Annotated in this window: 90 protein-coding genes and 2 pseudogenes; 61 read left to right on the forward strand and 31 right to left on the reverse strand. The window is 65.6% G+C overall.

Going from position 1 to position 115,343, the window contains the following annotated elements:
• Positions 1-1,195, forward strand: a 1,195-nt coding sequence (locus AC3A56_RS12910) for a YadA-like family protein (RefSeq protein WP_487770598.1), incomplete at its 5' end; no start/stop codon positions are given.
• Positions 1,196-1,416: 221 nt separating this feature from the next.
• Here the strand turns inward: AC3A56_RS12910 and AC3A56_RS12915 are convergent.
• Complete coding sequence (locus tag AC3A56_RS12915; RefSeq protein WP_487770599.1) at positions 1,417-4,173, reverse strand: Calx-beta domain-containing protein; 2,757 nt, start codon at positions 4,171-4,173, stop codon at positions 1,417-1,419.
• A gap of 364 nt (positions 4,174-4,537) precedes the next feature.
• Between AC3A56_RS12915 and gspE the strand changes: the two genes are divergently transcribed.
• The 13 genes from gspE (at position 4,538) to AC3A56_RS12980 (ending at position 21,228) form a co-directional block, all read left to right on the forward strand.
• Positions 4,538-6,271 carry a type II secretion system ATPase GspE gene (gspE, locus tag AC3A56_RS12920; RefSeq protein WP_487770600.1) on the forward strand — a complete coding sequence of 578 codons (1,734 nt, stop codon included), beginning with the start codon at positions 4,538-4,540 and terminating at the stop codon, positions 6,269-6,271.
• A gap of 1 nt (position 6,272) precedes the next feature.
• A complete protein-coding gene (gene gspF / locus AC3A56_RS12925; protein WP_487770601.1) occupies positions 6,273-7,490 on the forward strand; it encodes a type II secretion system inner membrane protein GspF in 1,218 nt (405 codons plus the stop codon).
• A 210-nt stretch (positions 7,491-7,700) separates the two neighbouring features.
• Positions 7,701-8,105 carry a type II secretion system major pseudopilin GspG gene (gene gspG / locus AC3A56_RS12930; RefSeq protein ID WP_157581975.1) on the forward strand — a complete coding sequence of 135 codons (405 nt, stop codon included), beginning with the start codon at positions 7,701-7,703 and terminating at the stop codon, positions 8,103-8,105.
• 170 nt (positions 8,106-8,275) lie between these two features.
• Positions 8,276-8,731, forward strand: coding sequence for a GspH/FimT family pseudopilin (locus AC3A56_RS12935; RefSeq protein WP_487770602.1), 456 nt, complete (start codon positions 8,276-8,278; stop codon positions 8,729-8,731).
• Positions 8,732-8,814: 83 nt separating this feature from the next.
• Positions 8,815-9,237 (forward strand): type IV pilus modification PilV family protein, encoded by a 423-nt coding sequence (locus AC3A56_RS12940; protein WP_487770745.1) that lies wholly within the window; start codon positions 8,815-8,817, stop codon positions 9,235-9,237.
• Positions 9,234-9,890, forward strand: coding sequence for a type II secretion system protein GspJ (locus AC3A56_RS12945; protein ID WP_487770603.1), 657 nt, complete (start codon positions 9,234-9,236; stop codon positions 9,888-9,890). The genes AC3A56_RS12940 and AC3A56_RS12945 overlap by 4 nt, the downstream gene beginning before the upstream one ends.
• Positions 9,887-10,756 (forward strand): type II secretion system minor pseudopilin, encoded by an 870-nt coding sequence (locus tag AC3A56_RS12950; RefSeq protein ID WP_487770604.1) that lies wholly within the window; start codon positions 9,887-9,889, stop codon positions 10,754-10,756. The genes AC3A56_RS12945 and AC3A56_RS12950 overlap by 4 nt, the downstream gene beginning before the upstream one ends.
• A complete protein-coding gene (locus AC3A56_RS12955) occupies positions 10,753-11,919 on the forward strand; it encodes a PilN domain-containing protein (RefSeq protein WP_487770605.1) in 1,167 nt (388 codons plus the stop codon). The genes AC3A56_RS12950 and AC3A56_RS12955 overlap by 4 nt, the downstream gene beginning before the upstream one ends.
• Positions 11,916-12,563 (forward strand): type II secretion system protein GspM, encoded by a 648-nt coding sequence (gene gspM / locus AC3A56_RS12960; protein ID WP_487770606.1) that lies wholly within the window; start codon positions 11,916-11,918, stop codon positions 12,561-12,563. Before AC3A56_RS12955 ends, gspM begins: the two co-directional genes overlap by 4 nt.
• The gene (locus AC3A56_RS12965) at positions 12,560-13,234 is read left to right on the forward strand and encodes a general secretion pathway protein GspN (protein WP_056715037.1); all 675 of its coding nucleotides are present in this window, start codon (positions 12,560-12,562) and stop codon (positions 13,232-13,234) included. Before gspM ends, AC3A56_RS12965 begins: the two co-directional genes overlap by 4 nt.
• A 3-nt stretch (positions 13,235-13,237) precedes the next feature.
• The gene (gene gspD / locus AC3A56_RS12970) at positions 13,238-15,874 is read left to right on the forward strand and encodes a type II secretion system secretin GspD (RefSeq protein ID WP_487770607.1); all 2,637 of its coding nucleotides are present in this window, start codon (positions 13,238-13,240) and stop codon (positions 15,872-15,874) included.
• Positions 15,875-15,935: 61 nt separating this feature from the next.
• Positions 15,936-18,455 (forward strand): ATP-dependent helicase HrpB, encoded by a 2,520-nt coding sequence (hrpB, locus tag AC3A56_RS12975; protein ID WP_487770608.1) that lies wholly within the window; start codon positions 15,936-15,938, stop codon positions 18,453-18,455.
• An 88-nt stretch (positions 18,456-18,543) separates the two neighbouring features.
• Positions 18,544-21,228: a bifunctional diguanylate cyclase/phosphodiesterase gene (locus AC3A56_RS12980; protein ID WP_487770609.1), complete on the forward strand. Its 2,685-nt coding sequence runs from the start codon at positions 18,544-18,546 to the stop codon at positions 21,226-21,228.
• A 124-nt stretch (positions 21,229-21,352) separates the two neighbouring features.
• Here AC3A56_RS12980 and AC3A56_RS12985 read toward each other — a convergent pair whose 3' ends face one another.
• Complete coding sequence (locus tag AC3A56_RS12985; protein ID WP_487770610.1) at positions 21,353-23,869, reverse strand: pre-peptidase C-terminal domain-containing protein; 2,517 nt, start codon at positions 23,867-23,869, stop codon at positions 21,353-21,355.
• A gap of 783 nt (positions 23,870-24,652) precedes the next feature.
• Between AC3A56_RS12985 and AC3A56_RS12990 the strand changes: the two genes are divergently transcribed.
• Positions 24,653-25,888 (forward strand): TIGR03862 family flavoprotein, encoded by a 1,236-nt coding sequence (locus AC3A56_RS12990; RefSeq protein WP_487770611.1) that lies wholly within the window; start codon positions 24,653-24,655, stop codon positions 25,886-25,888.
• An 18-nt stretch (positions 25,889-25,906) separates the two neighbouring features.
• On the opposite strand, the gene AC3A56_RS12995 is transcribed toward AC3A56_RS12990, so the two are convergent.
• Both AC3A56_RS12995 and dbpA read right to left on the reverse strand, forming a co-directional pair.
• On the reverse strand, positions 25,907-26,683 hold the full coding sequence (locus AC3A56_RS12995; protein ID WP_487770612.1) for a glutaminyl-peptide cyclotransferase: 777 nt from the start codon (positions 26,681-26,683) through the stop codon (positions 25,907-25,909).
• A gap of 29 nt (positions 26,684-26,712) precedes the next feature.
• The gene (gene dbpA / locus AC3A56_RS13000; RefSeq protein ID WP_056715057.1) at positions 26,713-28,092 is read right to left on the reverse strand and encodes an ATP-dependent RNA helicase DbpA; all 1,380 of its coding nucleotides are present in this window, start codon (positions 28,090-28,092) and stop codon (positions 26,713-26,715) included.
• A 91-nt stretch (positions 28,093-28,183) separates the two neighbouring features.
• Here dbpA and folB point away from each other — a divergent pair, with 91 nt between their 5' ends.
• The 3 genes from folB (at position 28,184) to AC3A56_RS13015 (ending at position 29,995) form a co-directional block, all read left to right on the forward strand.
• Positions 28,184-28,543: a dihydroneopterin aldolase gene (gene folB, locus AC3A56_RS13005; RefSeq protein ID WP_056715066.1), complete on the forward strand. Its 360-nt coding sequence runs from the start codon at positions 28,184-28,186 to the stop codon at positions 28,541-28,543.
• Complete coding sequence (gene folK / locus AC3A56_RS13010; RefSeq protein WP_487770613.1) at positions 28,543-29,031, forward strand: 2-amino-4-hydroxy-6-hydroxymethyldihydropteridine diphosphokinase; 489 nt, start codon at positions 28,543-28,545, stop codon at positions 29,029-29,031. Before folB ends, folK begins: the two co-directional genes overlap by 1 nt.
• A gap of 103 nt (positions 29,032-29,134) precedes the next feature.
• A complete protein-coding gene (locus tag AC3A56_RS13015) occupies positions 29,135-29,995 on the forward strand; it encodes a DUF6159 family protein (RefSeq protein ID WP_056768067.1) in 861 nt (286 codons plus the stop codon).
• 153 nt (positions 29,996-30,148) lie between these two features.
• Here AC3A56_RS13015 and AC3A56_RS13020 read toward each other — a convergent pair whose 3' ends face one another.
• Both AC3A56_RS13020 and AC3A56_RS13025 read right to left on the reverse strand, forming a co-directional pair.
• On the reverse strand, positions 30,149-30,925 hold the full coding sequence (locus AC3A56_RS13020) for a pteridine reductase (RefSeq protein WP_487770614.1): 777 nt from the start codon (positions 30,923-30,925) through the stop codon (positions 30,149-30,151).
• A 54-nt stretch (positions 30,926-30,979) separates the two neighbouring features.
• Positions 30,980-31,789 carry a hypothetical protein gene (locus tag AC3A56_RS13025; protein ID WP_487770615.1) on the reverse strand — a complete coding sequence of 270 codons (810 nt, stop codon included), beginning with the start codon at positions 31,787-31,789 and terminating at the stop codon, positions 30,980-30,982.
• Positions 31,790-31,978: 189 nt separating this feature from the next.
• Here AC3A56_RS13025 and AC3A56_RS13030 point away from each other — a divergent pair, with 189 nt between their 5' ends.
• Positions 31,979-34,150, forward strand: coding sequence for a TonB-dependent receptor (locus AC3A56_RS13030; RefSeq protein WP_487770616.1), 2,172 nt, complete (start codon positions 31,979-31,981; stop codon positions 34,148-34,150).
• An 85-nt stretch (positions 34,151-34,235) separates the two neighbouring features.
• On the opposite strand, the gene aceA is transcribed toward AC3A56_RS13030, so the two are convergent.
• Both aceA and aceB read right to left on the reverse strand, forming a co-directional pair.
• Entirely contained in the window at positions 34,236-35,534 is a 1,299-nt protein-coding gene (gene aceA / locus AC3A56_RS13035; protein ID WP_487770617.1) for an isocitrate lyase, read from the reverse strand.
• 48 nt (positions 35,535-35,582) lie between these two features.
• Positions 35,583-37,196, reverse strand: coding sequence for a malate synthase A (gene aceB, locus AC3A56_RS13040; protein WP_487770618.1), 1,614 nt, complete (start codon positions 37,194-37,196; stop codon positions 35,583-35,585).
• Between the two features lie 122 nt (positions 37,197-37,318).
• On the opposite strand from aceB, the gene AC3A56_RS13045 reads away from it, so the two are divergent.
• Positions 37,319-38,356, forward strand: a complete 1,038-nt coding sequence (locus AC3A56_RS13045) for a LysR family transcriptional regulator (RefSeq protein ID WP_487770619.1) — start codon at positions 37,319-37,321, stop codon at positions 38,354-38,356.
• A 30-nt stretch (positions 38,357-38,386) separates the two neighbouring features.
• Here the strand turns inward: AC3A56_RS13045 and AC3A56_RS13050 are convergent, their stop codons facing one another.
• The 7 genes from AC3A56_RS13050 to AC3A56_RS13080 all read right to left on the reverse strand — a co-directional run bounded on the left by AC3A56_RS13050 (position 38,387) and on the right by AC3A56_RS13080 (position 43,433).
• Positions 38,387-38,983 carry a 1-acyl-sn-glycerol-3-phosphate acyltransferase gene (locus AC3A56_RS13050; protein ID WP_487770620.1) on the reverse strand — a complete coding sequence of 199 codons (597 nt, stop codon included), beginning with the start codon at positions 38,981-38,983 and terminating at the stop codon, positions 38,387-38,389.
• Positions 38,980-39,402 (reverse strand): alternative ribosome rescue aminoacyl-tRNA hydrolase ArfB, encoded by a 423-nt coding sequence (gene arfB / locus AC3A56_RS13055; protein ID WP_056717436.1) that lies wholly within the window; start codon positions 39,400-39,402, stop codon positions 38,980-38,982. Before arfB ends, AC3A56_RS13050 begins: the two co-directional genes overlap by 4 nt.
• A gap of 125 nt (positions 39,403-39,527) precedes the next feature.
• The gene (locus AC3A56_RS13060) at positions 39,528-40,274 is read right to left on the reverse strand and encodes a pseudouridine synthase (protein WP_487770621.1); all 747 of its coding nucleotides are present in this window, start codon (positions 40,272-40,274) and stop codon (positions 39,528-39,530) included.
• A gap of 110 nt (positions 40,275-40,384) precedes the next feature.
• Positions 40,385-42,034 (reverse strand): ubiquinone biosynthesis regulatory protein kinase UbiB, encoded by a 1,650-nt coding sequence (ubiB, locus tag AC3A56_RS13065; RefSeq protein ID WP_487770622.1) that lies wholly within the window; start codon positions 42,032-42,034, stop codon positions 40,385-40,387.
• The gene (locus AC3A56_RS13070; protein ID WP_487770623.1) at positions 42,031-42,681 is read right to left on the reverse strand and encodes a ubiquinone biosynthesis accessory factor UbiJ; all 651 of its coding nucleotides are present in this window, start codon (positions 42,679-42,681) and stop codon (positions 42,031-42,033) included. Before AC3A56_RS13070 ends, ubiB begins: the two co-directional genes overlap by 4 nt.
• Before the next feature lie 27 nt (positions 42,682-42,708).
• Positions 42,709-43,179, reverse strand: a complete 471-nt coding sequence (gene trmL / locus AC3A56_RS13075) for a tRNA (uridine(34)/cytosine(34)/5-carboxymethylaminomethyluridine(34)-2'-O)-methyltransferase TrmL (RefSeq protein WP_056717440.1) — start codon at positions 43,177-43,179, stop codon at positions 42,709-42,711.
• Positions 43,180-43,211: 32 nt separating this feature from the next.
• On the reverse strand, positions 43,212-43,433 hold the full coding sequence (locus AC3A56_RS13080) for a hypothetical protein (protein WP_056717441.1): 222 nt from the start codon (positions 43,431-43,433) through the stop codon (positions 43,212-43,214).
• Positions 43,434-43,705: 272 nt separating this feature from the next.
• On the opposite strand from AC3A56_RS13080, the gene AC3A56_RS13085 reads away from it, so the two are divergent.
• Both AC3A56_RS13085 and AC3A56_RS13090 read left to right on the forward strand, forming a co-directional pair.
• Positions 43,706-46,579, forward strand: coding sequence for a M16 family metallopeptidase (locus AC3A56_RS13085; RefSeq protein ID WP_487770624.1), 2,874 nt, complete (start codon positions 43,706-43,708; stop codon positions 46,577-46,579).
• A 142-nt stretch (positions 46,580-46,721) separates the two neighbouring features.
• The gene (locus AC3A56_RS13090) at positions 46,722-47,123 is read left to right on the forward strand and encodes a DUF4156 domain-containing protein (protein ID WP_204110337.1); all 402 of its coding nucleotides are present in this window, start codon (positions 46,722-46,724) and stop codon (positions 47,121-47,123) included.
• 46 nt (positions 47,124-47,169) lie between these two features.
• Here the strand turns inward: AC3A56_RS13090 and AC3A56_RS13095 are convergent, their stop codons facing one another.
• Complete coding sequence (locus tag AC3A56_RS13095; protein ID WP_487770625.1) at positions 47,170-50,658, reverse strand: patatin-like phospholipase family protein; 3,489 nt, start codon at positions 50,656-50,658, stop codon at positions 47,170-47,172.
• Positions 50,659-50,824: 166 nt separating this feature from the next.
• Between AC3A56_RS13095 and pssA the strand changes: the two genes are divergently transcribed.
• Complete coding sequence (pssA, locus tag AC3A56_RS13100) at positions 50,825-52,225, forward strand: CDP-diacylglycerol--serine O-phosphatidyltransferase (protein ID WP_487770626.1); 1,401 nt, start codon at positions 50,825-50,827, stop codon at positions 52,223-52,225.
• Positions 52,226-52,290: 65 nt separating this feature from the next.
• On the opposite strand, the gene AC3A56_RS13105 is transcribed toward pssA, so the two are convergent.
• Positions 52,291-52,890, reverse strand: a complete 600-nt coding sequence (locus tag AC3A56_RS13105; protein ID WP_487770627.1) for a GNAT family N-acetyltransferase — start codon at positions 52,888-52,890, stop codon at positions 52,291-52,293.
• A gap of 19 nt (positions 52,891-52,909) precedes the next feature.
• The gene (locus tag AC3A56_RS13110) at positions 52,910-53,116 is read right to left on the reverse strand and encodes a YdcH family protein (protein WP_007804203.1); all 207 of its coding nucleotides are present in this window, start codon (positions 53,114-53,116) and stop codon (positions 52,910-52,912) included.
• 148 nt (positions 53,117-53,264) lie between these two features.
• On the opposite strand from AC3A56_RS13110, the pseudogene AC3A56_RS13115 reads away from it, so the two are divergent.
• The 5 genes and pseudogenes from AC3A56_RS13115 to AC3A56_RS13135 form a co-directional block, all read left to right on the forward strand.
• Positions 53,265-53,417: pseudogene (locus AC3A56_RS13115) on the forward strand (tRNA 2-thiocytidine(32) synthetase TtcA); the annotation flags it as partial.
• Positions 53,418-53,654: 237 nt separating this feature from the next.
• The gene (locus AC3A56_RS13120; protein WP_082585262.1) at positions 53,655-54,935 is read left to right on the forward strand and encodes a tyrosine-type recombinase/integrase; all 1,281 of its coding nucleotides are present in this window, start codon (positions 53,655-53,657) and stop codon (positions 54,933-54,935) included.
• Positions 54,928-56,649: a site-specific integrase gene (locus AC3A56_RS13125; RefSeq protein WP_157599199.1), complete on the forward strand. Its 1,722-nt coding sequence runs from the start codon at positions 54,928-54,930 to the stop codon at positions 56,647-56,649. Before AC3A56_RS13120 ends, AC3A56_RS13125 begins: the two co-directional genes overlap by 8 nt.
• A gap of 110 nt (positions 56,650-56,759) precedes the next feature.
• Entirely contained in the window at positions 56,760-58,730 is a 1,971-nt protein-coding gene (locus AC3A56_RS13130; protein WP_157599200.1) for a hypothetical protein, read from the forward strand.
• Complete coding sequence (locus AC3A56_RS13135) at positions 58,714-59,145, forward strand: hypothetical protein (RefSeq protein WP_157599201.1); 432 nt, start codon at positions 58,714-58,716, stop codon at positions 59,143-59,145. The genes AC3A56_RS13130 and AC3A56_RS13135 overlap by 17 nt, the downstream gene beginning before the upstream one ends.
• A gap of 230 nt (positions 59,146-59,375) precedes the next feature.
• Here the strand turns inward: AC3A56_RS13135 and AC3A56_RS13140 are convergent, their stop codons facing one another.
• Entirely contained in the window at positions 59,376-60,173 is a 798-nt protein-coding gene (locus AC3A56_RS13140) for a hypothetical protein (protein WP_157599202.1), read from the reverse strand.
• Between the two features lie 103 nt (positions 60,174-60,276).
• Between AC3A56_RS13140 and AC3A56_RS13145 the strand changes: the two genes are divergently transcribed.
• From AC3A56_RS13145 to AC3A56_RS13200, 12 genes are all read left to right on the forward strand, one after another.
• Positions 60,277-61,824 carry an ADP-ribosylglycohydrolase family protein gene (locus AC3A56_RS13145; RefSeq protein WP_082585263.1) on the forward strand — a complete coding sequence of 516 codons (1,548 nt, stop codon included), beginning with the start codon at positions 60,277-60,279 and terminating at the stop codon, positions 61,822-61,824.
• Positions 61,825-61,934: 110 nt separating this feature from the next.
• Positions 61,935-62,252, forward strand: coding sequence for a hypothetical protein (locus AC3A56_RS13150; protein WP_056716912.1), 318 nt, complete (start codon positions 61,935-61,937; stop codon positions 62,250-62,252).
• Between the two features lie 579 nt (positions 62,253-62,831).
• Positions 62,832-64,607 (forward strand): copper resistance system multicopper oxidase, encoded by a 1,776-nt coding sequence (locus tag AC3A56_RS13155; protein WP_056716913.1) that lies wholly within the window; start codon positions 62,832-62,834, stop codon positions 64,605-64,607.
• On the forward strand, positions 64,604-65,887 hold the full coding sequence (locus tag AC3A56_RS13160; protein ID WP_235580646.1) for a copper resistance protein B: 1,284 nt from the start codon (positions 64,604-64,606) through the stop codon (positions 65,885-65,887). The genes AC3A56_RS13155 and AC3A56_RS13160 overlap by 4 nt, the downstream gene beginning before the upstream one ends.
• A gap of 11 nt (positions 65,888-65,898) precedes the next feature.
• Complete coding sequence (locus AC3A56_RS13165) at positions 65,899-67,008, forward strand: c-type cytochrome (RefSeq protein ID WP_056716915.1); 1,110 nt, start codon at positions 65,899-65,901, stop codon at positions 67,006-67,008.
• Positions 67,009-67,010: 2 nt separating this feature from the next.
• Positions 67,011-67,463, forward strand: a complete 453-nt coding sequence (locus tag AC3A56_RS13170) for a DUF411 domain-containing protein (RefSeq protein ID WP_056716968.1) — start codon at positions 67,011-67,013, stop codon at positions 67,461-67,463.
• Between the two features lie 91 nt (positions 67,464-67,554).
• Positions 67,555-69,597 (forward strand): DUF4396 domain-containing protein, encoded by a 2,043-nt coding sequence (locus AC3A56_RS13175; RefSeq protein WP_487770628.1) that lies wholly within the window; start codon positions 67,555-67,557, stop codon positions 69,595-69,597.
• A gap of 13 nt (positions 69,598-69,610) precedes the next feature.
• Positions 69,611-70,072 (forward strand): hypothetical protein, encoded by a 462-nt coding sequence (locus AC3A56_RS13180; protein WP_157599203.1) that lies wholly within the window; start codon positions 69,611-69,613, stop codon positions 70,070-70,072.
• Between the two features lie 75 nt (positions 70,073-70,147).
• A complete protein-coding gene (locus tag AC3A56_RS13185) occupies positions 70,148-71,419 on the forward strand; it encodes a TolC family protein (RefSeq protein WP_082585264.1) in 1,272 nt (423 codons plus the stop codon).
• A complete protein-coding gene (locus AC3A56_RS13190) occupies positions 71,416-72,708 on the forward strand; it encodes an efflux RND transporter periplasmic adaptor subunit (RefSeq protein ID WP_056716919.1) in 1,293 nt (430 codons plus the stop codon). Before AC3A56_RS13185 ends, AC3A56_RS13190 begins: the two co-directional genes overlap by 4 nt.
• Positions 72,705-75,881 (forward strand): efflux RND transporter permease subunit, encoded by a 3,177-nt coding sequence (locus AC3A56_RS13195; RefSeq protein ID WP_056716922.1) that lies wholly within the window; start codon positions 72,705-72,707, stop codon positions 75,879-75,881. Before AC3A56_RS13190 ends, AC3A56_RS13195 begins: the two co-directional genes overlap by 4 nt.
• A gap of 3 nt (positions 75,882-75,884) precedes the next feature.
• Positions 75,885-76,238: a copper-binding protein gene (locus AC3A56_RS13200; protein WP_056716923.1), complete on the forward strand. Its 354-nt coding sequence runs from the start codon at positions 75,885-75,887 to the stop codon at positions 76,236-76,238.
• A 39-nt stretch (positions 76,239-76,277) separates the two neighbouring features.
• On the opposite strand, the gene AC3A56_RS13205 is transcribed toward AC3A56_RS13200, so the two are convergent.
• Entirely contained in the window at positions 76,278-76,676 is a 399-nt protein-coding gene (locus tag AC3A56_RS13205; RefSeq protein ID WP_056716926.1) for a MerR family DNA-binding protein, read from the reverse strand.
• 40 nt (positions 76,677-76,716) lie between these two features.
• Between AC3A56_RS13205 and AC3A56_RS13210 the strand changes: the two genes are divergently transcribed.
• The 3 genes from AC3A56_RS13210 to AC3A56_RS13220 are packed head-to-tail and all read left to right on the forward strand — an operon-like array spanning position 76,717 to position 77,576.
• Positions 76,717-77,073: a mercuric transporter MerT family protein gene (locus tag AC3A56_RS13210; protein WP_056716929.1), complete on the forward strand. Its 357-nt coding sequence runs from the start codon at positions 76,717-76,719 to the stop codon at positions 77,071-77,073.
• A 7-nt stretch (positions 77,074-77,080) separates the two neighbouring features.
• Positions 77,081-77,371: a heavy-metal-associated domain-containing protein gene (locus AC3A56_RS13215; RefSeq protein ID WP_487770629.1), complete on the forward strand. Its 291-nt coding sequence runs from the start codon at positions 77,081-77,083 to the stop codon at positions 77,369-77,371.
• Positions 77,361-77,576, forward strand: a complete 216-nt coding sequence (locus AC3A56_RS13220; protein WP_082585265.1) for a GDCCVxC domain-containing (seleno)protein — start codon at positions 77,361-77,363, stop codon at positions 77,574-77,576. Before AC3A56_RS13215 ends, AC3A56_RS13220 begins: the two co-directional genes overlap by 11 nt.
• Positions 77,577-77,646: 70 nt before the next feature.
• Here the strand turns inward: AC3A56_RS13220 and AC3A56_RS13225 are convergent, their stop codons facing one another.
• Positions 77,647-78,714: a DMT family transporter gene (locus AC3A56_RS13225; RefSeq protein WP_056716931.1), complete on the reverse strand. Its 1,068-nt coding sequence runs from the start codon at positions 78,712-78,714 to the stop codon at positions 77,647-77,649.
• Positions 78,715-78,907: 193 nt separating this feature from the next.
• On the opposite strand from AC3A56_RS13225, the gene AC3A56_RS13230 reads away from it, so the two are divergent.
• The 6 genes from AC3A56_RS13230 (at position 78,908) to AC3A56_RS13255 (ending at position 86,212) form a co-directional block, all read left to right on the forward strand.
• Complete coding sequence (locus AC3A56_RS13230; protein WP_235580647.1) at positions 78,908-79,231, forward strand: hypothetical protein; 324 nt, start codon at positions 78,908-78,910, stop codon at positions 79,229-79,231.
• A 71-nt stretch (positions 79,232-79,302) separates the two neighbouring features.
• Positions 79,303-80,607, forward strand: a complete 1,305-nt coding sequence (locus AC3A56_RS13235; RefSeq protein WP_235580648.1) for a TolC family protein — start codon at positions 79,303-79,305, stop codon at positions 80,605-80,607.
• Positions 80,604-81,701 carry an efflux RND transporter periplasmic adaptor subunit gene (locus tag AC3A56_RS13240; protein ID WP_056716936.1) on the forward strand — a complete coding sequence of 366 codons (1,098 nt, stop codon included), beginning with the start codon at positions 80,604-80,606 and terminating at the stop codon, positions 81,699-81,701. The genes AC3A56_RS13235 and AC3A56_RS13240 overlap by 4 nt, the downstream gene beginning before the upstream one ends.
• Positions 81,701-84,835 carry an efflux RND transporter permease subunit gene (locus tag AC3A56_RS13245; RefSeq protein WP_056716976.1) on the forward strand — a complete coding sequence of 1,045 codons (3,135 nt, stop codon included), beginning with the start codon at positions 81,701-81,703 and terminating at the stop codon, positions 84,833-84,835. Before AC3A56_RS13240 ends, AC3A56_RS13245 begins: the two co-directional genes overlap by 1 nt.
• Positions 84,832-85,155, forward strand: coding sequence for a P-II family nitrogen regulator (locus AC3A56_RS13250; protein WP_056716938.1), 324 nt, complete (start codon positions 84,832-84,834; stop codon positions 85,153-85,155). The genes AC3A56_RS13245 and AC3A56_RS13250 overlap by 4 nt, the downstream gene beginning before the upstream one ends.
• A gap of 94 nt (positions 85,156-85,249) precedes the next feature.
• Positions 85,250-86,212, forward strand: coding sequence for a cation diffusion facilitator family transporter (locus AC3A56_RS13255; protein ID WP_056716940.1), 963 nt, complete (start codon positions 85,250-85,252; stop codon positions 86,210-86,212).
• Positions 86,213-86,313: 101 nt separating this feature from the next.
• Here AC3A56_RS13255 and AC3A56_RS13260 read toward each other — a convergent pair whose 3' ends face one another.
• From AC3A56_RS13260 to AC3A56_RS13280, 5 genes are all read right to left on the reverse strand, one after another.
• Positions 86,314-87,198 (reverse strand): hypothetical protein, encoded by an 885-nt coding sequence (locus AC3A56_RS13260; protein WP_056716942.1) that lies wholly within the window; start codon positions 87,196-87,198, stop codon positions 86,314-86,316.
• 194 nt (positions 87,199-87,392) lie between these two features.
• Positions 87,393-87,965 (reverse strand): phosphatase PAP2 family protein, encoded by a 573-nt coding sequence (locus tag AC3A56_RS13265; RefSeq protein WP_056716944.1) that lies wholly within the window; start codon positions 87,963-87,965, stop codon positions 87,393-87,395.
• The gene (locus AC3A56_RS13270) at positions 87,962-88,585 is read right to left on the reverse strand and encodes a cation efflux transmembrane domain-containing protein (protein ID WP_056716946.1); all 624 of its coding nucleotides are present in this window, start codon (positions 88,583-88,585) and stop codon (positions 87,962-87,964) included. The genes AC3A56_RS13265 and AC3A56_RS13270 overlap by 4 nt, the downstream gene beginning before the upstream one ends.
• Before the next feature lie 12 nt (positions 88,586-88,597).
• Positions 88,598-90,583, reverse strand: coding sequence for a cytochrome c/FTR1 family iron permease (locus tag AC3A56_RS13275; RefSeq protein WP_235580650.1), 1,986 nt, complete (start codon positions 90,581-90,583; stop codon positions 88,598-88,600).
• Positions 90,584-90,666: 83 nt separating this feature from the next.
• Positions 90,667-91,671: a TIGR02391 family protein gene (locus AC3A56_RS13280; protein ID WP_082585266.1), complete on the reverse strand. Its 1,005-nt coding sequence runs from the start codon at positions 91,669-91,671 to the stop codon at positions 90,667-90,669.
• 278 nt (positions 91,672-91,949) lie between these two features.
• Between AC3A56_RS13280 and AC3A56_RS13285 the strand changes: the two genes are divergently transcribed.
• The 3 genes and pseudogenes from AC3A56_RS13285 to AC3A56_RS13295 all read left to right on the forward strand — a co-directional run bounded on the left by AC3A56_RS13285 (position 91,950) and on the right by AC3A56_RS13295 (position 94,650).
• Positions 91,950-92,285: a helix-turn-helix domain-containing protein gene (locus AC3A56_RS13285; protein WP_082585267.1), complete on the forward strand. Its 336-nt coding sequence runs from the start codon at positions 91,950-91,952 to the stop codon at positions 92,283-92,285.
• Between the two features lie 409 nt (positions 92,286-92,694).
• A pseudogene (gene ttcA, locus AC3A56_RS13290) lies at positions 92,695-93,414 on the forward strand (tRNA 2-thiocytidine(32) synthetase TtcA); the annotation flags it as partial.
• A gap of 33 nt (positions 93,415-93,447) precedes the next feature.
• Entirely contained in the window at positions 93,448-94,650 is a 1,203-nt protein-coding gene (locus tag AC3A56_RS13295; protein ID WP_487770630.1) for an amino acid aminotransferase, read from the forward strand.
• On the opposite strand, the gene AC3A56_RS13300 is transcribed toward AC3A56_RS13295, so the two are convergent.
• On the reverse strand, positions 94,640-97,324 hold the full coding sequence (locus tag AC3A56_RS13300; protein WP_487770631.1) for a winged helix-turn-helix domain-containing protein: 2,685 nt from the start codon (positions 97,322-97,324) through the stop codon (positions 94,640-94,642). The genes AC3A56_RS13295 and AC3A56_RS13300 overlap by 11 nt on opposite strands.
• Before the next feature lie 242 nt (positions 97,325-97,566).
• Here AC3A56_RS13300 and AC3A56_RS13305 point away from each other — a divergent pair, with 242 nt between their 5' ends.
• The 8 genes from AC3A56_RS13305 to AC3A56_RS13340 all read left to right on the forward strand — a co-directional run bounded on the left by AC3A56_RS13305 (position 97,567) and on the right by AC3A56_RS13340 (position 109,610).
• The gene (locus AC3A56_RS13305; RefSeq protein ID WP_487770746.1) at positions 97,567-99,111 is read left to right on the forward strand and encodes a M4 family metallopeptidase; all 1,545 of its coding nucleotides are present in this window, start codon (positions 97,567-97,569) and stop codon (positions 99,109-99,111) included.
• A gap of 213 nt (positions 99,112-99,324) precedes the next feature.
• Positions 99,325-104,607, forward strand: a complete 5,283-nt coding sequence (locus AC3A56_RS13310; protein ID WP_487770632.1) for an autotransporter outer membrane beta-barrel domain-containing protein — start codon at positions 99,325-99,327, stop codon at positions 104,605-104,607.
• A 74-nt stretch (positions 104,608-104,681) separates the two neighbouring features.
• Entirely contained in the window at positions 104,682-105,890 is a 1,209-nt protein-coding gene (locus AC3A56_RS13315; protein ID WP_487770633.1) for a TIGR03032 family protein, read from the forward strand.
• Positions 105,887-106,363 (forward strand): EF-hand domain-containing protein, encoded by a 477-nt coding sequence (locus AC3A56_RS13320; RefSeq protein ID WP_487770634.1) that lies wholly within the window; start codon positions 105,887-105,889, stop codon positions 106,361-106,363. The genes AC3A56_RS13315 and AC3A56_RS13320 overlap by 4 nt, the downstream gene beginning before the upstream one ends.
• 9 nt (positions 106,364-106,372) lie before the next feature.
• Positions 106,373-106,948: a hypothetical protein gene (locus tag AC3A56_RS13325; protein ID WP_487770635.1), complete on the forward strand. Its 576-nt coding sequence runs from the start codon at positions 106,373-106,375 to the stop codon at positions 106,946-106,948.
• A 162-nt stretch (positions 106,949-107,110) separates the two neighbouring features.
• On the forward strand, positions 107,111-108,046 hold the full coding sequence (locus AC3A56_RS13330) for a recombination-associated protein RdgC (RefSeq protein WP_487770636.1): 936 nt from the start codon (positions 107,111-107,113) through the stop codon (positions 108,044-108,046).
• A gap of 116 nt (positions 108,047-108,162) precedes the next feature.
• Positions 108,163-108,933, forward strand: coding sequence for a M48 family metallopeptidase (locus AC3A56_RS13335; RefSeq protein ID WP_056713596.1), 771 nt, complete (start codon positions 108,163-108,165; stop codon positions 108,931-108,933).
• A gap of 98 nt (positions 108,934-109,031) precedes the next feature.
• Positions 109,032-109,610, forward strand: coding sequence for a methyltransferase family protein (locus AC3A56_RS13340; protein ID WP_487770637.1), 579 nt, complete (start codon positions 109,032-109,034; stop codon positions 109,608-109,610).
• Positions 109,611-109,696: 86 nt separating this feature from the next.
• On the opposite strand, the gene AC3A56_RS13345 is transcribed toward AC3A56_RS13340, so the two are convergent.
• The 4 genes from AC3A56_RS13345 to AC3A56_RS13360 all read right to left on the reverse strand — a co-directional run bounded on the left by AC3A56_RS13345 (position 109,697) and on the right by AC3A56_RS13360 (position 114,065).
• Positions 109,697-110,284, reverse strand: coding sequence for a sterol desaturase family protein (locus AC3A56_RS13345; protein WP_487770638.1), 588 nt, complete (start codon positions 110,282-110,284; stop codon positions 109,697-109,699).
• A 153-nt stretch (positions 110,285-110,437) separates the two neighbouring features.
• A complete protein-coding gene (locus AC3A56_RS13350; RefSeq protein ID WP_487770747.1) occupies positions 110,438-111,382 on the reverse strand; it encodes an alpha/beta fold hydrolase in 945 nt (314 codons plus the stop codon).
• 109 nt (positions 111,383-111,491) lie between these two features.
• On the reverse strand, positions 111,492-113,354 hold the full coding sequence (locus tag AC3A56_RS13355; protein WP_487770639.1) for a M1 family metallopeptidase: 1,863 nt from the start codon (positions 113,352-113,354) through the stop codon (positions 111,492-111,494).
• Between the two features lie 69 nt (positions 113,355-113,423).
• On the reverse strand, positions 113,424-114,065 hold the full coding sequence (locus AC3A56_RS13360; protein WP_487770640.1) for a glutathione S-transferase family protein: 642 nt from the start codon (positions 114,063-114,065) through the stop codon (positions 113,424-113,426).
• A 271-nt stretch (positions 114,066-114,336) separates the two neighbouring features.
• On the opposite strand from AC3A56_RS13360, the gene AC3A56_RS13365 reads away from it, so the two are divergent.
• Positions 114,337-114,792, forward strand: a complete 456-nt coding sequence (locus AC3A56_RS13365) for a hypothetical protein (RefSeq protein WP_487770641.1) — start codon at positions 114,337-114,339, stop codon at positions 114,790-114,792.
• Positions 114,793-115,343 lie beyond the last annotated feature (551 nt).

Below are 115,343 nucleotides of genomic sequence, written 5' to 3' on the forward strand. Positions count from 1 at the left end.
TGCGCAGTCATTGGCTGACCGGGCCAACACGGTCTCCGTGGGCAGTGCCGGTTCCGAGCGCCAGATCACCAACGTGGCTGCCGGCACCGAGGCCACGGATGCGGTGAACCTGGGTCAGCTGGAAGCGGTGCAGACGCAGGTGACGCAGACGGGCTCGGACGTGAGCGCCAACACGGCGGCGATTGCCACGAATACCGCCGCCATCGCGACCAACACCGCGGACATCGCCACCAATACGGCCGACATCGCCACGAACACCGCCGCCATCAGTTCACTGGATGGCCGGGTCGACACGATCGAGGGACAGCTCGGCGACCTGCAGCAGAGCACGGCGGAACTGGGCGCGATCGGCATCGACACCGTGGGCGATGGCAGCGACGACGCCTCGGTGCTGGCCGGCTCGCGTGGCGTGGCGATCGGCTCGAATGCCGAGGTGGGCGGTGACCATGGCACGGCGATCGGCGGCGACAGCTACGCGGCGGGCCCGAACGACACCGCCATCGGCGGCAATGCGAAGGTGAATGCCGATGGCAGCACCGCGGTGGGTGCCAACACCACCATCGCGGCGACGGCGACCAACGCGGTGGCGGTCGGCGAAGGCGCGTCGGTGAGCGCGGCGTCGGGCACGGCGATCGGCCAGGGCAGTTCGGCCACGGCGGCCGGTGCGGTGGCCCTGGGCCAGGGCTCGCTGGCTGATCGCGCCAACACGGTGTCGGTGGGCACGGCGGCAAACAACCGCCAGATCACCAACGTGGCGGCCGGTACCCAGGCCACCGACGCGGCGAACTACGGTCAGGTGCAGCAAGCCCTGGTCAGCGCGAAGGACTACAGCGACGCCAACGCCCAGCAGACCCTGCAGAGCGCCAATGCGTACACCGACCAGAAGTTCGCCAACATCGCCAGCACGGCGGACGTGAACTCGCTGCGCAACGACACCAACAACCGCTTCCGCGCCATGGACAAGCGCGTGAACCAGGTTGGCGCGATGGGCGCGGCGATGGCGCAGATGGCGTTCAGCACCCAGGGCATCAACACGCCGAACCGGGTGGGTGTGGGCATGGGTGGCTACGGTGACCATGCAGCACTGGCGGTGGGCTACTCGCGGCAGTTGTCGCCGAAGGCCAACCTGACCTTCGGTGCGGCGGTCAGCGGCAGCGAAACCTCCGGTGGCGTGGGCGTGGGCTTCGGCTGGTAAATCAGGCCGCCGGGCCGGCGATACGGGCCCGGACATGCACGACAGAAACCGGCGCCCACGTGGCGCCGGTTTCCCTTGTGGCCGAGGTCCACCGCCGTCGCGCGAGGCAGCGATCACGCTTCCGCGCCGCCATGCGTACGTCGCCATGAAGGAGGTCGCTTCGGGGGCGAAAAAGGAAAGGCCCGCCGAGGCGGGCCTTTCTGCCGTGACGCGATGAAACCTCAGTGGTGCCCGTGCGCCAGTCCGGGGCAGGCCAGGTCGAGCACGAAGCCGTCGTGGTCGGAAACCCCGATGGCCTTGCGCAGGCCGGTTTCGCCTGCCGCGTCATCCTGGGTCTGGTCGGGAGCATCGAGATTGCCGCGGCCGTATTCGAAACCGCGGAAGCAGCGCTGGGCGAGGCGATCAAGCAACGCCTGGTCGAGCACCTGGGCCACCGGAACATCGCGGCCGGAGTCGAACGAGCCGGTGCTCTGGTAGCCCTGGATCTCGCCAAGCTGCTGGGTGAACAGGAACGAGTAACGGTCGTTGGGGGCCACCGACTGCACCGCGTTCCACAAGGCCGGCTTCACGATGTTGCCGCCGAGATCGAGCAGGTTGGCGCTGTCGTCGTAGGTGCCGGCGATCGCGCCGACCACGTCGGTCCAGCCGTCGGTGAACGGGTAGGCGTTGAAGTCGCCCAGCACGACCAGCGGTTCGAAAGCGGACTTCGCGTCGGTCTGCAGCGCCTGCACGCGCTGGGCGATGTCCACCGCGCCGTTGAAGCGCTTGAGGCGGTTGCGCGTGGCATCCGCCCCGCCATCGACGCCGATCAGCGACTTCGGGTGCACCACCATCAGGCGGAACGAGAAGCTGCCCTTGCCCAGTTTGGTGCCTTCGAGCAGCAACGGCGGACGGTCGTGCAGATAGGCCGACTGGCCGGTGCCAGGGTCCACCCAGGTCGCGTCGTAGCCAAGCTGGCTCACGCTGGCGATCTGCACCCGGTCGTCCTGCACCAGGAAGCCCACGTCGATGCCGCTGGGATCGTGGCCGTCGACCAGGTGCGCGGAGTAGTGCACGCCGTAGTCGCTGTTCAGTTGCGCGGCCAGCTGTTCGAGCACGGGCAGGTTTTCCACCTCCTCGGCGCCCAGCACGTCGGGCAGTTTCAGCACGCCGCCGATGTAGGCGGACAGGCGCTGCAGCTTGAGCTGCAGTTCGTCCGCCGTCGGCGTGCCTTCATCACCGCACTCGTAGGTGCTGTTGCCGCCATCGGTGTCGCATAGCCGCAGCATGTTGAGGTTGCCCACGCGCAGGCCATCCGGGCCCCGCTGATCATGCACGGGGCGCGGCATCGTGTTGGCATCGAGGATGTGCAGCATGGTCGGCTGGAAGTCGTAGTCGCCGAAGCTGTAGCTCATCACGCCTTCGGCGATGAACCGCGCGCCGCCGTTGATCCCGGTGCCGGTCGGCACCGCGCCGAGGGCATCGGCGTCCATCTCGAAGACTTCCGGGTTGCCGTCCCACACGCCGGAGTGGATGTCCGAGGCCGGCAGGCCGAAAGTGACGCCCTGCGAACGCAGCGAACGACTGCCGCCGGCACTGACGAAGACCTCGGCGAAGGGATCGTTGCCGTAGCGCTGGTTGCCGCGATCGACGATGCCGTTGACGATCAGGATGCGCATGCCCTCGAAGCATTCGAAATTGGTCGTGCCGCAGGACAGGTTCGCCGGATCGGTCGACGGCAGGTTGCGACCGAACAGCACCGGCTGTGGCAGCCGGTTGCCCGAGCTGAGCACGCTGATGCTGGCGCCGGTCAGTTCGGTCAGCCCGTAGTACTCGGCCACGCGGGCACGCACGTCCACCGCGTCACCGACTTTCACTGTCGGTGCGCTGCCGGTGAACACGTACACGCCGTTCGAGGTCAGCCGGACGTGGTCGTCGCGGCGATCCGGCGTCTGCATGGTGAAGCCGGCCGGGCCGACGCTGGTGACGATGTTGTTGCGGGTGATCACCGGCTGGCCGGTGAACGGCGAGCTGTCACCGTTGCCCTGGATCTGGAAGATCTCGACCTGGGCCGCATCGTCGTTGAGGATGCCGCCGATCGCCTCGCCGCGGGCAATCGCGAGGCCGCTGGACGGCTCGCTCAGCTGCACCGCGAAATCCTCGTCGGGTTCGATCTTCGTGTCGCCGTGCACGGTGACGGTGACCTTCTGCACCGTGTCACCGGCGGCGAAGGTCACCACCTGGTCCACCGCGTCGTAGTCGCCATCGGCCACGGTGGCGGCGCCATCGGCCGTGCGGAAGCGCACCTGCACCGGCGACGGTGCCGGCTTGCTCAGGGTGAGGCTGAAGTCGAGCGCGGTGGTGCCGCTGTCGCCTTCATTGATCACCGCATCGGCCACCGACACGCCGAGGCCGAGGTCCGAACAGCTGCTGCCGGCGTTGTGCGGCACCGAGGGCGACTGCAGGCTGAAGTCCGCCGCGTTGTCGCCGGTGTCCTGCACCAGCCCGGCCGCGTTGCTGATGCGGGCATACGAGCGGTCGGCATTGGTCGAGCCCAGCGAGGCCAGCCGCGTGCCTTCGCCATAGGCCGAGCCGCCGCTGAGGCCGACCTGGTCCAGCACCGTGCCGCCGGCATCGGCGATCGCCAGGCCGCCGGTGTCGGTGATGCCAGTCTTGTAGATCACGTCGCCGCCCACGCTGCCGGAATAGCCGCTGCTGGCGCCATTGGTCAGCAACAGGTAGCAGCCCGGCGCGATCGACGTGCCCGACGGCAGCGTCGCACGCGTGCCGGTGGTGCCGCTGTCGTTCGAGCCGAGCAGGGTGTAGCCGCCCACATCGAGCGCACTGGGCGAACCGTTGTGCAGCTCGACGAATTCGTCGTTGCCGCCGGACGGTCCGCGTACGCGGAAATTGCTGATCGTGAGATCCGCGGCCAGCGCGGGTAGCGCCGCGGCAAACAGACACAGCGCCATTCCCGCGGCGCGACGCATAGGCATCATGACGTGATTCCCCTCGATGTGATGGCGGATTCCCCCTCCCGGAACCTGACCACTGTCCGTGACGGCGCAATGACAGGTCAGTCATACCCCGGTGCGGGGCGATGACTTTGCGACGGCTTCGGCAGTTTCGAAGGAACTTGTCGGCCTGGCAACCGAAACAGTGCCGAACAGGAATTTTTCCTAGGCGCGATGCCGCCATTGCGCCGGTGAACTCGGCACAATGGAGGGCCGCGCCCGAGATGAACGGCATGCGGGCCGAATCCCGGGCCATTCGCGTGCGCCCGGCCGGATGTGATACCTATGACGTTTGCCGTTTTCGCCCTGGGGCGTCGACGGTTTCGCGTGCACTCAAGCGGGGTGGAGGATGTCGGCAGTGATTGAGCCGGCGGTCGGCGGGGCTGGCATGGCCGTGGAGGATCGCGAGGCGGAAGTCTGCGCGTGGCTGGTGGCGCGTGGTCGCCTGAAGGAAGGCGATCTGGTGCGCGCGCGCCGGCTGCACGAGGAGTCGGCCGAGGGCACGCTGACCACGCTGATGGCGCGTCTTGGCCTGGTGTCCGAGCGCGACCTGGCCGAGGGCTGGGCCGAGCTGCTGCAGGTGCCGCTGCTGTCCGCGCGCGATGCGCCGGAACTGCCGCCGGCCGATCTCGACGTGTCGCTGCGTTTCCTCAAGCAGCAGCACGTGGTGCCGGTGCAGGACGAAGCCCACGGGCTGGCGTTGATCGTCGCCGATCCCGCCGATCCGTATCCATTGCAGGCGGTGCAGCTGGCCGCCGGGCGCCCGGTGGCATTGCGGGTGGGCCTGCGTTCGGAAATCGACGGCCTGATCGAGCGCTATTACGGTTCCGGCCGTTCGGCGATGGGCACCATCGTGGAGAACCTCGACGGCAGCGCCGCCGAGGAGGACGACGTCGAACACCTGCGCGACCTCGCCTCCGAGGCTCCCGTCATCCGGCTGGTCAATCTCATTCTTCAGCGCGCGGTGGAGCAGCGCGCTTCGGACGTCCATATCGAACCGTTCGAAAACCGGCTGAAGGTGCGTTACCGCATCGATGGCGTATTGCACGAAGTGGAAGCGCCGCCGTCGTCGTCGACCGCCGCGGTGATCTCGCGCGTGAAGATCATGGCGCGGCTCAACATCGCCGAGCGCCGCCTGCCGCAGGACGGCCGCATCCAGTTGCGCGTGCAGGGCAAGGAGCTCGACCTGCGCGTGTCCACCGTGCCGACCAGCTTCGGCGAATCGGTGGTGATGCGCATCCTGGACCGCGAATCGGTGGTGTTCGATTTCGAATCGCTGGGCTTCACCGACAGTTTCAAGCAGCGCTTCGTCGAGGTGCTGAACAAGCCGCATGGCATCCTGCTGGTCACCGGCCCCACCGGTTCGGGCAAGACCACCACGCTGTACACCGCGCTGAGCCAGATCAACACCAACGACGTGAAGATCATCACCGTCGAGGACCCGGTCGAATACCAGCTCGAAGGCATCAACCAGATCCAGGTGAAGCCGCAGATCGGGCTGGATTTCTCAGGCGCCCTGCGCTCGATCATGCGCCAGGACCCGGACGTGATCATGATCGGCGAAATGCGCGACCTGGAGACCTGCCGCATCGCGATCCAGTCCGCGCTCACCGGTCACCTGGTGCTGTCCACGCTGCACACCAACTCCGCCGCCGGCGGCGTCACCCGCCTGCTCGACATGGGCGTGGAGGATTACCTGCTCGGCTCCACCATCAACGGCATCCTGGCGCAGCGACTGGTGCGCCGGCTCGATCCGGAAACCGCGATTGCCTACGAGGCGTTGCCCGAGGTGATCGAACAGTTCGAGCTGGAGAAATACACCGACGAACGCCCGATCCGTTTGTGGAGGCCCGGCACCAGCGCGGCGAATCCCAGCGGCTATCGGGGCCGTCGCGCGATCATGGAATTCCTCACCATGAGCGATCCGCTGCGCAGGCTCGTCATGCAGCGCGCCAACGAGGGCGACATCGAAAAGCAGGCCCGTGCCGAAGGCATGCGCACGATGTACGAGGACGGCATCGCCAAGGCCGTGGCCGGCATCACCACGCTGGAAGAGGTCCTGCGCGTGACGCAGGAAGGCTGAGGTGGCGCAGTTCCGTTACAAGGCGGTCAACGACGCCGGCGAGACGCTGCAGGGGCAGATGGAAGCGGCCAGCGTCGACGAAGTGATCGGCCGGCTGCAGGATCAGGGCCACACGCCGCTGGAAGCGCTGCCGGCCGATGGTGCGGGCGGTGGCAGCGGGTTTGCCGCGCTGTTCAAGCGCGGGCCGTTCAACGGCGACCAGCTGGCCCAGTTCACCCATCAGCTGGCGACCCTGCTGGGCGCCGGCCAGCCGCTGGACCGCGCGCTGGGCATCCTGCTCGACCTGCCCGAGGGCGAGCACGCGAAGAAGCTGATCGAACGCGTGCGCGATCGCGTGCGGGGCGGCAACACGCTGTCCTCCGCGCTCGACGAGGAACACGGCGTGTTTCCCAAGCTCTACGTGAGCCTGGTGCGCGCCGGCGAAGCGGGCGGCTCGCTGGAGGAAACCCTGCGCCGGCTGGCCGACTACCTCGAGCGCGCCCAGGCGATGCGCGGCAGCATCGTCAATGCGCTGATCTACCCGGCCTTCCTGCTGGTCGGCGTGCTCGGTTCGCTGGTGCTGCTGCTGGCCTACGTAGTGCCGCAGTTCGTGCCTATCTTCGAGGACATGCAGGTACCGATTCCGTGGATCACCCAGGCCGTGCTGACCGTGGGCAACACGCTGCAGGCCTGGTGGTGGCTGATCCTGCTGCTGCTCGGCGGCGGCCTGTTCGGCTGGCGCGCGCACCTGCGCGATCCCGCTGCGCGGCAGGCCTGGCATGCCCGCCTGCTGCACATGCGCCTGGTCGGGCCGCTGCTGCTGAAGGTGGAGACGGCGCGGATCGCCCGCACCCTGGGCACCTTGCTGAAGAACGGCGTGCCGCTGCTGAATGCGCTGAGCATCGCGCGCCAGGTCACCGGCAACCGCGCGCTCGACGCGGCGCTGGCCGCGGCGCAGGAACAGGTCAAGGGCGGCGCGGGCCTGAGTCTGGCGCTGGGCCAGTCGAAACTGTTTCCCCGACTGGCGATGCAGATGGTGCAGGTCGGCGAGGAAGCCGGCCAGCTCGACACCATGCTGCTGAAAGTCGCCGACACGTTTGAACTTGAGTCCAAACGCGCGATCGATCGTTTGCTGGCTGCACTGGTTCCGGCGCTGACCATCGTGATGACCGTGCTTGTGGCGATCATCATGGCCGCGATCCTGCTGCCGCTGTTGAGTCTGACCAGCAATATTCAGTAACCGAGGAGCAAGGCAATGGTGAAGTTTTTGGAATTCGTGGGGCAGGGAATCGGGAATGGGGAATGGGGAATGGTAGGAGCCCGCAAGGCCGCGGCATTTACTTGCCCCATTCCCCATTCCCCATTCCCCATTCACGGGCGCGCGCGTGGCGTTGCCCCCTCCTCAATCCTCCCCCGCGGAGCGGGGGAGGAGGCGAAGGCAAGAAGCGCCTTGTTTCATAAGAGCGGGGGCTTCACCCTGCTCGAAATGCTCGCGGTGATCGTGCTGATCGGCATCATCGGCGCGGTGGTGGTGACCCAGGTCGGCAAGAACGTCGACAAGGGCAAGTACGGCGCCGGCAAGTCGCAGCTGATGACGCTGAGCCAGAAGATCGAGAACTACGCGCTGGACAACGGCACTCCGCCGCAGCAGCTCGACGGCCTGGTGACCCGGCCGCCGAACGCGGCGAACTGGCAGGGTCCCTATGCCAAGGCCTCCGAACTGAAGGACCCGTGGGGCCATGCCTTCGGCTACCAGTATCCGGGCCAGAACGGCAGCTTCGACCTGATCTTCTACGGCCAGGACGGCAAGCCCGGCGGCGACGGCTACAGCAAGGACGTGGGCAACTGGCAATGAAGCCGGGAATCGGGAATGGGGAATCGGGAATCGGAAAAGCGTGCGCTCACACGCTTGCCTGCTCTGCCCATTCCCTGTTCCCTGTTTCCCGTTCCCCGCGCGCGGGGTGCGCTGCCCCCTCCTCAATCCTCCCCCGCGGAGCGGGGGAGGAGGCGAAGGCAAGAAGCGCTTTGTTTCATAAGAGCGGGGGCTTCACCCTGCTCGAAATGCTGGCGGTGATCCTGCTGATCGGGATCGCGGTGGCGGCGGTGTCGGTGTCGGTGACGCAGGGCCTGGCCAGTGCGCGGGTGCGCGCGGCCAGCGGTGAACTGGCCGGCGCGCTGCGCGCGACCCGGGCGCAGGCGATCGTGCGCGGGCAGGAGCAGCACTTCGACGTCGATACCCGGGCGAACAGCTACGACGATGCGAAGCGGCACGACGTGCAACTGCCCGTCGGCATGCACATCAGCATCACCAGTGCGAAGGAAGACCAGCCGAACGACCACACCGGACGCATCCGCTTCTTCCCCGACGGCAGCTCCACCGGTGGCCGCATCACCTTGCACAGCGGCCAGCGCGAGTGGCACGTCAACGTGTCGTGGCTGACCGGCGAAGTGCGGGTGGTCGATGCGGTGGCTTCCCGATGAAACCCGGGAATCGGGATTCGGGATTCGGGAATCGGCCAGGCGCGCCAGCGCCGGCTGCCCGCCTTTGCCGTTCCCCATTCCCGATTCCCCATTCCCGGCGCCAACGCGGCTTCAGCCTGCTGGAAGTGATCGCCGCGATCATGCTGCTGGCGATCGCGTTCACCGCCTTGATGAAGGTGGCCGGCGCGTCGATCGGCCTGACCCACAACGCGGCGGAATACAGCCAGGCGGCGATGCGTGCGCGCAGCCTGCTGGACAGCGCCTTCGTGGGCGAGGCGGTGAAGCCGGGCAATCGTTCCGGCCGCTTCGATACGCAGTACCGCTGGCAGCTCGACGTACGGCCGTGGAACACGGGCGGCCCCGCGGTACCGGGCGCGCCGCTGCAGCTGTACCAGCTCGACCTCACCGTCTCGTGGGGGCCGCAGGCCCATCCGCGGGCGGCCCACTTCCGCACCCTGCGGCTGGGTGGTCCACTGGCCTCGGGCCAGGCGCAGGCCGGACCATGAAACGGCAGGCCGGTTTCACCCTGCTGGAAGTGCTCGCCTCGCTGGTGCTGCTGGCCTTGTTGCTGGTCGGCGTGTATTCGGGCATCCGCACTGCCACGCACAGCGTGCGCTCCGGCACGGCGGCGATCGAGCGGCTGGACCAGGTGCGCTCGGCCCAGCAGTTTCTGCGCCGCGAACTGGCGCAGAGCCTGGCCCAGCCGATCGATCGCACCGATCACGGCGAACCGGTCTACTTCGTCGGCAGTGCCCGGGAGATGCGCTACGTGGCGCCGCTGCCCGGTTACCTGGGCAAGCTCGGTCCGCAACTGCAGCAGCTGCGCCTGGTCGACGACAATCATGGCGGCCAGCGGCTGGAACTCAGCCTGGCCTTGCTGCCGCCCGATGGCCAGCCTCCGCAGGCGCTGGGCGATCCGCAGGTGCTGGTCGACCACGTCAGCAGCGGCAGCTTCAGCTATCGCGGCGTCGATTCGAAAGGTGCCGCGGTGGCGTGGTCGCCGACCTGGGCCGACGGCCGCGTGCTGCCGCAACTGGTGCGGGTCGAGCTGCAGGTGAACGGCACCGTCGAGTGGCCGCAGCTCGAGGTGCCGCTGCGGGTGAACGCCTCGCCGGCCGGACTGGTGCGCATGGGCCTGCGCGGCGGGAGCCTGCGATGAGGCGGGCGGCGCCACACCTGCACGGGCGTCAGCGCGGCGTCGCGCTGCTGCTGGTGTTGTGGGCGTGCACCCTGCTGGCGATCCTGCTCGGCGGTTATGCCGCGCTGGCGCGCACCGAGGGCCTGCAGGCGCGTTACCAGTTTGCCCAGACCCAGGCGCACTACGCGGCCGAGGCCGGCCTGATGCGGGCGGCCTATGCCCTGCAGGACCCGCAGGCGAAGCAGCGCTGGATGGCCGATGGCCGGGTCTACACCTTCCACTACGACAACGCGACGATCACCGTGCGCGCGATCGACGAAGGCGGCAAGGTCGATCTCAACGCGGCCTCGCCCGAGGTGCTGCTGGCGCTGTTCCAGGCGGCCGGTTTGAAGCCTGCGCCGGCGAAGGTGCTGGTCGATCAGGTGGTCGACTGGCGCAGCCTGCCGGCGGTGGAGGGCGATGACGCCAGCGCCCGGGCCGGCTACCTGGCGGCCGGGAGAAACTACGGTCCGCGCCACGGCCCGTTCGCCAGCGTCGAGGAGTTGCAGATGGTGCTGGGCGTCACGCCCTCGCTGTACCGGTTGCTGGCGCCGGCGCTGACGATCTGGTCCGGCAGTTCCAGCCCCGATCCGAATACCGCGCCGCCGCTGGCGCTGGCGGCGATCCCGGGGATGACGCCGGAACAGCGCCAGCAGCTCGAGGCTGCACGGCAGCAGAACGCGAAGGACCCGCAGCTGGTCCTGGGCAGCGGAACAACGCATAGTATCCGGTCCGAGGCTACGCTGGCCGACGGCACGCGCGCGGTCCTGCGCGCCACGATTCGCCTGCAGGCGGGGCAGGCGCAACCGTACGCCGTCTTGCGCTGGCAGGAAGGGGAGGCGGAATGAGTTCGGCAACGCAGTCACTGCGGCCGCTAGTCGATGTCGTACGCCGCAGCTGGCGTGCTTCGCCGTTGCCGGGTTTCCTGCACTGGTGGGGTGGCGAGCTGCGCGCGCTGCTGCCGCCGCGCTGGCGTGGCGCCTTCGGCAGCGGCGCCGACTGGTACCTGCTGCAGTGCGCCGGCGCCCGCTGGGATCTGCGCCGCAACGGCCACGCCGGGCTGCTGTCGAGCTGGGACGAAACGGAGCCGGGCATCGACGGCGCGGGCAAGCCGCCGGCGGCGTTGCGCGATGCACTGCAACGCGTCGATCGCGAGGATCTGCGCGTGGCCCTGTTGCTGCCATCCGCCCTGGTGCTGCGGCGCACGCTGAGCCTGCCGCTGGCGGCACGCGACAACCTGATGCAGGTGGCCGGTTTCGAGATGGACCGGCAGACCCCGTTCAACCTGGCCCAAGTGCACCACGCCGTGCGCGAGCTGGCGACGGCGGCGCCGCCCGGGCGCTTCAACGCGGAACTGGTGGTGGTCACCCGCGACGTCCTCGATCCCGTGCTGGCGCGCCTGCAGGCACAGTCGATCAGTGTGGACGCGGTGGACGTGGCCGATGGCCATGGCCGTCTCGGCGTGAACCTGTTGCCGGCGGCGCAGGTGCCGTGCCACGCGCATCCGCGGCGCCGGCTCAACCTGCTGCTGGCCGCGGCCGTGGTGGTGTTGCTGGCCTGCATGCTGGGCGAATGGCTGCACAACCGGCAGCTGGCGCTGGAGCAGATGCGCACGGATGTCGAAGGCATGCGCGGCGAAGCGCAGCAGGTGGCCGCGCTGCGCCAGCAACTGCAGGACAACGCCGGCGCCGCCGGCTTCCTGGCCCAGCGCAAGAAGCACAGCGTGGCGATGCTCAGCGTGCTCGAAGACGCCACCGCGCGCCTGCCCGACAGCGCGTGGCTGGAACGCCTCAGCGTGGACAACACCGGCCAGATCGGCTTCCAGGGGCAGAGCCAGCAGGCCGCGAAACTGCTCGACACCTTGAAGGATTCGCGCCTGATCACCGACGCCAGTTTCCAGGGCAGCATCCAGCCCGATCCCACCACCGGCAAGGAGCGCTTCTACCTCACCGCCCGGGTCAACCAGCCGAAGCCCGCGCCGAATGCTGCGAGCGCCGGGGGCACGCCATGAAGCTGGCGGCGATGAACCGGCGTGACAGCCGCATCGCGGCGGTGCTCCTGCTGCTGCTCGCGCTGCTGCTGGCCTATTTCGTGTTGCTGCACTGGTGGTTCGTGGCGCCACTGCAGCAGATCCGCGGCGAGATGGCCGACCTGCGCGACACGCAGAGCCGCTACGCCGCCGCGATCGCCGAGAAGCCCGCGCTGCTGCAGCGGATCGCCGCGCTCGGTGCCGGCCAGGCGGCCAGCAGCGCGTTCCTCTCGGCGGACGATCCCAACACCGCTTCGGCGGACCTGATGCAGCGCGTGGTCGACGTGGTCGCGGCGCATGCCGGCAGCGGATCGTGCACGGTGAGCCAGAAGATGCCGCTGCCCAGTCCCGCGCCGGCCGCCGGCGAACCGTATCGCAAGGCCGCGGTGAGCATCAGCCTGAGCTGCGACATCGAGCCGCTGGCCGCGGTGATGCAGGCGCTGGAGCAGGGCACGCCGTATCTGTTCATCGACGACCTCAGCATCTATCGCAATCCGGTGGCCGCGCAGCAGGGTGGTGCCGTGCCGCTGGAAGTGCAGTTCACCCTGTCCGGCTATGTGCGGCCGGCACGGGTCGCGCCGGCATCGCCCGGCACGCCGGCGACTTCGCCGGGAGAGGCGCCATGAACGCGGCCGCCCAGCGTCGCCTCACGCCCTGGCTGATGCTCGGCGCCATCGCGCTGGCGGCGCTGCTGCTGGCCCTGCTGCTGGGGGTCGGTCGTGGCGTGCACTGGGACGAGCCACGCGCACGCGCGCCGCTGCCGCCGGCCGGCAATCCCGCCAACCTGCCGCAGCCGTTGCCGCTGCAGCAGTTCGCCCTGGTCTGGCAGAAGCCGCTGTTCGCACCCGACCGCAAGCCGACGGCTTCCGCGGCCGATGGCGGCAGCCAGCTCGGCGACCTCGAACTCACCGGCGTGATCCTCACGCCAGCATTGCGCATGGCCTTGCTGCACGATCGCCAGGCCGATCGCGAAGTGCGCCTGCGCGAAGGCGAATCGCTGCCCGACGGCAGCGTGAAGCTGGTCGAGGTGCGCGCCCGTTCGGCCATCTTCGATGCCTCCGGCGGTCGCACCGAACTGAAGCTGCCGGCCGGCGCGCCGATCGACCCGCCGCGCGGCGCCGACCGGAATGCCAACGGTGAAGGCACCGCGCCGGCTCGCGCCGCGCCGCCGGTGCCGCCGGTGCCCAACCGCGCCACGCCCGAATCGTCGCGCGAATCGCCGGCCGAGCGCCTGCGCCAGAATATCCAGAAACGTCGGGCCGCCCGCGCCGCCGCGGCCAACGAAGGAGTACGTTGATCCATGTTCCGCACGCTCACCCAGCAAACCCTGCGCGCCGCCACGCTCGCCTTCGTGGTCGGCGTGGCCGGTTGCGCCAGCCTGCCGCAGCCGCATGACGACGGCGCCCTGCAGCGCGAGGCGATGGCCGGCACGCAGAACCCGGTGCCGGCACCGCTGCCGTTGAACACCAGCGTGGCCAGTGGCACCGAGGCCACGGCGAGCCCCGAGATCAGCCACGGCAGCGGCCAGTTCATCCATCCCGACGCGCTGGCCACGCCCAGGCCGGCGGCCAGCGGCAGCGGCGCGGTGACCTTCAACTTCGAGAACCAGCCGGTGCAGGCGGTGGTCAAGGCGATCCTCGGCGACCTGCTGAAGCAGAACTACACCATCGTGCCCGGCGTGCAGGGCAACATCTCGTTCTCCACCTCCGAGCCGGTCGACGCCGGCCAGGCACTGCCGATCCTCGAGACCCTGCTGGGCTGGACCGGCAATGCCCTGGTGCATCGCGACGGCGGCTACGTGGTGATGCCGCAGAAGGATGCGGTGGCCGGCAACCTGGTGCCCAGCCTGGGCGCCACCGCGCCGCAGGGCGGGCTGCAGGCGCGGCTGTTCCCGCTGCGCTACATCTCGGCCACCGAGATGCAGAAACTGATCAAGCCGTTCGCGCGGCCCGACGCCACCCTGCTGGCGGACCCGGCGCGCAACCTGCTGGTGATGTCGGGCACGCCGCAGGAGCTGGCCAACTACCAGAGCATGGTGCGCACCTTCGACGTCGACTGGCTGCGCGGCATGTCGGTGGGCGTGTTCAACCTGCAGTACGCCACGGTCGGCGACCTGATGCCCAAGCTGGACGGCATGTTCGGCGTGCACGGCGACACCCCGCTGGCCGGCATGCTGCGCTTCATCCCGATCGAGCGCACCAACGCGCTGGTGGTGATCAGCACCCAGCCCGACTACCTGCGCGAAGTGGGCGACTGGATCGCCCGCATCGATCGTGGCGGTGGCAACGAGCCCCAGCTGTTCGTCTACGACGTGCGCAACATCAAGGCCTCGGACCTGGCCCGCTACCTGGCCAACATCTACACCAACGGCGCCGGTGGCGGCGGCACCGGCGACAGCGGCGGCCAGGTGGGCCCGGGCCTCACCGGCGCCACCCTGGGCAGCGCCGAGAACGCCAGCGGCACCAGCATGGGCAGCACCGCCGGCGGCTTCGGCAACGCGGCGGATGGCTCGCGCAACGGCGGCATCGGTGGCGGCATCAATGGCACCGACAGCAATGGCGGCCTGAACATGGGCAGCGCTCGGGATGCCGGCGGCAGCGGCACCAGCGGCGGCTTCGGCAACACCTCGAGCAGCAGCTTCGGCAATGCCGCCGGTGGCAACGCCGCCGGTGACCAGCAGTACAGCTCCAGCGACGGCAGCGTGCGGATCAGTTCGGTCGACAGCAACAACCAGCTGCTGGTGCGCGCGCGGCCTTCGCAGTGGGAAGAGATCAAATCGGCCATCAGCAAGCTCGACAACGTGCCGATGCAGGTGCAGATCGAGACGCGCATCCTGGAAGTGAACCTCACTGGCGAATTCCAGTTCGGCGTGCAGTGGTACCTGGAAGGCCTCACCGGCAGCACCACCACCAGCGACGACAGCGGCAACTCGGTACTCGTGCCAGGCCAGCCCTACCGCCATCGCCAGATCGGCCTGGGCCAGGGCGGCAACGCGTTCGGTGGCGAGCCGTTCTTCTACTCCTTCCTCAACAGCAACCTGCAGGTCGCCGTGCGCGCGATGGAGACCAGCGGCAACACCAAGACGCTGTCGGCGCCGTCGATGGTGGTGATGAACAACCAGACCGCGAGCATCCAGGTCGGCAACAGCATCCCGATCAATTCGGTCAGCGTGAACTCGGGTCTCGGCAACACGACCAGCCAGAGCGAGGTGAAGTACCTCAACACCGGCGTGATCCTCAACGTGCAGCCGCGGATCAATCCCGGCGGCCTGGTCTACATGAACATCAGCCAGGAAGTGAGCCAGGCCGACCGCACGGTGGCGCTGGTCAATGGCAACCCGGCGATCTCGCAGCGCAAGCTGGCCACCCAGGTGGCCGTGCAGAGCGGCCAGACCGTGCTGCTGGGCGGCCTGATCGAGCAGGCCGAAGGCAACACCGACACCGGCATTCCCGGCCTCAACCGCATCCCCGTGCTGGGCCGGTTGTTCGGCAGCACCAATCGCAGCCGCAACCGCACCGAGCTGATCGTGCTGATCACGCCGCGGGTGATCCGCGGCGGCGCCGATGCCAAGCAGATCACCGACGACTACCAGAACAAGTTCGAATCGCTGACCCCGCTGCGCAAGTCGGGCGAACTCGTTCCCACGGCAGCGGCCACCACCGTGCCGTTGCCAGCTGTGCCGTCGCCGCCGGCGCCGGCGCCGAGCTGGCCCGAACAGATGCAGCAGCATGCGGAACTGGCGCTGGGCAAGGGCGACTATCTGAACGCGCAGAACCTGGCGATCCAGTCGTGGCAGCAGGGCACGCATCATGGCGAGCTGTGCGAACGCAACTGGCAGGTGGTCATCGAGGCACGCCAGCATGCGCAGGATGCGAAGGGCCTGGAGCTGGCGCGCAAGCGCCTGGCCGATTGCCGTGCACCGGTGAAGTCGCCATAACGCCACGCCCTCGCGGAGCAGGCCGGGCCTGCTCCGCCTGCAGCCACTATCATTCGCGTGGATGACTGCATCCACGCCGAATTTCCCGATCACCCCGCTGCTGCCGCAGATCGTCGCCGCGCTGGCGACGCATCCGCGGCTGGTGCTGGAAGCGCCGCCGGGCGCGGGCAAGACCACCCAGGTGCCGCTGGCCCTGCTCGACGCCGACTGGCTGGCCGGGCAGAAGATCGTGATGCTGGAGCCGCGCCGGATCGCGGCGCGCTCGGCCGCGCAGTTCATGGCGCGGCAGCTGGGCGAGGAGGTCGGGCAGACCGTCGGCTACCGCATCCGCTTCGAGTCGAAGGTGAGCGCGGCCACCCGCATCGAGGTGGTCACCGAGGGCATCCTGACCCGGCTGATCCAGCATGACCCGGAGCTGGCGGGCATCGGCGCGATCGTGTTCGACGAATTCCACGAACGCCATCTCGCCGGTGATCTCGGCGCCGCGCTGGCGCTGGACCTGCAGGCCACCTTGCGGCCCGGGCTGCGCCTGCTGCTGATGTCGGCCACGCTGGATGGCGAGCGCATCGCCCAGTGGCTGGACGCGCCGCGGCTGTCCAGCCCCGGCCGCAGCTTCGCGGTGCGCATCGAACATCCGCCGGCGCGCACGCAGGAGGCGATCGAACACCAGCTGGCACGGGTGGTGCGCCAGGCGCTGGAGGAAAACGACGGCGACGTGCTGGCCTTCCTGCCCGGCCGCCGCGAGATCGCCCGCGTGCAGGCGGTGCTGGCGCAGACCCTGACGCGCGACGACGTCGACGTGCTGGCCCTGCATGGCGAACTCTCGCTGATCGATCAGCAGGCAGCGCTGGCGCCGGCGGAGTCGGGCCTGCGCCGCGTGGTGCTGGCCACCAACGTGGCCGAGTCCAGCATCACCTTGCCGGGCATTCGCGCGGTGGTCGACAGCGGCCTGGCGCGCGAGCCGCGTTTCGATCCGAACTCCGGCTTCACCCGGCTGGAAACGGTGACCATCTCGCAGGCCTCGGCCGACCAGCGCGCCGGCCGCGCCGGTCGCGTGGCCGAAGGCACGGCGTATCGGCTGTGGCCGCAGAGCCGCCGGCTGGAACCGGCGCGCACCGCGGAGATCGCCCAGGCCGAGCTGTCCTCGCTGGCGCTGGAACTGGCGGCCTGGGGCATCACCGCCAGCAGCGACGCCGACCTGTCCTGGCTCGATCCGCCACCGGCCGGCGCGCTGGCGCAGGCGCGCGAACTGCTGCAGCAACTGGGTGCTCTCGGCGACGATGGCCGCATCACCGCGTTGGGCAAGCGCATGCTCGAACTCGGCGCCAGCCCGCGCATGGCGGCGGCCGCCCTGCGTGCGCCGCCGCCGTTGCACGCGCTGGTGGCCGACCTGCTGGCCTTGCTGGATGCCCGTTCGCCGATGCGCGGCGAACAGGCGCGCAACGATGACCTGCGTGTGCGCCTCGCTGCGCTGCATGCCTGGCGCGACCGTCGCGGTGCCCAGGCGCGCGACGCGGACGCCGGAGCGCTGGCGGCGATCGAGCAGGCCAGCAAGGGTTGGCGTCGTCGCCTCGACGTGCGCAGCGCCGCCAGTGGCGTGCCGCACAGCCACAGTGTCGGCGACCTGCTGCTGCACGCCTTTCCCGACCGGGTGGCGCGCCGCGATGACGGCAACCCCACGCGCTACACGCTGGCCAATGGCCGCGGCGCGCGCCTGCACGAGAACACCGCCTTGCTGGGCGAGCCGTGGCTGGTCGTCATCGAGTTGCGCCGCGACAGTCGCGACAGCCTGATCCTGGCGGCAGCGCCGCTGGACCCGCGCGTGCTGGAGCGCGATTTCCCGGCCCGCTTCAGCCGCGAACGCAGCCTGCGCTGGAACGAGCAGCGCGGTGCCGCCGAGGCCTTCGACGAATCGCGTTTCGGCACGATCGTGCTGGAACGTCACAGCGTGCCGGTGAAACCGTCCGACGCCTTGCCCGCGCTGCTCGCCGCCGTGCGCGCGCGGGGCGTCGACAGTTTGCCGTGGAGTGATCACGCGCGGCGCCTGCGCGCACGGATGCAGGCCCTGCGCCAGTGGATGCCCGAGCTTGGCTTGCCGGATGTCTCCGGCACCGCCTTGCTGGCTTCGCTGGAGGATTGGCTGGCGCCGTGCCTGGCAGGACGTCATCGACTCGATGCGCTGGGGCCGGAGGATCTGTCCCAGGCGCTGGCGTCGCGTCTGGATCACCAGCAGCGTCGCATGCTGGATGCGCAGGCGCCGGAAAGCCTGGTGGTGCCCAGCGGCCAGCAGCGCCGGCTGGAGTACACCGAAGACGGACCGCCGGTGCTGGCGGTGAAGCTGCAGGAGTTGTTCGGCCTGGCCGACACCCCGCGCGTGGGCGGCGGTCGCGTGCCGGTCACCCTGCACCTGCTGTCGCCGGCGGGACGACCGATCCAGGTGACCCAGGACCTGAAGGGCTTCTGGGAGCGCACCTATCCCGAGGTCAGGAAGGAAATGAAGGGCCGCTATCCGCGCCATCCCTGGCCCGATGATCCGTGGACCGCCACGCCGACGCACCGCGCGAAACCGCGCGAGCGCTGAGGGTGTGCGGCTCGTAACGGTCAGAGCACGTGGTGCTCTTGTACCATCGACGCTTGCGGACGTTGCGCGTGGGGAGCTGCCAGAAAACATGGATCGCGACGAGCTTGACCCGGCCCGGGCGGATCAGCGGGAAGACCATGACGCCCGACTGTCGCTGGCCAAGCCATCGCCATGGCGGCTCAGCGCGTGGCTGTGGAGCCTGCTGGTCCTGCTGGGCGGACTGGCCCTGGCGCTGTCCGTGCACCATCAGCAGCAGCAACGCCGCCTGGCGGAGCAGTCCTTCGTTCGTGGCGAACTGGCCAACAAGACGTTCGCGGCGCTGCAGGACAAGCTGCATTCGGCCGAAGCGATGCTGCGCGCCGTGCAGACGCTGTTCCTCGCGTCGGACCAGGTGACCCAGGTCGAGTTTGCGAATTTCTACACCAACCTGCGCCCCCGCGAGCAATTTCCCAGCCTGCTGGCGCTGGCCTATGCGCAACGCGAACAGGATGGCGCGGGCGAGCGCTACATGACGCGATGGGTCGAGCCCGGCACCGGCAATGCGGCGGTGATCGGCCTGGATGTGGGAGCGCAGCCGAACAACCTGGCCGGCCTGCTGGCCTCGCGCGACAGCGACCAGGCCACCCTGTCCGCGCCGTTTCGCCCGGTGCAGCAGCGGGGCGCCAGCGGCACCGAGGACGGCATCACCCTGCGCCTGCCCGTGTTCAGCCCGGGCGACCCGCCGCAATCGCTCGCCCAACGGCACCAGCGCATGCGCGGCTCGATCGCCGTGTCCTTTCGCGTCAGCACGCTGATCGACAGCGTGCTGCAGGATGACGTGCGACGCGACCTGCGGCTGCAACTGGCCGACGTGACGGAAGCCGGCCACGTGCTGCCGCTGTTCGATTCGATGCCCGGCAAACCGGAGGTTCGCGGCAGCTATCGCTTCGAGCGTCGGCTGGCCTACGGCGGCAGGGTCTGGGACGTGGTGATGCAGCCACGCGACACTACCCCTCCCGCGATCGACTGGCGCCAGTCGACCCTGCCTGGCGGCTTGCTGGTGAGCTTGCTGCTGGCCCTGCTGGTGTACTCCATCGTCGGGACGCGGCAGCGCGCGCTCGAGCTGGGCTGGCAGATGAGCCGGCGCTATCGCGAGAGCGAGGAGCGCTTCCGCGCACTGAACGAATTGCTGCCCGCGCTGGTGCTGCTGGCCGAAGTCGATGGCGGCCGGATCACCTACGCGAACCGCACCTCGCGCGATCGCCTCGGTGACCAGGTCACCGAGCAGCGCCTGCCCGACCTGTTCGACGACGAGATCCTGCGCCGGCAGCTGAGCGATGCCGAAACCCGCGGCTGCAGCCGGGTCGAGGCGCGCCTGCACAACACGGCTGGCGCGCATTTCTGGGCCAGCGTGGCGATCTCGCGCATCGAGCTGGGCGGAGTCGGCAAGTTGCTGATGGTGGCCAGCGACATCACCGAACAGCGCCAGCTGACCGAGCTGCTCAGTCACCAGGCCAGCCACGACGCCCTGACCGATCTGTACAACCGGCGCGAATTCGAGCGCCGCCTGCATGATTCGCTGGCGGCCGGCGTGGCGGGCCCGCCGATCATCGTGCTGCTGTACGTCGACCTCGATCAGTTCAAGCTGATCAACGACACCTCGGGTCATCTCGCCGGCGATCAGCTGCTGGCCCAGCTTTCGATCGTGATGCGCAAGCAACTGGGCGGCACCGACGTGCTGGCCCGGCTCGGCGGCGACGAGTTCGGGGTGCTGCTGACCCGGGTGGCCGACCCGCAGGAAGCGGAGCGGATCGCCGAACGCGTGCGTCGCTGCATCGATGGCTACGTGTTCATCTGGGAACAGCGCAGCTACACGATCAGTGCCAGCATCGGCGGCGTGGTCGCCGAGCCGGCCGGCATCTCGGCCAAGGATCTGCTGACCCAGGCCGACACCGCCTGCTACGTGGCCAAGGAGTCCGGCCGCAATCGCGTGCACTTCTACTCCGAGCGCGACGACCAGACAGTGCGCCGGCGCAGCGAGATGGAGTGGGCCAACCGCCTGCGCTGGGCCGTCGACGAACATCGTCTGCAGCTCACCTACCAGGAAGTGTGGCCACTGCCGCTGGGCGACGGCGCCGAACCCGGCATCGAGATGCTGTTGCGCTTCCGCGAGGAGTCCGGGCAGCTGGTGGTGCCCGGCGTGTTCCTGCCGGCGGCGGAGCGTTACGGCCTGATGCCGTCGGTCGACCGCTGGGTGATCGAGACCACGCTGGCCAACTTCGAGCGGCTGCATCCGGCCGGCAACCGGCTGGACATGGTGGCAATCAACCTGTCCGGCGCCAGCATCGAGGACCCGGCCCTGGTCGACCGGATCATCGAACTGCTGCAGCGCTACCGGGTGGAGCCTTCGCGGGTGTGTTTCGAGATCACCGAGACCGTGGCGGTGCGCAACCTGTCCCAGGTGGTGCGCTGCATGGCCTTGTTGCGCAGCGCTGGTTGCCGCATCGCACTGGACGATTTCGGCGCGGGCATGTCCTCGTTCACCTATCTGAAAAACCTGCCGCTGGACATCATCAAGATCGACGGCAGCTTCGTGCGCGACATGCTCACCGATCCGGTCAGTCACCTGATGGTCAAGGCGGTGACCGACATCGGGCATCGACTGGGACTGGAAGTGATCGCCGAATGGGTGGCCGACGCCGAGACCGTGCAGGCGCTGACCGCACTGGGCGTGAACCGGGTGCAGGGCTTCAGCCTGAATCATCCCGAGCTGGCGGTATTCCAGCGCGACTGAGTGTTCGGCAGCGAGATTCATGGACGTCTGGACGTCCATACGCAGGAAGGCCCGGTCGTCGCCGGCCGGGCCTTCCTGCCTGAAGGGCGGGGCGCGTCCCTGCGCTCCCCGGTTCTGCACTCGCTTACGGCGTGTAGCTGCCGGTCAGCGTGACGCCGCTGTAGCTGCTGTAGGCCCGCACCATGACGTAGTAGGTGCCTGCAGTGGCCGGCGAGATGTTGCAGGTCTCGCTGTTGCCGGCCACGTAGGGGCGGCAGTCGTAGCTGCTGGTGGTGGGTGCCGAGCCGCGCTTCACGTACAGGTCGGCGTCGCCGGTGCCGCCGGAGATCGCGAACTTGAGGTTGCTGGCGCCAGCGGGTACCACCATCGTGTAGTTCACCGCGTTGCTCTTCGTGGCCTGCAGGCCGGTCACCGGCGTGCCGTTCTGCAGCACGTTGCCACCACCGCCGCCGCCCGTGCTCCAGGTGGCCTTGATGCTGACGCCGGAGAACGCGGCATAGCCGTTCAACATCACGTAGTAGGTGCCTGCCTGGGGCGAGGCCACCGTGCAGCTTTCGCTGTTGCCGCTGACGTACGGACGGCAGTCATAGCTGGACAGCGTCGGCGCGGAACCGAACTTCGTGTACAGATCCGCGTCGCCGGTGCCGCCGGATTCGGCGATCACCAGGTTGGTCGCGCCGGCGGGAATCACCACGGTGTAGGCCAGCTGCGCGCCCGTGGCGGCAGCCTGACCGGTGAGCACCACCCCGTTCTGCAGCACGTTGCCACCACCGCCAGCAGCAACGACCGTTACCGATGCGGTCCTGGTGTTGGTGGCGCCGCTGTTGTCGGTTACCTGCAGCGACACCGTGTATGTGCCGGCGGCGGCGTAGGTGTGACTCGGATTGGTGGCGGTCGAGATGCTGCCGTCGCCGAAGTTCCACGCGCGTGACGCGATGCTGCCGTCACTGTCGGTGGAGCTGTCGGTGAAGTTCACGGTCAGGCCGTTGGTCACGTCGCCGAAATTGGCCACTGGCGGAACGTTGCTGCTGCCGCCACCGCCGATCCCATTGGCGGCGGCGCTGATGATCAGTTCGCCACGGCCGGTAGCCAGGTCATAACCGGAGCTGGCCGTTTCACCACCGTTGTTGCCCGAAGTGATGTCGTGGAAGGCAGACGCCGGCAGCTGGTACAGCAGCGGCGCGGCAAAACCCACGCTGGAGCCCTTGATCGCGATGACACGCGCCCAGGCACCGGCAAACAGTGGCGCGGACAGGCTGGTGCCACCGTACTGCTGGGTGGCACCGCTGACGATGATCTTCGAACCCGAATTGGGGTCGGCATCATAGGCGATGTCCGGCAGGCCGCGTTTGCTGCCCGGGGCCACGCCGTTCTGCCAGCTTGGCTGCGGCTCGAACGTGCTGGAGCTGCCGCCGCCGCTGGTCCACACGGTGGCACTGCTCCAGGTGGTGGTGGACGCATTCAGCGTTGTGCCGCCCACTGCCACCACGTACTGCGACGCGGCCGGCCAGCTGGGCGTGACACCGCCGTCGCCACACTCGTCGGCGCCGGAGTCGCCGGTGGAGATCGAGAAGGTTTGGCCCTGCGCCACCGCCTGCTGGAATATCTGGTCCTGCGCCGCCGCCGAACCATCGCTCTGCGCGCCGGTTTCGCATTCGCCCAGCGAGACGTTGATGATCTTGGTCGCGTTGGCGCTGACGATGGTGTTGAAGTCGGCCGTGAGGTTGGCGTTGGACAGGGTCGGGATGTTGTAGAAGATCAGGCTGCCGACCTGGCCACCGGCCATGCCGACAACGTCCTGGCTGTCCAGGCTCCACTCGCCCAGGCCGCTGGTGTCAGTGCTGGTGCCGTTGGTGTTGACCGTCTGCGTGGTCACCCGTGCGAGCCCGGCGTTGTCGGTGAAGGTGTTGAGATCGGTGATGGTCTGGGTGATCTTGCCCTGAGTGACGATGCCCACCGGCACGCCGGCGGCCGTGGCGACGCCGGTGCCGCCGTAGATCGAGGCGAACTCGGTCGGGTTGTGGCCGGTCACTGCCTGGGTGGTGTAGCTGGCCTGCATCGGCACGGCGAAGGTGTGTGCCTGGTGGACGCTCTGCAAACCGATCACCGACAGCACACTGTCCTGCAGTGCGGCGGGGATCTGCACGTCATCGTTGTGCATGAAGGCCATGCGGCCTTCCCGAGTGCGCACCCGGGCGAACGTGGTCTTGAACGCAGCCTGCGCCGTGTCCGCCCGGCCATCGGCCGAAACCAGCATGCGGTTGGGGGCGATCTGCACGTTGGTGAAGCCGGCCGCGGTGAGCCATGCGGCCACCTGACTCGCCTGGGTCGCCGTGGGTGCATAAGTGGAGACGAACTCCGGCGCTGACAGCGAGTGCCGCACCATCGACAGCTTCGAGGACTTGGCCGTGGCAATGAAGCTGTGCAACTGACTGGCGTTGCGCAGTTTCAGTGCGACTTCGATATGGATGGGTTGCGAGGTCGCCAGCGGCCCGCTGATCACGTCACCTCGGCGGAGCTGGGTGGCGTGCTGGTTCAGTGCGACAAAAGCGTTGTTGCCGGTTGGCGTGGCATGGACCGAAGTGACGGCGGCCATGCTGATGGCTGCGGTCAGCAGCGTCAGGCGAAAATGACTTGGCATGTATGGTTCCCGGAAGTTTTTCGAGGCGAACGAAGCCGCTGGGGCCGCGTGGACCTCATCAAGTGAGCACCGTGAAGCTCACGGCGCCATCGGTTTTCTGGACTGCCCAGCGACTTCGTGCCTGCTTCGGCCGGCTCTTCTGCATCCCCCGATGATTGGCCGGTTGCATGTCCGAGCAAGTAAACGTCCATGGCAGGACGCCTTCACGGAATCATTCGTCAGACTTCAAGTTGGCGAACCGCGTGACGGTAGGATTTTCCACAGAAAATCGTCAATAGGATTTTTTCACGGGTCGGGTGAATGACATCACATTATTGGTAAATGGAAAATTGGATTAACTTGCGTAATTGCTTGCGGTTTTGGATCTGTCGATCCGCCGCTGCTTCCGGCTTGAAGGCCGCATCAGGGCTTGTTCAACGCTTCCGAAAGGCCAGAGTGCCGGAGTGACGATGGCTGCCAATATGCGTTTGTCGTTGATTAACATGAGGTAGTCATGAATCGCTTTGATTTGCTGGTTATGCGGTCTTGTCAGCGCAATTAATTGCGTTTTGCGCAATATCATTATTGTCGGGTTCGCGAGGCTCGTTGGATTGGTGACGCCAACTCGCCGGCAGGGAGCGCGAAGGAAGCGGCATGCAGTTATTTCCGATTCATGCAACGGGGCTCTGGCAGGTCGGTTTGAGTCACGCACCACGGTCGGAAGTACACATACTGGCGGGGCAGGGAGGTGATGCCGGTCGTGCGTCGGTTCACGCCACCCTGGTGGCGTGCGACCATGCCGGAATGAACCAGACGAATCCTCCCCGACTGGCCATCGTCGGCGGTGGTCCGGCGGGCCTGATGGCGGCCGAGGCGGCGTGTGCCGCCGGCGCAACGGTCGACCTGTACGACGCGAAAGGCTCGGTCGGGCGAAAATTCCTGCTGGCCGGCAAGGGCGGCCTCAACCTGACCCACGCCGAACCCCGCGTCCGTTTCGTCGAACGCTACGGCGCGCGTCGCGACGAAGTGGCGCGCTGGCTGGACGTCTTCGACGCCGACGCGCTGCGTGCGTGGGCCAGCGAGTTGGGCGTGGAGACTTTCGTAGGCAGCTCGGGCCGCGTGTTCCCGCATGACCTGAAGGCCGCACCGCTGTTGCGCGGCTGGTTGCGACGGCTGCGCGAAGCCGGGGTGAACTTCCACATGCACCATCGCTGGCTGGGCTGGCAGGCGCACGATGCCCTGCATTTCGCCACGCCGCAGGGGCAGCGCGTGGTGCCGGCCCCTGCGGTGATCCTGGCACTCGGCGGCGCAAGTTGGCCGCAGCTGGGTTCCGACGGCGCCTGGCTGGCGCCGCTGCGGCAGGCGGGCATCGACATCGCGCCCCTGCAGCCGGCCAACTGCGGTTTCGAGATTCCATGGAGCGAACACCTGTCCAGCCGCTTCGCCGGCGCGCCGTTGAAGCCGGTGGTGGCGCACTGGGTCGATCGACAGGGCGTCGCGCATTCGCGGCAGGGTGAGTTCGTGCTCAGCGAGTACGGCATCGAGGGCAGCCTGGTGTATGCGATCGGCGCCGAGTTGCGCGAGCAGATCCGCGAACACGGCGAGGCCCTGCTGACGCTGGACCTGGTGCCCGGCTACACCGAGCCGGTGCTGGCCGAACGTCTCGCCGCGCCGCGCGGCAAGCACAGCATCGGCGACTGGTTGCGCCGACGCGCCGGACTGGACGCAGCCAGATGCGCGCTGGTGTTCGAGTTGCTGGACAAGCCCACGCTGGCCGATCCGCCGGCGCTGGCGGCGCGACTCAAGGCCTTGCCGCTGCGCCTGCGCGCACCGCGTCCGGTGGCCGAGGCGATCAGCACCGCCGGCGGCGTGCGGCTGGAAGCACTGGATGACACGCTGATGTTGCGCGATCGCTCCGGCGTGTTCTGCGCCGGCGAGATGCTGGACTGGGAAGCGCCCACCGGCGGCTATCTGCTCACCGCCTGCTTCGCCAGCGGCCTGCTGGCCGGGCGCGGCGCGGCGGCGTGGCTGCGGCGTTAGCCGTTCGCGTTCGGCGGCTCACTGGCCGGCGCGCCGCACCAGCTGGATCTCGAACAGCTGCGGCCAGCACTTGCCGGTGACGAACAGGCGCTTGCGCGCCGCATCCCAGGCGATGCCGTTGAGCACGTCGTCGACCGGGTTCGGCAGCTGGCTGATGTCGAGCAGGCCGCTCAGGTCGATCCAGCCGACCACGTGGCCGCTGGCCGGATCGATGCGGGCGATGCGGTCGGTCAGCCACACGTTGGCGTAGATCTCGCCGTCGACCCATTCCAGTTCGTTGAGGTGGGTGACCGGCAGGCCATCGGCGGTGACCTGGATGCGGCGAACCTCGGCCAGCGTTTCCGGATCCAGCACGCGCAGCTCGGCCGTGCCGTCGCTCATGTACAGCTGGTGGTCATCGCGGGTCATCGCCCAGCCTTCGCCGGGATAGCTGAAGGTCTTTTGCGGGGTGAAGCTGGCCAGGTCGTAGACGAAGCCGGTCTGGCTTTGCCAGGTGAGCTGCACCATCCGGCCCTTCCAGTCGACGATGCCTTCGCCGAAGTATTGCTTGGGCAGGCGATGACGCTGCAGCACCTCGCCGGTTTCCAACTCCACCTTGCGCACGGTCGACTCGCCGACCTGGCCGGTGCTCTCGTACAGATGGCCGTCCTTGTAGAACAGGCCTTCGGTGTACGCGGCGGTGTCGTGCGGATAGCTGTGCACCACCTTGTAGCCGTACACGGGAATCGCGGCCCAAACGGAGCCGGCCGAGGCGAACAGGGCGAGGGCAAGCGTGCGGTGGAACCAGCGCGACATGGCAATAGTTTCCAGCTTGGTGGGTGTGTTCAGCCCAAGGGCCGCACGCGGAAGTTCCGACCTTTGATCTTGCCGGCGCGCAAACGTTCCAGCGCCTTGTTTGCCAGTTCGCGGCTGATCGCCACGTAGGCGCGGGTGGCGAACACGTCGATCTTGCCGATGTCCTTCGCCGCCAGCCCGGCATCGCCGGTGAGCGCGCCGAGGATGTCGCCCGGGCGCAGCTTGTCCTGGCGGCCGGCGTCGATCACCAGGGTCTTCATCGGCGCCAGATGCAAAGTCTTGCCGCGGGACGGCGCAACTTTCAGCGGACGCCACGGCAGCGGCGTACCGTTCAATTCCTCGATGTTCGCGGCTTTCGGTCGCTCGCGCGGCGCGCACAAGGTGATCGCCAGGCCGGCCTGGCCGGCGCGGCCGGTGCGGCCGATGCGATGGGTGTGGGTTTCCGGGTCATGCGCGATGTCGTAGCTGACCACCAGCGGCAGCGCCACGATGTCGAGTCCGCGCGCGGCCACGTCGGTGGCCACCAGCACCGCGCAGCTGTGGTTCGCGAAACGCACCAGCACTTCGTCACGGTCGCGCTGTTCCATGTCGCCGTGCAGGGCCAGCGCGGAAAAGCCGCGACGATCCAGTTCCTGCGCCACCGCATCCACCTCGCGGCGCATATTGCAGAACACCAGCGCCTGCTCGACGTTGGCACCGCCAAGCAGCTGCGCCAGCGCATCGGGTTTCTGCGCCGGATCGACCTCGTGGAAACGCTGCTCGATCGCCGGCTGTTCGTCAGCCGGTGCGTCCACCGTCACCACCACCGGATCGTGCTGCACGCGTTCGCTGACCGCGCGGATCTCGTCCGGATAAGTGGCCGAGAACAGCAACGTCTGATGATGTTTCGCGATGCGCCCGATGATGTCGTCGATCGCCTCGGAAAAGCCCATGTCGAGCATGCGGTCGGCCTCGTCCAGTACCAGCACCTGGATCCCGCCGCCATGCAGGCTTTGCCGCTTCAGATGTTCCTGCACGCGGCCGGGCGTGCCCACCACGATGTGCGGGTCGTGCGTCAGCGAAGCCAGCTGCGGACCCAGTGGCATGCCGCCGCACAGGGTCAGCAGCTTCACGTTGGGAATGTTCGCGGCCAGCTTGCGGATCGCCTTGCTGACCTGGTCCGCCAGCTCGCGGGTGGGGCACAGCACCAGCGCCTGCAGCCGGATGACGTCCGCGTCGATCGACTGCAGCAGGCTCAAGCCGAACGCCGCGGTCTTGCCGCTGCCGGTCTGTGCCTGGGCGATCACGTCGCGGCCCTCCAGCATCGGCGGCAGGCTTTGCGCCTGCACCGGGGTCATTTCGGCATAGCCGAGGGTTTCCACGCTGGCGAGCAGGGCGGGTTTGAGCGGGAGCGTGCTGAAGGCGGTCATGCGTCCATGATCGCACGGGCGCCTGCTCGCGACTTGCATCCGGGCGCCGCCTCGTCGACCCTGTACGGCTATCGCCCCAGTGAATACCGCCATGGACATCGTTTTCATCGAAGACCTGCGCATCGATGCCGTCATCGGCATCTACGACTGGGAGCGCCGCGTGCGGCAGACGCTGGCGTTCGACATCGAGATGGCGTTCGACAACACGCTGCCGGCGGCCAGCGACGACATCGCGCTGACGCTGAACTACAAGGACGTGTCCAAGCGCCTGATCGACTACGTGGGCGCGTCGAGCTTCGGCCTGGTCGAGACCCTGGCCGAGCGCTGCGCAGCGATCATCCGCGAGGAATTCGGGGTGAGCTGGGTGCGGCTGAAGTTGTCCAAGCCCGGCGCGGTGCGCGGCGCGAAGTCGGTGGGCGTGCGCATTGAACGCGGCGTGCGGCCGGACTGATGGCGCGTGTCTACCTGAGCCTGGGTTCCAACCTGGAACCGCATCGCCACCTGCGCGCGGCGCTGGCGGAATTGCGCGAGCGCTTCGGCGAGCTGGTCGTGTCGCCGGCTTATCGCAGCGCCTCGGTGGGCTTCGACGGCGCCGCCTTCGTGAACCTGGCCGTGGGGCTGGACACCGAGCTGGAACCCGAGGCGTTGAACGACTGGCTGCACGCGCTGGAGGATCGCCACGGCCGCCGCCGCGACGTGCCGCGTTACTCCGATCGCACGCTGGATGTCGACATCGTGTTCTACGACGACCTGGTGCTGGACGGTCCCGGCCATCTGCAGATTCCCCGCAACGAGCTGCAGCATGCGTTCGTGTTGCGGCCGATCGCCGATATCGCACCGGGCTTTCGCCATCCGCTCGGCGGGCGGAGCATGGCCGAGCTGTGGGCGGCCTTTCCCGCGGGGAGCGAACCGCTGCAGGCCGAAGCGCTGGCGGATTGAACCGGGCGCACTGTTGCAGCTGCCGCGCGGATGCTAGAAAGGCGCATCACGGGCCTGAGCCCGTCTGTCTGAACGCGGGTCCACGATCGAGGGGAACAGGAACATGGCCGGAAAGTTTGCCCGCAGCTGGGCGTTGATGAAGGCGAGCGCCACGGTGTTGCGCTCGGACAAGTCGTTGCTGGTGTTTCCGCTGCTGTCGGGTCTGTGCACCCTGCTGGTGGCGGCCAGCTTCCTGGTGCCGGTGGGCATGATGGTGATCGGCGGCGCGCACGCGGGCGAGGACTTCCACGAACGCATGTCGGTGGGCAGCTACCTGCTGATGTTCGTGTTCTACCTGGTGCAGTACTTCGTGATCATCTTCTTCCAGACCGCCCTGACCGGCGTGGCGCTGATGCATCTGCGCGGCGAACCGACCGGCGTGGGCGCGGGCCTGGCGCTGGCGCGGTCGAAGCTGCCGCAGATCTTCGGCTATGCGCTGATCGCCGCCACGGTGGGCCTGCTGCTGCGGATGATCCAGGAGCGGCTGGGCCTGATCGGTCGGCTGGTGATCGGCTTCATCGGTCTGGCGTGGACCGTGGCCACCTTCCTGGTGGTGCCGGTGCTGGCCAGCAAGGATGTCGGCCCGGTCGACGCGGTGAAGGAAAGCGTCGAGCTGCTCAAGCGCAGCTGGGGCGAAAACATCATCGGCAACGGCGGCATCGGCGTGGTGTTCGGCCTGCTGATGTTCCTGGCGGTGCTGGTCGGCGCCGTGCTGATCGGTGGCGCGGTGGCGATGCAGTCGGTCGTCGCGATCGTGCTGGCGGCGGTGATCGTGGTGGTGGGGTTCGTCCTGCTGGCCCTGATCCAGTCCTCGCTGCAAGGCATTTATTCGGCCGCGCTGTATCGCTACGCCGAAGCTGGCGAGGCCAGTGTGGGCTTCGACCAGGCCTTGCTGCAGCAGGCCTTCGCGCCCAAGAAGAAATAGCGCGGGAGCGACCCCACCCCGACCCTCCCCTGCTCGCAGGGGAGGGAGCAAAGCAGAAGCTCGAAGCGACCGGGATACCCTCCCCTGCGTGCAGGGGAGGGCAGGGGTGGGGTCCGCGCCGCCGCATCGCCCATCGCAGCGACGCACCCAAGCTCACACCGCCAACGTCCTTCCCCCATCCACCCGGATGATCTGCCCAGTCACGAACGGTGCGTCGCGCAGCAGCCACAGCACCGCGCTGGCCACGTCGTCCGGTGAGCCGGAGCGTTGCAGCGGCGTGCGTGCCAGCATTGCCTGCTGGTCGTCGTAGGCCTTGCCGTCGCCCGGCCACAGCACGGCGCCGGGGGCGACGCCGTTGACCCGGATGTCGGGGCCCAGATCCAGCGCCAGCGAGCGGGTCATCGCGGCCAGCGCAGCCTTGGCCATGCAGTACAGCGGATGCCCGGCCAGCGGACGCTCGGCGTAGATGTCGATCATGTTGACGATGGCGCCGCCCGATGCGCGCAGCGCGGGGATGGCGGCCTGGCTGAGGAAGAACGGCGCCTGCGCGTTGGAGGCGAACAGCGCGTTCCATTGTTCGGCGGTGGCCGTGCCCGCGGGCGTGGGGAAAAAAGCCGACGCATTGTTGACCAGCGCGTCGAGGCGGCCATAGCGGGCCAGCAATTGATCGATCATGCCGGGCAACGTCGACAGCTCGGCGAGTTCGGCCTGCAGCAGCAGGGTGCTGCCGCTGCGTTGCGCTTCGAGCTCGTCGGACAGCGCGCGCGCGTCGGCGGCCGAATGACGATAGTGCAGCGCCACGTCGTAGCCGGCTGCATGCAGCGTCCGCGCGATCACCGCGCCGACCCGACGGCCGGCGCCGGTGATCAGCGCGACGGGTCGATCCGCGCCGGGTTGAGCCGAGCCGGGTCGATCATCGGTGGGTGACATGCGGCGGCTCCGTCAACTGTGCAACCTGCAGCTTGCCGCAAAGCCGCGCCAGCGTCACCCGCGCTGGGGCGGGCCGGGCTTCTTCGGGCGCGTCTTGCCGGCAGTTTTTTGCGCGGCGCCAGCGACCTTGCGGGCGGCCGTGGCGACCGCCTTGTCGACCAGCTTGCCGGCCACGCGCCGCGCCGCTTTCGCGGCCGGCTTTGGCTTCGGCGCCGGTTTCGGTTTGTCGGTGGTCGCGGCGTCCGCGTCGGCTGTTTCCTCGATCGTCACCTCGCTCTCGAACATCTCGATCGCAGTGGCGGCCACTTGCCCGGTGTCGTAGTACGCGTAGGCACCGACGCCCAGCGCGCCGACCACCGGCAGCCAGCGCGACAGCCCCTTGCTCAGCGTGCGCTGGGTGAGTTTCACGCCGATCTGCTTCGCCACGCGCTGGGCCATGCCCCACGACATGCGGCGGAAGATCAGCCGGTCGCCCATGCGCACCACCAGGTCGCGGAAGGCCTGCGCCGCGGTGTGGCGGAACAGGCACCACATCATCTGCTCGCGCCCCAGGCTCGCGTGGCGGCCGTAGGCGGCGGCGATGTCGCTGACCATCTGCCCCTGGATTTTCCAGATCGCGATCAGCTCCGGCAACAAGGTCAGCCAGCCCAGCGGACCCGGCGGCAAGGCCAGCGAGCCGGCAGTCAGCGCGGCGCGCTGGGCGGCGCGGCTGGCCAGCTTGCGCGCCTCGTTGGCCGGTTCCCTGCTGCTGTCGATCCGGCTATTCGGCACTTCGCTGACGAAATCGAGGATCGCCGCGGTGATCCTGCCCGGCTCGCCCGGCGCGATGACTGCGGGAACCTGTTGGCTGGGTGACTTGCTCATGGGCGACTCCGTGCAGACGAGGCGAATGCGCGCGGCTTGCGTTCCCCGCAGTCTAGGGAGTGCGCGTGAAGCGGGGCTCAACACGAGGGCCGGTCACGCGGTGCGTGACTTCTGGCCCGGGCGGTCATGCGTTGCGTTGGATATGTTATAACATAACAAATCAACCTCCCGTCCCTGCCGGAATTCCCGATGACACACTCCCCGCTCGCCCTGGCTCTTGCCGTCGCGCTGGCCATGCCGTTCGCCATCCATGCCACCGTTGCCGACCCCGCTGCCACCGCGGCGGCGCATGGCGACGATCCGGCCGACAGCGGCAGTCGCAACCGGCAACCGCAGGTGCAGGATCTGGATGCGATCTCGGTGTCGGGCGCGCTCGACCAGGCCCGCAACGCACTGTCGCCCGATACCGGCAGCAGCCAGTACGTGATCGATCACAAGGCGATCGCACAATTGCCGCTGGGCGCGTCCACGCCGATCAACCAGGTGCTGCTGCAGGCGCCGGGCGTGGTGCAGGATTCCTACGGCGGCCTGCACGTGCGCGGCGATCACGCCAACCTGCAATACCGCATCAACGGCGTGATCATCCCCGAGTCGATCGGTGGCTTCGGCCAGAGTCTCGACGCACGCACGATCCACACCGTGAAGCTGCTCGACGGTGCCTTGCCGGCGCAGTACGGCCTGCGCACGGCGGCGGTGGTCGACATCACCACGAGGAGCGGCCACGACCTGGGCAATGGCGGCAGCGTGGGCATTACCGGCGGCAGCAACGGCACGCTGAATCCGAATGCATCGGTGTGGGGCAGCCACGATCGCTGGAGCTGGTTCTTCACCGGCAACTACATGGAGAACGATGCCGGCATCGAGAACCCCACGGCGAGCCGCAAGCCGATCCACGACCACACCAATCAAGCGAAGGGCTTCGGCGACATCAGCTACCTGATCGACAACGACACCCGCCTGAGTTTCCTGTTCGGTGTGGCCAACAACCGCTTCGATATCCCGAACAACCCGGACCAGACGCCGCAGTTCGGTTACCTGGACACGGTGAATTTCAACTCGGCCGACCTCGCCCAGCGTCAGCGCGAGAGCACCCGTTTCGGCGTGCTAGCGTTGCAGGGCAAGCTGGGCGCCACCGACTATCAGGTATCGGTGGGCCAGCGTTACAGCGGCCTCGCCTATGCGCCGGACCGGATCGGCGAACTGATGTTCAACGGCGTCGCCTCCGGCATCACCCGCAGCAATCGCGCCAGCACCTTGCAGGCCGATTTCGCTACGCCGATGGGCGATCACCATACCTTGCGCTACGGCGTCTACGGCAGCTTCGAGCGCGCGGCCAGCGGCAACGACGCGTGGGTGTTTCCGGTCGACGCCGACGGCAACCAGGCCAGCACCACACCGGTCAACATCCTCGACGCCAGCCGCCTCACCGCAAGGACCTGGTCGGCCTATGTGCAGGACGAATGGAGCCTCGGCGCCAACTGGACGCTGAACTACGGCCTGCGTGGCGACCGCTATCAGCTGGCGCGCAGTGAGAGCCAGCTGAGTCCCCGCGCTGGCCTGGTCTGGCAGGCCACCGGCAGCACGGTGGTGCACGCCGGCTACTCGCGCTATTTCACGCCGCCAGCGACCGAGATGATCGCCAGCAGCAACATCGCGAAATTCGAAGGCACCACCAACGCCGTGGCGGACACCGGCAACAACACGCCGTTGGCCGAACGCTCGGATTATTTCGACGCAGGCATCTCGCAGAACATCGGCTCGGCCTGGACCGTGGGCGTGGACGCCTACTACCGCAAGGTGCAGCGCCTGCAGGACGAAGGCCAGTTCGGCTCCGCCCTGGTCTATTCCACCTTCAACTACGCGGCGGGCCGGGTGAAGGGCGTGGAGTTCACCGCCAATTACGAGCAGGGCCCGCTGTCGGCGTACTTCAACGCCTCGCTGGGCAAGGCGATCGGCCAGCGCATCATCACCAGCCAGTACAACTTCGATCCCGACGACCTGGCGTACGTCAACAACCACTGGATCTTCCTCGACCACGACCAGAAGCTCACCTCGTCCGGTGGCATCAACGTCGCGCTGAACGACAGCACCCGCGTCGGCGCCGACTATCTTTTCGGCAGCGGCCTGCGCAAGGACGGCGACGTGCCGAATGGCGCCTCGCTGCCCGCGTACTTCCAGCTGAACCTCAACGTCGCGCACGACTTCGCCTTCGACGGTTTCGGCAAGCTGCACGCGCAACTGGCGGTGATCAATGCGCTCGATCGCACCTATGAACTACGCGACGGCAGCGGCATCGGCGTGGGCGCCCCGCAGTTCGGCCCACGTCGCGGCGTCTATCTCAGTTTGCAGAAGGATTTCTGATTCCGCTCCCTCGATTGCAGAAGGGCAGTCTGTGCGTGGCCCTTCCTTATACCGGAAGGAAGGGTCACGCGCAGGGCTGCGGAACTCAGGCCGCCGAAGCCTGCTTGAACTGGGCTTCTTCGGTCGAGCCTTTCAGCGCGGTGGTCGACGACTGTCCTTGCTGGATCGCCTGGGTCACGGCGTCGAAGTAGCCGGTGCCCACTTCGCGCTGGTGCTTCACCGCGGTGAAGCCGCGGTCGGCGGCGGCGAATTCCTTTTCCTGCAGTTCGACGAAGGCGCTCATCTGGCGACGGGCGTAACCGTACGCCAGGTCGAACATGCCGTAGTTGAGGCTGTGGAAGCCGGCCAGGGTGATGAACTGGAACTTGTAGCCCATCGCACCCAGTTCCTTCTGGAAGTTGGCGATGGTGGCGTCATCCAGGTTCTTCTTCCAGTTGAAGCTGGGCGAGCAGTTGTAGGCCAGCATCTTGCCGGGGAACTTCGCGTGGATCGCCTCGGCGAAACGACGCGCGTCGTACAGGTTCGGCTTGCTGGTCTCGCACCAGATCAGGTCGGCGTACGGCGCGTAGGCGAGGCCGCGGCTGATCGCCTGGTCCAGGCCGGGCCGCACGCGATAGAAACCTTCGACGGTGCGTTCGCCGGTGATGAAGGCCTTGTCGTTGTCGTCGATGTCCGAGGTGAGCAGGTCGGCGGCGTCGGCGTCGGTGCGCGCCACCAGCAGGGTCGGCACGCCGGCCACGTCGGCGGCCAGGCGTGCCGCGTTCAACTTGTCGACTGCTTCGCGGGTCGGCACCAGCACCTTGCCGCCCATGTGGCCGCACTTCTTCACGCTGGCCAGCTGATCCTCGAAATGCACGCCGGCGGCACCGGCCTCGATCATCGCCTTCATCAGCTCGAACGCATTCAGCACGCCGCCGAAGCCGGCTTCGGCGTCAGCCACGATCGGCACCAGCCAGTCGCAGTCGTCCTTGCCTTCGGCGTGATGCAATTGATCGGCGCGCAGCAAGGTGTTGTTGATCCGCTTCACCACCAGCGGCACCGAGTTGGCCGGGTACAGCGACTGGTCGGGATACATCTCGCCGGCCACGTTGGCGTCGGCGGCGACCTGCCAGCCGCTGAGGTAGATCGCCTGCAGGCCGGCCTTGACCTGCTGCATCGCCTGGTTGCCGGTGAGCGCGCCCAGCGCATTGACGAAGTCTTCCTTGTGCAGGGACTTCCACAGCCGCTCGGCGCCATGGCGGGCCAGCGAGTGCTCCACGTGCACGGTGCCGCGCAGGCGCACCACGTCCTCGGCGGAGTAGTTGCGCTGCACGCCGGTCCAGCGCGGGTTGTTGTTCCAGTCCAGGGTGATCTGTTCGGCGGTCGGCAGGGTCGTGGTCTTCATGGCATGGCTCCGTGGGACGGTGATTCGTGGCAGGCGGATCGGCGGGACTCAGGCGAGCTGGTCGTAGGCGGGCAGGGTGAGGAAGTCGCCGAGCACGTCGGCATGGGTCATCGCCGAGAGCAGGGCAGCGGCCGCGTCGGCGCGGGCGGCGCCGGGATGCTGGCTGTCGCGCAGTCGGTGCGTGTGGCAGGCCAGTGCGTGGTCGAACAGGGCGAAGTCGATCGGCGCGTGGTCGGGGAATGCCAAGGCCTCCGCGTGCGACCCGTCGGCGTGATGCAGCCACTGCCACAACTGGGCGCGGGCGATCTCGGCGGTGGCGGCGTCTTCCATCAGGTGATGGATCGGCACGCAGCCCAGGCCATCGAGCCAGGCGGCGGTGTAGCGCAGGCACACCTCGACGTTGTTGTCGAAGCCGGCGCGGGTGATGGTGCCGTTGGGCGCGGCGAGCAGCTGTTCGCGGCTGACCTGCACGTCCTGGCGCAGCACGCCGAGCTGGTTGGCGCCGGGCATGTGCTGGTCGAAGACCTGCTGCGCCACGGCCACCAGCGCCGGGTGCGCCACCCAGGTGCCGTCGTGGCCGGCCTGCACCTCGCGCAGCTTGTCGGCGCGCACCTTGGCCAGCGCCGCTTCGTTGGCGGCTTCGTCGCCCTTGATCGGGATCTGCGCGGCCATGCCGCCCATCGCGAACGCGCCGCGGCGATGGCAGGTCTGGATCAGCAGTTCGGAATACGCCTTCAGGAACGGTGCGGTCATCTGCACCTGGCTGCGCTCGGGCAGCAGGCGGTCGCGATGGCCGCGCAGGGTTTTCAGGTAGGAAAAGATGTAATCCCAGCGGCCGCAATTGAGGCCGACTGCGCGACGGCGCAGCGCATGCAGAATCTCGTGCATCTGGAACGCCGCCGGCAGCGTCTCGATCAGCACGGTGGCCTTCATCGTGCCCACCGGCAGCTGCAGTTCGTTCTCGGCGTCGGCCATCACCGCATCCCACAACGCGGCCTCCTCCATCGCCTCGAGTTTCGGCAGGTAGAAATACGGGCCGCGGTCACGGCTGTGCAGGGCGCGGGCGTTGTGCAGCACGAACAGGGCGAAGTCAACCAGGGCGCCGGACATCGGCTCGCCATCCACGCTGAAGAACTTGTCGTGCAGGTGCCAGCCGCGGGGGCGCACCACCAGCACGGCGGGGTTGTCGCCCACTCGGTAGTGCTTGCCCTCGGGCGAGGTGAAGTCGATTGAGCCGTTCACCGCGTCGCGCAGGTTGAGCTGGCCGTCGAGCTGATTGGCGAAGGTCGGCGCCGAGGAGTCCTCGAAGTCGGCCATGAACACCTTCGCGCCGGAATTCAGCGCGTTGATGATCATCTTGCGCTCGACCGGGCCGGTGATCTCGACGCGACGGTCGCGCAGCGCCGGCGGGATCGGCGCCACGCTCCAGTCCGATTCGCGGATCGCCGCCGTGTCGGCGCGGAAGTCGGGCAGGCCGCCGGCGTCGTACGTCGCCTGGCGCTCGCGCCGCGCCTGCAGCAACTTCTGGCGGGTCGGTTCGAAGCGGCGGTGCAGCCGGGTCAGTAAAGCCAGCGCTGCCGGGGTCAGGATGCTCGCGTAACCGGCCGGGTCGGCATGAATCTCGATGGCGCCGAGTTCGAGTCTTTCCTGCGGTACTGCCATGGTGTCGCTCCGTGTCGGGAATGACTCGAAGCTAGGTACAAATCAGCTATTTGACAAAGTGAATGTTTCAATCATTACTATGAGCAAATGCAATACATACTCCAAAGTATTGAAATATGGCGATGAAAAAGCACGACGCGTCGCTGAACGGACCGAAAAAGCCGCGCCGCAGCGCAGCAAAGAAGCGCGGCGAGGTCGCGCCGGCGGAGAACGGCGGGCGCTATTACTACAAAGGCAACCGGCATAAGCAGTTGCGTGCCTTCGTCAGCGTGGTGAAGCTGGGTACGCTGACCCGCGCGGCCGAGGCGCTGTACCTGTCGCAACCCACCATCAGCCTGCAATTGCAGGCGCTGGAGCGGGAACTCGGCATGAGCCTGCTGGAACGGCGTCGACGCCGCATCAACCTCACCGACGCAGGCGAGGCGCTGTATGAACTGGCGCGGCCGCTGGTCGAAGGCTGGGACACGCTGGACCGCGACTTCCAGGCCAGGGTGAAGGGACTGCAGGCCGGCCGCCTGACCATCGCCGCCGGCACCTCGACCATCCAGTACCTGCTGCCCGACCTGGTGCGCCGCTACCGCGAACGCTTCCCCGCGGTGCAGCTGCAGCTGGCCAACGTCACCGGCAAGGACGGCATGGCGATGCTGCGCGCGGACGAGGCCGACTTCGCCGTCGGCTCGATGCTCGACGTTCCCAACGACATCGCCTGGGCGCCGGTGCAGCACTACGACCCGATGCTGATCATGCCGCCGGGTCATCCGCTGGCGGCGAAGGAAAAGATCACCCTGGAAGACCTGTCACCTTACGGCCTGATCCTGCCGCCACAGCGGCTGTCCACCTATCGCCTGGTCGACCTGGTGTTCCAGCAGCAGCAAGTGCCGTTCCACGTGGCGATCGAGGTCGGCGGCTGGGACGTGATCAAGGAGTACGTGGCGATGGGCATGGGCATCTCCATAGTCACCGGCATCTGCATCACCGCCGTCGACAGTGAACGGCTGGCGGTGCGCAACATGAAGCAGTTCTTCCCGCAACGCAGCTACGGCGTGGTGATGCGCAAGGGCAAGTTCCTCAGCGCCGAGGCGCGGGCCTTCATCGACCTGGTGCGGCCCGGCCTGTTGACCCATCGCGAGCACGACGATCCGGGCCATTCGCAGCGTTGACGCGGCGGCAGGGCGTGCGCCCGCATCCGGTCACACGTTGCGGTGCTTGCCCCGGAACGGCGCATAGAACGCGCGCAGGCGGGCCAGGTCCGCCTCCATGTCGTCGCTGGTGTGGAACAGCGGGCCGACGCCGATGGTCTTGTCCGGATAGTTGAACCAGGCCGTGACGATGGGCACGCCGGCCTCGTGGGCGATGCGCCAGAAGCCGCTCTTCCAGCGCGCTACCGGCTTGCGCGTGCCCTCGGGCGCGATGCCCAGCCACAGCGATTCGTGTTGCTGCAGCTGGTCGATCATCTGCTCGACCACACCCTTGGCAGCGCCGCGGTCGATCGGCATGCCGCCCAGTTTCAGTAGCAGCTTGCCCAGTGGGCCGCGGAACAGCTCCTGCTTGCCCATGAAATGGATGTCGGCGCCGATGCCGACCTTCATCAGCAGGCCCCACACGCCATCCCACCACGACGAGTGCGGCGCGGCGATCAGCACGGCGCGGCGCACGTCGGGAAACTCGCCGACCAGGCTCCAGCCGCACAGGCGAAGTACGCCTCGACAGAGTCGGCGGCGCCAGTTGTCGGCCAGATGCGGCATGCCCGGCGGCAGTTGCTCGGGGTTGGGCAGTTGTCCCTTCATTCGAGATCCGGCTTGCGTGAACGGGACTGCTTGATCTGGCCGCGTTGCTGCTTGCCCACCAGGCGACGTTCCTTCGAGGCGCGGGTGGGGCGGGTGGCCAGGCGCTTCTTCGGTGGCACCAGCACGCCGCGGATGATCTCCACCAGGCGCTCGCGCACGTCGTCGCGATTGCGTCCCTGGTCGCGGAAGCGGCGGCCCTGGATCACCAGCACGCCCTCGGCGGTCAGCCGGCGATCTCGGCGCTCCAGCAGACGCGTGCGGATCTCCTCAGGCAGCGACGGCGAGCTGGCCACGTCGAAGCGCAGCTCCACCGCGCTCTCGGTGCGATTCACATGCTGTCCGCCGGGGCCGTCGGCGCGCAGGAAGCGCTCGACGAGCTCGGACTCGGGCAGGGTGATGCTGTGGCTGACGGTCAACATGCCAGGCAGTTTACGGGCAAGCGAAAGGCGGGGCGAGAGACGGGCTTCTTCCCGTGTGGGCCGGGCGCGGCGCCGCGGGTGCCTTTCGCCGTGTGTTCCTCGACTTCGCCTCCGTGCGGCGACGCTCAGGACGAACCGAGGGGTGGCGGGAAGTCGTTCGGCGATGTTTCGATGTCCTCGGGCCGGGGCCAGCCGAACCGGGCGAGCAGGTGCGTGTAAGCCTCATCCAGCGGAGCTGCCAGCTGCATCGGCACGCCGGTGACCGGGTGGTGGAAATCCAGCCGCCATGCGTGCAGCAGCATCCGATGACAGCCGAAATGCTGCTTGTACAGGCGGTTGTGGTCGCCGCGGCCGTGCTGGCAATCGCCGATCACCGGGTGGTGGATATGCGCCAGGTGCTTGCGGATCTGGCGGAAGCGGCCGCTTTCGGGTTCGGCGAGAACCAGCGCGTAGCGCTGCCGCGGATAGCGGCCCAGTTCGATCGGCACTTCGATGGTGGCGAGGCGCCGGTAGCGGGTGCGTGCCTCGCGGCGTGGGCCGGTCTCGCGCGAGCCGGGCAGCGGATAGTCGATCACGTCTTCGCCCGGTTCGGGCCAGCCGCGCACCACCACGAGATACTGCTTGTGGATGCTGCGGGCCATGAACTGTTCGCCCAGCGCGGCGGCAACCTCCTTGCTGCGCGCCACCAGCAGCACGCCACTGGTGGCGCGGTCGAGCCGGTGGGCCAGGTAGACGTTGTTGCCGATCTGTTCGCGCAACAGGTCGATCAGGAATTCCTCGGCGTTGCCCACCATCTTCGAGCGGTGCACGGCAAGGTTCGCGGGCTTGTTCACCGCGATCAGCGTGTCGTCCTGGTAGAGAATCTCGATCATGGTGGTTCGTCGGCCGGGGGGATAGTTGCGCCATCAATGTAGAGCGGGCACTGCCCGCTGCCTTGCGCCAAGAGCCGGCGGGCAGTGCCCGCCCTACGTCGGCATTCCGGTCAGCGCGAGCGGGGCCAGCCGATGGCGAAAGCGAGCAGGCCGGCGAGGCCAGCGCCGAGCGGTGGCCAGCTGCCGTGTTGCGGGGCCAGCGTCCACAGCAAAGCGGCAGCAATCAGTAGCGCGCTGCCGAGCAGCCCGCAGGCAAGCAGCTTGTGCTGGCGATGCGCAGTTTCCAGAGCCAGTTTCAGCGCCAGTGGATCAGCAACCTCGCGTCGCTCGCCGCGACCGATCTGGCGCAGTGCGTCGCGCACCAGCTCGGGGAATTGCGGTGCCTCGTGCAGCCATTCGGGCAGCCGCTTGCGCACTTCGCGCAACGTGCGCAACGGGCTGTAGCGTTCGCGCAGGATGCGTTTCAGCACCGGGTGCGCCACCGCCCAGATGTCGATCTCCGGGTCGAGCATGCGGCCCACGCCCTCGATGTTCAGCAGGGTCTTCTGCAGCAGGATCAACTGCGGCTGCAGGGTCAGCTCGAAACGCCGTGCGGTCTGGAACAGCTTCACCACCAGCTCGGCCAGCGAGATCTGCGACAACGGGCGGGTGAAGTACGGCTCGCACACCGTGCGCACGGCGGCTTCCAGCTCGTCCAGCCGGACGTCGGCGGGCATCCAGCCCGCGTCCACGTGCAGCTTGGCGATGCGGGCGTAGTCGCGTTCGAACAGCGCGATGAAGTTCTGCGCCAGCCAATACTGGTCGGCTTCGGGCAGCGAACCCATGATGCCGAAATCCAGCGCGATGAAGCGCGGTTCGCCGGTGCGCGTCGGGTCGACCCAGATGTTGCCGGGGTGGGCGTCGGCGTGGAAGAAGTTGTCGCGGAACACCTGCTCGTAGAACACCCGCACACCCTTGACGGCAAGCGCCTTGCGGTCGAGCCCGGCGGCGTCGATCGCGGCGATGTCGTCGCTGCTGAGGCCGTGCACCCGCTCCAGGGTGAGCACGCGGGTGGCGGTCAGGTCCCAGTGCACTTCAGGCACGTAGAGGTCCACGCCGCTGGCGAAGTTGCGCCGGAGCAGGCTGGCGCTGGCGCCTTCGCGCTGCAGGTCCAGCTCGTTCTCCAGCATCTTCTCGACTTCGGCGACGACATCCAGCGGGCGGATCTTGTCGGCGTTCGGGTGCCAGCGCTGGGCCAGTTCGCCCAGCGAACGCAGCAGTTTCACGTCGCGGGCGATCTGCGCATCGATGCCCGGGCGCAACACCTTGACCACCACCTCGCGGCCGTCGTGCAGGGTGGCGGCATGCACCTGGGCGATCGAGGCGGAGGCCAGCGGGGTCTCGTCGAAACGGGCGTATAGACGTCCAATCGGCAGCTTCAGTTCCTGCTCGACGATCGCGCGGGCTTCGCTGCCCGGGAACGGCGCGACCTGGTCCTGCAGCAGGGCCAGTTCGTCGGCGATGTCGGCCGGCACCAGGTCGCGGCGGGTCGACAACACCTGGCCGGCCTTGACGAAGATCGGCCCCAGTTCGGTCAGCGCATGACGCAGGCGCGCGCCGCGCGGCAAGCCGCGGATGTCGACGCGCGGTTTGGCCACCAGCGGTCGCAGCAGCTTCAGCGGGCGGTACAGATGTGCCGCGTCGACCAGTTCATCGAGTCGATACGCCAGCAGCACCGAAGCGACCCGCAACAGACGAGGTACCACCTTCAGCGGCGTCACGCGGCGTTGCCCGACACGCGCTGCAACAGTCGTTGCACGCGTGATTCGAGTCGCTCGCTGCGCTCGCGCAGCTCGTCCACGCCGTCGAGGAAACCCTCCACCTCGCTCGGCGCCATCGCCACGCGCGCCTCGTCGCGCAACCAGTCCGCGCCATCCTCGGTGAGGTGGCTGGCGGTTTCGCGGGCGTGGGCCAGGCCCTTGCGCACAGTCCTGGCCAACGGCACGCCGAGCACATCGCCGAACGTGCGCGCGAACGCTTCCTCGAAATCGGGAGCGAACTTGCTGGCCAGCTTTTCCAGCCGGCGCGCCAGCTCGGCATCGCCCGCGATCTCCACCTTGCCCGGGGCGATGCCGTCGTCGTCGCGGCGGAACATCATCGCCAGCAGGCTGCCCGGTGAGGCGGCGACCTTCAGCTGGTTGTCCTCCTGCGGCGGGCCCACCTTGAGGCGGGCGTCCTCGACGGTGATGGCCAGCGCGATCTCGGGGCCGCGCAGGTGCAGCTGCACGCTGCGTCCATTCAGCGCGGCCAGCTTCTGCTGCGTGTCCGGATCGAGCGACAAGGTGTGGTTCAGCGCGGTTTCCAGCGCACGGCCGGCAAGCTTGCGCAGCGGTTGCGGCAACCAGGAGTTGGGAGTGGCGGCGTTCATCTGCCGATTGTAGCCCGGCCGCTTCGGTCAGACGTCGGCGGCACCGTGGAAGCCGAGCTGCCGCCATGCCTCGTAGACGGCCACGGCCACCGTGTTCGACAGGTTCAGGCTGCGGCTGTCCGGACGCATCGGCAGGCGCAGGCGTTGTTCGGCGGGAATCGCCTCGAGCACGGCTGCCGGCAGTCCGGCGGTTTCGCAGCCGAACAGCAGGGCGTCGCCGTCGGCAAAACGCGCCTCCACATGGGCGACACGGCCGCGGGTGGTGAAGGCGAACACCCGGGGCGCGCCGATCGCATCGAGGCAACTGGCCAGGTCGTCGTGCACCGCGAGCCTTGCGTACTCGTGGTAGTCCAGCCCGGCGCGGCGCAGGCGGGCATCGTCAAGTTCGAAGCCCAGCGGGCGAACCAGATGCAGCGCAGCGCCGGTGTTCGCGCACAGGCGAATCACGTTGCCGGTGTTCGGCGGGATCTCGGGATTGAACAGGATGACGTGGAGCATCCGCCATTATCGCCGTACGGCATCGCCCGGGATCAACCGTTGAGCGGCGACGCCGTGCCGAGCTGGGCGCACATCACGCCGTCGGGCGGCAAGGCGCAACTGCTCGGCGCCGCCAGCAGGATGGTCCGCAGGGAATGGCTGCCGGCCAGCTGTATCGAGGCCGGCGTGGTAGTCACCATCGCGCCGAAGATCAGGCCGCATACCGCCAGGCAGGCGATGAACAGTCCGCGCAACATCAGGGTTTCGAATTTCATGAGCTTGTCTCCGACGAATGGGGGAAGAGTCCCTGCACGGAAATAAGAGCAATCCGCGTGCCAACGGTTGCAAACGCCCCAAGTGCTTGATTTGACGGAGTCATCACGGCGGCCCCGGGCGAACAATCCTGTCCGCGGACACCGCTGTCGACCGCCGCCGGACAGCCGGACATGCGGGCGGACACCCAGGCGGACCCTGCCGCAAGTCATTTGCGACACCTGTCCCGCGCCGCTAGCCTGTGTCGACTTATCCGTGAAACAGGAGGTTCACCGTGACAAAGAAACCACTCGCCCTGCTGATCGCCGGCGCGCTCACCCTGGCTGGCGGCGTGCCGCTGGCATGGGCGGCTCCCGCGGCTGCCGCGACGACTGCCGCCGCCTCGCAGCAGATTCCCGAGCTGGCCTACAGCCGCTTCACCCTGCCCAACGGCCTCACCGTGGTGGTGCACGAAGACCACAAGGCGCCGGTGGTGGCGGTCAGCGTCTGGTATCACGTCGGTTCGTCGTATGAGCCGAAGGGCAAGACCGGTTTCGCACACCTGTTCGAGCACCTGATGTTCCAGGGCTCGGAGAACCACAAGGACGAGTACTTCAAGCCGTTCGAGCTGGCCGGCTCCACCGACCAGAACGGCACCACCTGGCTCGATCGCACCAATTATTTCGAGACGGTGCCGACCAGCGCGCTGGACATGGCACTGTGGATGGAATCCGACCGCATGGGACACCTGCTGGGCGCGATCGGCCAGCCGCAGCTGGACGAGCAGCGCGGCGTGGTGCAGAACGAGAAGCGCCAGGGCGAGAACCAGCCGTACGGCCGCGCGGGCGAGCTGATCCAGGCCGAGGCATTCCCGGCCAATCATCCCTACCACCACGACACCATCGGTTCGATGGACGACTTGAACGCCGCCTCGCTGGGCGACGTCAAGCAGTGGTTCCGCGACTACTACGGCGCGGCGAACACGGTGGTGGTGCTGTCCGGCGACATCACGCCGGCGGTGGCGAAGGAAAAGATGCAGAAGTATTTCGGCGACATCGCCGCCGGCCCGCAGGTGCCGCGTCCGCAGCCGTGGATCGCCCCCCGCGACAGCTCCACCCGGGGCACCATGACCGACAACGTGGCGCAGACCCGCATCTACCGCGAGTGGAACGTGCCCGGTCGCGGCAACAACGACGAGAACCTGCTGGAACTGGCCGCCGCCGTGCTCGGCGGCAGCAAGACCTCGCGGCTGTACCAGCGGCTGGTCTACCAGGACAAGCTGGCCGACGACGTCTCGGTGGACGTCGAGCAGCACGTGCTGGCCAGCATGTTCAACCTGCAGGTCGACGTGAAAAAGGGTGTCGACCCGGCGAAGGTCGAGGCCGCGATTGCCGACGAGTGGCAGAAATTCCTGAACACCGGCCCCACCGCCGACGAACTGGCGCGGGTGAAGACCGAGACGCGCGCCTCCTTCGTGCGCGGCCTGGAAAAGGTCAACACGCAGGCTTCGATCCTCGCCCAGGGCCAGCTGTATCACGGCGATCCGGGGCAGTACCTGAAGGACTTCAACGCGTTCATGGCGGCGACTCCGGCCAGCGTCAAGGCGGTGGCCGACAAGTGGATCAGCAAGGGTGATTACACCCTGACCGTCGTGCCGGGCAAGGTCGACGCCACCGACATGGCCAAGATGGCCGGTCGTGCCGCGGCCACCGGCGCGCCGGCACCGGTGCTTTCGGCCAGGGGTGACTACAAGACGGTGGCCAGCGACGTCGACCGCAGCAAGGGCGTGCCCGAGGTCAGCAGCTTCCCCGACCTCAGCTTCCCGGAGCTGCAGCGGGGCAAGCTCGATAACGGCATCGAGGTGGTCCTGGCCGAACGCCATACGGTGCCGGCGGTGCAGTTGCAGCTGCTGTTCGACGCGGGCTTCGCCGCCGACCAGGGTCGCAAGCTGGGCACCTCCAGCTTCACCATGAACATGCTCGACGAGGGCACCAAGACTTTGGACTCGGTGGAGATCGCCAAGCGCAAGCAGCGCCTGGGCGCGATCATCGCCAGCGGTTGCGGGCTGGATTACTGCAATGCCTCGCTGAACGCGCTGGACGACCAGCTCAAGCCGTCGCTGGACCTGTTCGCCGACATCGTGCGCAACCCGGCCTTCCGTGACGGCGACACCAGTCGCCTGCGCGGCCAGTGGCTGGCGCGCATCGCCCAGGAAAAGAGCCAGCCCACCGGCATCGCCCTGCGCACCCTGCCGCCGCTGCTGTACGGCCAGGGCCACGCCTACGCGATCCCGTTCACCGGTTCGGGCACCGAGGCGTCGATCAAGTCGCTGACCGCGGCCGACATGCACAGCTTCATGGACGACTACATCCGCCCGGACAACGTGAAGATCCTGGTCGCCGGCGACACCACGCTGGACAAGATCATCCCGCAGTTGAACGCGGTGTTCGGCGACTGGAAGGCACCGGCCGGCAAGGTGCCGGTGAAGAACATCGGCCAGGTCACGCCGCCGTCGCAAGCGCGCGTGTTCCTGGTCGATCGTCCCGGAGCGCAGCAGACGCTGATCCTCGCCGGCAGCCTGGCGCCTTCCACCGAAGCGGCCAACAATCTGGAAATCCAGACCATGAACGGTGCCTTCGGTGGCACCTTCACCTCGCGCCTCAACATGAACCTGCGCGAGGACAAGCACTGGGCCTACGGCGCCTTCAGCTTCCTGCAGAACGCGGTGGGGCAACGTCCGTTCATGCTGTACGCGCCGGTGCAGACCGACAAGACCGCGCCGTCGATCGCCGAAATGCTGAAGGAGGCCAACGGCGTGATCGGCGACAAGCCGCTGACCGACGCCGAGATCAGCAAGGTCAAGGTCGGCGACGTGCGCAGCATGCCGGGCGAGTACCAGACCACCTCGGCGGTGATGGGTGCGATGCAGGGCATCGCCCTGTACCACCGCCCGGACGACTACGTGCAGACCCTGAAGTCGCGCATCGAAGGGCAGACCGACGCCGCGGTGGAAGCGGCGGCGAAGCAGATCATCCATCCGGACCAGCTGACCTGGGTGATCGTCGGCGACCTGGCGAAGATCGAGTCGCCGATCCGCGCGCTCAAGCTCGGCCAGGTGCAGGTGCTCGATGCCGACGGCAAGCCGGTGGCGGCGAAGCCGGCCAAATGAGCCCGCAGGCGGCGCCGGCATGAACCGGCGCCGCATGTCGTGCGGCCGCCGCGGGACGCGTCCGCGCCACCGCGTTACGATGGAGGCCGGATCGCAAGTTCCGGCCTCTTTCCTATTCCAAGTCACTGCTGCGGAGCCCTCCATGCGCAAGACCCTGCTGTTGCTCGTCCCCGTGTTGCTGTTGAGCGCCTGCAACTGGGGCATCACCATGGACCCGGCGGCGAAGAACGTGCGCACCGCCTGGAGCGGCGACGTCTCTGCCTGTCGCGACCTGGGCAAGGTCACCGTCTCGGTGATGGATCACGTCGGCCCGGTCGACCGCAACGACATCAAGGTGCGCGACGAACTGGAAGTGCTGGCCCGCAACGAGGCCGCCAAGATGAATGCCGACACGATCAAGCCGCTGGCCGAACCCGACGCGGGATCGCAGCCATGGGGCGCGTATCAGTGCGGCGCGCGCGTGCCGACCGCCACCCCGGCATCAGGCCATGCCGCGCCGACCTCGGCACCCGGCAACGCTCAGACCTTCCCGATCCAGCACTGAGTCGCGGGGTCGGCGCACGCGCGCGATGAGCGGTCGCACCGGGCGCTCACGGCTTCGCCGTTCCGGGAATCCACAGTTCGATCACGTTCGGTTCGCCGCGGATGGATAGCGGGAACGGCACGGCCTGGGGCGCGCGGGGCGAGGCGAACGGGCGGGTGGCGCCCATCCATGCGCTGATCGCCGACGCGCATTGGGTGCCGGCATCGCTGTAGAGCACGGTGGGTACATGCCACTGGAACGGCAGGGTGCGGCCGTGGCTGGCGGCGCTGGCGGTGACGTTCTCGATGCCGGGCGTGGCCACGCCCAGGTCGCGCAGCTGGGGCAACAGGGTTTCGGCGGAGGCGCGCTCGGCCTCGTCGTAGATCTGCGTGTAGACCACGAAGCGGCGCGAGATGCCCTGGGTGCAGGCGCGGCGTGCAGCGTCGGCCAGGGTGGCGGCGTTCGCCCGTGACGGGTGAGTGACCGTGGCGGTGGCGGGAGTCGGGCGTGCCTCCCGGACCGGTGGCGGTGCTGCCGTTTCGGGCGGCGGCGGTGGCGGCGGCGGGGGAACCTCCCTCGCGGGTTCCGGTGCCGATGCCAGCGGGGGGCTTTCGGACGGCATGTCGACGGTGATGGATGTCGGGGCTGCGGCGTTCGAAGACGTGTTCGCGCCCGCCACGACGGGTGCATCGGGATCGAGCGCCACCACCGGTGGCCAGTCACGGTAGCCGACCATGGCGCGTTCCCAGCGGGTCAGCGAGGGTGCGCCGCCGAGGATGGTCAGGTCGTTGTTGCAGGCGAGCGCAAGCTGGCCCGGTGGCAGTTTGGTGCATTTCGCCTGCAGCGAATCGACGAGGCCGTCCACCATCAGGCGGATCGAATCCGGGTACGGCGGCGCTCCGGCTTGGGCGCGGAACAACTGCACCGAGGCATCCATGCCGACATCGAAGGCGGCGTCGTCGCCGATCGCCTTGCCCAGGTCGCGGGCGGCCTCGGTGACCAGTTTCTGCTGCTCGATGCCCTGTTTCAGATGGGCGTCCCACGCCTGCCAGCCGGCCAGCGCCAGGCCGGCGATCGCGCTCAGCCCGAGCGAGGCGCCGACCGTGGCGGTGACCCGCTGGCGCAGCGACATCGCGCTCTTCTGCACGTCCGGGGCGAGCGGGCCGATGCTGGCGGCGACGCCTTCCAGGGCCAGCACGGGGATCGCATCGAGGGTGGCGCGATCGAGCGGCCGGCCCAGCAGTTCGCCCAGCTGGCAATAACTTTCCCACTGCGCCTCGTCGAAGAACTGGTCTTCCGTGCCCTGTTGCGGGAAGCGCATGTCGCGGTTGGCGTAGCCGACGATGTCGAGCGGCGAATCCGCCGGCTGGCGCGGCTTCACCACCAGCAGGGCGCCGGTGTTGCCGCTGTGGTAGCGGATGCGCGCCAGCAGCAGGCTTTGCGTGCCCGGCCCCGGCATCACGCTGTCCGGCGTGCCGAGCCGGGCCAGCAGTGCGGGCTCGACGGTGCCCGGCGCGAGGCTGGCCGGGTCGATGAATTCGATGATGGCGGCGTAGTCGATGCGCGCCTTGCGGATCAGGTTCTCGACGTCGGCGAACAGGTAGTTCGGATCGGCGCCGCAATCGGCCAGCACGATCAGCTTCAGCTCGCGCTTGAGCAGGGCATAGACGCCGGTGTTGTCGAAATGCCCGCCGTCGGACAGGTACCACACCGGACCCTGCAGGCCGGGGAAGCGCGCCAGCATTTCCTGCAGGGCCGCCCGCGACTTGCCGAGCCACGACCATGACAGCGACGGCTTGCCGAGCCGGTTGCGCCACCAGTAGCCGAGCCGCAGGCCACTGAGGAAGGTCAGCACGGCCACCCCGGGGCGGGTCATCGAACCCATGCCGGAACCGGCGGCGGCACCGGAGATGGCGATCCATTCGGCCAGCGTGGTGCCTTGCAGCGGTTCGCTGGCGCCCGCGGGCAGCGTTTGTGCGGGCCGGGTTCCGGTTTCCACGCCGAACGGACCGACGGTGAGGCAGATACCCTTGCGATCGGCGTTGAATGCCTCGGTGCGATCGTCGACGGTCTGGTTGATGCAACAGTTGATCAGGTGGATCGGGCCACCGTGCAGGTGCGGCGTGTAGTCGGGCAGGGCCACATCGTCGTGGTCGAGCAGTTCGGTCACCTTGACCACCGCCTGCGCGGTGGCGGAGTCCTTCGACAGCAGCGGCGAGATGGGGAAGCGCGTCGGGCCCGCGGCGGCCACCGGCTGGTTGCCCACCGCGATGTAGGTGCGCGCGATGCGCGAGCGATAGAACGCGTGCAGCGACGAGCGGTTGATCGCCTGCAGGTTGCGTCCGGTCAGGCCCGCGTAGGCAAGACATGGCACCACCACCGCCAGCCAGCGCAGCCAGGCCGCTGCGGCGGACGTGGTGCCCATGAAGAACAGCAGGTATTGCAGCGCGCTGAGCCAGAACAACAACAGCAGGCCGAGCAGCAGCAGGCCGCACAGGTTGGCGATCAGGGCCAATGGCAAACGCGCCAGGCTGGGCTTGTCGTTGTGCGGCTGCAGCGCCGGCAGGGCGAACCGCGCCACCGCCACCAGCAGCGCGATCAGGCCCGCGCCGTTCAACGCCGGACCGTGCAGCGCGCCCGATTCCAGCAACCAGGCAAGGAACCAGCCGAGCAGGTCGGCGACGCCGAGCAGCAGGAACAGCAGCAGGCACTTCAGCAGGAAGGTGAGGCTGATCGTGTAGTGCACCCGATCCTGGGCCGGATGGTTGCCGCGCAGCCGGGTCCACAGCCATGCCAGCGGGATCGCCAGCAGGATCACGCCGGCCACCTGCAGCAGGCCCGGGCCGTGGCTGCTGTCCAGCGGCTGGGCCAGCCACAGCAGATAGCCGCCGAGCGCGGCGGTGACCACGACGATGGTCAGGTCCCCCGCCAGCGAGCCGTCTTCCGGATCGCGCGCCCACCAGTAGGCGAAGGCGCAGGCCGCCGACAACCAGCCCAGCGGAACCAGGCCCAGCCACCACAGGTTCAACGTCAGCCATGGCAGGTGTTGCGCGTAGACCGGATAGCAGAGCAGGTGCGGCAACACCACCGCCGATGCCAGCAGGGCCAGCAGCACGGCGATCTCGAACTGGGTGGCCACGAAGCCGCGCAGCTGCCCGGTGGCGGCCTGCAGCAGATCGCCCGCGCCGGCGGGCGTCAGGTAGCGACCGTTGCTGCGCAACCACCACAACAGCAGCGAACGGTCGTTGGCCAGGCCCTGCTCGACCTGTTGCGGCGTGGTGGCGGCATTGAACAGACGTCCAAACGCGGCGCCGATGTAGCCGCCACCGGAGACCGTCGACAGGTAGTCGAAACGGTGCAGCACGCCGTTGCGTGCCAGCGCCCGCAACAGGCCCAGGCAGAAGGTGGCGCTGCGCACGCCGCCACCGGACAGGGCCAGGCCGGCGTGTGGCGCCTGCGGCTCCACCCCGGCGCGGTCGCGCCGCGTGTCGAACAACTGCCTTTCCGTCGGAGCCGGCTCGCCAGGCGAGGGCTGTGCTTCCCTGTTCTGATTCATGGCTTGTTCTCCCCCGGGCCTCGATGCCCCTGCCACGCCGCGGGTGAGGTTATGCGCCCGGGCGTCGCCCGCGGCAAGTGCCGTCGGCGGCGTGGAAGCCGCGCCGCGGTATAGGCGCACCCGCCGCGGTTTGCGATGATGGGCGTTGTCGTCCATCGTTGTGGCCATGAACAAGCTGATCTCCGCTCCCGGCCGCATCGCGCGGCGCATCCTGCCGTTTTCCCGCAGGCGCAAGCCGGGCGCCTCGACGCAGGCGATGCCGTTCTTCGCGGTGCCCGCCAGCGCGATCGCCACCCTGCCTGATCCGTCGGCATTCCGGCAGGCCTTGCTGCGGCTCATCGGCCAGGCCACCCGGCGCATCGTGATCGTGGCCCTGTACCTGCAGGACGACGATGCCGGCCGTGAAGTGCTCGATGCGCTGTACGCGGCGAAGGCGCGCGCGCCGGGCCTGCGGATAACCGTGTTCGTGGACTGGCATCGCGCCCAGCGCGGCCTGATCGGCAAGCAGAAAAGCGCGGGCAACGCGGGCATGTACCGCGAATACGCGGCGCGGCTGGGGCCGGGCGTGGAGATCTACGGCGTGCCGGTGCAGAACCGCGAACTGTTCGGCGTGCTGCACCTGAAAGGCTTCGTGATCGACGACGCGGTGCTGTACAGCGGCGCCAGCCTCAATGACGTCTATCTGGCGCGGCATGAGCGCTACCGGCTCGACCGCTATCACCTGCTGCAACACGCGGGCCTGGCCGACGCGATGGCCGGTTTCGTGCAGAAGTATTTCATCGGCAGCGATGCGGTGCGGCGCCTGAACGTGGCGGACGTGCCCTCGACGAAGTCGCTGCAGCCGGCGATCCGCGAATTCCGCCAGGCATTGCAGCGGGCGAGCTACGACGTGCCGCAGGCCAGCCTGGCCGACGGCACGGTGGCGGTGACGCCCCTGCCGGGCTTCGGCCGCAGCGACAACACGCTTAACGAGGTGCTGCTGGAGTTGCTGCGCGGCACGCGCCAGCGGCTGATCGTGCTGACGCCGTACTTCAACTTGCCGCGGCCGGTGCGCGCGCTGCTGGGCCAGTTGCTGCGTCGTGGCTGCACGATCGACATCATGGTCGGCGACAAGACCGCCAACGATTTCTACATCCCGCCTGGCGAGCCGTTCAAGACCATCGGGCTGTTGCCCTACCTGTACGAAAACAACCTGCGCCGCTTCGCCCGCGCGCACCGCCGCCAGATCGACAGCGGCCAGCTCAACCTGCACCTGTGGCGCGACCGCGACAACAGCTATCACCTGAAGGGCCTGCTGATCGACGACGACGTGGCCGTGCTGACCGGCAACAACCTCAATCCGCGGGCGTGGTCACTGGATCTGGAAAACGCACTGGTCCTGCGCGACCCGTCACGCCTGCTGCAGGCACAACACGAAGCGGAGTGGGCGGCCTTGCGCCGGCACGCCACGCGACTGGTCGACTACCAGGCGCTGGAGAGCCCGCGGCAGTATCCGCCCGAGGTGCGCAAGCTGCTGAAGCGGCTCGACCGCAGCCAGCTCGATCACCTGCTCAACCGGCTGATGTAGGAGCGTATCCCGTGCGCGAACGCTTTTCGTGACGTGACGAAGAGCCATCGCGCACGGGTGCGCTCCTACGATGCCGCCAGCCGGCTCAGCCGCATCTCCAGCCAGTTCGACACGTTCGGCCATTCCCCGGCGAGGATGCTGAAACACACGGTGTTGCGCAGGCTGCCGTCCACGCGACGCCGGTGGGCGCGCAGGACGCCCTCGCGCTGCGCGCCAAGACGCTCGATCGCGCGCTGCGAATCCTCGTTCAGTTCGTCGGTGTGGAAGGCCACCGCCACGCAGTCCAGGGCCTCGAACGCGTGCTCCAGCAGCAGCCGCTTGCAGGCGGTGTTGAGATGGGTCTTCTGCCAGCGCTTCGCGTACCACGTATAGCCGATGGCGAGCCGTGGAACCGCGGTGTCGATTTCGTAGTAGCGGGTGCTGCCGACGATCTCGCCGCTGCCGGACTCGCGGATCGCGAACGGCAGCATGTGGCCCTCGGCCTGGCCTTGCAGCGCCCTGGCCACGTAGTCACCGGTCTGCCCCGGCGCCGGGACGCTGGTGACCTGCAGGTTCCACAGCTCGCCGTCGGCGGCGGCCGCTTCCAGCGCCGGCACGTGGTCCAGGCTCAGCGGTTCCAGCACGACGTATTCGTCATGCAGGCGGATCGGGGCGAACGGGGTCATCGGGGATTCCAGTGGGCGGTCAGGCGTCGAGATCGGGGATCAGCTTGCTCTCGAGCCGGGCGATGTGGTCCTTCAGCAGCAGCTTGCGTTTCTTCAGCCGGGTCAGCTGCAATTCGTCGCGGCCGATCGCCGAGGCGAGCTGGTCGATCGCGGCGTCGAGGTCGCGATGCTCCATCCGCAGCTCGGCGAGCAAGTGGACGATTTCTGCGTGATCCTGGACCTGCATGATGGTGATGAGGCTGGGCGGCGATTTCCCAAGTGTAACGCCGATTTGCCGCGCCGATTGGCCGCGCGGCTTCCCGCCTTGCCCATGGATGCGGCCCGGCGGCGGCCGGGCCGCTACAATGGCAGGCTCCCGTTGCCGATCGCCCGACATGTCCGCCCCGTTGCCCACCTTCCGTCCACCCGCCGCCCACGGCGGCAAGCTGGCCCGGCGCCTGCGCCGCCAGGTGGGCCAGGCGGTGGGCGACTTCGGCATGATCGAGGACGGCGACAAGGTGATGGTGTGCCTGTCCGGCGGTACCGATTAGGTCTACAGTATGGACATGTAACGATTAGGTGTTAGTGTATGGACACTGTGGCTATGACATTGGGCTAGATCTGTGAGCGTTGAATGTCGTGTGGGGCAAGCGGTTAGACCAAGCGGAATGGCAAAGGCTTGCATCCCACCGGCTGCATCGTTGCTATGAAAGTGCAAGGACAGATCGTAGCAGCCGTCGTTTCCCTCAAAGCTGTCACGTCCATTGCGTACCGGCGTGTTTGTCATGGCGCGATGTGAACTCATTACCTTCACGCCGCATTCCCCGGAAGTCGTCGATGGCAAGCTCTCTTGGGTCCCTCTAAAAAGCGGGGCCATGGAGGGCTTGCCCCAGCTTTGCTGGGAAAGTGGCGAGCCATGGCGCGAAGCCAACCTGTGGCTGCTCAGCCGTGCTTATCGACAGAACATCGAGACGGTTCGCTCTAACGCCAAGGCCTTGCACGCTTACGCGCAATGGTTGGAATCGACGGATCCGCCCATTCATTGGTGGGACTTCCCTGCCAAGGAAAAGGACCGCTGCCTGGTTCGTTTCCGAGGGTTCCTCATCAAGCAACGTGAGGCTGGCAACTTAGCTCCTTCGACAGCATCGGCTCGGATGCGTGCAGTGGTGCGGTTTTATCGTTGGGTCTACGCCGAACGTTTGATTACCCCACAGTGGCCGATGTGGCACGAGCGTAACGTCGTCATAAAGCTCGACAGCACGGATTATTTCGAGCGCACAGTCGTCGTGACCACCACAGATTTGGCCATACCGAATCGAAAAAGGAATTCCGCAGGACTCGAAAATGGCGTGATGCCGGTGAGCCCTGAAGAGAGGGATGCGATTCTCACACTCGTCGATGCGCATGGCAGTTTGGAACTTGCGTTGATGCTCCGGCTTGGTTTTTACACGGGGATGCGCCTCGGATCGATCTGCGACCTCAAGGTCAATACCATTCTTCACGCTATCCCAGAACCCTGCGTACCCGACGCCCGGCTGATTTCCATCGGGCCGAACGCTCGGCCACCCGTGCACACCAAGGGTGGAACTTATGGGCACATCACGGTCCCAGGTAAATTGATCGAGGATCTCACGCAATACGCGGCGTCACTCCGACGCCGTGAACGGCAAGCCCTCGCGCAGAGAGATGACAAGTCGCTGCTTTTCTTGACGCGCTTTGGGAACCCGTATGTCAAGCGGCAGGCGAACAAGAGTTCGGCTGTCAATGTGGAAATGCATAAGCTTAGATCGATAGCCCGTGCAGCAGGTGCGAACCTGGCCCACTTTCACTTCCACATGACCCGTGCGACGTTTGCTTGCGAGGTCATGCGCCTGGCTCTCCAGATCGAGGGGATTGATCCGGTGGCGGTGGTCGGTGAGATGTTGTTCCACTCGAGTCGACGTACGACAGAGGCCTACGTGCACTATCTCAAGAAGCAACCAATCAAAGCCGAAGTAGCCAATGAATTCACGAAGGTGTTTCTCGGTTGCATGAAGCGTCCTACCGAAAAGCACGAGCGTGTCTAAGCCATCGATTCCGGAGTTGACGTTTGCCGAGGTGCCGCTCAACCAGGGGGAGGAGCCTTGGGATATGCGCATGTTTCTCTATCGAGGGGCATCAGCATGGCGCAAAGATGCCGTCCGGGCAGCGATCGATGCAGGTGAGTTCGGTTCTCCCATCTCGGAGCGGTTGCCACTGGTGGTCTCCTTGCACGATCAGGTGGCGGCCGGTGTTGCCAAGGGGCATTCTAAGAGGACGTTGGAAAACGTCATGACGGCCCTGCGGGCCTATTTTCGCTACGTGGACGAAGCTGGGCCGGAAGAGCCGACGATCGCCACCGCAGCCAACCTTTACATCGAGTGGATGGAATGGTGCGCACAGCGTGTGGCGACCCACGACCTGAAAGCATCCAGTCAGTATCGCATTGGGGTTACGGCGGGAGCTCCGCTCGCACTCGCCATTGGTAGGACAGACTCGAGCCTTTTTCGCGCCGCGCGACTTGAGCGAAAGGGGCGAAAGAAGGCCATTTACCGAACGTCGGATAAGCAGAACCTTGAAAACACGTTTGCGATGGGGCATGCGTTGCTCGACATCTGCCTGGCCCTCCCAGAAACGGTTATTCGAGGACGACTTCCGATCCTGCTGACGTTCCGTAGCGGTCAAACCTACGAGGAATGGTGCGGATACCGGCGACGATCAGTGGATGAGCTTCTTCAGGGCAAGGTGTCGGGTCGCCTTCGAGTCAGCGCTCGATTTGTCGAGGAACGGCGGCGATGGGAGAGCGATGTAAGCAATCGCCAACGTTCTCCAGCGATCAATGCCCGCTTGGATGCCGAATTGCTGATCTTCATTGCGCAGACCGGCATGAATTTGACACAGGCCTGGAAAATGCAAATGGGCGACTTTCGGTACGAGAGCTTGCGCGATGGCTACGGTGTGAGGCGCTACAAGAACCGCCGACTGGGGGAGGTCGAATTTCATATCTACAGCGAGTATCGGGAACACTTCGATCTCTATCTCAAGTGGCGTGCTGTGGTGTTCGCTGATACCGATAGCGACCTGCTCTTTCCCTACATCAACAAAAAGGGTGAGCCGGCCAGTCATGGCAAGCGAACCTTCAAGGAAATCGAAATGCGCTTGGCGGCCGCACAGGTTAAGCTGGTCCGGCCCCAGTCCTTGCGGCAGACGCGTATCAACTGGATGCTTCGGCGTACGGGTGATCCTGCGCTGACTGCTGAAATGCACGGGCACAGTGTGGAAGTGCTGCACGATGAGTACGAGCGACCTCATCACCAACGTGCTGTCGCGGAGACGACGCGTTTTTGGCACGAAACCGATCCTGCCATTGCCTCGCCAGGGCCTGGCGTGTGTGTCGTGGCTACACCCATGATGCTTCCGGAGTCGCCCGAAGAGGCGCCTAAGCCCGATTGTCGGGCACCCGATGGTTGTCTGTTTTGTGCGCACCAGCGTGACCTGGACACGCTAGATCATGTCTGGTCTCTTGCCTCGTTGCGTCACTTGAAAAGTCTTGAGATGGCGCGCGATGGTTTGTGGATGGCTACGCCTGACAAGCATCCCGCCCACCGGGTCATGGAGCGGATTGCCGAAAAACTTGAGTATTACGCGCATAGCACTTCAGAGCGTGCAGTCTGGGTGGAAGAAGTCGCCCTTCGGATGTCGGAAGGGCGCCATCACAAGCGCTGGGCCGGATGGATTGCGATGGCGGAGTTGACGGTATGAAGGCCCACCAGTTGGGCTCGGAGTATGGTCTCAATATCCGACATCCCACCGTATCCCCGAAAAGCCCGCACTATCGGATCCCTGCGTGGCCACCACCGGATGATTGGCCGGTGGCGGTCGATGCTGATGGTCGGGTCGTCTGCCGGGTGAGTGATTCCGTCTGGAATTTTGCTGTCTACGGTCGCAGTTCCGAGTCCGTGCGCATCAATTTCGCCTCGGGCCGGCTTAAGGTAGACAGAGGACAGGAGGTTCATGTCGACATCGATTCAGTCAATCGGCGTCTTTTCCAGCAAACCATGTGTTGGTTCTTATGGGGGCACCGTCAGCGGCTTAACGCACGGACCGTCGTGGGTTATGCCGCACGGCTTAAGCCAGTTTTTTTACTGTGTGCAAAACACCAGATAGACGCATCCGATCTTTATCGCTTTCCCCGGGTGCTTGATCAGTTGGCGAACACTGTCGCGCCCTCCACGGCCAACGAAGTCCTGACGATGTTGCGCGAACTGTGGACGGTACGCGATGTGCTTGGATTCACGATCCTCGATGAACGAGGCTTGGCTCACTTTGAGGCCGGATTGCCAGAACATCAGGAGCAGCAGACGCCCTATATTCCGCCGCGTATCTGGCTCTATCAGATGCAGCGGCTACGCATATTTTTGGAGGACTTCTGGGCGCATCGGGATGCGATCGTCGCGTTCTTCCGGTATGTGCATGAGGCTTGTCTTGACAATATGGGGTCCGCCGAAGCCCTTTATTCGGAGCCGCTACTGACTCGAAGTCCCTTCAACCGAGAGGCTGACCAACATAAGGGGTGTCGATACCACGGTACCTTCTGGGAGGTGGCTGATCGATTCGGTGTGAGGGGACTGCTAGAACGATGGGCCTTGGATCCTGCCGATGCGGATGTTTCCTGGGCGGCATACGGCCGGCTTCACGTGCTTTCCGGTTATTTTCGGGCCGCCGTCCTTGCGGGCCATAAATATCTGCTGAATTTATCTGGGGTACGCGCCAATGAGGGAGCTGATTTTCGATCCCGTTGCTTTGAAGTCGAGCGAGACCCGACCTATGGTGACCTTTATCTGTTGCGAGGTGAGACCAGCAAAACAGTGAAGGATGACCAGGCGTTGTGGGTCACCTCGCCGTCGGCAAAGTTGGCCGTAGATGTGATGACAACCGTGGCGACCCTGCGTTTGGAATGTGCTCGGAGTAACCCTTACGTCAATCTGCCCGAGGACGAAGTCGCGGACCCATGGTTGCTCAGTCGGCCCAGGGAGCCGTGGTGCTCCTCTGGAAAGGTCAACGGAGCAGGACGCGCATCCGTCAAGTACTACGGATATGGAGATTGGGAAAGTGTATGTCCCGTGCTTTTCGACAAGCGCGAACTAATGATCACGGCCGACGATATCCGGTTGGCTCGCTTGGTGACGCCGACGCTTGATCCCATGCGATATGCAATGGGAATGCTATGGCATTTCCACGATCACCAGTTACGACGTACCACGGCAGTAAATATGTGTGCGTCTAACCTGATCAGTGAGCCTACGCTGCAGTATCAGCTCAAACACATGCGCCGGGCGCAGTCCCTTTACTATGGAAGAGGGTTCACCCGGGTCGCCTTAAATCGGAAGTATGCCGAGGATTTCCTGCGAACTGCTTACGAAATGCTTCGTCGGCAAATCACACTTCTTGCGGATGATCGATATGTCTCGCCGCTCGGTGAGGCGCATAAGATAAATCTCCTGAAGCGCCTTCATTCCGCTGCGGGTGACGAGCCCCTTGGAAAACGCGACATTGGACGAATCCAAAAATTAGTGGCGACCGGCGAGCTGGCTGCGAAGCCGACGCTCTTGGGTCTGTGCCTGAGCCCGGAGCCATGTGAATGGGGTGGCGTGCTTAACCTAATTCATTGTGGGAAGTGCGATCGAGCGTTGGGTGACAAGGCGAAGCTACCTCACGTGTGCGATGTAAGGCAGATGATCAAGGGGCATCTTGAAGCCTCCCCTTCCGATAGTCCTGATCGGGCATCGTTGGAGTTGCAATTGACCTCCGTGGAGACTTTTATTCGTGTCCTACAGTCCTGAGCACAGTGCTGAGCAAAATTTTCGTGCCGCGTTTGATCGACTAAAACGCGGGAAGCCCCAGCGAATGCCCTTGGGCGCGCCCGTCACGCAAAACAACGTGGCGAAGGAGGCAGGCAAAGATACTACGGCCTTGAAGAAGGCTCGCTATCCCGCCCTTGTGCACGATATTCAGATGTGGGTGGCGGAGCACGGTGGAGATAAACCCCAGTCTCGCCGGCAACTGGCGATAGCGCAGCGGAAAAAACGAGGCGACTTGCATGCTCGACAGGCTGAGATCATTGCCCAGAGGGATCTTGCGCTCTCCTTGCTGGTGTCATCCGATGACCAGTTGCTTCATTTGTTGAAAGAGGCGGAGCGAGGACGTGAATCCACTGTCCAGCCGTTGCTGGCCAAAGCAAAAGGAATGAGAGGGTAACCGATCGTGATCACTGTGCGGATCTAACGGACCTCCCGATCATTGTAGAAATCGGAACTATCATGGTTGCTTGGAGACCTTGGCATGCTTCCCCTTGATGGTGTCGAAATGTAGCTTCACCTTATCAAAGATGGTTTTGTAGGCGCAGGAATCTGGAGCTAAGTGTTCAGCCTTTGCTTGCAATTCGCTTGCGCGTCAACCTTATGCGCAGTCGTCCGCACCATCTGCAGTCAATGAATGGTTCGATGCTGCATCATCGAGCTGCGAAGCAGCTCTAGCGAGGGACTCTTCGTGAGGTATTCATCGTCGAGGCGCGTCACCTCATGCGCGAAAATCAACGAGATGGTGCTCATGGCAAGTTCCGCTGGGCGCGTCATGCCGCGGACATTCCAGCGCTCAGCCTTCGCGCGCCCCGAGAAGCTGGCGATCGAGCTGGCAAACACCAAGCCTAGTCGTGCCGATTCCACGCCACCCTGTTGATGGGTCGTGGCAACCGATCGAACCGAGAGATAGATCAGGTACATCACCTGATTGACGCTGAACATTACCAGCGAGTGTCGAAGCGAGTCGATGGCGCAGTAAGTCCATTCGGGGTTGTAACCGGATTTTGACAGCAACCAGCTTGCGTACTGAGCCACCTCGGCGAGCGCCAGATCCTCCCAAAGCGCAAGAAGGGCGGATAGCGACTCATCATCATCGAAGTCGACTTCACTCCATATTTCGTTAGCGATGTCGTGTCGACGTCGACAATCACCGGGTGCCGAGCGGATGCGCCACGCCACACTGTCGAAACCGTACTTCATCCAATCTCGAGACAGCAGCCAATCATCGGCGTGCGCCAAGGAAAGTTCTGGCTCGATGATTCCCAAGGCTTGCAGCGATAGAAGGATGCGATGAGAGAAGTGCTCGTGAGGGGCGAGCTGTCTCTGGAGTGCATCCAGCGGTAGAAGGCGAGTCAATGAGGCATCCGCCGCCACGCGAACAGCAGCGGTGAAGTACAGGCTGGCAGTCAGATCACTCGGGTTCAAGGGTTGCCTTCGTAGCTCGTGATTTGCACCGCTGCGTCAGTGCGATGGATGCGGCAAACCGGCGATACTAAGGAAATCTTAGCTTGCGAGCAAATTTAATTTCATGACTCAGCCCGGAAGTCTGTATATAAGGCGCGATCGTCTTGCCGGTGGCCTATGGGGCCTCTTGATCGGTAACGCCATGGGCGTGCCGTATGCGCACCAAGATGTGGAGGAATTGTCCGCCATCGCGATGACCGACTTCGAACCTCCTACCGGCTTCTTCCGATCCTATGTGGATGTACCCCCACGGACATGGACCATGGAGGGAGCACAGGCATTGTGTTTCCTGCACGCACTTCTCCTCCATGAGCAGTTTGGCCTGGATGATCTGACAGAACGTGTGATCGGCTGGTCAGAGATGGGCCTTTATTCGGTCGACTCCTGCAAGCCGGCAAACGATCCTGACACGGCCGATATGGTCCAGTCGCTATTGAACGTGCCTGCGGGCCACGCTTCACATGACACCGGGCGCGCCGGTGACCGAAGTGCGTTGATCCGTATGCTTCCGCTAGTTCTCTGCCACCTTGGTAGCGAAGCGGAGCTGGTTGCCAAGGCGGTACGATTGTCTTCAACCAAGACAGCGCACCGTTTCGCCAGGACAGCATCCGTGATGTACGCCTTGTGGGCGCGCGCCGAACTGGATGCCAAGCCTGCGCCATGGACTTATGCGGCGGCGCGATTGCGTGAACTCGGCCCAGCGGCGGGGCTAGCTACGACGGATATCGAACAGGTGCTGGATCGTGAGCATGGAACCTACGCGTCTGGTAGCAGTGATGTCATAGATAGCTTGTGGTCAGCACGGGTGGCGATGAATGAAACCGATAGCTATACCGATGCCGTGCGTCGCGCGATTGCTTTCGGAGGCGACACGGATCTCACCGCCGCCGTGACGGGTGGCATCGCCGGGCTCCGATATGGCATGTATGGCATTCCGGATGCGTGGCGCGAACAGCTACGCGGCAAAGAGAAGATAGACGACCGCCTCGTTGTGCTCCTGATTCATGCAACACCGCGCCAAACCGCCTGGATCAGCAAGGCACGCAGCAGTCGCACCGACCCTTTGCGTATCGGGACCATCGATCTGGCGTACGGTGGCAAGATCGGCATCACCTTCTGCCCGGGCAAGAAGCAGCCGTTTGCGGATACGGGGGCGTGGAATCGCAATCTTGACACCGATCTCGACGCCATCAAGGCCTGGGGTGCGACGCATCTGGTGACGCTGATTGCACCTTGGGAGTTTGTCGACCTCGATGTCATCGCACTACCCAAGCGGGCCGAGGCACATGGACTGATCTGGCATCACGCCCCGATTCTGGATGGTCATGCACCTGACATCCTGCCAAAGGGGTTCACCTCAGAGGAGTGGTTCGAGGGCAAGTGGCCGGTCATTCTGCCCCAACTTCATGCAGCACTCGATCGTGGCGAAAGTGTGGTCGTGCATTGTAAAAGCGGTCTGGGGCGTGCTGGCACGGTGGCTGCGCTGTTGCTGGCAAGTCGCGACCCGTCACTGCCATGCGATGAAGTGGTCAAACGTGTACGCGCAGCACGACCGAACGCGATTGAAACAGTTGTTCAGGAGCGTTATCTGGCGAGTCACCTATCGGGATAGGCGGCCTTCCACAGTACTGAGCATAAACGCTCAAATTTCAAACCGCTTTCACATAGCTAGGCGCACCGTTCGTTTGTTGCGTCTGGCAACTTATTGTTGGAGACGGTCACATGAGTATTTCTCGCAAACTACTCGGTTCACTCGCGCTCACACTGGCCATCAGTGGTATCGCTGTGGCCCAAGACAGCACGCCCACCAGCGGCATGGACAAAATGGGTGCCATGCACTCGGACATGAAGGGTATGCACGGCAACATGATGGGTATGCACAAGATGCCGGCGACCGTGACGGCGGCGGATGCGAAAACCGGTGTGGTCGACGTGACGACCGAAGGTATGGCTTTGAAGGTGCATTTCCCACCATCCGCCATGGCCAGCTTGAAAGCGGGTGACAAGATTACGTTGCATATGGGCTTCAGCAAGCCGTGAATCATCTGCACCCCACTCCAGAGTTGAGGGGGCCTGATTGCAAGGGTAAGCTCACCTCATGACCTTCTCGCTACGTCAGCTCGCTCGTTCACGTCGCCTCCGGGCGATGGGCGTGTTGGCGTGGCTGATGTTGGTCATCAACTCATTGGCCGCTGCACCGATGGGCATGACGGGAGTGCCTCATTCCCATGCCATGCACACAACGGTTGCGGCGGTCAGTGAACACTGTCATCACCACGTCGCCGCCAACAAGGCCGCTCGCTCCTGTTGCGACGATCAGGCCGGTTGCTGCGGTGGTATGACCGGTCACAGCTGTAATTGTGCGGCGATGTGCAGTACCACGTTGCCACCCGAACCGGCGGTTGTTTTGGTCTCGTCCGCGATCACCGCCCGTTACGCCATGCCGCTGCCCAGTAGCGCACCCTCGTTGAATACCGCCCCTCCGTTGCGACCACCGGCGGTCTGACTCTCCCTCGTTGTTGATGAGCTTTGCTGGCGATCGTCGTGTGTCGATGATCGCAAGCAATCGGCTGTGATCGGTATCGGCATGATCGATACCGCCTGCCCTGGAGAGAGTCCATGAACCTGTTTTCCCCGCCCCCGGCCGATTTGTCGCGGCGTCGTTTCGTCCAAGGCATCGCCATCGGCGGTGCCGTCGCCGGTCTCGGCCTGTTGCGCCCTTCCAACGCCTGGGCGTTGACGAGTCCCGGCCAGCCCACGGTGCTGAGCGGCACCGACTTCGCGCTGGATATCGCCGAAACCCCGGTCAACTACACCGGTGCCACGCGCCTGGCCACCACCGTCAATGGCGGTATCCCCGGCCCGATCCTGCGCTGGAAGGAAGGCACCACGGTGAACCTGCGCGTGTCTAATCGGCTGCGCGTGCCGACCTCGATCCACTGGCACGGCATCATCCTGCCGTTTCAGGAAGACGGTGTGCCCGGCATCAGTTTCGATGGCATTGCGCCCGGTGAAACCTTCCTCTACCAGTTCAAGGTGCGCCAGTCTGGCACGTACTGGTACCACTCGCATTCGGGCTTTCAGGAGCAGACCGGTATGTACGGTCCGCTGGTGATCGAACCCGCAGGTCCCGATCGTCATCCCACCGATCGCGACTACGTCGTGATGCTCAACGACTGGACCGACGAAAATCCCGAACGGATTTTCGCCAAGCTCAAGAAGCAGAGCGACTACTACAACTTTGCCCAGCCCACCGTGCCGGATTTCTTCCGCGACGTGCGCGAAAAAGGCCTGAGCCAGGCGCTGGCCATGCGCAAGATGTGGAATGAGATGCGCATGAATCCGACCGATTTTGGCGACGTCTCCGGTTACACCTATACCTACCTGATGAACGGTGCGGCCCCAGCCGGCAACTGGACGGGCATCTTCAAACCCGGGGAGAAGATCCGACTGCGTTTCATCAATGGCTCGGCGCAGACGATTTTCGACGTGCGCATTCCGGGCCTGAAGATGACGGTGATCTCGGCCGATGGCCAGGACGTCGACCCGGTGTCGGTCGACGAATTTCGCATCTCGGTGGCCGAAACCTACGACGTGATCGTCGAGCCGCAGGACGAGCGCGCCTACACGCTGTTCGCCCAGTCGATCGACCGCACCGGTTATGCCCGCGGCACCCTGGCACCACGCGCGGGGATGGAGGCGGAGGTGCCCAAGCCCGATCCCATTCAGTGGTTGGCCATGCAGGACATGATGGGCGCGATGGCGATGGGTGATGCCGGTCACGGCGGCATGCAAGGGATGTCGGGCATGAGCGGCATGCAGGGCATGGCCGGCATGGATCATGGTGCGATGCCGGGCATGGCGCCCGCTGCTCCGGTGGTGCGCCATGCGCGCACCGAATACGGCCCTGGTGTGGACATGCACGTGGACATGCCACGCACCAATCTCGACGATCCAGGCATCGGCCTGCGCGACAACGGCCGCCGCGTGCTGACCTACGCCGACCTTCACACCATCGGCGGCCCGATCGATGCGCGCGAGCCCAGCCGCGAGATCGAGCTGCACCTGACCGGCAACATGGAGCGCTTCATCTGGTCGTTCGACGGCGTGAAGTTCTCCGATGCCAAGCCGGTGCATTTCAACAGTGGCGAACGCCTGCGCATCGTGCTGGTCAACGACACGATGATGAATCATCCGATCCACCTGCATGGCATGTGGAGCGAGATGGAAAATCCGCAAGGCCAGTTCCAGGTACGCAAGCACACCATCAACGTGCAGCCGGCGCAGCGCATCACCTATGCGGTGTCGGCCGACAACCCGGGCCGCTGGGCGTACCACTGCCACCTGCTGTATCACATGGAAGCGGGCATGTTCCGCGAGGTGGTGGTGTCATGAAAGTGAATCGTCGTAACACCTCAACCGCTCCGCACCGTTCGGTATTGCTGGCTGCAGTGCTACTGGCTTTGCCGATGGCCGCTACGGCGCAGACCGCGCCCGCGTCCAGCAGCACATCGTCGATGGACATGAGTTCGATGCCGGGCATGGATCACGGCAGCATGGCTGGTATGACGATGCCGGCTCCCGCAAGTAGCGCTGCCAAACCGGCCACGAAAGCGCCCGCCAAGAAAGCCAAGAAGAAACCCGTCTCTGTTCCCCCGACACCGGCTTCCCACGCCATGGACGACATGAAGGGCATGGATCACGGCGCGATGCCGGGCATGGACCACAGCACGATGTCGGACATGTCGATGCCCGCCAAGCCCGCCGCATCGGCAGCCCCCGCCGGCGACATGTCGGGGATGGATCATTCATCAATGCCCGGCATGAGTCCGCAGGCGATGCAAGGGATGGATCACAGCGGCATGGCCGGGATGGATCACGGTGCGATGCCCCCAAAGGGACAAGGCGACATGACCGGCATGGGCGCGATGCCTGGCATGACGATGGGCCCCATGCAGGGCGGTAGTCCGCCACCTAACGCACGGAGCCCCGACTACTCCGATGGCATCGGCTACGGTTCCATGAAGGGCATGGACATGGCTGACAACGCGTCGTTGGGCATGCTTTTGATCGATCAGCTGGAAGCTTTCCACGGTCGCGATGCCAATGGTCAGAGCTGGGAAGCCCAAGGCTGGTACGGCAACGACGAGAACAAGCTGTGGGTACGCACCGAGGGTGAGCGTAGCCGCGGCAAGCTGGAAGATGGCGACCTCGAAGCGTTTTGGAACCACAATGTCGCCACGTTCTGGAGTACTCAGCTGGGCGTACGCCAAGAACTCGGTGAGGGGCCGAACCGCAGCTGGGCGGCATTCGGTGTGCAGGGACTGGCACCGTACTGGTTTGAAATGGAAGCGACCGGCTATGTCGGTGCCTCGGGACGCACCGCCGCGCGCCTGCGTGCCGAGTACGAACTGTTGTTCACCCAGCGCCTGATCCTGCAGCCGGAAGCGGAAATCAACCTCTACGGCAAGAACGATCCGCAACGCCGGATCGGTAGCGGCGTGTCCGACATTCAGTTTGGCTTGCGTCTGCGCTACGAGATCCGCCGACAATTCGCGCCCTATATCGGCGTGAACTGGGTGCGCCGCATCGGCACGACGGCCGACTACGCCAGGCAGGATCATCAACCCGTTCTCGACCGGCAGATCGTGGCCGGCGTTCGCATCTGGTTTTAAGGGGAAACATCATGAAACAGCACATCAAGCATCACAGCATCACCGTTGCCGTCGTCCTGGGTGTTCTTGCCATCGGTGCAGGCGCGTTCGTGTATTCCGGCATCTACAACATCGGTGCCGACGACCACCACACCAAGCCGGTTTTTGCGGTCTTGCAGACCCTGCGCGAGCGCTCCATCCACGTGCGCTCGGAAGACCTCACGATGCCGGACCTCAACGACCCGCAGCTGATCCTGAAAGGGGCCGGCCAGTACGCGGCGATGTGCACCCAGTGTCATCTCAAGCCTGGCATGAAGGATTCGGAGCTTCGTCCCGGCCTGTACCCACAGCCGCCCAACCTGTCACAGACGCGCGTCGACCCGAAGGATGCATTCTGGATCATCAAGCACGGCATCAAGATGAGCGCGATGCCAGCCTGGGGCGGCAGCCACGACGACCCCACCATCTGGAGCATGGTCGCCTTCCTGCAGAAGCTGCCGGGCATGACGCCGGCGCAATACAAGGACATCGTCGCGAAGGCACCACCGGATGAAGACATGGATATGGACGAAGACAGTGGCCACAGCCACGGCGGTGCGGCCGACGAGGACACCCATGGTGCTGCCGACATGAAGGAGATGGTCATGTCCAGTGAAGCTGGCCATAGCCACGACGCTGCCGCGAAAGACGGCCACGATCATGCGGCGGCCACCGCGCCTGTGGCCGAAGCCCCGTTGTCGCTGGACGGCATGAAGCCGAAGGCGGTACCCGAGGCCGAGGCCGTGGCGCAGGCGTTCCACACGGCGTTGCAGCATGGCGACCGTGCAGCAGTGCTCGCGCTATTGGCGCCCAACGTCACCATCAGTGAAGACGGCCATACCCAGACGCGCGATGACTACGCAAACGGCCATCTCGGCGAGGACATTGCGTTTCTGAAGAGTGCCCAGATTACCCCGGTCTCGTTGGGTTCGATGCCCATGGGCGACACCGCCATGGTCGGCAGCGAAAGCGACATCAAGGTCACGATCAAGGACAAGCCGACCACGCTGCGCAGTCGCGAATTGCTCAATCTCAAACAGGACGGCAAGAACTGGAAAATCGTGTCCATCCAGTGGCAGTCCGCACCGGTATCGGGAGAATGACCATGAGGCGATGGCTTTCCCGCTTGGGCAGTGTCGCCCTGTTTGCCGCCGCATTCTCACCCGTAGCGATGGCAGCGAATGCGATCGATGTCTACCGCGATCCCTCGTGCGGCTGTTGCGGCGCTTGGATTTCCTATCTGCGCACGCAGGGCTACACCGTCACCGTGCATGAAGATCAGTCGATGATGGTGGTCAAGACGCGGTTGGGCGTGCCTGCCGATGCCGCGTCCTGCCATACGGCGCTGATCGGCGGTTACGTTATCGAAGGGCATGTTCCGGTGGAAGACATCCGCCGGCTGCTCGCCGAACATCCGGACGCCCGAGGCTTGGCAGCACCGGGTATGCCGATGGGTTCGCCCGGCATGGAGATGAGTGCGCCGGAGCGCTATGACGTGGTGTTGATTGGCCGGGATGGATCCTCTCGCGTCTTTGCCGCCCACGGCCCGAAGGCGTAATCGTCGTGGCCGGTGGACGCACTGTTCGTTCGTGCGCCGGCCACGATCGCACAGCATGTGCCCCTGACATCCAAGCATGGTTCGGAGAGTGATGATGTTCCTGCAGCCGATCGATATTTTTGTCTACGCCTGGCTTGCCATCGCGGTGCTCTCGGCGATCTATGTGGCGTGGGATCAGTTCCGCGGTAATCCCGAACCCACGGTGATGAAGTGGGGCTTCGTGCTGATCACGCTGTACATGGGGCCGATCGGCTTGCTGCTCTACGTGATGGCGGACAAGGAGCCAGCGCCGGGTACGCATGAAGCGTTCGTGCAGCCACTGTGGAAACAGGGTGTGGGCTCGGCCGTGCACTGTGTCGCCGGTGACGCGACCGGCATCATTCTCGCCGCGGTGGTGGTTTCCGTGATCGGCCTGCCGATGTGGGCCGATCTGATCGTCGAATACGCCGCCGGCTTCCTGTTTGGCCTGCTGATTTTCCAGTCGCTGTTCATGCGCAAGATGATGGGCGGCTCGTATCTGGAAAACGTACGCAAGTCGTTCATGCCCGAATTCATTTCGATGAACGCGATGATGGCGGGCATGGCACCGGTCATGGTGCTGCTGATGATGGGGCGCGACATGCGTGCGATGTGGCCGGGCGAGCCGCTGTTCTGGTTCGTGATGTCGCTCGGCGTCACGGCCGGATATGCAGTGACCTATCCGGTCAACGTGTGGCTGGTATCGCGCGGCATGAAGCACGGACTGATGACGGTGCGCGACGATGCCCCTGCCCAACACGATGCACCATCTCAGGCAGCGAAGAACGCATCGCACGATCATGGCGCGATGGCGTCGATGCCCGCCGGTCACGCGATGCCGGCGGACACCGGAATGGGTGACGGCAAGCACGACGCGTCCGCCGGCCACGGCATGCACGGCGGCGGCAAGACGCCCACACGCGCGCAGCTCGTGGCGGTCACTGCTTTCACCAGCCTGATGCTGATCGCCGGCATGACCTTGCCCTCCGCCTTCGTCAACATGCGGCTGTCCGCGCACGAGGTCGGCAAACTGATCATGCCGCCGGGGATGATCACCACGCAGGAAACCCCGGCCGCGACCATGCGCGACATGGCCGGCATTGATCCACGCGAAAGCGTGTATACCGCACCCGTCGCTGCCCAGGGCGACCAACTGCTGCCGCCGCAGATCGTCGACGGGGTGAAGGTCTTCCACTTCGATCTCGAAGTGATCCAGTGGAGCATCCTCGCCGATCGGCCGGTGAACGCCTATGCAGTCAACCGCCAGGTGCCCGGCCCGCGCATCGAACTGGAGCAAGGAGATCACGTGCGCTTCGTGGTCACAAATCATCTGCCCGAATCCACCACGCTGCATTGGCATGGATTGATCGTGCCCAACGCGATGGACGGCCCGGCCGTCGTCACACAGAAGCCGATCGCCCCCGGTGCGACCTACACTTACGACTATGTGGTGCCCCAAGTCGGCACGTATTTCTATCACTCGCACGATCATCCGGATCGCCAGCAAAGCCTGGGCCTCTACGGCGCACTCATCGTACGACCCACGCACAATCCGGACAATCTCAAGCGCCTGGCCGCATTGCATCTGCCACCGGAAGAGGTAACGGCGGCGGCCGATCCGGCGAAAGAAGTGAAAGCCGATCACGAATACACCCTGCTGCTACAGGAATGGCTGGCCCGTGACGGCATCACCTATCCGGCGATGAACATGGAAGGCGGACTACCCAACTACTTCACGATCAACGGCAAGGCGTACCCGTCGACCGATACGGTAAAAATGCGCGTGGGCGAAACGATCAAGATCCGCTTCATCGGCAGCAACACCAATTTCGTGCATCCGATGCATATCCACGGCGGCCCCTTCACCGTGGTGGCCCGTGACGGCGTGGATCTACCCAAGGATGCGCAGTTCCAGGCGGATACCGTGAACGTCGGTCCCGGCCAGCGCTACGACGTGATCTGGACGGCGCGCAAACCGGGCCGCTGGCTGGTGCACTGCCATATTCCGCACCACACGACCAACAACAACCAGGAGCAGCAAGGCGGCGGCGGATTGATGATGGTGCTCGACGTGCTCGACGCCAACGGGCATTCGCTGCCGATGCCGGCGCAGTAAGATCATCACCCTCATGACCCGCATCCCTCATCCGACATTGATGCCACGCCGTTGGCGCTTGCGCGACATTCGTCGCGCACGCCTGACGCGCTGGCTGCTGCTCGGCAGTGTGTTGTTCATGATGGGCTTGCAATCGGCCCTGGCTGCCTACGCGTGCACGATGCCGTCGGGCATGATGGGCCCGGCCATGGCCATGAGTACATCCGCCCGGGATGCTTCCATGGCCACCACGTGCCCAGAGATGCAACACGCCCCGGCCGATCGGTTGTTGTGTGCCAAGCACTGCGCCTCCGACGCCTCTGCGCCGACCGATGCCCGTCCACTGTCGGTGCCGCCCAATGTGCTGACCGCGTTGCCGCCGGTGTTGCCCGTAATGGCCATGCAAACACAGGCCACGGCGGAGCCCGAGCGGCGTTACCAACTGCGTGCGCCTCCGCCATCGGCCACCTTGTTGTTCTGCTCTCTCCTGATCTAGCGCACCACGGGTTCGACCGCGGTGTCGTCGCGCCCATTCGGGCCGATGCAAGCTAGATCATGGGAGTGCTCCATCATGGGTTTCCTTTCTTTCGCCCGGTGCTATGCGCCGGGTCTGGCCATCGTCCTGGGTTGGACGGTGGCGACGGCGGTGTACGCGGCCGATCGGCCGCTGACGCTTGAAGCCGCGGTGCAGCGCGGTGTGACGCAGGCGCCGTTGTTGACCGCTCGTGACGCTGATATCGATGCGATGCGTGAAGAAGCTGCTCGGGCCGGGCGACTTCCCGATCCGTCGCTGACATTCGGCGTGTCCAACTACCCCGTGACCGATCCGGGCGCTTTCAGCTTGCGCTCGGACACGATGACCATGCGCACCGTCGGGGTGATGCAGACGATTCCCTCGCGCGCAGCGCGCGACGCCGAACGTGGTCTGGCCACTGCGCAGATCGATGCCGCCGAAGCCGATCGCGCAGGCACGGCGCAAACGGTGCAGGAACGCATCGCCGATGCCTGGATCGACCTATGGGCGATCCAGCAGAAGCGCGCGCTGCTGGCCGAGTTGCATGCTGAGAGTGGCTTGGCCGTGCAGATCGCGCAGGCGCGATTGCGTGGTGGTGACGGCAGCGCGACCGATGCGCTGGCCGCCCGAGCCGAGGCCGCGACCTTGGACAATCGTCTGGAGGCCGTCGATGCGGAGCTCGCCGCCGCTCAGGCAGGTTTGCAGCGCTGGCTTGGCCCGAGCGTTACCAAACTGGCTGAAGCACCGGACTTTGGTCAATTGCCGGTCACGGCGGATCGCCTGGAACAGCACATCGATCAGCAAGCGCCGATGCAGGCGTGGCAGGCGCGCGAACAGGTCGCGCAAGCGGCGCTCGATCAGGCGCGTGCGGCCAAACATCCGGACTGGAGCGTGGAGGCCAGCTACGGCAAACGGGCACCGGGCTTGTCCGACATGGTGATGTTGCAGGTGGGCGTGAGCCTGCCGCTGTTCACCCGCAACCGGCAGGATCGCGGCATCAGCGCGAAACAGGCGCAATGGGACGCCGTGCAGGCGGCGCATGAAGACGCCCGTCGCGCGCAGGTGGAGGCAGTGACACGCGCGGTCGCGACATGGCAGGGATGGAACCGACAAATCCAGCGCTACCAGGAAACCTTGCTACCACTGGATCGGGATCGCGCCACCACGGCGCTGGCTGGCTACCGCGGTGGCGGCCTGTTGCAGCCATGGCTGGATGCCCGTCGCGACGAGATTGAATTGCGTCTGAGTTATGCCGATGCGCTGGCCGCCCGCGCCCGGTTATGGGCCTCGCTGGCTTATTTGTTGCCGACCTCGGAGACGACGCCATGAAGCGTGCATTGATGATCCTAGCCGGTCTATTGCTGGCAGCTCTTTTGCTTTTGGTCGGGTACTTCAGCGGTCGTCGACACCCGCCAACGTCGTCCGCTCAGACAGCGTCCGCCGTGGCTGCTGCCCATGGCGGCGACAAAAAAGTTCTGTACTGGTACGACACGATGGTGCCCCAGCAGCATTTCGACAAACCGGGGCTGTCGCCAATGGGCATGCAGATGGTGCCTAAGTATGCCGACGAAGGCGGGGCCAAGGATGTCGTCCGGATCGACCCAGCGACGGTGCAGAATCTGGGGGTGCGCACGGCACCGGTCGAGCGCCGCGTGCTGGCGTCAGCCATCCGGGTGCCGGGCACCATCACCTGGGATCTGCGCCAAGCCATTACCATCAGCGCACGCGTCGATGCGGTGGTGAGCAAGCTGGACGTGCGCGCACCGTATACCGTGGTCAAAGCAGGTGAGCCGCTGGCTGAGCTGTTGGCCCCCCAATGGAGCAGTGCATTAGCCGAATACGACGCGCTTCAGCATGCGCAGTCGGCCGACGCGAAAGACCTTCGCGCGGCTTCGCGGGAACGCCTGCAGGTACTGGGCCTGACGCCCGCAAATATTCAGTCGTCGCGTCATGGCGTGGGTGCGGCGATCACGCTGCATGCGCCGCAAGCGGGCGTTGTCACCACACTGGATGTACGCGAGGGCCAACGCGTCAGTGCGGGCCAGACCCTGATGACCGTGAATGGCCTGTCCACCGTGTGGATCGAGGCAGCGCTGCCGCAGGCGGCAGCCGGTGCGGTGCGCAGTGGCACGCCAGTCACCGTCACGGTCGATGCGCTGCCGGGCCGATCGTTTCACGGCACCGTGGAAACCTTGCTGCCGGATGTGGATGCGATGACGCGCACCCAGCGTGCCCGCATCGTGCTCGCCAATGCCGACGGTGCCCTGAGTCCGGGCATGTTCGCCACCGTGCAACTCAATCCGACTCCCGACGCGGCTGTGCCGGTGGTGCCGGACGACGCGCTGATCGCGACGGGGAACCATACGCGAGTCATTCTCGCCGAAGGGGATGGTCACTTCCGTGCCGTGTCGGTGCGTACCGGGCGCGCGGCCGGCGGCTATACGGAAATTCTCGCCGGCCTCCATGGGGGCGAGAAAGTCGTGATCTCCGGTCAGTTCCTGATCGATTCGGAGGCGAGTCTGTCCGGTGCGCTGGAACGCCTGAATGACGCCGCCGCCAAACCGGCATCGGCGGCGAGTGCGTCGATGCCGGGCATGCCGATGGGAGGCAAACCATGATCGCCGCCCTGATCCGCGCGGCGATAGCGCATCGCGTGTTCGTATTGCTAGCCGCGCTGGCACTGGCGGCGGTTGGCGTGTTTTCCGCACTGCATACGTCGGTCGACGCACTGCCCGATCTATCCGACACCCAGGTGATCATCCGCACCAGCTACCCGGGTCAGTCGCCCCAGGTGGTCGAGGACCAGGTCACCTATCCGCTGGCCACCACCATGCTGTCGGTACCCGGCGCGACGACCGTGCGCGCCTTTTCGTTCTTCGGCGATTCGTACGTCGACGTGCTGTTCGACGACAGCACCGATCTGTATTGGGCGCGTTCGCGTGTGCTGGAATATCTGAGCCAGGCGCGCGATCGCCTGCCGGCCGACGTGACGCCCGCCCTCGGTCCTGACGCGACGGGACTCGGCTGGATTTACGAATACGCCCTGATCGACCGCACCGGCCAGCACGACCTTGGTCAGTTACGTGCGCTGCAGGACTGGTTCCTGCGCTATCAGCTCAAGACGGTGCCGAATGTCGCCGAGGTGGCCACCCTGGGTGGTATGGAGCGCGCGTGGCAGATCGTGCCTGATCCGCAGGCGCTGGCGGCGCGCGGCCTCACCGTGACGCAGCTGGTCGATGCCATCCGCAGTGCGAACGGCGCCAACGGCGGGTCGGTGATCGAACAGGGCGAAGCGGAACTGATGGTGCGCAGCGAAGGCTATCTGAAGAGCCGCGCGGATTTCGAAAATGTGCCCATCACCACCAACGCCGGCGGCGTGCCGGTGCTGCTGCGCGACGTGGCGACGGTGCGGCGCGGCCCCACGTTCCGCCGTGGCCTCGCCGAGCTGGACGGTCAAGGTGAAGTGGTCGGCGGCATCATCGTGATGCGCACGGGCAAGAACGCCAAGACCACCATCGCCGCGGTGAAGACGCGACTGGCGGAACTGCAACGCAGCCTGCCGGCCGGTGTCGAGATCGTGCCGACTTACGATCGCTCCCGGCTGATCGATGCGGCCGTGGAGAACCTGTGGGGCAAGCTGCTGGAAGAGTTCCTGATCGTCGCCTTGGTCTGTGTACTGTTTCTCGGCCATCTGCGCTCGGCGCTGGTCGCGGTGATCACCTTACCGTTGGGCGTGCTGACTGCGTTCATCGTGATGAACCTGCAAGGGGTGTCGGCGAACCTGATGTCGCTCGGCGGTATCGCGATTGCGATCGGTGCGATGGTCGATGCGGCGATCGTGATGATCGAGAACACCCACAAGCATCTGGAGCATTGGCGCGAGGCGCACGACGGCGAGGATCCGCAGGGGGCCGAACGCTGGTCGCTGATTGCCGAGTCCACCGCCGAGGTGGGACCGGCGCTGTTCGTGAGCCTGTTGGTGATCGCGCTGTCGTTTGTGCCGGTGTTTGGGCTGCAAGGCCAGGAAGGCAAGCTGTTCAAGCCGCTGGCGTTCACCAAGACCTACTCGATGGCCGCAGCGGCGGGACTGGCCGTGACGCTGGTGCCGGTGCTGATGGGTTATCTGGTGCGCGGACGCATCCGTGCCGAGCGCGCCAACCCACTCAACCGGGGCTTGATGCATGGCTATCGGCCGGTCCTTGAAGCGGTGCTGCGCTATCCCAAAGCCACCTTGTTGCTGGCCGGTGTGCTGTTGCTCACTGCCATCGTGCCGCTGACCCGACTCGGCAGCGAGTTCATGCCGGCGATGGATGAAGGCACGCTGCTGTATATGCCGACCGCCTTGCCGGGTTTGTCCGCCGGTAAAGCCTCGCAACTGTTGCAGCTGACCGATCGCATGATCAAGACCGTGCCCGAGGTCGCGCATGTGTTCGGCAAGGCGGGACGCGCCGACACCGCCACCGATCCGGCACCGCTGGAGATGTTCGAGACCACGATCACCTTCAAGCCGAAGGATGAGTGGCGGCCGGGCATGACGATGGACAAGATCAAAGCTGAGCTGGACAAGGCGGTGCACGTACCGGGGCTCACGAACCTGTTCGTGCCGCCGATCCGCAATCGCATCGACATGCTCTCCACCGGCATCAAGAGCCCGATCGGCATCAAGGTCCTGGGCACCGATCTGGCGACCCTGCAAACCTTGGCCGACCGCATCGAGACGGTGGCGAAGACCGTGCCCGGCGTCAGCTCGGCGATTGCCGAGCGTCCGACCAGCGGTCGCTACGTCGATGTGCACATTCGTCGTGATGACGCGGCACGTTATGGGCTGTCCCAACAGCAGCTGCAGCAGTTGATCGCGACCGTGGTTGGCGGTGATCCGATCGACCAGACGATCGAAGGGCGCGAGCGTTATCCAATCGTGGTGCGCTACCCGCGTGCCGAGCGTGATTCGGTGGAAGCGCTGCGGCAGTTGCCGATCGTCGCTGCCAACGGCGCCCAGCTCACGCTGAGTCAGGTGGCTGACATCACCGTGGTGGCAGGGCCGTCGATGCTGAAAAGCGAGGACGGTCAGTTGGCGACCTATGTCTACGTCGACACGGCAAGCAGCAACCTCGGCGGTGTGGTCGCGGATCTGCAGCGTGCGGTGGCACAGCAGGTCACCTTGCCACCGGGTACCACCGTGGCCTGGTCCGGTCAGTTTGAATATCTGGCCAGTGCCATGCAGCGCCTCAAGCTGGTGGTGCCGATCGCGCTGGTGATCATCTTTCTGCTGATCTACGCCGTGTTCCGACGCGTGAGCGAAGCGGCGCTGATCATGGCCAGTGTGCCGCTGGCACTGGTCGGCGGCCTGTGGCTGATCTGGTTGCTCGGCCACGCGGTGTCGGTGGCCACGATCATCGGCTTCATCGCGCTGGCCGGCGTCGCCGCCGAGTTCGGCGTGGTGATGTTGTTGTATCTGCGCCATGCCTGGGATCGGCAGCTCGCGCGCGATCCGCAGGCCGGTTTCGACGCACTGGATGAAGCCATTCGCCAAGGGGCCGTGCAGCGTGTGCGCCCCCTGGCAATGACCGTCGCGGTGATCCTCGCCGGCCTGTTTCCGATCCTGCTCGGCCACGGTGCCGGCTCGGAAGTGATGCAGCGCATCGCGGCCCCCATGATCGGCGGCATGCTCACCGCCCCGTTGTTGACCATGCTCGCCCTGCCTGCCGCGTTCCGCCTGCTGGTTCGTTATCGCTTGCGCAAAGCCCGCGAGGCAGAGACCTCACTTCACTCCAACCCACAAGGAAACTGACGTATGAAAAAGCACCTCCTTACCTTCGCGCTCACCGGTGCGCTGCTCCCCGCTTCCAGCGTGGTCGCCGCCCAGAAGATGGATCCGAACATGCCTGGCATGACCGGCATGCAGCACGACGCCAAACCGGCTGACGCGCAAGGCACTGGCATCGTCAAGGCAATCGACACAGTCAAGAACACCATCACGCTGCAGCACGAGGCGATCACCGCCATTGGCTGGCCGGCCATGACCATGCCGTTCAAGGTGGCGTCACCCGACCTATTGAAGCACGTGAAAGTCGGCGACGAGGTGCAATTCACCCTGCATCCGGCGGGCATGGCCAGCACGGTGACGTCGATCACGCCTGCGCAGTAGTAAGCGGATGCGCGTGTGCCTGTGCGAGCAGGCGCACGCCTATGCCTGCCGAAGGAAATCCAGTGTCGGGCAGTGACCGCCACGCGGAACCTGCGCGCAGTCGGCGGCGAGCTGCACGAGTTCCGCCTCCAACCGCCGCAGGTCCTCCAGCTTGCGGCGCACATCGAAAAGCTTGTGCTCGGTCAGTCGGCGTGTCTGCGCGCAGGCCCGCTTGCCCTTGAGCTGCAGCAGTCCGGCGATCTCCTCCAGCGTGAAGCCCATGGTCTTGGCGCGACGGATGAACTGCAGGCGCATCACGTCCGTCTGCCCGTAGCGACGCACGCCGCCCAGAGGCCGCTCGGGCTCATGCAACAGGCCCACACGCTGGTAATAGCGCACCGTCTCGACGTGCACGTCAGCGGCCAAAGCCAACCGACCGATAGTGAGCGCAGAAGTCATGCTTGACTCCGTAGTTGGGTACGGAAGTTAGTATGCACCCATGACTACGCTCCCGGCCAAATCGTCGCTGCCCGCCATGATCGTTGCGCTGCTCGCGGCGATCGGTGCATCGGTGTGTTGCGTGGTACCGCTGGCACTGGTGCTGCTGGGCATCAGTGGCGCGTGGATTGCCCATCTCACGGCGCTCGATCCCTGGCGTCCCTGGTTCATCGCGGCCACGTTGCTTTGCCTTGGTCTCGCGTTCTGGACGCTGTATGGACCATCGTCGCGTTGCCGCACCGAGGGCGTCTGCATCGACCCCGCCATTTTGCGTCGGCGCCGATTCTGGCTGTGGACAGCCACGGTACTGATCGCGCTTCTGTTGCTGTTTCCCTATCTCATCGGTTGGTTTTTGTAGGAGACGAATGATGCGTCCGTGGCTATTCGCTGTAATCGCCTTCCTGTGGCTGGGCATGGCTCATGCGGCAACACCCACAACGGCCGTGCTGCATGCGGCGAACATGACGTGCCCGACCTGTAGCGTGACGATTGAGAAGGCCTTGAGCCGTATACCGGGTGTCACGAGCACGAAGGTCGATCTCAAGGCTGAGACAGTCACCGTGGGGTTCGATGCCGATCGTGCCACTGTCTCAACACTGGCGCGCACCATTACCGAAGCAGGCTTCCCGGCCACGGCGAAAGCCTATGGCGGTTGAGCCCATCCTGCAGAGCACGCTGACCTGTCCACAGTGCGGACATCAGGTCACCGAGACCATGCCTACCGATGCCTGCCAGTTCTTTTACGACTGCACAGGTTGCGGCGAGCTGCTCCGGCCGAAAGCGGGTGACTGCTGCGTGTTCTGCTCGTATGGCGACGTGCCATGTCCGCCGGTGCAGCAGCAGGCGCGATGCTGCGGATAGTCAGGCCTGGTGGCGCGGCGCATAACCGAGGAGCGGGCCACCGTTGCCTACCATCGTTCGCACCCGAATCTCAGGAATGTCGGTGACGGTGGTGGATGTCCGGGTAGTGCGGATGGACATGTGTGATCGGCTCGTGCACGTGCGGATGGGTATGCGGCTCGCTGCCATCCCAGGGAAAGTCGTGCGTGTGTTGGTGGTGTTCGTCGTGGCGGTGGCGGTGCTCGTGGGCGAGCGATTCATGCGTGTGCTCGTGTGCATGGCGTTCGCTGACGTGCAGCCAGACGCCCATCGCCATCAATGCGCCGGCCAGCCAGAAGGTAAGGCCCGGATGCTCGGGGAATAGCAGCAGCGACAATGCGGCGCCCACGAACGGCGCAGTGGAGAAATAGGCACCGGTGCGCGCCGTGCCCAGGTTGCGCAGCGCCAGCACGAACAGCACCAGGCTCAGGCCGTAGCCGACGAAGCCGAGCAGACCGGTGGCCAACAACGGCAGCATCGCGGGAAAGCGCAGGCCAAGCCACAAGGCAAGCCCGATGTTGATCACGCCGGCGACGCCGCCCTTGATCGCGGCGATCTGCACCGGGTCGCCACCGGACAACGGGCGCGTCAGGTTGTTGTCGATCGCCCAGCACAGGCAGGCACCGGCGATCGCCAGCGCACCCCACGGCAATTCGCCGATGCGTTGGCGCTGCCAGCTCAGCAGTACGCTACCGGCCACGATCGCCAGCATGCCCAGAAACACTCGCCGATCGACATTCTCGCGAAACACCACCCAGGCAAGCACCGCGGTGAGTACTCCTTCCAGATTGAGCAGCAACGAGGCGGTGGAAGCGAGCGTATGCGTCAGGCCAAGCATCAGCAATACCGGGCCCAACACGCCGCCGAACACCACCGCACCCGCCAGCCACGGCATCTCTCGTCGCCGCAACGGCGCTTCGGTTGCGGGCCGTCCGCGCCAGCGCCGCAGCACCATCCACGCCGCCAGCCCGATGCCCGAGCCGGCGTACAAGAGGCCCGCCAGCAGGAGCGGCGGAATCGTGCCGAGCAGTGTCTTGGCCAATGGCGTGCTCAGACCGAACAAAGCCGCGGCCGCCATCGCCTGGAATACGCCGCGCAGGTGTTCGTGGTTCGGTTTCATGCATCGATTCCAGGGGACGGCAAAGTGAGTCGCTCCCGCATCTGTGGCGGATGGCTTCTCCACCGTGCTGAATGAAGATGAGCAAATGGAATTGTCTAACACCTAGGGTGCTGGTTAGCATGGGCAGATGCCATACGCTCGATCGTCACTGCTGACTCGCCTGCGCCGCCACCGCGGTCTGTGGGTGTTGGCCGTGGCCGTGCTGATGATCAAGCTGGTCGCCGGCACGGTGTGCGTGGCCGATGCGCCAGAGAAGCGATTGGTTTCGACCACCACCATCTCCGCCGCCAGCATGCCCGTGGATACCGTGGTCGCCGATGTATCGGCTGATGATCCGAACGCCTGTCTTCTAGGTGAAACGGGGGGCTGTCATTGCGCTTGTGCGCACACGGTGACGCTGCCAACGACCGCCCGGCTTTCTATTGCCAAGGTGCAGGCTCGCTTCGACACCTTCGTTATCCGTTCCGGATTCACGCCGGCCACGACCGGCTCCCTGTTGCGCCCTCCCATCGCCTGAAATCGCTCCGTTTCGCGACGCATCCGCCTGCGTGATGCGTCGCTTCGTGACCGTTTTCAGGAGATCGCTTCATGTCTGTTTTACGTTCGGTGCCGATCGGCGCCGTGTGTCTGTTGTACGCGGCGATGCTCAGTGCCGCCCCCGTATCCCAACCTTCCCCTCCGGTAGTGGCTCCCGCGCCATCGTTGGCATCGTCCCCTCTGCAAGAGGCGGTACGTCGCATCTGGCAAGGCAGCCCCGAGGTGCAGGCTGCTCGTGCGGATCTCGATGCCGCCCGTGCCCGTGCGCGTGCCGCAGCGCAGCCGTTGTACAACCCCTCGCTGTCGCTCGATGCGGAGAACGCCGACGTCAATCGGCGCACGGCCGGCATCAGTCTGCCACTGGATCTGTCCGGCAAGCGTCGCGCCCGCACCAGTCAGGGTGAGGCCGATCTGCTCGCTGCCGAGGCGAGCTACGACGTGCGGCGTCGTGACGTCGCCACACGTTGGTTGAAGGCATGGTCGACGGCGGCGCTCGCGGCTCGACAAAGTGAACTGGGTCGTCGTCGCCTCGCGTTGATGCAGCGCTTCGACGACCTGGCCGCCCAGCGGCTCAAGGTGGGCGATATCAGCAGTCCCGAACGCGATCTGGCCGGCCTGGCACTCGGCGAGGCGCAGGTGCAACAGGCGACGCTCGCGAGCAACGAGGCCGCGGCCCGTGCGGCGCTGCGGGCTATCAGCGGCGATCAACTGACCGCGCTGCCACTGTTGCCCAAGGGCCTGTCACCGGCACTCGACAGTGCTGCGCCGTTGCCCGTCGATGAGTTGCCGGAACTGCGTCAGGCCCGCGCCCTACAAGCGAGCGCCGAGGCCGGCGTGCAGGTCGCACGTCGTGCGCGCATCCCCGATCCCACACTCAGCCTGACCGGTGGCCAGGTGCGCAGTGGGCCGCGCACCGATCAGGTAATCGGCGTCAGCGTGTCCATTCCCTTGCCGGTGCTCAATACCGGACGTGCCGAAGTGGATGCCGCCCGGGCGGAGGCCGAAGCGGCGGCGGCCAGTGTGCGTTCGCGCCAGTTTGTGCTGCGTGCCGGACTGCAGGAGGCGCAGGCCCGCTATGTTGCCTTGCGCGGTGCCGCCGAGGCGTTCCGCAGCGGTCGTGCCGCCGCGTTCGAGGATCGCACCACGCTGCTGGAAAAGCTCTGGCGTGCCGGCGAAATCAGCACTTCCGACTACCTCGTGCAGCTCAAGCAAAGTCTCGATACCGCGTTGTCCGGCCAGGAGCTGGAAAGCCAGACCTGGCAGGCCTGGTTCGATTACCTCACCGCTGCAGGTCGTCTGACCGACTGGCTCGACGGCCGTACTCAGGACGGCCTTAATCAGGAAATCTCCCGATGAATATCTTTCTTTTGAAACGCAGCCTGCTGGGACTGGCGCTGTTCGCTGCGCTGGCCGGCCCCGTACTCGCGCAGGAACCGGCACCTGCCAATCCGCTCGCGCTCGACGTCAAGGCGATCAAGGACGCCGGCATTGTCCTCGACAAAGCCGCTCCCCGTGCGCTGACGGATGAACTGAAAGCCCCCGGCGAAGTGAAGGCCGATGCCTATTCCACCGTGCTGGTTTCGCCCCGTGTGGAGTCGCAGGTGCTGGCCCGCAAGGCTCGGCTTGGCGACGTCGTGAAAGCTGGCGCGCCGCTGGTGGTGCTCTCCAGCGTCGAAGTGGCCGCCACGCAAGGTGCGCTGATCGTCGCCGAACAGGATTGGCAACGGATCGCGTCACTCGGACCACAGGCGGTGTCGGCCCGGCGCTACAACGAGGCGAAAGTGCAACGCGACCAGGCCCGCGCCAAGTTGCGCGCCTACGGCTTGTCCGAAGGCCAGATTGGCGGCTTGCTGCGCAAGGGCTCAGCCGGTGCTGACGGCAGCTTCGAGTTGCTCGCGCCGGCCGCCGGTCGTGTGACCACCGATGAGTTTCTGGTCGGTGAGCGGGTGGAACCCGGCCGCACGCTGTTCACCCTGGTCAAGGAAGATTCGGTCTGGGTCGTCGCGCAGATGGCGCCGGCCGATGCCGAACGGGTCAAGCCCGACGCGGATGCCCGCATCCTGGTGCATGACACCGCGATACCCGGCACGGTGGTGCAGCGCTCGCACCAGACCGATGAACGCACGCGCACCGTGCCGGTACGCATCGAGGTCGATAACCGCAAGGATCTGCTGCATCCGGGTGAATTGGTCGAGGCGCGCATTGCCGCTGGCAATGCTGCGCAGAAGCTCGCGGTACCGGCCGACGCGATTGTGCTGCTGCAGAACCAGCCGACCGTGTTCCTCGCCAAGGGCAACGGGACGTTCGAACCGGCGCCGGTGATGGTCGGCGACACGCGCAATGGCTGGACGGTCATCACGCAAGGCCTCAAGGCCGGCGACACCTACGTGCGCAAGGGTGCCTTCGCCTTGAAAGCCCGTTTGCTGCGTTCGCAGCTGGGAGAAGAATGATGCTGGAACGTCTGGTTGAATTCTCCCTGCGCTACAAGGTGCTGGTGCTGATCATTTTCGTGGTGATCGGCTTTCTCGGCTTCCAGGCGGTGCGTCAGCTGCCCATCGACGCATTTCCCGACGTCACACCGGTGCAGGTCAATGTCTACACCGAAGCGTCGGGACTCGCGGCCGAGGATGTCGAGCAACTGCTCACCACGCCGGTGGAATCGGCGCTGGCCGGTCTGCCCAAGGTGGAGCAGATCCGCTCGGTGAGCCTGTTCGGCTTGTCCTATGTGTCGGTGTATTTCGATGACAGCATGGATATCTATTTCGCTCGCCAACTGGTCAACGAACGCCTGCAACAGGTGGGCGATCGCTTGCCGGCCGGTTACGGCAAGCCGGAGATGGGGCCGAACACCTCCGGCCTCGGACAGGTGTTCTGGTACACGGTCGAACGCGCTGACAAAAGCTTGAAAGGGGCCACGGCGGGCACGGCACCGAACGACATGGACCTACGCACGCTGCAGGACTGGACCATCCGCCTGATCCTGCGCACCGCACCCGGTGTCGATGACGTCACCTCGTGGGGTGGGCAGGAGAAGCAGTTCCAGGTGCGCATCGATCCGATGAAGCTGATCGCGCACAAGCTCGGCTTCAAGGAGGTGATCGAGGCTTTGCAGGCGAACAACGCCCAGGTCGGCGGCAACTTCGTCGACGTCGGGCGCGAGCAGTATCTGGTGCGCGGCCTCGGGCTGATCCAGAACGCGAAGGATCTGGGCAACATCGTCCTCAAGACGGAAGACGGTACACCGGTCTACGTGCGTGACGTGGCCACGATCACCGAAGCGGGCGCACCACGTACCGGTGCGGTGACGCGCGACGGCAAGGAAGTGGTGATGGGTCAGGCGCTGGCCCGTATCGGCGAAAACGCCAAGAGCGTGGTCGATGCGGTCAAGGCCAAACTCGACACGGTGAAGCAGGCCCTGCCGCCCGGCGTGGTGGTCAAGCCCGTGTACGAGCGCACCGAGCTGGTCAACGCGGCGGTGGAGACGGCGGTGCGCGCCCTGATCGAAGGCTCGATCCTGGTCGCGATCATCCTGTTCCTGTTCCTGGGCGAGTTCCGCAGCGCGCTGGTGGTGGTGGTGGCGTTGCCGCTGGCGATGCTGATCGCCTTCATTTGCATGAATCAGGTCGGGCTGTCGGCCAACCTGATGTCGCTGGCGGGCCTGGCGATCGGCATCGGCATGATGGTCGATGGTGCGGTGGTGATGGTGGAGAACGCCTACCGCATCATGGCCGAGCGCAAGGCGCACGGGGGCCCGGTGGATCGCACCTCGGCCGTGCTGGCGGCCGCCCGCGAGGTCGCCAACCCGATGGCGTTCGCGATTCTGATCATCATCGTGGTGTTCCTGCCGCTGTTCAGCCTGCAGGGCCTGGAAGGCAAGATGTTCAAGCCGATGGCGTTCAACATCAGCTTCGCCATGGCCGGTTCCCTGATCCTCGCGCTGACCCTGATCCCCGTACTCGCCGCACTGGTACTGAAGCCCAAGGAAGAGAAGGACACGTGGCTGGTCGCGTTCCTGAAGCGCCACTACGCCAGCGTGCTCACCTGGGCGCTGGCGCGACGCAAGCTCGTCCTTGGCATCGCCGCCGGTGCCTTGATCGGCAGCCTTGCGCTGTTTCCGTTCCTGGGCAAGGAGTTCATGCCCAACCTGAAAGAGGGCGCCATCATGTGGCGCATCACCTCGATTCCCTCGGCCTCGCTGGATGAGTCGATCAACATCTCCAAACAGGTGTCGGCGCTGATCAAGCAGAAGTTTCCGGAGGTGGACACCACGCTGGCGATGATCGGTCGCGCTGAAAAAGGCGAGACCGCCGATGTGAACTACATGGAGGTCTACACACCGCTCAAGCCCAAGGACCAATGGCGCAAGGGCGAGACGCTGGAAAGCATCGAGGAGGCAATGCAGAAGGAGTTGTCGGCCGCCTTGCCCACCGCCGTGGTGAGCTATACCCAGCCGATCCAGATGCGCATCGAGGAGTTGATCTCCGGCGTGCGCGCCACCTTGTCGTTGAAGATCTACGGCGGTGACCTGGGCGAGCTGGATCGTCTCAGCGGCCGCATCAAGGACGTGCTGGCCGGTGTACCCGGCGTGGCGGATCTCGCGCTGGAGGCGAACATCGGCAAGCCGCAGATCCGCATCAAGGTGGATCGCGATGCGCTGGCCCGTTACGGGCTTAACGCCGACGACGTGCTGACCGTGGTGAAGAACGGCATCGGCGGCGAGCCGGTGACGACATTGCTCGATGGCGTGAAGCGTTTCGATATCGCGGTGCGGCTGGACGATGCCGACAAGGCGTCCCTGCAGGCGATCCAGCGCATTCCGATCCGTGCGCCAAGCGGCGCGCTGGTGCAGCTGTCGCAGGTGGCCGAGGTCAGCGATGCGGAAGGCTATTCGTTCATTCGTCGCGAGCAGTTGCAGCGCTACGCGGTGATCCAGATGGATGTGCGCGGTCGCGACATCGACGGCTTCGTCAAGGAGGCGAACGCTGCCATCGCGAAGCAGGTAAAGCTGCCGACGGGCTACTACAGCGAATGGGGCGGTGCGTTCGAGAACCAGCAGCGGGCGTTGAAGCGGCTGTCGCTGATCGTGCCGGCGACGATCTTCTTCATCTTCGTGTTGCTGTACACCGCCTTCAATTCGGTGAAGTACGCCGCGCTGATCCTGGCCAATGTGCCGTTTGCCACCATCGGCGGCATCGTCGGGCTGGCGATCACCGGGCAATACCTGTCGGTGCCTTCCGCGATCGGCTTCATCGCCGTGTTCGGCGTGGCGATGTTGAACGGCATCGTGTTGGTGAGTTTCTTGAACGAACAACGTGAGAAAGGGCTGCCGGTCCGCGAGGCGGTGATCCGCGGCACCGCGTTGCGCATGCGACCGGTGATGATGACCGCCAGCGTGGCGATCCTGGGCCTGGTGCCGATGCTGCTCTCCAGCGGCGTCGGTGCGGAAACCCAGCGTCCGCTCGCCACCGTGGTGGTCGGCGGTCTGATCACCTCGACCCTGCTAACCCTGGTGCTGTTGCCGGTGCTGTACGACTGGATCGAAGAACGCGCCGCACGGCGCCTGGCCAAGGAGAACACCCCATGAAAGAAGTGAAGGCATTCATCCATCGCGGCCGCATCGTCGACGTCATCCATGCTCTGGAGGAAGGCGGATTTCGTTACCTGTCCGTCAGCGACGTCAAAGGTTTGCTGACCGCGCTCAGCGCCCAGGAACAGATCTATTCGATGGAGCTGGGCGAACGGGTCACTCGGCAGATCAAGCTCGAAGTGTTCTGCGAGGACGATCAGGCCGAACGCGCGGTACAACTGATTCGTCTGCACGGGCGCACCGGCCAAAGCGTGGCCGGTTGGGTCTATCAGAGCACGGTGGATCGGGCGTGGCCCATCGACGGGACCGTGGACTGAAGGCGATGGGCGGGTCACTCCCGCCCATCCTTCCGGGTGTCATTACATAACGCTGTGGCGGTCGCGTAAGGTGACCGCCGCACGGGAGACTTCAATGAGCGCGTCAGAGCCACACAAGCACGATCACGATCATCACCACGACCACAGTCATGGTGTGGCACCCGATGCGGACAAGAAGTATCTGACCATCGCCTTGCTGTTGCTGCTCGGCTTCATGGCGGTCGAGGTGGTGGTCGGCATCCTGGCCAAGTCGCTGGCCTTGATTTCCGATGCGGGCCATATGCTCACTGATGTGGGTTCGATTGGGCTGGCCCTGGTGGCGATGCGCCTGGCCAAACGACCGGCCGGCGGTAGCTACACGTTCGGACTCAAGCGCGTGGAAATCCTGAGCGCCCAGGCGAACGGCGTGACCCTGTTGTTGCTGTCAGTCTGGTTCATCGTCGAGGCAATTCGTCGCCTGATCGATCCACCGGTGGTGGAAGGCTTGCTGGTCACGGTGATTGCGGTGATCGGCATCGGCGTCAACCTGCTCGCCGTGTGGGCGATGAGCAAGGCGAACCGCCAAAGTCTCAACGTGGAAGGTAGCTTTCAGCACATCCTCACCGACCTCTATGCCTTCATCGCCACGGCCATTGCCGGCGCCATCATCTGGTGGACCGGCTGGAATCGCGTCGACTCGATCGCTGCGCTGGTGGTCGCCGGGCTGATGCTGAAAGCCGGCATCGGGCTGGTACGCGAATCGGGACGCATCTTTCTGGAGGCGGCACCGCGTGGCCTCGATCCAGTCACGATTGCCGAGGCGATCCGCGCTGTGCCAGCGGTAACCCGGCTGGATGACCTGCACGTGTGGGAAGTGACCTCGGGGATGCCAGCGTTGTCGGGGCACATCTATGTGAACCACGACATTGACTGCCACGATGTGCGCCGTACCGTCGAGACGATGCTGCACGATCGTTTCGACATCACGCACACCACGTTGCAAACCGATCATGCGACCACGGACGAATCAGCCCACGCGGCGGGTTGTACCTTCGCCTCACCTAGCGGGGCGCATTAGGACGTGGCCGGGTTGGCCATGCAATGTTCATCCTGTGCCGCTTGGGAGACTGAGTGGCGACGCACTTCGTCACGCGTCGCTACTCGAGTTGTCCTGACCAACTAGGCCAGATCGAGCTTCCTGAAAGACACGATATCCGACACGACGGACTCGCCCATCCACGGCTCCAGCACCACTGGCGCGGGAAGCGCGTTCAGCGCGTTGACCACAGGATCAAGGGGCACACCCTTGGTGGCGCTGGTGAACAGATACATCCTGGATCCTAGCTGTGGTGCATACGTGCCGGGCCATTCGGGCTTCATCATCGTGTAGTTGAACTTCTCACACCAACGCTGCTGCGCTTCTAGCTTGGTAGCCACGCGCCCCTCGTACGGCTCGCTGGCCAGCAGATAGCGGCGTGTCACCGGATCGAACCAGGCGCTGACGTGATCCTGGCCCGGAATGTGCGAGTTGTTATTCTGTTCCCCTGAGTCCATCCCATACCGACCGCTAGGCCTCGATGGATACGCGCGCTGATGTCCAGACGAGGGCTTCAGCCCGGTGGCCTTGGCAAAGACGAGTTCACGCGCCGCACCGCAAATGATGGTGCGTGCTCGGAACTGACTCTCGTGCGACCTTGCGGTCGTGAGCATGGCGTCCCCGTTGCCAGGCCGGAAGTATGTGAGATACCGCGCGTTCAAGAGTTGATCCGGGCGGAGGATGGACTGCCAGGGACTAGGTAGTTCGATCGTCAGCGACTCGTGACCGTACTTACCCTCTTTCCGGTCGCCCCAATGAGCGATCAGAGTCAGAGGGAACGCGGGTATCTTCGTGATCGCTGCTTGCTCACGAAGCTGATTCTGCGCGTGTCGGAAGTTCTGGAATCCGCTTTCGCGCGCGGCAAGATCCAGCGCGTGCGCATGCTGCGATCCAGTGCTCTTCTTGATGGCTTTTCCCTGACGCTTGATGTGCGAAAGGACGGTAGCGGGGGTATAGCTATGGGACATGGCTCTTCTCCCGGTTCGCACAGAACGTCGCTCGCCTGCCATTCCCGAACCAGAGAGGCTCAAGTCATAAGAGATGAAGGGCAGTGCTGATACAGCTTCGCTACGGCGAGCGGCCGGCTCCTACCCGAGAGCCGCAGTTAGTTTGCCGGCTCTGATCGCAAGATTCAACGGTTCAGGTCACAGCAGTGGATGAGTCATAAGGACACGATGGCAGGAGTTGCAGAACGGCGGAGCCATAGCCAGCCACTCAGCATGGCCAGCCCACTCATCGCGAGGGCTCCCAGCATATCGCCAGGATAGTGCACGCCTAGGTAGATGCGTGCCCATGCCATGGGCAGACCGAGCAGTGCGATCCCGGCGCCCCAGGCTCGGGTGCGTCGATTCAGTAACAGCATGCCGGCGAGGACCCATTGCACAGTCAGATGGTCGCTGGGAAAGCTGCCGGTCGCCGCATGGGAAATCCATGCTTGGCCGACACCGGCCACAAACGGGCGCGCTCGATCCCAGACAGTGCCGATGAACAGATTTATGAGCAGTGCTATTGCAGCGACACCCACCGCTTTCAGGGCGATCGAGCGCATCGACCACCGAGGAAACATCAGCATCGTCCCGAGGAGAGCGGCGGTCAGGATCAATGGCCCATCGGCCAGACCTCGCGCGAGATGCAGCGTCACGGGCGATGGCGGTGTAGACGGATGGATGGCGTGGAATAGTCGAAGGTCAACGGCGTACGCCATGGTGCCGAACCCCGCGATCGGCGATGTCATGGCTTGCTGATCGGTGCAAGGGCAGCGATCCGCGCTTCCTTTGCTTCGCGCAGGATACCCAACGCCTCTTTCAGCACATAGCAGGCGATGGCTGCACCGATGACCAGATCGGGCACCGCACTGTGTAGAAGCAGCACCAGCACACCGGAGACGATCACCGCCAGGTTGGCAATGACGTCGACCCGCGTGAACAGCCATGTGGCGCGCAGATGCACTTCGCCGTGACGGAACCGGTCCAACAATCGCAGCACGGTGGCATTTACGATCAAGGCGATGAAGGCAATACCCATCATCCAACCACCCTCGGGATGACTGCCGGCGACGAGTCGCCACGCCACACCGGCGAGGACACCCGCGCCCAGGATCAGCAGCAACGTGCCACTCAAAGTGGCGGCCGATGCCTTGAAGCTTGCGGTGCGCTGCCAAGCGACGAGCGCGATGCCGTACGCACTCGCGTCGGCGAGCATGTCCAGCGAATCGGCGATCAGCCCCATCGATTGCGCGATCAGACCCGCGATCACACCGACCACAAACATCGTGGCGTTGAGAACCAGCGCCAAGCGCAGGATGCGTCGCTCCGCTTCGTTGCTGGCTTCAGCATGGCAACCACATTCACTCATGCCCTATCGCCTTTATTCTGCATCGGGAAGCACTTCTTGGGTTCCTTGAGGTGATGGCAACGGCTGGCGGCCACGACGGATGTTGAACACGAATCCAACCGCCAGTAGCACCAGAATCGTCAATTGGGCCAGCAAGGATTGCCAGGTCGGATAAATGCCAAGCAGTTCGATATGCGGCACCGGCGCGACGCTCACCGCGACCCAGCCGGCCTCTTGCAGGGCGGCGATGCCCTTGCCGGTCAGCACGATGGCGAGCACGGCGATCAGCGCCGAACTGGCCGAGAAGAACGTGCCGATAGGGAGTCGACGACTGGTGCGCAACAGCACCCAGGCAATCAGCCCCAGCACCGCCGCACCGGCGGCGATGCCGCCGAGCAGCCACACTTCCTGACCGTCGTTCCACAGGGCGGCATAGAACAGGATGCTCTCGAACACCTCGCGGTACACCGAGATGAAGGCCAGCCCGAACAGGAACCATGCCGAACGCCGGTTGAGCGCGGCCGCCATCTTTTCCTTCAGATACGCCTGCCAGCGACCACCGATACTTTTCTGGTGCATCCACAAACCGACCCCGAGCAGCACAAACGCCGCAAACAGCGACGACAGTCCTTCGGTCAATTCACGGCCGGCACCACTGATGGAAATCGCATAGCTGGCGATCGCCCAGGTGATTCCTCCCGCGACCAACGCGAGGCTCCAGCCGGCATGCACGTAGCGTAGTGCTTCGGGCCGCGCGGCCTTGCGCAGGAAGGCGAGCAGTGCGACCACGACCAGCAGGGCTTCCAGACCTTCACGCACCAAGATCGTGAAAGCACCCAGGAAGGTGGCGGCCGCATCGCCTGCGGCATCGGCAGTGACTTCTTGCGCGCGCACCAGCAGACCATCGACCTCATCGGCCTGTTTCGTCACCGATTCCATCGAGGTGCTGCTCGTCAGCGCGGTGCGATAGGCACCCATCGCCGTTTCGAGCTGGGCGCGCAGCGCGCCATCACGTGCGTTGAGTTGCGGTTCGACCGGCTCCACGCCATCGAGGTAAGCGGAAAGCGCTAATTGAGTGGCTTGCGCCTTGGCGCCGGCTTGGTAAGCCGTCAGGCTCGCCGCCAGTCGCGCGCGTGCCAGTGGAATACCCGCCAGGGCCTGCTGCTGGATGGCACCAGGATGAGCCCGCAGATAGCCCATGATCGCCCGAGCCCGCTCCGCACCGAGGGTAGGCGTCAGCTGTGTGACGCGAGCACGCGACAGCTCCTTCAAGTCAGCGATTTGCGCCTGTGCGGCGGTGTCGTGCTGCCACGTATCGGCACCTGCGGCCGCTTCTTTCGTGTAAGCCAGCGAGCCCACGTAGTACGCCAGCGCCCAACGATCATCGGACGACAGCTGCTGCGCGTAGCTTGCCATCGGCGTACCTTCCACGCCCTGGCTGATCACCTCGTACAACGACAGCGCGCTACGCTGATCCGCCCGCGTCTGGTCGGTGAAGTTCACCGGGCGGGGCGACAGCTGCAGGCCGGCCGGGCCGTCACCATGACCGGTTGACCCATGACAGGCAGCGCACTGGTTCTGGTAGAGCGTCGCCCCACGCGCCAGGTCGGGGGCCTGTTCCGGTGCGGTCGGTACCGGGTAGGCCTGCAGCAATGCATCGGCAAGCGCATGCGCTTGCGTCGCCACCTGAGCGGGTGCCGCTTTGGCATCCACCGAGGCCACCAACGTATCGGCTTGCTTCAAGAGTGCGGGCGTGGTCGCGGTCGGTGGCAACGCGCCGATACGTGATCGAGCCGTCGATGTGAATTCCCGCATCTCGGCGTACTCGGACGCGCTGATCACCGCGCCATCCTTCACTGCACCGGCGTAGTCGGTCGCCAGGTAGTCGAGCATCTGCCAAGTTTGCGGAACCGAGGTCATCGCGTCCTGAGCCACGACCGAAAAGGCAGTCATGCCGAACAGGAGAAGGGCGGCTATGGAAAAGCTGCGCAAAATACTGCGAATACGATTCGTTATCATTGGGGAATGATACTCGCCCTTGAGAGCTTGCACAGATCAAATTGGGCGGCGTCTCGCGCGTATGAGGTACCACATCGTGACTGCTATGACACTTCTCTACCTTCCGATGGCACGCCGGTATTCGCCACGTAGAGCAAGTAGTCGATCAGACCCAGAATCTGGACCACGCGTTCGGGTGCCAGATCGGACAGCAATTTGTGGTGCACCTGGTTTCGGATGAAGCCAAAAACCCCGCGATACAGCAGGTGGACCGCATCCTGCTCTCCCTGGATATCGCTGACACGGATCGCCGGCGTCCCACCCGCAAAGGCGCGGGCGGCCAGATCGGCACCGGTGGCAGCATCGGTGGATCGGGTCAACGTACGCAGACGATGCTCAAGAATGCGTGTCGCTTCGGTCACGACCGTATCGTGTCGCTCGGATTGGCCGGATTCTTCGAATTGATTGAACAGATCCAGGCAGCGCCGTTTGAGTTCGGTATCGAGGATCTCGATGGAATCGATCATGACCGGCTTCGGCCGTCGGGCGTGTGTTATGGACTGATCCTGGGGCCTATCCCCTTCTTGTTCGACGGTGGTCAACTGTTCCTGCTCAACCAGGAGCGGCAGCACTGAGGCTCTGGCAAAGATCCCCTGAGTGGCTAACTGCTCTTCGCGCAAGGTGATCTGTCGATCCAATGCCGATAAGAGATGGGTGGTCACATTGGGTTTGCTCGAAAGCGCGTTTCGTCGTTGCTTGAGGAAGCCTAGATAGAGCAGCCCGACCGACTTCAGGTAGCGCACCGTTCCATGTTCGAGACTGAGATCGCAATCGAATTTGTCGGTGGACTTGGCCAAGCTTCCTTCGAGCCACTGGCGGGTGCGCGTGACTTCGCGTCGACCTCGATCGAAACGAATCTCCTGCCGGATCTCTTCAGTGAAAAAAGCCTTCAAGTGCGGATCGGCCTCGACTTCGGCGGCTTCCAAGGACAACAACTCCTCGTAGTACTTCAAGGCGCAAACGAAGAAATCGAGGGTGTCGCGAAGGAAAGCCACCCACGAGTAATGGTGGCTATCGGCGGGTTCCGGCGTGGCTGTGCGAGTCGTCATGGGTTACAGCCCTGGGCGTTGAGTATGAAAAATATACGGATCATTCCCAAATATCTCATCACCGCGGCCATTGTGTTGGCCGTGTCCGAATTGGCCAAACGCAGTGATCGCGTTCGACCCTTCACAAAAAAGGACAGGGAGTTGGTCTCCACGCGTGGAGCGCCACCATGATCTCGCACCCATGAAACTGTGACGAGTACTGCTAAGTAACTCTTAGTATCCAGTGGAGCCTGCGACTCCGAAGCTGTCCCTAGATCACAACAGGGCAAATTCATAGGATGGCTCGCGGAGGTAAAAAGGAAGTCGTCCTAGCCGCTCGCTTGAAAGAAGCGCGCTTGGCTGTGGGCATATCTCAGCGGGAACTCGGCATCCAATCCGGTATGGATCCTTCGGTAGCATCGCCGCGAATTAATCAATATGAGCGCGGCAAGCACGCGCCAGACACGAATACCCTCAGCAAGCTAGGTCAAGTTTTAGGCATGCCTGTTGCGTACTTCTTTGCTGAAGACGATGACCTCGCCGTGCTCATTGCTAATTTTCATAGGCTGACATCCAAAGCTCGTAAGCGGTTGGTTACGCTGTCAGCCAAAGAAACTCGTGGATCGCGAGGCTGATATATCTGTCTTCGGCCGCTGAGAATCGCTATCTAGCCGCTAATTTCATACGGCACACTCTGTTTCGACGAAGCACAGTCGTATAGATTGCCATGTTGAGCGTGGTCGATGGACTGCTGCTTGTACTGGCTGAGCACCGGTTCTGAGGCTTTCGTTCGGTGATCACACTCCCTCGGTGCACGCAGTCCGTTGCTTGACGAGAGTTCATCCCATTGGGGAACATGGCGAACTAATCTCCATGTGTGCCCTACCATCCATGTGTGTCCAACCATCTCGTCTTGGCCATGGACGAAATGCTCTCCCATTGCTGCGAAAACACTCCAAATCTATGGACACTCGCCCAAGCGCTCACAAGCGTTGTAGGCGTAGCGTTGTACGGCATGTCCATAGATCATCATCTAACCGGTGCGGCGGCAAGGATTCGTACACCTTGCTGGACCTGCTGCTGCAACTGCAGGCTAAGGCGCCGGTGCGCTTCGAGCTGGTCGCGGTGAACCTGGACCAGAAGCAGCCGGACTACCCGGAACATGTATTGCCGGACTACCTGACCGCCCGCGGCGTGCCGTTCCACATCATCGAGCAGGACACCTACAGCACGGTGACCCGGGTGATTCCTGCGGGCAAGACCATGTGCAGCCTGTGCTCGCGGCTGCGCCGCGGCGCGCTGTACACCTGGGCGGCGGCCAACGGCATCACCAAGATCGCGCTCGGCCACCATCGCGACGACATCCTCGCCACGTTCTTCCTCAACATGTTCTACCAGGCGCAGCTGAAGGCGATGCCGCCGAAGCTGCGCTCGGACGACGGTCGCCACGTGGTGATCCGGCCGCTGGCCTATTGCCGCGAGGACGACATCGCCGAGTACGCGGCGCAGCAGCGGTTCCCGATCATTCCGTGCAACCTGTGCGGCTCGCAGGACAACCTGCAGCGCCAGGCGGTGGGCCGGATGCTGGCCGAGTGGGAACGGCAGCAGCCCGGGCGCAGCGAGAACATCTTCCGCGCGCTGAGCCACGTGTCACCCTCGCAACTGGCCGACCGCCAGCTGTTCGACTTCAACTTCGGCGCGACGCCCGCCTCCTTCGCCTGGCCGGTCGACGGCGCGGACGAGACCGCCACCACGCAGGCCTGAACCCTCCCCGTCACCTCACTTCGAGTAACCGCCGTGTCCTACTTTGCTTCCGTTGAAATGGCCCCGGGCGATCCGATCCTGGGTCTCACCGAGACCTACCTCGCCGATCCGCGACCGGGCAAGATCAATCTAGGCGTGGGCATCTATGTCGACGAACAGGGCCGCATTCCGCTGTTGCCGAGCGTGCACGAGGTGGAGAACGCGCTGGCCGCCGCGGCCAAGCCGCGCGGCTACCTGCCGATCGATGGCCTGGCGGCGTACAACCGGCTGACCCAGCAACTGGTGTTCGGCGAAGCATCGCCGCTGCTCGCCGCCGGACGCGTGGCCACCGCGCAGACCATCGGCGGCAGCGCCGCGCTGCGCGTGGCGGCGGACCTGCTGAAGCAAGTCGGCGGCGCCGGTGCGAAGGTCGCGATCAGCAACCCGAGCTGGGGCAACCACCACGTGGTGTTCCGCACGGCGGGCTTCGAATTGCTGGAATACCGCTACTACGATCCGGCCACGCATGGCCTGGATTTCGCCGGCATGCTGGAAGACCTGGGCCGGATGGAGCCCGGCACCGTGGTGCTGCTGCATGCCTGCTGCCACAACCCGACCGGCGTGGACCTGGACGCGGCGCAATGGACGCAGCTGATCGAGTTGCTGAAGGAGCGCAAGCTGCTGCCGTTCGTCGACATGGCCTACCAGGGTTTCGACCGGGGCACCGAACAGGACGCCACCGCGGTGCGCCTGCTGGGGGAGTCGGGCATCGATGCCTTCGTGGTCGCCAATTCGTACTCGAAGTCGTTCTCGCTGTACGGCGAGCGGGTCGGCGCCTTGTCGATGGTCGGCGTCGATCGCGACGAGGCCGCGCGGCTGCAGTCGAAGATCAAGCAGGTCATCCGCACGATCTACTCCAGCCCGTCGACGCACGGCGCCGCGCTGGTCGCCGGCGTGCTGGGCAGCAGCGAATTGCGCGCGCGCTGGGAGCAGGAACTGGGCGGCATGCGCGGGCGCATCCATGCGATGCGCGCGGGCTTCGTCGAGAAACTGGCCGCACTGGGCGCACCGGACTTCGGCTTCATCAACCAGCAGGCCGGCATGTTCTCCTACTCCGGCCTGAGCAAGGTGCAGGTGCACCGGTTGCGCGACGAGTTCGCGATCTACGCGCTGGACAGCGGCCGCATCTGCGTGGCGGCGCTGAACCAGGCCAACCTCGACACCGTGGCTGCGGCCGTTGCGACCGTCACACGCTGACCTTTTCCGTGTTGTCGACCAGGCCAAGCAGGCGCGCACGCTCCACCGCGTGCCAGCGGGTGCCGGCTGACAGCTTGAGGAACAGGTTCTTGAGGTGCCACTTCACGGTCTCGCTGCTGATGTCCAGGTTGCGGGCGATCAGCTTGTTTGACAGGCCCTGCTGCAGCAGGTGGAGCACTTCGGACTCCTTGGCGGTCAGCAGGTCGGGTTCGCATCCCGGTTCGGTGGCGGATAGCGGCGGCGCTGCCGCTTCGTTCTCGGTCGCGGGCTGGCGCACGGTACGCCCGTCGGCGGTGGCGTCATGCCACGCCATGCCCATCTGCACGGCGAGCGGGTGGGTATCGGCCAGCAGCCTCGCATGGCCACCCAGGCTGGCCAGCGCCAGCGCCTCGGACAACCAGGCCCGGGCCGTGGCCGGATCGCGCTGCCGCAGCGCGACGGCGCGCAGGACCTTGATCGTCCAGCCGTCCCGCTCCCGCTGCAGTTGGCGGGCCAGCAGGTCCGCCGCGACGAGGTGCTGTTCCATCGCCTCCATATCGTCACCGGCCAGCGCCGCGTAGGCCCTGGCGATCAGGCCGGACAGCCGGTACTGCGGCAGGAATGGCTGCAGCTCCTCGCTCTGGAACACCGCTTCGAAACGCTCCAGTGCCTGCAGCAGTCCGCACACCGTTTCCAGGCGCTGGTCCAGCGCATGGATCCGGATCCGCTCCACCAGTCCCTGCAGTTGCAGGCGCGGGAGTCTGCGGTGCTTCGCCAGTGCGTCGAAGTTGTCGAGCGTGTTCAACGCGCGCCGCTCGTCACCCTGACCGAGGGCGATCCGGGTCAGCGTGTGATAGGCGATGGCGAGCGTATCCGGGAAGCTCGCCTCGATGACGTCGATGCGGTTGGCCAGCAAGGCCTGGGCGGCCGACAGCTCGTTGCGCTCCAGCAATGCGGCGGCGAGCACGGCGGCATACATGCAGGCGACCATGCTGCGCCGGCCGTCTTCCTTTTCCGCCCTTGCCAGCGCCGGGCGCAACAGGGCCTCGGCCCGGTTGGCATGGCCGTCCCGGAGATGGCCGAGGCCGGCCATCAGTCTCGCCAGGGCCTCGGCCAGTCGCAGCGAGCCGGAATTGCCGTGCGTTGCCACCTGCACGGCCAGCCGCTGAACCTCGCTGCTCGAACCTGCATGGAGCTCCAGCAGCGCGCGGGCGTTCAGGGGAGCGACGGCGCAAACCGGGTCCTCGGTCGGCGATGAAGCCGACGGCCAGCGCGTCAGGATGTCGGACAGGCGCCCAATCTCGTCGGCGTAGGCGGCCGCGCCGCCGGCGACGCGCAGTGCCAGCTTGAGCATTTCCGTCGAAACGGCGGGATCGGCAGCCACCTCGAGGCTGGTGCGCAACGCCTGCGCGTTGTCGTCGCCCAGTGCCAGCACCCACGCGGCGACCAGCCTGAGCAAAGTGCTGCCCGCGATGAAATCAGGCGGGATACGGTCCAGCCATTCACGCGCCTCGTTCAACTTGCCCTGGGTGCCCAGCAGCCAGAGCGAGCGTGCGGCGTAGTCGTGCGCGGCGGCCTCGTCGCCTGCCGCCAGCGCGTGGCGGGCCGCTTCGTGAAAGCGCTCGCGACCGGCCAGCCAGCGGGATGCACGCAGGTGCAGTTCGGTCTGCTCGGCGCGCGGCAGCTGTTCGAAGCGGCCGAGCAGGAAGTCCCGGCCGAGCGGATGCAGGCGCACCCAGTCGCTGGTTTCTCCCACCATCATGATCGGTGATTCGAGCAGGAGTTGCTCCAGACGAGCCGGCGCGTCGACGCAGCCCGTCACCGCTTCGCACAATTCCGCGTTCAGGTGTTCGAGGATCGCCGTGCGCACCAGAAAGCCCCGTTGCGGCATCGACATGCGGGAAAACATCGATTCGATGAAATAGTCCTGCAACCCCTCACGACGTGCCGAAATCGTGGCGATGGACCTGGCCGGGTCGTCTTCCTGTTCCACCTTGGCGATCGCCAGTTGCAGCCCCACCGGCCAGCCTTCGGTGAGGTCGTGCAATTGGGCGCGCTGGTCGAGATCCAGCCGTGCGCCCAGTCGTCGTTCGATGATCTCGATGGATTCCTCCAGACGCAGGCGCAGGTCTTCCGCCACCAGCACCGCGAGGTTGCCCTTGGCGACCAGCTCGGTGGTGTGCAGCGGCAAGCGCACCCGCGATCCGATCACCACATGCAGGTTGGCCGGTGCATTCAGCAGCAGGTAGCCGAGCGAGCGGTGCAGCGTGGTCTTCGGCAGCCTTTCCGCGTCATCGATGATCAGGACGGTTTCCCGCTCCAGCAGGGCGACCTCCGCCAGCAGGACGGTCAGCGCGTCGATTTCCTGCCCGGCCCTGCTGGCATGCTCGGCGGCGATCAGGTCGAACGCCTTGCGTCCGCTGACCAGGTACAGCGCCTGCAGCAGGCCCGTGGCGAAACGTACCGGCTGATCCTGGTTGTCGGCGCCCAGCCAGGCCACCAGGGCGTTCCGTTCCAGCCAGCGCCGACGCCACTGCAACAACAGGGTGGTCTTGCCAAAGCCTGCCGGCGCGGCTACGGCGATGGCCGTCCGTTCATGGATCTTGTCCCAGATCTGCATCAGCCGGCCACGGTCCAGGGTGGTACGCGGAAGTCGCGGCGGGGTGATCTTCAGGCGAAATTCGGGGGCGGGCATCGGCAGAGAATACTCGTTGGCCGGCCCTGCCGGCACGACGCCCGGCGGCATCCGTGGCGTTCATGCAGCCCCCTCCGGATGGCGTCGTGGAGAGGGATGGGGGGGAGAGCCCCCCCCTTTTTCGGGGGGTGGGAGAGACGACCCGTATGTCGTTCTACTTGGCCTCTGCCAGACGCTGCGTTCCGGACCTGCATTCCGGCGCCAGCCAGGCCCGCATGACTCGGGGGAGTCCCATCTTGATCTTGAACTACAAAACCTTGCCGCTGGCCGTGCTGCTGGCCTTCGGCGCGAATCAGGCTTGCGCCGTCGAGACGAATCCTGCCGCCGTCAGCCGCGCCCTTGAACTGATCCGCAGCCACGGCGCCACCACCCGCGCCGCGGCCGGTGACCATTACGTCAGCCGTGGCGTGATCACCGACGCGAACGGGACGGAACACGTAAGGCTGGACCGAACCTACAAGGGCCTGCCGGTGATCGGTGGCGACCTGGTCGTGCATTCGCGCAATGGCAGCTACCAGTCCGCCTCGCTGACCCAGGGCGCCGCGCTGAACCTGTCGGTCCAGCCGGTGATCGGCGCGGACGAGGCCGCGGTCATCGCCGGTACGGAATTCGGCTCCGCCTTCGCCGGGATGCCAGAACGCACCCTGTCGATTTACGCGCGGGGTCACGGTGCCGCCCGGCTGGTCTGGCGCATCCGCATGCACAACGCGCAGGCCGACACGACCTATATCGTCGACGCCCGCAGCGGCGCCATCGTCGAGCACTGGAGCAACCTGGAGACGGCGGCCGTCACCGGCCAGGCGAAGACCCTGTATTCGGGCACGGTCCCGCTGGTCACCAACTCGGTCATCGGCGGTTACGAGCTGCGCGACCCGACCCGCGGCAGGATGCGCACCATCGACGGCTCCAACAGCCGCACCTCGGGCCAGATCTACAAGGACAGCGACAACGTCTGGGGCAACTCCACCACCCTGGACCTGGCCACCGCCGCCGCCGACGCCGAGTACGGCGCTTCGATGACCTGGGATTTCTACAAGACGGCCTTCGGGCGCAACGGCATCGGCGACGACGGCAAGGGCGCGTACAACCGGGTGCACTACGGCACCAAATACAACAATGCGTTCTGGTCGGACGCCTGCTTCTGCATGACCTACGGCGACGGCGACGGCATCAACGTCGGTCCCCTGGTCGCGCTCGACATCACCGGCCACGAGATGAGCCACGGCGTCACGGCGCGCACCGCGGGCCTGATCTACTCGGGGGAATCCGGCGGGCTGAACGAGGCCAACTCGGACATCCTCGGCACGATGGTCGAGTTCTACGCCAACAACAGCCACGACACGCCCGACTACATGATCGGCGAGTCGATCGTCCCGGCCAACGTGCCCGGCAGCCCGAGCCAGCACGCGCTTCGCTACATGTGGAAGCCCAGCCTGGACGGCCGTTCGCCCGACTTCTACGTGAGCAACATCGGCAGCCTGGACGTGCACTATTCGTCGGGCGTGGCCAATCACTTCTACTACCTGCTGGCCGAAGGCACCGCGCCGAAGACCTTCAGTGGGGTGGTCCACAGCTCGCCGACCATCAACGGCGCAAGCCTGCCCGGCATCGGACGGGCCAAGGCACAGAAAATCTGGTATCGCGCGCTGACGGTGTACTTCACCTCCAGCACCGACTACGCCGCTGCCCGCGTCGCCACCATCCAGGCGGCGAAGGACCTTTACGGAACCACGTCGGCCGAAGCGAATGCGGTTGCCGCCACGTGGACCGCGGTCCACGTGCTCTAGGCCGGGCCAGCTGCGGCGCGATCGCCACCAGGCCAACCATCACCGCCCGCGCGGGACCAGCCAGGTCCCGCGCCGGTTCGATAGCCGATTGTCGGGGACACCATGAACCATTCCACGCAGCGCGGCGCATCGCGCAGAACGCGCGTACTTGCCAGCCACCCTGTTGCCCCCATCAGTCGCGCGATTCGCGCGGCCCTGGCCGTATCGGCCACCATGCTGACCCTGTTTGCGCCCACCGCCAGCTGGGCTGCCGATACCGGCACCTGCAGCTACGACGCCGTCAGCAACACGTATGCCTGCAACGGCGATTTCAGCCAGCCGATTCCCGATGCCGGTTTCATCCCGCCGGTCGACCTGACGGTCGTGCTGGGTGACCAGCTGCCGAGCAGCGTGCATCCGGACGCCGGCTACATCGGCATCGACGCGGCGTGGGCCGGTGACATTTCCATCATGGTCAATGCCGGCAGCGGCATCCAGACCGGGGGCGCCGACGGCATTCATGCCTACGGTTCCGATGCCACGACCCGGGTGTCCAACTACGGCAGCATCGGCACGGCGGTAACCGCCGATGATGCCGAAGCGATGGACATCGGCGGCGTTCACGACGTGACCGTCGTCAACGGCGGCAGCGTGCTCGCGAGTGACGCCGACGGCGGTCATGACGTCATCGGCGCCAGCGTGTTCTCCGACTATGGCAGCGTCCAGTTCGACAATCTTGCCGGGGCCGTGATCGGCGCCAGTGCCTACGACGGCAGTGCTACCGCAATCGCGGCAACAAGCCTGGGCTATTACGGCCAGCTCGCCATCAGCAACGAAGGCGTGATCAACGCCGACTCGACCCACGGCGATGCCAGCGGCATCGTCGCGTCGGCGGTCAGCTATGGCTACGCAAACGTCCAGAACAGCGGCAGCGTCCAGGTCAGCGGCTACGCCAGCGCCATCGGCATCGACGCTTTCGGCGACTACAGCAGCACGCTCGACAACAGCGGTGACGTCGATGCCGATGCCGACGCGGCGACGGGCGATGCGGTCGCCTACGGTGCAAGCAACCGCTCGAATCATTTGTCCTACCTCTACAACGACGCGCCGGGCACGATCGCTGCCACCGCCCACGCCGCTTATGGCGTGGCGGTAGCGGTCGGCGCCTATGTCGTGGGCGGCGATGTCAGCACGCTGCACAATGACGGCAGCATCACCGCCAGCGCGAAGAGCGATGTTGGATCCGCGCAGGCGTATGGCGCCGTGGTCGAAGGCTACAGCGGGGTCGGCCTGCTGATCAGTGGTGGCGACGTCGACGCCAGCGCCGTGGCGGGCATCGGCGGCTACGCGCAGGCCACCGGCGACCTGGTGGTCGCTGCGGTGGCGAGCATCTTCAACGATGGCAACGCCAGCGCCACGGCCACCGCCGGCGCCGCCGGCGTCGCGAAGGCCACCGGCCTGCACGCCGAGGGCACCAACACGGCGATCAACAGCTATGGCGACGTGAGCGCCACGGCCAAGGCGGTAGGTGGCGCAGCCAGCGCCACCGGTACGTATGCCTACGGCCATTCGGGCTCGGCGTCCTTCTACAACACCGGGGACCTCTCGGCCCAGGCGTCCGCCTATGCCGGCGTGGCCGACGCCACCGGGGTCAACTCGATCGGCATCTACAACGCCTACGCCACCAACCTGGGGACGATTTCCGCCACGGCGTCCGGCGCCCAGGCGACCGCCGCCGGCGTGGTCAACCAGTCGTATTTCGAGGCGGCCACCACCAACGCCGGCCAGATCACCGTGACGGCGTCCGGCACCGTGGCGCCTTACGGTCAATATGAAGCGGTGGCGGTGGGCGTCTACACGTTTGCCACGATTTACGACGCGATCGTCGACAACAGCGGTTCGGTTTCCGTCACCAGCTCCGCGCTGGCCGACATCGACGACACCGGCGGCTTCCTGGTGGCCAAGGCGATTGGCGTGCGCGCGGTGAATCCCGCCGGCTACGGCGAAGCGCTGGTGACCAACACGGGCGACGTCGGCGCCTCGGCCATCACCGGCCAGGGCTATGCGTCGGCCTGGGGCGCCATCGCCCAGTCCGGTTCCTACGGCTACGGCCAGGCGGAGATCGACAACGACGGTTCGATCGCGAGCAGCGCCCAGTCGGGCGCGGGCAACTCGGTGACCATCGGTGCGTACGCGCACAGCGGAAGCACGGCGATGATCGTCAATCACGGCGACATCAGCGCCACGTCGCAGGCGGGGCGCGGCATTGCCTACGTGTCGCTTGCCACCGCGTATGCCACCGGCGCCCAGGTGTACGGATTCGCCTATGGCGGCGGTGAAGCCGGCATCAGCAATGACGGCAGCATCACAGCCGACGCGTCCCTCGTTGGCGGCATCGTCGCCGCGACCGCGCTGAAGACTTTCGGATCGACTTCCACGGTCGACAATGCCGCGGGCGCCACCATCGCCGCCACGGCCGAGGCCACCCTGTTCGGCGGCGTCGGCGCGGTGGCGGTCGAAGCCGGCGGACTCTACGGTGTCGCCGTGGCCAACGACGGCAACATCAGCGCATACGCCCGCGCACACGCCTATACCGACGGCGTGCATGGCTACTACGGCGCCAGCCGCGCCTTGGCCGTCGACGCCATCGCCAACTATCGGGGCAACGTGTCCGTGGTGAACCACGGCGACATCGCGGCCCACGCGGTGGCGGAAAACGGCATCACCTTCTTCAATGCCGGCGCGGGCGCGACCGGCGTGAGCACGTATGCCAAGTACGCCGCCACGGTCGAGAACGCCGGCGACATCTCCGCCGTGGCCGAAAGCGAGCTGGGCATCGTCGGCGCCTACGGCGTGATGGGGCGCGGCAAGTACTACACCCATGTCGCCAACGATGCGGGCGCCAGCATCGTGGCCTCCGCCAGCACCGCCAGCCTGGCCAGCGACCAGTACGGTGGGCGCGCGGTTGCCTTCGGCACCCATGTCTTCGGCACCGATCACGGCGTCACCTACAACGCCGGCAGCATCGTCTCGCACGCGGTCGTCACCGCCGACGGCGGCGCGAACGAAGGTCGCAGCCTGGCCAGTGCCTGGGGCAGCGCCGTCGGTGCCTATTCCTCGATCCAGACCGGCGAGGTGGTCAACGTCGGCGACATCGAGGCCGCCGCCTCGGCCGACTTCGGCTACGCAAACTCGTTCGGAACCTATGTGCTGTCGCACTACGATTCGGGCACGTCCAATGCCGGAACCATCCAGTCGACCGCCAGGTCCGACCACGGCCACGCGTTCGCGGTCGGCAGCTACGCGTTTGCGCTGCACCAGCAGTACCACGTGGACTGCGACGAGAACGGCTATTGCGACTATTCCAACCCCACGTTCACCCCCGACGCCGGCACGGCTTCGCTCGACAACAGCGGCGGGATCATGGCGGTGGCCACCGCGCACGGTGGCAGCGGACAGAGCTACGGCGCCTCGGTGCTCGGTGCCTTCGTTTCGGGCATCACCAACAGCGGGCACATCGGCGCCAGCGCCGACGCCGATGACGCACGCGCCGTCGGTGGCTTGACCAACAGCGTCTACGGCTACTCGACGGTGCAGAACAGCGGCAGCTTCGAGGCGATCGCATCCGGCGGGACGGCCAGTGCCAGCGGCGTGTTCGCCGCCGGTGCCTACGGCAACGCCGACAACGGCCAGTTCGCCGCGACGATCGACAACCAGGGCAGCATCCTGGCCAAGGCGACGGGCACGATCATGGCCACCGCCATCGGCATCGAATCGGTCGGCTGGAAGGATGCGGGCATCCGCATCGACAACGGCGGAACGATCGGCGCAGCCGCCTACGGTGCGGATGCCACCGCCACCGCGGTGTCGATGGATGCCCGCGGCGCCAACGTGCTGACCAATACCGGCAGCATCGCTGCCTACGGTGACGGCAAGCGGATCGCAGTCTCCTCCGGCATCGGTGCGACGGCCACGATCGCCAACCAGGGCTCGATGGTCGGCGCGGTCGTCACCGGCGACCTCGATGACCGCTTCGACAACGCGGCCGGCGCCAGCTGGCAGGCCATCGGCAGCTCCGATTTCGGGGCGGGCGACGACCACGTGGTGAATCGCGGCACGCTGTTCATGGCCGACTCCTCGATCAGCCTCGGCGGATACGTCAATGGCAACACGTTCGACAACTTCGGCACGATCAGCGTGTCCGGCGCCACCAACCTGATCGACATGGACAACCCGTTTCCGGTGTCCAACAACGGCGTGATCAGCTTCGTGGATGGCGCGCCGGACGACGTGCTGACCGTGGCAGGCGATTTCGCCGGCCAGGGCTCGCTCGATGTCGACGTCAGCGGGCTGCACCAGACCGGCGACCGCCTGTACGTCGATGGCAACGTGATCGATTCGACCCGCCAGGTCATCAACGTGAACCTGATCGACATGCCGACCACGCCCACGGTCGACATTCCGCTGGTCACCGCGAGCGGCACCCTGGGCGGAAGCTTCACGCTGGGCCAGACGCAATCGCAGGCCCGGGGTTTTGTTGCGCTGGATTTCGGCCTGAAGACGGCCGGTGGCACGACATCGCTGGTGATGGACGTCACCGGCCTCAACGCTGCCGGTTCACTGGCGTCCGCCCTGACGCCGGGTGCGCAGAGCCTGGTCAATGCGGAAGTGGGCACCTGGCGTCAACGCATGGGCGTGGTGCCGGAGCAGGGCAAGCGCGGGTTGGCGCCGTGGGTGCGCACGTTCTCCGACAGCGGCGACATCCGCCCGGGAAGCCGCAGCAATTTCGGCGCCAGTGGCAGCGCCGCGTTCCACCAGACCAATCGGGGCCTGGAGTTCGGGCTCGATACGCGCCTGTCCGACCATCTGTCGGCAGGCGTGCTGATCGGCAAGTCCGATGGCAGCCAGCGCATGGCCGACGGCAGCGGCTCCGATCACCTGGATGGCAGGACGTTCGGCCTGTACGGCACGTGGATGGCGGACAACAGCTTCTACTTCGACGTTTCGCAGCGCTGGACCGGCATCAAGGCGCACCTGCGCTCGGGGATGGTCGCCACCACCACGGATGCCGACGCGGCGGTCTTCAACGTCGAGGCCGGCGTCACCGCGTGGACCCTGGCCGGTGTCCATGTCATGCCCCAGCTGCAGTACACCCGCACCCGCATCGACGGCATCTCGTCGCTGGACCTGCAGCAGTCGGATTTCGTCGATCACGGTGGCGTGTCGTCGCGGGGCCGCGCCGGCCTGGCTTTCGACAAGACCATCCAGGGCACGCGCTTCAGCTGGACCCCTTATGGCTCGGTCAATGCCGTGCGCGAATTCAGGGGCAACCACAGCTACGCGATCAACGGCGGCCTGCTCGGCTCCACCAGCACCCGGGGCACCAGCGCGATGGTCGAGCTGGGTCTGGGTGCGCGTCGGGGCGGCCTGTCGCTCACCGGTGGCGTGAACTGGACCGATGGCGGCGCGCTGCAGAACGTTCTGGGTGGCCAGTTGGCCGTGCGTTACAGCTGGTAAGGCCGGACACCTCCGGCCGCGCAGTTTTTTGAAGTCCGCCCCGACAGCCGGGGCGGACGCGAGGAGTAGCAATCGTGGTCAAGAAAGCCATCCCGGGGCAGGGCAGCCCGGAATCCATCGACGAGAACGACAACGGAGCGGTGCTGCAGACAGTGGACGCCGAGCCCGTGGCCGCCGCCGTGCCGGCGCCACCGTCGCCAGCGGGCAAGCCGGCGCTCGACCTGATGAACCTGAAAGTGGAGAAGAGCTGTTCGCGCGGCCTCGCCAGCTGGCTCGCCGGCAACAAGCTTTCGCTGGCCATATCGTCCTACCAGAGCGGGCGCCTGTATCTGGTCGGCAGCGATCCCAAGGGACGCGTGTCGTTTTTCGAGCGCATCTTCGAGCGGGCGATGGGCATCGTCGGCAACGCCCAGCGGCTCTACCTCGGCGGCCTCTATCAGCTGTGGCGCTTCGAGAACGTGTTGCGCCCGGGCGAGTCGATCCACCAGCAGTTCGACAAGTGCTACGTGCCGCGCAACGCGCAGACCATCGGCGATCTGGACATCCACGAGCTCGGCATCCGCAGGAACGGCAAGGTGGTGTTCGTCAACACGCGCTATTCGTGCCTGGCCGAACTCAGCCAGACGCACAGCTTCAAGGCGATCTGGAAGCCGGACTTCATCAGCAAGCTGGCGCCGGAGGATCGCTGCCACCTCAACGGCCTGGCCATGGTCGATGGCGAGCCGCGATACGTGACGGCGGTGTGCCGCAGCGACAGCGTCGACGGCTGGCGCGACCGGCGCCATGACGGCGGCGTGGTGATCGACATCACCACCAACGAGATCGTCTGCGAAGGCCTGTCGATGCCGCACTCGCCGCGCTGGGCCAATGGCAAGTTGTGGTTGCTCAACGCCGGCACCGGCCACATCGGCTGGGTCGATTTCGCGGAACGGAAATTCGTGCCACTGGCCTTCGTGCCCGGTTTTGCGCGGGGCCTGTCGATCATCGGCAACGTCGCCGCCATCGGGCTTTCCAAGCCGCGCAACCAGCGCTTCGAAGGGTTGCAGCTCGACGAGGAACTGCGCCAGCGCGACGCCGATCCCTGGTGCGGCGTGCAGATCGTCTCGCTGGGCAACGGTGACGTGCTGAACTGGATCCGCTTCGAGGGCGACATCAGCGAGATCTTCGACATCTGCTTCCTGCCCAAGGTGCGCAATGCGATGGTGGTCGGCCTGCGCACGGCGGAGATCCGCGAGCTGATCACCTTCGAGTCCGAGCTCGAAGGCGCGGAGGCCGCTCCATGAGCCTGGGCAAGCTTCCCGGTACGGTGGCGACCGCCCTGGTGCTCTGCGCAGCCAGTGCGGCCACGTCCGCCGCGTCCACCGCCGCGGCAGGCGACGCCACCACCGGTCCGCTGACGCCGCCGGCGACGACGGCGACGACGGCAGCGTCGATCTTCCACGCGGTGGACGCCAACAAGGACGGCGCATTGTCGCCGCAGGAGTTCGCGGCGGGATACGCCGCCGTGCAGCGGCTGATGACCCTCGAAATCCGCTTGCGCGAACAGTTCGGGCGGGTCGATGCCGATCATGGTGGCTCCATCGACGCCAGCGAATACGCCAGGCTGATGCTGGTCAGGCGCGCGGGTGCAGCCGCTCCGCCGCTGGCCGCGTTCGACGCCGACGGCAACGGATCGCTGAACTTCGCCGAGTACGTGGCCGCGATCCGCCGGCTGGCCGCGTTGCGACCGGCGCCGGCGTCGCCGGCGGCGAAGTAGGGACCAGCCATGTCGCAACCATCCGCGGACGTCCGCCCGAATACCGATCCCTCCTTCGAGATCATTCCGGTCTGGCGGAATGTCTCGCCCGAGCTGATCGCCGAGCTGTCCGGCCTGTGGGCGCAGACCGGCGCGATTGCCGATCCGGCCAGTGCGGCCACGCGCGGGCAGCAGGCGGTATGCATCGGCCGCGACGCGAACGGCGCGATTTGCGCCGTGGGCACCGCCGTCATCCGGACCCTGCCACGGCTGCGCCAGCCGATGTACTTCTATCGCCAGTTCTTCGCGCCGGGGTTTCGCGGCCAGCGGCAGACCGTGCCGTTCTTCAGGCGCGCCTGCGACATCCTGCAGGCCCATGAGGCGCAGCTCGCCATTCCCGAGGCCCTTGGCGTGCTGGTGGAACTGGAGAGTGCCCTGCTCGCGGCGCGTTACGTCCACGCCTGCGACCCGCATTCCGGCACCACCTTCATCGGCTACTCGCCACGGGGACTGCAGTTGCGGGTTTCCTACTTCGACGACGCCCGCCTGCTCGCGCCCGCGATGCCGGGCCGCCGCCGCGACGGTGGCCGTTCGTCGCGGGAGTGACCGGCCCCGGCCGGTCGGCACCCTCGCTGCTATAGTTCGGGGTCAGCATGGCGGCCGCGAGGCGTCGGCATCCTTCGCGCGGACTTCCGCATCTCATCGGAAGGTCTGCGCCGGACGCGACCTGCTCCGGCTGCGTGCCCTTCAACTACCGAGTTTTCATGCATGGCCACAGGCAGCAACGTCTTCTTCCGCAATCTCACCCTGTTCCGTTTTTCCCCCGCCGTTGCCACTGATCTCGACCGCCTCGACGAGGCGCTGGCCGAGCATCGCCTGCGCCCGTGCGGGCCGCTGGAAATGTTCACCAAGGGTTTCGTGCCGCCGATCGGGCGCGGCGAGGGCGAGCCGCTCACGCATTCGGTGAAGAAATGCACCCTGCTCACCGTGGGCGGCGAGGACAAGCTGCTGCCTGCCGCGGTGATCAACGACGAGCTGCATCGCAAGGTGCAGAAGATCGCCGAGGAAGAGGGTCGCAAGGTCGGCGGCCGCGAGCGCAAGCGGATCAAGGAAGACCTGCTCAACGAACTGCTGCCGCGCGCCTTCGTGCGGCAGTCGCGGATGTCGGCCTATGTCGACAAGAAGAACGGCTGGCTGGTGCTGGACACCTCCAGCCGCAAGTCGGCCGAGAACGCGCTGAGCCAGGTACGCGAGGCGCTGGGCAGCTTCCCCGCGGTGCCGCTGGCGCCGGAAGAAGGCCCGCGGGTGCTGATGACCGACTGGCTGGCCACCGGCAACCTGCCGGCCGGGCTGGCGCTGGGCGACGAGTGCGAGCTGCGCGACCCGGCCACCGCCACCGGCGCGATCGCCCGCTGCCGCCGGCAGGACCTGGACGCCGAAGAGGTCAAGGAGCACCTGCGCAACGGCAAGCAGGTGTTCATGCTCGGTCTCACCTTCGATGAGCGGATCAGCTTCGTGCTGGGCGAGGACCTGATCATCCGCAAGCTGAAGTTCCTCGACGTGGTGATGGACGAGATGGGCGACAGCCAGCAGGACGCCCAGGCCGAACTGGACGCCAGTTTCGCCCTGCTGACGCTGGAACTGGAGCGCCTGCTGGGCAAACTGGAAGAGTGGTTCGGCCTGCCGCGCCCGGCCGATAGCTGAACGAAATATCCATACCCGTTTCACCTTCGCCCGGGCCATACTGGGAACCCCGCCGCTTTCCGGCAGCGGTGTTCCCCGTTCGATCTACATGAGCCCAGGCAAGAGCAGGCAGGATCATGGCGCAGCATCTGGAAGGCGACTGGCTGGAATTGGCCACGGTGGGCGGCAGCCTGATCCGGGTGCTGAAGTCCGCCCATCCGCGTGCGCGCCGCCTGCGACTGACCATCACACCGCAGGGCGCGCGGGTGACCTATCCGGTCGGCACCCATCCGGCCCAGGTCAACGCCTTCCTGCGCAACCATGCCGAGTGGCTGGAACAGAAGCTCGATGAGCTGAACCTGATCGTCGAGCCGTTGCCGCCGCTGCGGGTGGGCTATCCCTGCAACTTCCCGCTGCGCGGCGAGACGGCGGCGCTGGACTGGGCGGAAGGTCCGTATCCGCGGATCGAGGCCCATGGCGACGGGCTCACCCTGGTGATTCCGCGCCCGCACACCCGCGCGCTGCCGATCGCCCGCGGCCTGTTGGCCTCGCACCTGGAATCGCTGATCCGCCGCGATGTCTCGCGCTGGCTGGCCGCGTACGTGCCGCTGCTGGGGCTGGCGCCCACGTCGCTGCGCATCCGTCCGATGAAAAGCCTGTGGGGCAGCCTGGATACGCGCGACCGCATCAACCTCGACCTGGCGCTGGCGCTGGCGCCGCCGGCGGCGCTGCGCTACGTGCTGGTGCACGAACTGTGTCACCTGAAGGTGCGCAACCACTCGCCGCGGTTCTGGGCCCAGGTGGAAAACCTGTTGCCCGGCTGGCGCGAGCAGCGTGACTGGCTGCGCCAGCACGGCGCCATCCTCAAGGCCGAACTCGACCGGCTGGTCGACGACGTGGCCGACTGAGCCGGCTTTCGGCGCAGGCCGCCTTGCGGGCTGCCGCGGATACCTTGATCATCCCGGCCTGCCGACAACGCGGCAGTCGACACTTCGTGGAGCAGACCATGCCATTCCCGACCCAGAGCGTGCTCAATGCGTTGTGGATTCTCTTCGTGGCGTACTGGATCTGGAGCGCACGCAAGGTCAAGAACACCCGTCGCACGGAGCCGGCCGGGTCACGCTTCCTCAAATACTGGCTGCCGCTGCTGCTGGCGGCGCTGCTGCTGGAGCCGGGCCGCCTGTACGGGGGCAGCGTGCTGGCGGCGCGCTTCGTGCCCGCGGCCGGCTGGGTCGTGGCGCTGGGTACGCTGATGACCGCGGCGGGCCTGCTGTTTGCCTGCTGGGCGCGCCACGTGCTGGGCAACAACTGGAGCGCCGTGGTGCAGGTCAAGCAGGACCACGAGCTGATCGAAAGCGGCCCTTACGGGCTGGCGCGCCATCCGATCTACACCGGCCTGCTGCTGGCCTTCCTGGGCACGGCAGTGGCGCTGGGCGAATGGCGTGGCCTGCTCGCGTTCGCCATCGTGGCGGTGTCGTTCTGGTACAAACTGCGCCTGGAGGAACGCTGGATGCGCGAGCAGTTCGGCGCGGCCTATACCGACTACATGCGGCGGGTGAAGGCGCTGGTTCCCGGCGTTTTCTGAAGGCCGTCGTTCCGGGGCGCTCGACCCCATCGCCACGGCTTGCTCCGGGCAAGCGGAAAAACCGGCGCGGGGAAGCTCCCGCGCGTTCAGCCCTTCCTGGGCTGGCGCACGTACTTGGTGCCCAGCAGCACGTCCCACAGCGACGAGGTCACCCCGAAATTGGTGTCGGGATGGTAGTGGTGCACGTGGTGTGCCCCGGCCCAGCGACGCAGCAGCGGCTGCTTGAAGCGCACGTGGTGGATGATGAAATGGCTGAGGCCGTACAGGATGTAGCCGAAGGTGATCGAACTGGCCAGCAGCAGGGCGAAGCCGGTCGGCATGATCGCCACGAACACGCCGGCGAGGAGCAGCAACACCACCGGCGGCAGGAAGAACGGCAGCGAGTCGTAGCCCAGCGGCCGGGCATGGTGCAGGTCGTGGCCCTGGGTGAACAGCGGGATGCGCGTGTGGAACAGCCAGCGATGGAAGAAGTATTCGATGAAGCTGAAGGCGAACAGGCCCAGCCCCAGCGCCAGCAGCGCGGTGAGCGCGCCGCCGTCGTGCTGTTGCCAGCCGAGTACCAGCAGCAGCAGGCACAACGCGCTGTCGATCGCCACCTCGGCCCAGTAGTTGGTCCGGGTCGAGGACATTCGCACGATGGCATCCACGCCGGTGCGCCAGAGGCTTTGGTTCATCGGTCGTTGCATTGTTCCCTTGCCACGCATGGATACGCCGGAATGGGGCGCGATAACGGCATTCTCCCATGTTGTCACGCGCAATTCACGACAACCAGGCCGCATTAACGGTGTCTATTCAGTATTCCCGGGCCGTCGACACCCGCCGTCCGGTCAGTGCGACAGGGCGAAGCCGGTGAGGATCTGCGCGGTCTGCCCGGGCTTTTCCAGCATCGGCATGTGGTTGCACCCGTTGATGGTGCTGCTGCTGATCGCGCTGGAGGCACTCAGGCCGTTGCGCAGGCTGTCCAGCGCGGAGATGTCGACGATGCGGTCGTCGTGGCACCACAAGCCCAGCACCGGCATGCCCAGCTGGCCCAGCCGGTTCTGCACGGAAAGATATTCCGACGGGTCGCGCAGCGTATTGAAGTTGCGTTCGATGAACGCCCGGTCGCGCTGGTTGCGCTTGACCATGACGTCGACGAAGCGCCCCGGCAGGTCGAGCGGCTGCTCGAACGCCAGCGAGGTGGCGCGCTCGAAGCCGGCGCGATCGTCGTAGACGAACGGGTTCCTGCCGGCCAGTGCCTCGCGGTCGAACGCATTCTGCTTGCCCTTCAGCCCGAACGCGTCGACCAGCGCCAGGCTGGCCACGTGTTCCGGATGTTCGCTGGCGTATACCGCGGCGATCGCGCCGCCCATCGAGTGGCCGACCAGCACGAAACGCTGCAGGCCCAGCGTGCCGACGAAACGGTCCAGCCGCGCCGCCTGCGCCTCGACGGTGTAGCTGGCGGCGCTGTCGCGCGAGGAATCGCCCCAGCCGGGCAGGTCGGGGATGATCAGGTGGAAGTGCGGCGTGAGCTCCTTGGCCATCTTCAGCCACACGCTGCGATCCGCGGCAAAACCGTGCAGCAACACGATGGTGGGACCCTCGCCGCCTTCGTCGTAGACCCAGCGCGTATCGCCCGCCTGCACCGAATGCGTCTCCAGGTGCGCCGCCATCGCCTCGCGCTTGATGTTCGCCTGCAGCAGCCATTGCGGCGCAAACAGGTAGCTGCCGCCCAGCACGATCACCAGCAACGCGACCAGCCACGCCAGGAATTTCAGCCGGCGCAGCAGCATGCGTTTCCAGAGCGGGGTGGCGGTGTTTGTCGATGGCGGCATGGGGTTCGTGTCGGTCGTGGCGGGAATGACTCCCTCCCCTGCTTCGCAGGGGAGGGTTGGGGTGGGGTCAGCCTGGCTGCTTCGCCTTCTTCGCCTTGGCGATGATGTTCTCCACCACCTGCTGGGTCAGCGGGTGGTAGCCGTCCTTCGCCTTCGCGTAGACCTGCTCGGCATAGGCCAGCCCTTCGGGCGTTTTCACGAAGGCCCGGTACAGCGGCATGGTGAGGTACATGCGACCGATCCGGGTCATGTGCTCGGCGGCGGCGCTCCACACGGCCTTGTCGCCGGCGGCGATCGCGTGGCTGTACCAGCGCATGCCGATTTCCGCGTTCGGCGTGCCGGTGAGGTGCCAGGCGGCGTCCAGTTCCTGCATCTTCGCCAGCGGCGGCGCGTCCGGCAGGCGGTCGAGGAAGTACATCCATTCCTGGGTGTTCCAGCCCTTCGCATCGAGCGAGCCTGCGGCCAGCGAGCCGGCGAGGAAGTCGCTGCGCTCCTTGTCGATCGCGTTGAAGCGCGGGGACTCGGGCAGCGGCGCATCCTTCGGGATGCCTTCGCCGTAGACCCAGGCCTTCACCTCGTCCCAGCTCACCTTGCCCGGGTACTTCTCGATCAGGTTCGGCTTCATGTAGTCGAGCATCTGCTCGGTGGTGATGCTGTGCCAGGCGAAGTGGGCGAAGTAGCCCTTCAGGTAGGCGTCGAAATTCTCGCGGCCGAAGCGCTGCTCCAGCGTGCGCAGGAACCATGAGCCCTTGTCGTAGGCCACGTCGGACAGCGAATCGTCGGCGCCCACCCCGCGCGGATCGGGCGCCAGTTTCTGCGAGTTGGCCGGCATCTCGCCGATGCTCTTCTGCAGCGCGCGCGCCGACAGCAGCGCCTCCTCGTCGGCCAGCGGCTTGCCGTACACCGCCTCGGTGATGCGGCCCTGCACGTAGGTGGTGAAACCTTCATTGAGCCAGATGTCGCGCCACGCCGCGGACGTCACCAGGTTGCCCGACCACGAATGCGCCAGCTCGTGCGACACCAGCGACACCAGGCTCTTGTCGCCGACCAGTACGGTCGGCGTGGCAAACGTCATGTTCGGGTTTTCCATGCCGCCGTACGGGAACGACGGCGGCAGCACCAGGATGTCGTAGCGGCCCCAGGCATACGGGCCGTACAGCTGTTCGGTGGCGGCGATCAGCTTCTCGGTGTCCTCGAATTCGTGCGCGGCCTTGTCGACCACCGACGGCTCGGCATAGACGGCCGAACGCGGTCCGGTTTCCTTCACCGCGATGTTGCCGGCGGCAATCGCCAGCAGGTAGGACGGGATCGGATGCGGCTGGTCGAACTTGAAGTCGCCGTCCAGCGGATGCTTCGCGTCGTTGATCGCGCTCATCACCACGCGCACGTCCTTCGGCGCCTTCACGCGGGCGTCGTAGGTGAAGCGGATCGCCGGCGAATCCTGCAGCGGCACCCACGAGCGGGCGTGGATCGATTCGGACTGCGAGAACATGAAGGGCAGCTTCTTGTCCGCCGTCTGCGCCGGGGTCAGCCACTGCAGGCCGGTGGCGGTCGGCGCAGTGGTGTAGACGATGCGCACCCGCGCCGGGTGCTTCGGCGCGGTGATCGTCAGCTTGCTGCCCAGCTGCTTGTCGCGCGGGGCCAGTGCGTACTTCAGCGGCGTGGCCTTGCCGTCGGCGGCCAGCGCCTCGATCTTCGCGATCTTCAGGTCGCGCGTGTCCAGCACCAGCGACTGCGCCTGGGGATTCTTCCAGTCCAGCTTCAGCGTGGCCTGGCCGTCGAGCTGCTTGTGCGGGAAGTCGATCGTGAGGTCCAGATCCAGATGGGTCACCCGCACCTGGTCGGGCTGCGCGTAGGAATTCGGATCGTTGGCGTAAGCGGCCAGCGGCAGGATCAATGCGCCGAAGGCGAAGGCGGGAAGAAGTCGCATGGAGAAACTCTCGGGCCGGAAAACCCCGAGTATGCCATTGCCGCGGTAGTGGCCGCCCGTGACGAAAGCTCAGGGCAGCTCGCGCGACGAATGCGGGTCGACCGCGTACGAGTACATCTCGGCGAGGAAGCCCGGCTGCGCCTCCACCCGCGCCACCCATGCGCGGAAGTCCGGATACGCAGCGAGCGAAAGCCCGGCCTCTTCGGCGCGGCTAGCATAGGCGAAGATCGCGATGTCGGCGATGCCGTAGTCGCCGCCGGCGATGAACGGCCGCGTCGCCAGCTCGTTCTCCAGGATCGCAAGCGTGCGCGTGGCGGCGCGGCGTTTCGTCGCGATCAGTTCCGCCGGGCGCCGTGCCAGCTTGCCGGTCATCGTCCAGTGCCGCAGCGCGCCGATCACCGACTCCACCCGCTCCTGCTCGAAGCACAACCACTGCTGCACCCTGGCGCGGCCGAACGCATCATCCGGCAGGTACGGCGTGCCGTCGGCGAGATACATCAGGATCGCATTCGACTCGGCCAGCACCCGACCATCGTCCAGCTCGATCGCCGGCACCGTGCCGGTCGGACTGATGCGCCAATATTCCGCGCTTTGGCCCTCTCCCTCGAAGATGCTGACCGGCACCGTGCGGTACGGCCGATCGAGATGATGCAGCAACTGGCGCACCTTCCAGGCGTTCTGAGAGGGCAGGTAGTCGTACAGCGTGAGCATGGAAAATTCCGTCGCGGCTAGGGCGACGCCGATGCTGGTCGACCCGACGGGTTCGCGATATCCGTTTCTTGCGGGGGAGTTGTCAGCCAGTAGGTGTTGCCGTGGTGTTCTATCGCGCCTGCCGGGCATTTCAACGCATGGCATGCGAGCTACCGATGAGCGAGCCGGTCGCCAGCGTGAGGTTGTAGGCTACGGCCGGTATGACGATGGGCGGCAGCCAAGGGCGGGCAGGGGCTGTTGAATTACCTTTGTTCAACGCGAGGATTTGCTCATGAAATCAATGATGGCGAGTGCCGTCGTTCTTGTCACCCTTATGCTTGCGTTTTTCCCTGGCGTCGCTCCATCCCGTGAAAATCGCCATGTTGTAGTTCATGTACAAGTCCTCAACAAGGACGATGGCCGCCCCTTGGCAAATAAGGAAATTTCCCTGTTCAAATGGAAAACCTATCTTTTCGGAATTGCCTCGAAAAGGTATCTGATTAGCAAGGCAGCTACTGATCAGGATGGCAGGGCATCGTTTTCGGTCGATAGGCGCGACAGCCTTGATCTGCGGTTCAAGCGCTGCCCTAAAGATACTCACGGAATGATTTATACCTTCAAAGATGATGATTTCATTGAAAGTGATCGAGATATCATAATAAGTTATAGCTTATCCGAGTGCGCCATGACGTTTTATACCAGCCAGGGAGACTCAGATTTATTACATCATGCGCGCACTGGCCAATAAGTTCGCGCGCGATGTACTGGTTGATCGAGATGGATTCATGAATGGGGCTCAGCCTCCAATCCCTTGAGTGAGTCATGAGGTTGGAGTGCGCGGCATGTCGAAAGTCAAGTTTAAAAATATTTGTTTCCACCTGTTCATTGCTTTGCCAATTTAATGGGGTGAGGGTAATTAAATCAGCAGCTTGGGTTTTGCTGCGGAGAGGGGGATTTTCTCAACTGATAGCTTTAATGCTGCATTTGGCTATAAATGCTTTGGAGCTGTGACGGCATGATCTCAATTGTTTTCTGTTTTGGGTTTCTGACGAGCATCATATATTTGATTCTCGCAAATATATTTATTGATAAGATAAGGAAGGTTGACGAAGGAATCACGGAGGAAAATTTCTCTAACAGAAATTCTCTGATCTTGATGAAGTACATCTTGCCAATTAGGAAGACTGCCAGATTGGAGCCTGGGGTCAAGTCTTTACTTTTGGCAATCAGGATAGTTTTCGCTGTTGGAATGCTGCTATATGCTACGATGTTGGCCATTATCTTTCTGAATTAGATGCT

The sequence above is a fragment of the Rhodanobacter sp. Soil_C_14 genome, from assembly GCF_057657335.1.

What these genes read in the sequence shown, in the direction of transcription:
- AC3A56_RS13200 (WP_056716923.1), top strand. Translation starts at nt 75,885, where the DNA reads ATGAAAAAGCACCTCCTTACCTTCGCGCTCACCGGTGCGCTGCTCCCC.
- AC3A56_RS13145 (WP_082585263.1), top strand. Translation starts at nt 60,277, where the DNA reads ATGACTCAGCCCGGAAGTCTGTATATAAGGCGCGATCGTCTTGCCGGT.
- AC3A56_RS13185 (WP_082585264.1), top strand. Translation starts at nt 70,148, where the DNA reads ATGGGTTTCCTTTCTTTCGCCCGGTGCTATGCGCCGGGTCTGGCCATC.
- AC3A56_RS13015 (WP_056768067.1), top strand. Translation starts at nt 29,135, where the DNA reads ATGGCCGGAAAGTTTGCCCGCAGCTGGGCGTTGATGAAGGCGAGCGCC.
- AC3A56_RS13030 (WP_487770616.1), top strand. Translation starts at nt 31,979, where the DNA reads ATGACACACTCCCCGCTCGCCCTGGCTCTTGCCGTCGCGCTGGCCATG.
- AC3A56_RS13045 (WP_487770619.1), top strand. Translation starts at nt 37,319, where the DNA reads ATGAAAAAGCACGACGCGTCGCTGAACGGACCGAAAAAGCCGCGCCGC.
- aceB (WP_487770618.1), bottom strand. Translation starts at nt 37,196, where the DNA reads ATGGCAGTACCGCAGGAAAGACTCGAACTCGGCGCCATCGAGATTCAT.
- AC3A56_RS13175 (WP_487770628.1), top strand. Translation starts at nt 67,555, where the DNA reads ATGATGTTCCTGCAGCCGATCGATATTTTTGTCTACGCCTGGCTTGCC.
- AC3A56_RS13070 (WP_487770623.1), bottom strand. Translation starts at nt 42,681, where the DNA reads ATGAACGCCGCCACTCCCAACTCCTGGTTGCCGCAACCGCTGCGCAAG.
- AC3A56_RS13245 (WP_056716976.1), top strand. Translation starts at nt 81,701, where the DNA reads ATGCTGGAACGTCTGGTTGAATTCTCCCTGCGCTACAAGGTGCTGGTG.
- trmL (WP_056717440.1), bottom strand. Translation starts at nt 43,179, where the DNA reads ATGCTCCACGTCATCCTGTTCAATCCCGAGATCCCGCCGAACACCGGC.
- AC3A56_RS12945 (WP_487770603.1), top strand. Translation starts at nt 9,234, where the DNA reads ATGAAACGGCAGGCCGGTTTCACCCTGCTGGAAGTGCTCGCCTCGCTG.
- hrpB (WP_487770608.1), top strand. Translation starts at nt 15,936, where the DNA reads ATGACTGCATCCACGCCGAATTTCCCGATCACCCCGCTGCTGCCGCAG.
- AC3A56_RS13190 (WP_056716919.1), top strand. Translation starts at nt 71,416, where the DNA reads ATGAAGCGTGCATTGATGATCCTAGCCGGTCTATTGCTGGCAGCTCTT.
- AC3A56_RS13255 (WP_056716940.1), top strand. Translation starts at nt 85,250, where the DNA reads ATGAGCGCGTCAGAGCCACACAAGCACGATCACGATCATCACCACGAC.
- AC3A56_RS13180 (WP_157599203.1), top strand. Translation starts at nt 69,611, where the DNA reads ATGACCCGCATCCCTCATCCGACATTGATGCCACGCCGTTGGCGCTTG.
- AC3A56_RS12950 (WP_487770604.1), top strand. Translation starts at nt 9,887, where the DNA reads ATGAGGCGGGCGGCGCCACACCTGCACGGGCGTCAGCGCGGCGTCGCG.
- AC3A56_RS13350 (WP_487770747.1), bottom strand. Translation starts at nt 111,382, where the DNA reads ATGCTGCTGCGCCGGCTGAAATTCCTGGCGTGGCTGGTCGCGTTGCTG.
- AC3A56_RS13105 (WP_487770627.1), bottom strand. Translation starts at nt 52,890, where the DNA reads ATGACCCCGTTCGCCCCGATCCGCCTGCATGACGAATACGTCGTGCTG.
- AC3A56_RS13110 (WP_007804203.1), bottom strand. Translation starts at nt 53,116, where the DNA reads ATGCAGGTCCAGGATCACGCAGAAATCGTCCACTTGCTCGCCGAGCTG.
- AC3A56_RS12980 (WP_487770609.1), top strand. Translation starts at nt 18,544, where the DNA reads ATGGATCGCGACGAGCTTGACCCGGCCCGGGCGGATCAGCGGGAAGAC.
- AC3A56_RS13285 (WP_082585267.1), top strand. Translation starts at nt 91,950, where the DNA reads ATGGCTCGCGGAGGTAAAAAGGAAGTCGTCCTAGCCGCTCGCTTGAAA.
- AC3A56_RS12985 (WP_487770610.1), bottom strand. Translation starts at nt 23,869, where the DNA reads ATGCCAAGTCATTTTCGCCTGACGCTGCTGACCGCAGCCATCAGCATG.
- AC3A56_RS12915 (WP_487770599.1), bottom strand. Translation starts at nt 4,173, where the DNA reads ATGATGCCTATGCGTCGCGCCGCGGGAATGGCGCTGTGTCTGTTTGCC.
- AC3A56_RS12955 (WP_487770605.1), top strand. Translation starts at nt 10,753, where the DNA reads ATGAGTTCGGCAACGCAGTCACTGCGGCCGCTAGTCGATGTCGTACGC.
- AC3A56_RS13050 (WP_487770620.1), bottom strand. Translation starts at nt 38,983, where the DNA reads ATGAAGGGACAACTGCCCAACCCCGAGCAACTGCCGCCGGGCATGCCG.
- AC3A56_RS12965 (WP_056715037.1), top strand. Translation starts at nt 12,560, where the DNA reads ATGAACGCGGCCGCCCAGCGTCGCCTCACGCCCTGGCTGATGCTCGGC.
- AC3A56_RS13280 (WP_082585266.1), bottom strand. Translation starts at nt 91,671, where the DNA reads ATGACGACTCGCACAGCCACGCCGGAACCCGCCGATAGCCACCATTAC.
- AC3A56_RS13345 (WP_487770638.1), bottom strand. Translation starts at nt 110,284, where the DNA reads ATGAACCAAAGCCTCTGGCGCACCGGCGTGGATGCCATCGTGCGAATG.
- AC3A56_RS13300 (WP_487770631.1), bottom strand. Translation starts at nt 97,324, where the DNA reads ATGCCCGCCCCCGAATTTCGCCTGAAGATCACCCCGCCGCGACTTCCG.
- AC3A56_RS13325 (WP_487770635.1), top strand. Translation starts at nt 106,373, where the DNA reads ATGTCGCAACCATCCGCGGACGTCCGCCCGAATACCGATCCCTCCTTC.
- AC3A56_RS13225 (WP_056716931.1), bottom strand. Translation starts at nt 78,714, where the DNA reads ATGAAACCGAACCACGAACACCTGCGCGGCGTATTCCAGGCGATGGCG.
- AC3A56_RS12990 (WP_487770611.1), top strand. Translation starts at nt 24,653, where the DNA reads ATGAACCAGACGAATCCTCCCCGACTGGCCATCGTCGGCGGTGGTCCG.
- AC3A56_RS13170 (WP_056716968.1), top strand. Translation starts at nt 67,011, where the DNA reads ATGAGGCGATGGCTTTCCCGCTTGGGCAGTGTCGCCCTGTTTGCCGCC.
- AC3A56_RS13150 (WP_056716912.1), top strand. Translation starts at nt 61,935, where the DNA reads ATGAGTATTTCTCGCAAACTACTCGGTTCACTCGCGCTCACACTGGCC.
- AC3A56_RS13260 (WP_056716942.1), bottom strand. Translation starts at nt 87,198, where the DNA reads ATGTCCCATAGCTATACCCCCGCTACCGTCCTTTCGCACATCAAGCGT.
- AC3A56_RS13220 (WP_082585265.1), top strand. Translation starts at nt 77,361, where the DNA reads ATGGCGGTTGAGCCCATCCTGCAGAGCACGCTGACCTGTCCACAGTGC.
- AC3A56_RS13365 (WP_487770641.1), top strand. Translation starts at nt 114,337, where the DNA reads ATGAAATCAATGATGGCGAGTGCCGTCGTTCTTGTCACCCTTATGCTT.
- AC3A56_RS13080 (WP_056717441.1), bottom strand. Translation starts at nt 43,433, where the DNA reads ATGAAATTCGAAACCCTGATGTTGCGCGGACTGTTCATCGCCTGCCTG.
- AC3A56_RS12995 (WP_487770612.1), bottom strand. Translation starts at nt 26,683, where the DNA reads ATGTCGCGCTGGTTCCACCGCACGCTTGCCCTCGCCCTGTTCGCCTCG.
- dbpA (WP_056715057.1), bottom strand. Translation starts at nt 28,092, where the DNA reads ATGACCGCCTTCAGCACGCTCCCGCTCAAACCCGCCCTGCTCGCCAGC.
- aceA (WP_487770617.1), bottom strand. Translation starts at nt 35,534, where the DNA reads ATGAAGACCACGACCCTGCCGACCGCCGAACAGATCACCCTGGACTGG.
- gspE (WP_487770600.1), top strand. Translation starts at nt 4,538, where the DNA reads ATGTCGGCAGTGATTGAGCCGGCGGTCGGCGGGGCTGGCATGGCCGTG.
- AC3A56_RS13205 (WP_056716926.1), bottom strand. Translation starts at nt 76,676, where the DNA reads ATGACTTCTGCGCTCACTATCGGTCGGTTGGCTTTGGCCGCTGACGTG.
- gspD (WP_487770607.1), top strand. Translation starts at nt 13,238, where the DNA reads ATGTTCCGCACGCTCACCCAGCAAACCCTGCGCGCCGCCACGCTCGCC.
- folB (WP_056715066.1), top strand. Translation starts at nt 28,184, where the DNA reads ATGGACATCGTTTTCATCGAAGACCTGCGCATCGATGCCGTCATCGGC.
- AC3A56_RS13195 (WP_056716922.1), top strand. Translation starts at nt 72,705, where the DNA reads ATGATCGCCGCCCTGATCCGCGCGGCGATAGCGCATCGCGTGTTCGTA.
- AC3A56_RS13025 (WP_487770615.1), bottom strand. Translation starts at nt 31,789, where the DNA reads ATGAGCAAGTCACCCAGCCAACAGGTTCCCGCAGTCATCGCGCCGGGC.
- AC3A56_RS13250 (WP_056716938.1), top strand. Translation starts at nt 84,832, where the DNA reads ATGAAAGAAGTGAAGGCATTCATCCATCGCGGCCGCATCGTCGACGTC.
- AC3A56_RS13160 (WP_235580646.1), top strand. Translation starts at nt 64,604, where the DNA reads ATGAAAGTGAATCGTCGTAACACCTCAACCGCTCCGCACCGTTCGGTA.
- AC3A56_RS13020 (WP_487770614.1), bottom strand. Translation starts at nt 30,925, where the DNA reads ATGTCACCCACCGATGATCGACCCGGCTCGGCTCAACCCGGCGCGGAT.
- pssA (WP_487770626.1), top strand. Translation starts at nt 50,825, where the DNA reads ATGAACAAGCTGATCTCCGCTCCCGGCCGCATCGCGCGGCGCATCCTG.
- AC3A56_RS13270 (WP_056716946.1), bottom strand. Translation starts at nt 88,585, where the DNA reads ATGAGTGAATGTGGTTGCCATGCTGAAGCCAGCAACGAAGCGGAGCGA.
- AC3A56_RS13060 (WP_487770621.1), bottom strand. Translation starts at nt 40,274, where the DNA reads ATGATCGAGATTCTCTACCAGGACGACACGCTGATCGCGGTGAACAAG.
- AC3A56_RS13095 (WP_487770625.1), bottom strand. Translation starts at nt 50,658, where the DNA reads ATGAATCAGAACAGGGAAGCACAGCCCTCGCCTGGCGAGCCGGCTCCG.
- AC3A56_RS13360 (WP_487770640.1), bottom strand. Translation starts at nt 114,065, where the DNA reads ATGCTCACGCTGTACGACTACCTGCCCTCTCAGAACGCCTGGAAGGTG.
- AC3A56_RS13335 (WP_056713596.1), top strand. Translation starts at nt 108,163, where the DNA reads ATGGCGCAGCATCTGGAAGGCGACTGGCTGGAATTGGCCACGGTGGGC.
- AC3A56_RS13265 (WP_056716944.1), bottom strand. Translation starts at nt 87,965, where the DNA reads ATGACATCGCCGATCGCGGGGTTCGGCACCATGGCGTACGCCGTTGAC.
- AC3A56_RS13165 (WP_056716915.1), top strand. Translation starts at nt 65,899, where the DNA reads ATGAAACAGCACATCAAGCATCACAGCATCACCGTTGCCGTCGTCCTG.
- AC3A56_RS13235 (WP_235580648.1), top strand. Translation starts at nt 79,303, where the DNA reads ATGTCTGTTTTACGTTCGGTGCCGATCGGCGCCGTGTGTCTGTTGTAC.
- AC3A56_RS13330 (WP_487770636.1), top strand. Translation starts at nt 107,111, where the DNA reads ATGGCCACAGGCAGCAACGTCTTCTTCCGCAATCTCACCCTGTTCCGT.
- AC3A56_RS13155 (WP_056716913.1), top strand. Translation starts at nt 62,832, where the DNA reads ATGAACCTGTTTTCCCCGCCCCCGGCCGATTTGTCGCGGCGTCGTTTC.
- AC3A56_RS13215 (WP_487770629.1), top strand. Translation starts at nt 77,081, where the DNA reads ATGATGCGTCCGTGGCTATTCGCTGTAATCGCCTTCCTGTGGCTGGGC.
- folK (WP_487770613.1), top strand. Translation starts at nt 28,543, where the DNA reads ATGGCGCGTGTCTACCTGAGCCTGGGTTCCAACCTGGAACCGCATCGC.
- gspM (WP_487770606.1), top strand. Translation starts at nt 11,916, where the DNA reads ATGAAGCTGGCGGCGATGAACCGGCGTGACAGCCGCATCGCGGCGGTG.
- AC3A56_RS13355 (WP_487770639.1), bottom strand. Translation starts at nt 113,354, where the DNA reads ATGCGACTTCTTCCCGCCTTCGCCTTCGGCGCATTGATCCTGCCGCTG.
- AC3A56_RS13210 (WP_056716929.1), top strand. Translation starts at nt 76,717, where the DNA reads ATGACTACGCTCCCGGCCAAATCGTCGCTGCCCGCCATGATCGTTGCG.
- AC3A56_RS13320 (WP_487770634.1), top strand. Translation starts at nt 105,887, where the DNA reads ATGAGCCTGGGCAAGCTTCCCGGTACGGTGGCGACCGCCCTGGTGCTC.
- arfB (WP_056717436.1), bottom strand. Translation starts at nt 39,402, where the DNA reads ATGTTGACCGTCAGCCACAGCATCACCCTGCCCGAGTCCGAGCTCGTC.
- AC3A56_RS13340 (WP_487770637.1), top strand. Translation starts at nt 109,032, where the DNA reads ATGCCATTCCCGACCCAGAGCGTGCTCAATGCGTTGTGGATTCTCTTC.
- AC3A56_RS13120 (WP_082585262.1), top strand. Translation starts at nt 53,655, where the DNA reads ATGGCGCGATGTGAACTCATTACCTTCACGCCGCATTCCCCGGAAGTC.
- AC3A56_RS13240 (WP_056716936.1), top strand. Translation starts at nt 80,604, where the DNA reads ATGAATATCTTTCTTTTGAAACGCAGCCTGCTGGGACTGGCGCTGTTC.
- AC3A56_RS13310 (WP_487770632.1), top strand. Translation starts at nt 99,325, where the DNA reads ATGCTGACCCTGTTTGCGCCCACCGCCAGCTGGGCTGCCGATACCGGC.
- AC3A56_RS13090 (WP_204110337.1), top strand. Translation starts at nt 46,722, where the DNA reads ATGCGCAAGACCCTGCTGTTGCTCGTCCCCGTGTTGCTGTTGAGCGCC.
- AC3A56_RS13275 (WP_235580650.1), bottom strand. Translation starts at nt 90,583, where the DNA reads ATGATAACGAATCGTATTCGCAGTATTTTGCGCAGCTTTTCCATAGCC.